Genomic DNA, 114114 nt, shown 5'->3' with positions numbered 1-114114 from the left:
AGCACCTGGGCGCCTGCGGCCGTTGCGCCGACGAGGCCCGCCGGCTGCGCGAAGCGGTCGGTCTGCTGCACCAGCCGGAGAGCCTCGACCTCGACCCGGCACTGCGCACCCGCGTCCTGCAGAACTGCCTGGACCACCGGCCGCCCCACATCCCGGTGCCCGACTGGGCGGCGCCGTACGACGCCGAGACCGCCCGGCTGGACGCCCTGCTGCAGGACTTCGGGGACGCCGAGTGGCATGCGCCGGTGCGGCTGCGGTGGTTCGAGGCGGACACCGCGACGAGCCGCCGCACGACCGTGGCCGGAGTGATCGCGCACCTACTGTCGGTCGATGGACTGATCGCGGCGGCGCTCGGCCTGAAGGACCCCCTGAGTAAAGTCGCCGGGGCGGCAAAGAACGTGGCGGGCCCGGCCGGGCGTACCGAGGCGTTCTGGCGGGCCTCCCGCTTCCCCTCTACTCTTCCCCGCCCTTCGGACGGGGGAGCACCCGTCCCGCTCCGCTCGGTGCGGGCGCCCTGGCGCGAACAGAGCCACAGCCTGGTACGGACGGTGTCCTTCACCGGCAGCCACTCGGGCGGGCTCGCCGTGTCCTACGGTGACTTCGAACTTCCGCTGCACGACGCGATGCTGGACCGCGCCTTCGAGTGCTGGGTGCACGGCGAGGACATCGCGGAGGCGGTGGACTACCCGTACCGACCACCGGCGCCGCGCCACCTGAACCTGATGATCGACCTCGCGGCCCGCATGCTGCCGGGCGCGCTCGCCGAGCGGCGCCGGGCCGGGCTGTCCGCACCGGGCCGTCGGGCACCGCACCTGGTGCCGGCGGGCGCGCCAGGGCGCAGCCTGCGCCTGGAGATCGAGGGCGCGGCGGGCGGCGAGTGGCTGATCCCGCTGGACTCCCCTGCGGCGGTGGGCTCCGCAGAGTTCGAGGTGGCACACGTCGCCCTGGACGGCGTGGAGTTCTGCCGGTTGGCCGCTGGTCATGTGCTGCCGGAGGACGCGGCGGCCGGGCAGGCCGGGGATCGCGCGGCGATCAGGGATGTGCTGTTCGCCGCGGCCGGGTTGAGCCGTATGTGAGGTGCCGGGCGCCGGATTCCACCCGCAACCGCCGCTACGCGAACACCACCGTCCGGCGCCCGTTGAGGAGAATCCTCCGCTCGGCGTGCCACTTCACCGCACGCGCCAGCGCCTGGCACTCCACGTCCCGACCGATCGCCACCAGCTGGTCCGGCGTCACGTCATGCCGCACCCGCTCGACCTCCTGCTCGATGATCGGCCCTTCGTCGAGGTCGGCCGTCACATAGTGGGCCGTGGCGCCGATCAGCTTGACGCCTCGCGCGTGCGCCTGGTGGTACGGCTTCGCGCCCTTGAAGCTCGGCAGGAAGGAGTGGTGGATGTTGATGATCCGGCCGCTGAGCCGCTTACACAGGTCGTCCGAGAGGACCTGCATGTAGCGGGCGAGGACGACCAGTTCGACCTCCGCATCGCGCACGATCTGCAGCAGCTTCGCCTCGGCCTCCGGCTTGGTCTCCCTGGTCACCGGAATGTGGTGGAAGGGGATGTTGTACGAGCCCACCAGCTCTTCGAACTCAGTGTGATTGGACACCACGCCCACGATCTCCACCGGGAGCGCACCGGTGCGAGCGCGGAAGAGCAGGTCGTTCAGGCAGTGCCCGAACTTGCTGACCATGAGCAGGATGCGCGTCTTCTCGTCGGCCCGGTTGATCTGCCAGTCCATGTGGAAGGAGTCGCCGACGGCGGCGAAGCTGGCCCGCAGTTTGTCCACCGTCACCGGTGCCTCGGCCGAGAAGTGGACGCGCATGAAGAACAGACCCGTGTCGTGGTCGCCGAACTGCTGGCTGTCCTCGATGTTGCAGCCGGTCATGAACAGATAACTGGACACGGCGTGCACGATGCCCTGCTTGTCCGGGCAGGAGAGAGTGAGGACGTACTGGTCGGCCGGGGCGGCGGCGGGCGCGGACTGCTCGTTCATGCACCACAGGTTCCCACACCGGCCACCCGCCGCGGGCAGTCGTCCCGCAGGACGGACGGCCTGCGCGCACCGAGCCGTGCGGGTCGCGGGCCCGCAGGCATCCCCCGCGGGCCGGGACTACCCGGCGCCAGTCATGATCCGCAGTGCTTCCAGGCTCCGCGGGGGCGTGTCCGGGTCGTCACCGTCACCCGCCGCGAGGCGCAGGTGCGCGTCCCGCGCCGCGCGCACAGCCTCCGGCCAGCCGTGGTGGTCGACGTACACGGCGACCGGCGCGTCCGGGCCGACCTGGTGCATGATCCGCAACACCCGCAGCACGGCGGTGTCAACGAGAGCCGCCTCCTGCGAGTCCCGGAATATCGTGCCGACGTACTTCGCCGCGGACCAGTTGTCCAGCCAGGTGTCCTCCACCAGCCGGTACACGGCGTCGGTGACGTCGCCGTACCCGTCCACACCGGCCAGCCAGACGTCCCGTTGGAAGACCGGGTCGGAGAGCATGTGCAACGCCGAGCGCACATTGCTGCGCCAGCGCCACCACGGCATGTCGTTCAGGGCCATGCCGCCCATGGTGGAGGAGCGACGGCCATGACGGGAAGAGTTCACCGGAGCTTGCACGGTCATCGATCGTACGTTCCTCACCGCGCCCTTCACACCGGCCCCTGCAATTCACCCCGGTGTCACCTTTCGTTGACCGAGGGTCACTCCCGGGTTAGCGGTGTGAGGGAATCGTGCCTATCCATGACCGGCAGGCGACGCATCCGCAGTACCTCCCTCCCCGCACTCACCCCGCCCGCCAGAGGCACCGTACTGGCCGCGGGTGCCCTGGCCCTGTGCTCGTCGCTCGCCACCGGATGCGGGGTCATCCCCGGTGCCACGGGGGGCTCCGGGGACGACCCGGTCAAGGTCATGACCTGGGCGCCACAGGGCACCGACGCCACCAACAAGCCGGGCATGCCCGCCATGGCCCGCGCCTACGCCAAATGGATCAACGCGCGCGGCGGCATCAACGGCCGCAAGCTCCAGGTCCTGACCTGCAACGACCACAATGACAGCGTGGGCGCGGCCAAGTGCGCCCGGCGTGCGGCGGCCGAGGACGTGGTCGCGGTCGTCGGCTCCTACAGCCAGTTCGGGGACTCCTTCCTCGCCCCGCTGGAGGGCGCCGACATCCCCTACATCGGCGGCTACGGAGTCACCAACGACGAATTCACCGGCCCCATGTCCTACCCGGTCAACGGTGGCCAGCCCGCCCTTCTCGCAGGTCTCGGCAAGGCCCTCGCAGCCACCTGCGGCAAGATCGCCCTGGTCCGCCCCGACAGCATCGCCGGCGACGAACTTCCCGTCGTGCTCGACTCCGGACTCAAGGCCGGTAGACACGCGGAAGCCGGCGACCAGCTCGCCGCCGAGGACGCCACGGAGTACGACGGCCAGGCCGAGCAGGCGCTGCGGTACGCGACTGAGGACACCGGGAAGAAGGGCTGCGTGGTGCCCGCACTCGGAGACCACACGAACACCTTTATGGACTCCTTCCGGCGGGCCCGCAAGAACTTTCCCGAAGTGAACACGGCGACCGTGCTCGGCAGCGTCGATCAGACGGTGATCAACGCGACGGGCGGGGCGTCCGGGCCGTACGAGGGGGCGTACGTCACCGGCTGGTACCCGGCCGCCTCGGACCACCGCTGGGACCAGATGAAGAAGGTGATCAACGAGGAGGCCTTCGGCGACAACCGCATCAACCCCGCGGACGCCGGAGTGCAGACCACCTGGATCGCCTACACCGTGCTCAAGGCCGTCCTGGAGAAGATCGGCGACGGGGAGGTGAGCGCCGACACCGTGCGGCACACCCTCAACGGCGGCCTGCACGTGTCCACCGGCGGCCTCACCCCCACCCTGCACTGGCCCTACGAGGGCAAGCTGGCCGCGGTCGGCTTCCCACGCCTGGTCAACGCGGATGTCACCCTGCAGGTCGTCCACAACGGCAAGCTCGTCGCGGCCCGCAAGGGCGTCGGCGGCATCAACGGCACCGCCGACATGACGCAGACCCTGGAGAACGTCGACGTGCAGTGAACCCGCACGGGCGGCTCGCCGCACCGGCGGCCGGTCACAGCTGGGTGGTCTGGCGCTGGGTCAGACCGTACTTCTTGGCGATCGTGTTCCACAGCGCGGCCGCCTTCGTCTTCTGCGCGCTGGCGGTTCCGCTCTCCCGGTTGCCGGCCTGGGTCTGGCCGGTGATGCGTGCGTTGCCCTTGTGGCAGCCCTTGTGCCCGGTCCTGACCTGGTCCGCCCAGGCGGCATAGTGGTTGTCGGCCGCGGCGGACGCCTGCCAGGCCTTGGTCAGGGCAGTGGTGAGGTCACCGTGGCCGGGCAGCTTGTCCACGGACAGCTTGCCGAGCCGGGTGACCAGTTGCCCGCGCTGCTTGGCCGCCTCCCGCAGGGTGGACGCCGCTTGGTCGAGCTTGTCGCAGCGCTTGACGCCGGCCACCGCCTGGATCACGGCAGCGCGGCTGCTGCCGCTGTCAGCGAGCAGCTTGTCCAGCGCGACGGCCTGCTGCCGGGCGGGATCCGCGGCGGGCGACGCGGAGCCCTGGGCTGCCGGAGACACGGCGGCGACCGCCTTGCCGTCGTTGCCCCCGTCCTTGCCGCCGCCACTGAGCAGGGCGCCGGCACCCACACCGAGGACGACGATGGCGACCCCCGCGGTGGCGATCAGCGGCACCCGGGACCGGCCCCGGCGCGGCTCCTCCGCGCCCTCCCCCGGGCCGTACGAGGACTGCGGCGCGCCGTACGAGGACTGCGGCGCGCCGTACGACGGCTGTGCCGAGCCGTACGACGGCTGTGCCGCCGGGCCGGGGTAGGCCTCCGGCTGTTCGATCCTCGGGAGCTGCTGGGTGGAGCCGGCTTGGCTCCCGCCGTCTGTCGGGCCATTGCGGAAGAGGTTGTCGAACTCGGCCGGCGGCTGTCGGTCCGCGTCCTCTCCCTGGCCCCCTCCCTGGCCCCGTCCCAGGTCTTGTCCCTGGCTCAAGGCCTGGCCCGGTGCCTGGACTTGGGCCCGGGCGGCGTAGGGCGGGATGTACTGCGTGGCCTCCGCGTCGGAATGTGCAGGCGCCACCGGAGGGATGTACTGGGTGGCACCGTCAGTCGGGGCCGCCTGCACGGGTGGCAGGTACTGGGTCGCACCCTCGGCCGGGGCCGCCTGCACGGGTGGCAGGTACTGGGTCGCACCCTCGGCCGGGGCCGCAGAGACCGGCGGGATGTACTGGGTCGACCCTTCGGCTGTCGGCAGCAGCGGCGCGGGCTGAGCCGGGTACTGCTGCGGGTACTGCTCATGCCCCTGGTACGGGTCGGGCGCACCGTACGCGGGCTGCCGACCGCCGCCGTAGGCATCACCGTGACCGCCGTCACCGTACGGCGCGCCCTGGCCGCCGTGGCCGTGGGAAAAGTCCTGGCCCGCAGGGGGAGGCAGCTGCCCGCCGTAGGACGGCGCCGGGGCGCCCTCGGGAGGCAGCGGGCCGGGATTCACCGCGGACGGGGGCCGCTGGTCCGGAGCGCCGTGGGTCTCCCACTGCTGAGCTGCCGCCGGAGGCCAGCCCTGACCCGGCTGGGTCGACTGCTGCTCGGAACCCCAGGAACCACCCCACGACTGCGCGCCGGTCGGCGCGCCGGGTGCGGGCGCCGCGGTCGCGCCCGGCAGCAGCGGCTCACTTCCGTCGGAGGGCAGCACGACGCCTTCGCGCGCGGACCGCGCCGAGGGTTCTTCGCCCTGTCCACTCTGCGTCACCGGGACTCCTACCCATGGGGGACCTTGTGCTCGATCGTCGGTTCACGCTACCGGGTCCCCCAAGCCGGGTGCCATGCAGCTCAGGGCGCGATCTTCATCCCTGTGACAGCAGTAACAAAACCGTCCCGCGATGCGCTGTTTCGTGGCATCCACCGCGTGCCCGGGTGTCGTTCGCCTGGTGTTCACGCGATCGCGGGGACGGTGTTCAGGCAGCCTGCTGAAGTTCGAGTCGCGCCCCGAACTCCCGTACCACCGCCTCGTCCCGGAAGGGCGCCAGCCGCTGCTGGAGATCGTCCAGGTACTCCGTGCCCCGGCTGGAGCGCAGTGTCTGAAGCAGTTCCACCGCCTTCAGACCGGTGCTGCAGGCCTGTTCGATCTCGCGCTGCTGCACCTGGGCCGTGGCGAGCAACACATAGCCGATGGCTCGGCGGCGGGCCCGGGACTCCGGGTGCCCGGCCAGTGACTGCTCGGCGTACCGGGCCGCCGGCTCGGGCTGGCCCAGGTCACGGTGGCAGTGGGCCAACTCGTCGGCCAGATAGGCCGTGTCGAAGTGCGCGATCCACACCGGGTCATCGCCGGATGAGGCGTCCACGCGCTCCATCGCCGTGACCGCCCGCCCGGTCGCCGCCTGTGCCGCGCGCACAGCGCCGAGCAGGGCGTGGCCGCGCGCCTCGGCCGCATGGAACATCGCCTCGGCGCGCGGGGGCACATGGCCGCGCGCCCCCTCCTGCGCCGCCCGCGCCAACTGGGCGATCTCACGCGGGTTGCCGAGCTGCGCGGCGAGGTGGCTCATGGACGCGGCGAGGACGTAGCCGCCGTAACCGCGGTCCCCGGCGGCCTGCGCCAGCCTTAGCGACTGGATGTAGTACCGCTGGGCCAGGCCCGGTTGCCCGGTGTCGACGGCCATGTACCCGGCCAGCTCGGTCAGTCGGGCCACGGCGGCGAACAGGTCACGACCGATCGCCTCCCGGTACGACCCGGCGAGCAGCCCGGAGACGACACTGTTGAGGTAGTGCACGACGACCGGGCGCACATGCCCACTGCCGAACTGGTGATCGAGGTCCACCAGCGCCTGGGTCATGGACCGCACGGCTGCCACGTCGGCCCGGCCCACACGCGGGCCCGCCTGCCGGGCCACCTGGGTGTCCGGCGCCGAGATCAGCCAGTCGCGGCTGGGCTCGACCAGCGCGGAGGCGGCGACGGCGGAACCGGACAGGAAGTCCCGCCGCCCCACGTCGCTGCGCCACAGTTCGCAGACCTGTTCGATGGCCCCCAGCACCGTCGGCGAGAACTGGAGACCGACCCCCGAGGCGAGGTTCTTGCCGTTGGCCATGCCGATCTCGTCGATCGTGACCGTACGGCCCAGCTTGCGCCCGAGCGCCTCGGCGATGATCGCCGGGGCCCGGCCCCGCGGCTGCTGGCCGCGCAGCCAGCGGGCCACGGACGTCTTGTCGTAGCGCAGGTCGAGCCCGTGCTCCGCGCCGCACATGTTGACCCGCCGGGCCAGCCCGGCGTTCGAGCACCCCGCTTCCTGGATGAGTGTCTGCAGCCGTTCGTTCGGCTGCCTCGCCACGAGAGGCCTTGCGGCCATGCATTACCCCCTGCGAACCCCTGGAGCGTAAAGATCCGGCCGGGAAGATCCGGTCGGGATGTTCCGGTCGGACGATCACTGCCCAGCTGACATACCGTCAATGCGTGACATGTGCGGTTTGCCGGGGTAAAGGCTGATGCCAACCCCACTCCTGGCTACCCAGTCCACGCCCCGCTTCCTCCTACGCGCCCCCACGCGTGCACCCATGCGCCCCGGCTACGGAAGCGATGCTCCTCCCCCGCGCACGCTACGGCCGTAACTCCAGGTGAGTGCGGGAGTTGAGTTCAGCGTGGAAGAGACGATCGCGGGCGCCGAAGACACTCAGATTGCCGGTCACATTCCGCAGCAGCGCGGGGAATCGCTGCTGGAGACCGCCGTACGCTACGCCGAGGAGCGGCACTGGGACGTGTGCCCGGGCACCTGGCTGGAAGCCGCCGAAGGAGTGCCGTACTGCTCGTGCGGCGACGCCTCTTGCCCTGCGCCGGGTGCACACCCCGCGCGCCCCGATTGGGCGGCCCAGGCCACCGGCAGTGCGACCGTCGCGCGCCGGATGTGGCAGAAGCAGCCGACGGCGTCGATCCTGCTGCCGACGGGGCGGACCTTCGACGCGCTGTCCGTCCCGGAGAGCGCCGGATTCCTGGCTCTCGCCCGGATGGAGCGGATGGAGTCGACGCTCGGGCCGGTCACCCTGACTCCCGATCGTCGGATGCAGTTCTTCGTGCTGCCGGGGGCTTCCGCGAAAGTACCGGACCTGGTGCGGAAACTCGGATGGTCCCTGGCCTCGCTGGACCTGGTCACGCTGGGGGAAGGAAGCTACGTGGCTGCTCCCCCGACCCGGTTCGGCTCTCGCGGCGCCGTGCAGTGGGCGTGCCGGCCCACGCCCGCGAACCGGTGGCTACCGGATGCCGAGGAGTTGATCTCACCGCTCTCCTACGCCTGCGGCCGGGATCGCTGACCGAGCCCCCACGCCCCAGCCGCACGCCGGGCGCGCTCCCCACCCTGGACGGAACCATCCCCGCCGTACTGTTTCAGCATGACCGAAGCAGCGGTACGCATACGGGGGCTCTGGAAGCGGTTCGGGCAGCAAGTCGCTGTCGGGGGGATCGATCTGGAGTTGCCTGCTGGAAAGTTCATCGGGCTGGTCGGGCCCAACGGGGCCGGGAAGACCACGACGCTGTCCATGGTGACGGGGCTGCTGCGACCCGACGAGGGGACCGTGGAGATCGCCGGGCACGACGTGTGGCGGGATCCGGTGTCCATCAAGGCACGCATCGGAGTGCTGCCCGAGGGGCTTCGGCTGTTCGAGCGGCTTTCCGGACGGGAACTGCTCGGGTACTCCGGCCGGCTGCGCGGGCTGCCGGGGGACGAGGTCGACAAGCGGGCAACCCAGTTGCTGGACGTGCTCGACCTAGCGGGGGCCCAGCACAAGCTCGTGGTCGACTACTCAACCGGCATGCGCAAGAAGATCGGGCTCGCCGCCGCCCTCCTACACAACCCTGAAGTGCTCTTCCTCGACGAGCCGTTCGAAGGCGTGGATCCGGTGTCCGCACAGACGATCCGGGGCGTGCTGGAGCGGTACACCGCCTCCGGCGCCACCGTGGTCTTCTCCTCCCACGTCATGGAACTGGTCGAATCCCTGTGTGACTGGATCGCGGTCATGGCGGCCGGCCGCATCCGCGCCGCCGGGACACTGGACGAGGTCCGCGGAGTGCATCCCACCCTGCAGGGGGCGTTTCTGGAACTGGTGGGGGCCAACGGCCGGGACACCGGCTCCCATCTGGACTGGCTGGGCGGCGGGGCGGCCCGATGACGAGCGTGACCTCCACCGTCGTGCGGCTGAAAGTGTCGCTGATCAGGAACGGATTGCGGCAATCCGCCGGAAGGCGGGCCGCGTTCGCCGTCTCGGCGGTCATCGCGGTCCTGTTCGCGCTGGCACAGCTGCTGGGGCTGCTCCTGCTGCGTGGACACGCGCACGCCGGTGTGGTGGCCGTGGTCGTCACCGCCGTGCTGGCGCTGGGCTGGGCCGTACTGCCGTTGTTCTTCCCAACCGGCGACGAGACGCTGGACCCGACCCGGCTGGTCCTGCTGCCACTACGCCCACGGCCGCTGGTACGGGCCCTGCTCGTGGCCTCCCTGGTGGGCATCGGCCCCGTGTGCACGCTGCTGATCCTCGTGGGCTGCGCGCTGGCGCCGGCGCACCGCACGGCCACCTACGTCTTTTCCGTCGTCGCCGTCGCTCTCGCCCTGCTGACCTGCGTGGCGCTCGCGCGGGCCGTCGCCGCCGCCAATGTGCGGCTGCTGACCAGCAGAAAGGGCCGCGATCTCGCCGTACTGAGCGGGCTGGTGATCGCGATCGGGACGCAGCTGATCAACTTCGGCGCCCAGCAGCTGGGTTCGGCGGGCGGGCTCGGGCAGTTGCAGCCGGTCGCGGACGTCCTGTCCTGGGTGCCGCCGGCGTCGGCGATGGGCGCGGTGCAGTCGGCGAACGACGGCTCTTACGGCATCGCGCTCGCCCAGCTCACGGTCTCCGCAGCCGGACTGGGGCTGCTGGTGGCGGTCTGGGCCCGCAGCCTGACCCGGCTGATGACCGCCCCCGACGGTTCCACGCTCCAGGCCACCGGCGCGGGCGCTCCGAAGCGGAGTTCGACCGGGCTCGCGCGGCTGCTGCCGGACGGGCGCACGGGTACCGTGATGGAACGCAGCCTGCGCTACATCCTGCGGGACCCGAAGACCAAGGCCGCGTGGGTGTCCTCGTTGGCAATCGGGCTGCTCGTACCGGTGTTCAACGCGGTGCGAGGCACAGGATCGGTCTACTTGGCGTGCTTCGCGACCGGGATGCTCGGCATGCAGATGTACAACCAGTTCGGTCAGGACACCTCCGCATTCTGGATGGTGGCCATGACCATCTCCTCCGCCCGGGATGCCTCCACCGAGTTGCGTGGCCGGGCCCTGGCCCTGCTGCTGATCGCCCTCCCCTACACGACGCTCGTGACGGTGTTGACGGCCGGACTGCTGGGCAGCTGGGACCAGTTGCCCGAGGCATTGGGGCTGTCCTTCGCGGTACTCGGGGCGCTGCTGGCAACCGGCGCGTGGGCCTCGGCCCGCTTCCCCTACTCCATTCCCCGGGACGGCCACAAGAACGTCACGCCGGGGCAGGCGGGCCTCGCCTGGATCGCGATCTTCGGCGGTATGGCCTCGGCGGCCCTGCTGTGCCTCCCCGTCATCGCTCTCATCGTCTGGCTCAACGCGAGCACGGGCGGCGCCGCCTGGACCTGGCTGCTGCTCCCGGTGGGCGCGGGTTACGGCACCGGCCTCACCCTGCTGGGCCTGCGGCTGGCGGCACCGCGCGCGGCGACCCACCTGCCGGAGATCCTGACGGCGGTGAGCAAGGGGTAGGGCGCGTTTGCAGCGCCGGGGCATCAGGCCGCCCGGGGGGAGCGCGGGGAAGCGCGCCTTCAGCGGCACCCAGGGACCGCGCAGGACACCGCGCACGGGCCGCAGTGGACTGCGCAAGCCGATCACGCAGCGGACACGGCGCTCAGCTCCCGAGCACCGCATCGAGAAACGGTGAGACGGCCGCCCGCCAGGCCTCCGGATGGTCGTAGTGGGCGAGATGGCCGGCGTCCGGCACCTCGGCGTATGCGCCGTGGGGCAGGACCCGGACCATCTCCTGGGCCTCGGCGCGGCCGAGTTCGCCGTCCACTCCGCGCACCACCAGGGCGGGACAGCCGACCTGGGCCAACTCCTCCCAGTGCGCGTCGTACACCCAGGTCTCACGGGACCTGAGCATCTGCTCCGACTCGAAGACGGGCCGCCAGCCGTCGCCGCTCTCGTGCATCACCTCGGCGTAGAAGGCCCCGCGGGCCGGGTTGGGGCGCTCCGCCCGGGGGTCGTCCTCGCCGAACCACTTGCGTACGTCGGCGAGGGTGGCGAAGGGGACGGGCCAGGACCGGAACCAGTCGGCCCACTCCTGCTGCGAGGCGGTGCCGAGGGCGGAGGCCCGCATGTCGCAGATGATCAGCCCGCGCACCAGGTCGGGGCGCTTGGCGGCGAGCTGCCAGGCGGTCAGCGCACCCATGGCATGACCGACGAGCAAGACGGGGGCCAGGCCGAGTTGTTCGACGGCGGCCTCGGCGTCCTGGACGTAGGCCTCGCGGGTGTAGGCGGCCTGCGGGGGCTTACCGCTCTGGCCGTGGCCGCGCTGGTCGAGCGCGACGGCGCGGTGGCGCTCGGAGAGCCAGCGGGCGGTGGGGGCCCAGTGGGAGGCGCGCCCCATCAGCCCGTGGAGTAACAGCACACCCGGCGAGCCGGGTTCCGGCTCGGTCTTGGGAGGGTCAGCGAACTCCCAGGCGGCCAGCCGCACGCCACCCGCTCCCGTCACGTCGATACGCCGCGCCATGGGACTGGCACCCCCAGCTCCGCCTGTCTCGTACGGTGCTGCGTCGCGGTGCTGCGCCGCAGCCCTGTCTCGCACCTGAGTTCTGCCGCCGTACTCGTGTCGTGGTGCTGTCGTACTGCGGCCGTGCCGTTGCCGCACTACCGCCGCGTTGCCATTGCAGGCTATCGAATACACATTCGAAAATTCCGTCCCTGTGGGCAACACCCCTCATTCGAGTGACACCCTTCAGCGAATGATCGCCGCCACCGGGGGGACTCTTCTGGCGGGAGGCGGACCGCTCAGGGAGAACCGGTCCGAGGGGGTTGACCCTGAGAGCTCGGGGCTCCGGGTCAGCACGGGGGAGGAGGGGCTCCGGCGCCGACGGCGCCGGAGCCCCTCCTGCTCAGCGCTTGGCGACGAACACGTGCGAGGCGACGTCCGCCTCCAGCTCGGCCGCCTCACCACCGCTGCCCACCAGCACCCCACCGGCCGACTCCGTCACGCTCACCACGGAACCGGGCTGCACACCCGCCCGCCGCAGCGTGTACATCAGCTGCGCGTCCGTCTGGATCGGCTCGCCGATGCGGCGCACGACGACCGTCTTGCCGTCGGTGCCCGCATCCAGGTCGGCCAGGGAGACCATGCTCTCGTCCAGGAACGGGTCGGCCCCGTCCTTCTCGCCCAGCTCCTCCAGTCCCGGGATCGGGTTGCCGTAGGGCGACTCGGTGGGGTGGCGCAGCAGTTGCAGGACTCTGCGCTCCACGGCCTCACTCATCACGTGCTCCCAGCGGCAGGCCTCCGCGTGCACCTGCTCCCACTCCAGGCCGATCACGTCGACGAGGAGGCACTCGGCCAGCCGGTGCTTGCGCATGACGCGCGTCGCCAGTCTCCTGCCCTCGTCGGTCAGCTCCAGATGCCGGTCGCTCGCCACGGACACCAGACCGTCGCGCTCCATCCGCGCCACCGTCTGGCTCACCGTCGGCCCGCTCTGATCGAGTCGCTCCGCGATGCGGGCGCGCATGGGGACGACGCCTTCCTCTTCAAGTTCGAGGATGGTGCGGAGATACATCTCCGTGGTGTCGATCAGTCCGGACATACGTGCCCCTCGATTACCTCTGCCGGCAGGCCCGACCGTGCTCTGGCCCTGACACCAATTCTGCCGGATCCCACTGACAAGCGGGGGGCCCCGGGAAAACGCCCGCCCGCCCTCCGGGCGGCCAGGACCGGAGTCCGGCCCCGGTCGTATTGACAGCACACTGGTCCAGACCGCACGGTGATCCGCGACACAGACTCTGCGAAGGGGCACCGCATGAGCGACGGCACGCCTGCCGACCTGTTCTTCGACGCCGCCATCAACCTGCTGCGACGGGTCCGGGAGGAGGAAGCGGAGGCGATCACGGCGGCCGGCACGCTACTCGCCGACACCGTTGCCGCCGGGGGCCGGCTGTTCGCCTTCGGCGCCGGGCACTCCTCCCTGGCCGCCCAGGACGTCGTCTACCGGGCCGGCGGCCTCGCCCTGATGAACCTCCTCGCCGTACCCGGGGTCGTCGGCGTCGACGTCACCCCGGCCACCCTCGGCTCCGCGCTCGAACGCGTCGACGGCCTCGCCGCCGCCGTGCTCGACACCTCGCCGGTCCGGGCCGGCGACGCACTCGTGATCATCTCCCTGTCCGGCCGCAACGCCCTGCCCGTCGAGATGGCTCTCAACGCCCGCGCCCTGGGTGTCAAGGTGATCGGCGTGACCTCGGCCGTATACGCCTCGCAGACCAAGTCCCGGCACGCCTCCGGCACCTTCCTGAAGGACCACTGCGACATCGTGCTCGACTCGAAGATCGCGGTCGGCGACGCGGAACTCACCCTCGACACCATCCCAGCGCCCTTCGCCCCCGCATCCACCGTGGTCACCACGGCCCTCATGCAGGCGGTCGTGGCGACCGCCGCATCCTCCCTGGCCGACCGCGGCATCGAACCCCCGCTGCTGCGCTCCGGCAACGTGGACGGCGGTCACGAATGGAACGGCAGGGTGATGTCGGAGTACGGCGACCGCATCTTCTACCGACGCTGAACCAGCGTCCCGAACGAAACGAACGGCGGCGAACTTCGTCAGTCCCCGTGGACTTCCCGGGAGGATCGGGGTCTTCCCGGAACCGCCGCAGGCCCCGGGAGCGCTCCAAAGTCCGCTGCAACGCCCGGGGGCCGTTTCACTCCCGCGCCTTCCCGCCCAGCGCCTCCGACAGATCCAGCGCCACCGCGATGCGCCCCGCCACGTCCTCCGCGTATGCCACGTCGGACCGCTCGAAGCGGCTACGGCCGGCCCCGCGCAGGAACGTCACCGCCCCCAGCGTCCGCCCCCGACTGCGCAGCGCCACGCACAGTGCGTGCACCGCGTCATCGGGCCACTGCCGCGCCAGCGCCCACTCCCGGGCGTGCCGCGGCGGACCCGCCTCGGCATCCGCGCGCACCGTGCCGGCCCGCTCCACACAGTTCAGCGCCGGATGCCCCTCCTCGTAGCACACCGGTAGCCCGGCAGCACCCGTGAGCAGGCTCGGTCCCGGCGCTCCGCCGGGTGTGGCGGCGAGCCGCACCAGCCGCACCCGATCCGGCGTCTGCGTGGTCCCCGCGCGTGGACCGGCCGCCACCCGGTCGATCAGCGCATGATCGGCGAAACCGGCGAGGGCGAAGTCCAACTGGACGGTGGCGGCCTCCACCGGGTCCTCGCACTCGGCGGCGGCTCGGGCCGCACGGTGCAACTGGTTCGTACGGAATCGCAGCAGCGCCCCTTCCTGTTGGCCCTGCTTGGCCTCAGTCACGTCCTGGAACAACCAGCCGACCCCGAGTGGTACCGGTTCCTCCGCGAGGGGCGAGGCCAGCCGCACGAAGCCGCTCCGCCAGCAGCGCCGGTTCTCCCCCTCCGGGGTGCGCACGGTCACCCACATATCGGCGGGTGCAGGCGGCGCTCCCTCCGCCAGCACGTGCGTGAGCGCGGCCTCCAGCTCCTCAACGCCCCGCACGAGCAGTTCCCCGAGCGGGCGCCCGAGCGCGGAGGCGCGCCCGGTACCGAGGGCCCGCGCCGCATGCGTGTTCACCACAGCGGGCCGCAGGTCCGCGTCGACGAGCACGACGCCCCACGCCGCGTCCTCCAGCAACGCCTCGCTCAACGCGATCGACCGCTCCAGGTCGATCTGGGCGTGCACCTCGCTGAACGCGCAATAGACACCCGCGGGCTCCCCCTCGTGCCCCCGTACGGCGGCGGACTGCGTCCGCACCAACACCCGACCGCCGTCCTTGGTGACGAGCGCGAACTCGTGCACCTGCCGTCCCGGCGCGTGCATCGCGGACATCAGCCGGGCCTGAACCTCCTCGGCGTCGGCGGTACGCACCGCCCAGCCGGCGAACCCCTGCCGCCCCACCGCCTCCGCCGCGGTCCAGCCCAGGATGCGCTCCGCCTCCCGGTTCCAGTGCGTGACGACCCCGTCGGCGTCGAAGGCACACAGCGCCGCGTCCATGCCGTCGAGCAGAGCGGCGAGCAGATCGGACCCACCAGGCTCGTCCGGCCCCAGCTCATTCGTGGTCCCACTCCGCCGCGAAGTACTCACCTGGTCCCCCTGGAAGCCACGTCCACGCATCTGAGGCGCTCGGTTCGCCCACTGGCTTTCATTCAACTCGAACGTGATGCAGCCCACATCTGGTTCCCGCAAGATTGCCGGAATCAGTGCCAGGTGCCGTCAGCCGTCCCCGGCCGCCCCGACCGTCTCCAGCCGCAGGTCCACCCACTCGTCCCGCTCCCCGTCCAGCGCGTACCGGTCGATCTCCAGGAATCCGCGTCGCTCGGCGAACCGCAACCCGTCCGCGTTCACCGCCAGCACACACGTCTCGATCGCCCCGGCGCCGAGCAGACGCGCGTGGGCCAGCGCGTTCTCGTACAGCGCGGTCCCGAACCCGCGCCCCCGGAACTCGGGCAGCACCCGCGCGATGACGGTGGCCACCGCCTCCTCCCCCACGGGCGGCCGCATAGTGGAGCACCCGACGAGCGCGTCCCCGAGATAGGCGTTTTCCAGTCGGTACCGCCCCTGCCGCACCCGGGCGTCCTCCAGCGACATCGCCGCGGGCGGCACGATCATGTTGTGGACGTGCCGCCACTGCTCGATCATGAGGTCACCGTCGACGGTGGCGAGTCGGATCAAGGTCATGTGTGGACGCTACCCACACGGGCGCACGGGAGGGTAGCGAAAAACAGTTGAGTCCCTCCGCCCGGCTTCTTAGGGTGTCGGGTACACGAGAAGGGAGGTGGTTCGGCAGATGTATGAAAACCGGACGCGTGAGGTGGCTGCGGGCTAAGCGGTCCGCCACCCCATCCAGTGCGGTGCCGGACCAGCACGTGCCACAAGCGTGCAGCCGGCCCAATCCCAAGCAGTCACCCGACCCGCGAGCTCGCCGGCACGTCCGGCCGGCTTCTGCCGCCGCAAGGTGGCGGAACCCGAGCTCGCGGGTCGTCTGCGTTCGAGCGGGCCCGTGCGTTTCCCGGGGCCGGGGGCCGCTGACCGCCCGAACGCGACCTGCGGCTTCAGGGGCTGAGCCGTTCCACCCGCCAGCTACCGTCCGGCCGGGCGACGTAGCGCAGGCGGTCGTGCAGGCGGTTCACGCGCCCCTGCCAGAACTCGACCGTCTCGGGAGCGATGCGGAAGCCGCCCCAGTGCGGGGGGACCGGGACCTTTTCGTCCTCGGGATAGCGGGCCTCCAGATCGGCGTAAGCCGCGTCCAATTCGGCACGGGAGGCGATCACCGAGGACTGGGCGCTGGCCCAGGCACCGAGCTGGGAGCCGTGCGGGCGGCTGCGGAAGTAGGCAGCCGTCTCGTCACGGCCGGTGCGGCGGGCGGTACCGGTGACGATCACCTGGCGGGCCAGCGGGTGCCAGGGGAAGAGCAGGCAGATGTGCGGGTTCTCCGCGAGGTCCCGGGCCTTGCGGGAGTCGTAGTTGGTGAAGAACACGAAGCCGTCGGTGTCGAACTGCTTCATCAGGACCGTGCGTGAGCTGGGGCGGCCGGCGGCGTCCGCTGTGGTGACGACCATCGCGTTGGGTTCGTAGAGCGTGCCGCGAAGGGTCGCACGGGCGGCGTCCTCGAACCAGCGGGCGAACTGGTCCATGGGGTGCGTGGCGAGGTCCCGTTCGGTGAGGCCCTCGGCCCGGTACTGCTTGCGCATGGCGGCGGGTTCGAGGACGGGGTCCAGGATGGGTTCGCTGTCGGTCACGCGGTCATCTTGCCGTATCGAATGGGTGTGGCACTCGGTGTCGCGCACTCTCCCCAAGCGTGGTACCGGGGATTATCGTGCTGGTTCCCTTGCGGATTGGGTGACCGCGGGTGACCAGCGCCCGATCGGGGCATCACCGGGGTGACCACCACCGACGATCACGAGGAGCCGCCTGATGTCCGATTTCGTACCCGGGCTCGAAGGAGTCATCGCGTTCGAGACGGAGATCGCCGAACCGGACAAGAAGGGCGGCGCCCTGCGCTACCGGGGCGTCGACATCGAGGACCTGGTCGGGAACGTCTCGTTCGGAAACGTGTGGGGGCTGCTGGTCGACGGCGCCTTCCATCCGGGGCTGCCGCCCGCCGAACCGTTCCCGATCCCGGTGCACTCCGGTGACATCCGCGTGGACGTGCAGTCCGCGCTGGCCATGCTCGCGCCGGTGTGGGGCCTACGGCCCCTGCTCGACATCGACGAACGACAGGCGCGGGAGGATCTCGCACGAGCCGCCGTGATGGCGCTGTCGTACGTCGCCCAGTCCGCGCGCGGGCAGGGGCTGCCGATGGTGCCGCAGCGGGAGATCGACAAGGCGCAGTCGGTCGTGGAGCGGTTCATGATCCGGTGGCGCGGCGAGCCGGACCCCAAGCACGTCGCGGCCGTGGACGCGTACTGGACCTCCGCCGCGGAGCACGGCATGAACGCGTCCACCTTTACCGCCCGGGTCATCGCCTCCACCGGCGCGGACGTCGCCGCCGCGTTGTCGGGTGCGGTCGGTGCGATGTCCGGCCCCCTGCACGGGGGTGCACCGTCGCGGGTGCTCGGGATGATCGAGGAGATCGAACGCACCGGGGACGCGGCGGGCTACGTCAAGACGGCCCTGGACCGGGGTGAGCGGCTGATGGGATTCGGGCACCGCGTGTACCGGGCTGAGGACCCGCGGGCGCGGGTGCTGCGGCGTACGGCGAAACAGCTCGGGGCACCGAGGTTCGAGATCGCCGAGGCCCTGGAGAAGGCCGCGCTGGAGGAGTTGCACAACCGGCGGCCGGACCGGGTGCTCGCCACCAACGTGGAGTTCTGGGCTGCCATCATGCTCGATTTCGCCAAAGTGCCGGCGCACATGTTCACGTCGATGTTCACCTGCGCACGGACCGCCGGGTGGTCGGCGCACATCCTTGAGCAGAAGCGGACGGGACGGCTGGTGCGGCCGACGGCGAGGTACGTGGGGCCGGGGCCGCGCAGCCCGCGGGACATCGAGGGGTACTCCGACATCGCCGACACCACCCGCTGAGCAGCGTCTCCGTACCCCCGCGCCGCGCCCCCGAGCAGCTCGATCCGCTCCGCGCCTCCTCCGGGAGGTGTCCCCGCCGCGAAGGAGGCGATCAGGCGTACGGGTTGGTCAGGCCGGTGTCAGAAGGCTCGCGTGGTGCCGTTCCGCCACCAGCGGGTGGGCCCGCAGCTTGCCCTTCAGCTCGTTGTAGCCGTACTGCGCGTACAACGGGTTCGACGGGTCGGTCGTGGCTCCAGGAGCCTCGGACGCGTGGGGGAAGGGCAGGGGCTCGATCCGCGCGTCCAGGCGGGGGTTGTGGAAGAAGGGGACGGAGAAGCGTTCCGTCGCCCCGGGCGGACTCACCACCCGATGGTTGGTCGCAAGGAGGTAACCGTTCGTCGCCACCTCCAGCAGTTCGCCGAGGTTGACCACGAAGGCGCCCTCGATGGGCGGTACGTCGTGGAAGCGGCCGTCCTCGCGCTGCACCTGGAGGCCGCCGACCGCGTCCTGCAACAGGAGGGTGAGGAAGCCGTAGTCCTTGTGCGCGCCCACGCCCTGGTCGGCGCCGTCGTCGGCGCTGCCGGGGTAGCGGACGAGCTTGAGGTGCGGGTGGGCACGGGCGCCGAAGACCGGGTCGTAGAAGCCGGCGGGGGCGCCGATGGCGGTCAGGAGCTCGCGTAGCAGACGCTCTGCGACCCCGCTCAGCCTGTCGATCCAGGCCAGGGCGGCGGTGCGCAAGCCGGGGAGGGCGGCCGGCCACTGGTTGGGGCCCTGCAGCCACCAGTACGGGGGCTCGCCGGGGCCGGGGACGCGGGCCGGGCGTTCGGCACCGATGTCGAGCTGGTCCCGCCAATCGCGGGCGCCACCGGTGCGTTCGTCGCCGGTGCGGGTGTAGCCGCGGAAGTGCGGGGAGTTCACGTTGTCGAGGGCGAGCCGGTCGGCCTCCGGGAGGGCGAAGAAGGCACGCATGGCAGTGAGCAGTGCGTCGGTCTCGCCCCGGGTGACACCGTGGCCGACGAGTTGGAAGAAGCCGACGTCGTGGGCGGCGCTGTGCAATTGGGCATGCAGCAGGGCGCGGGCCCGGGGACCGCGGTCGGCGGCCGACAGGTCGATGATCGGGAGCTGGTCGTACGACGGGGTCGTCGCGGTGTGCGTGGTCATGATGCGTCCGCAGGGTCTACGGGGCACGGGTGGCCGCCAGGGGTGCGGCGGACCCCGGGTGCCGGAAAGGGAGAGGAAACCGGAAGGCGGTGAAGGGGGCCGGGTCAGGCGGAGAAGCGCCGACAGCCCATGCTCGTGACGCGCACGTAGTCCACGTGGCGGCGGCGGACGAGCATCAGAAGCATGCGGTAAGGGTACTGCGCGCCGCGGGATACGCGTGTGGCCTCGATCACAGGGGGAGCACAGGGGAAGGGGCGGGGAGGCCGGAACCAGTCGAGGCCGCCGCCGTACGGCGGCGGCCCGCGGCTCGGCGTTGCGATGACCGCGCCGCGCGGGCGCCGGGCCCGCAGTGCGCGTCGCCCGGTGCCGGGCCCGGCAGCGCCGCTCAGCCCAGCGCCTGCTCCAGTAGTCCCGCCCACTGGGCGACGACCCGTTCGCGGCGGGCGGTGTCGTCGGTGAGGAGGTTGGCGAGGCCGAGGCCGCGGGCCATGTCCAGGAGTCCCTGGACGGTTTCACGGACACCGGGAAGGCTCTCGTCGGCGCCGAGGAGGTCGATGGCGATGCGGTGGGTCTCGCGCCCGACACGGGCCTCCAGCTCGGTCACGCGCGGGCGCAGCTGTTCCTCGTCACAAGCAGCGACCCACAGGTGCAGGGCGGCACGGAAGAGGGGGCCGGTGTAGAGGTCGACGAGGGCCGCGACAATGGCTCGGCGGTCTTCCACGGCGCCCTGCGGGAACAGGGCCCTGAGCGCCGTGGAGCGTTCTTCGGCGACGTACTCGACGGCCGCGGTGAACAGGTCCTCGCGGGTTGGGAAGTGGTGCTGGGCAGCCCCTCGGGAGACACCGGCGCGTTCGGCGACGACGGCGACGGTGGAGCCCGCCCAGCCGTGCTCGGCGAGGCAGGACACGGCGGCCTCCAGCAGCCGCTGCCGAGTGGCCCGGCTGCGGTCCTGCTTGGGCACCCGTTCACGTTCCGCCGTCGTGCTCACGCGCTCACACCACCCATGCCGCGTCCCGTCTCTCCAGAAAGGCCGTCATCCCCTCCCGGGCCTGGGCCGAGGAGAACAGCCGGGCCGAGAGCGCAGTCAGGTCGGCCGCGTCCCGGTCGAATGTTTCCAGCACCTTAGCCGTGAGCAGCCGCTTCGTCTCGGCCAGGGCCTGGGGGGAGGAACGGCGCAGCCCGTCGAGGATGGGGGAGAGGGCCTCGTCCACGTCCTCGGCCGTGGTCGTGAGCAGGCCCAGGCGTACGGCCTCGGCCGGGTCGAGACGTTCACCGGTGAGGTAGTAGCGGGCCAGGGCGCGGGGGTCGGTGCGGGGGACGACACAGAGGGAGATCACCGCCGGTGCGACACCGATGCGGACCTCGGTGAAGGCGAAGGTGGCCTCGCGGGAGGCGGCGGCCAGATCGCAGGCGGCCAGGAGACCGAGGCCGCCCGCGCGAACGTGTCCGGTCACCCGGGCGATGACCGGTTTGGGTAGCTCGATGATCTGTCGGAGCAAGTCCACCAACGCTTCGGGGGCGGGTGGGTCGCGCAGGTCGGCGCCGGCGCAGAAGGTGGTGCCGGTGTGGGTGAGGACGACCGCCCGTACCTCCGGGTCCTTGCCGCAGTCGGTCAGCGCGTCGGCGAGGCCGGAGACGAGGGCCGAGGAGAGGGCGTTGCGGGTGGCGGTGGCGTCCAGGCTGAGGGTTTCCACGGCCCGCGCGCGGGTGCGTGCGATCGGTGTCACGGCTGCTCCCGCGGTGCGCGCGGTGCGCGGTCACTCGGTTCGCTTCCGCGGTCATGCGGTCCAGGTTCACGGTCCCGCAGTTCACGGCGGAGGATCTTGCCGGAAACGGCCCGCGGAACGGTGTCGGTGAAGGTCACCTTGCGGATGCGTTTGTAGGGGGCGACGCGTTCGGCGACGTGCATGAGGATCTCGTTCTCGGTCAGGTCCTCGGCGTCCGGCCGGCGGACGACGAACGCGTGCGGGACCTCGTTGCCGTCCTCGTTACGGGAGCCGATGACGGCGGCGTCGGCGATTTTGGGGTGAGTGAGCAGCAGTGCCTCCAGTTCGGCGGGCGCCACCTGGAACCCCTTGTACTTGATGAGTTCCTTGACCCGGTCGACGACGAAGAGCCAGCCATCGGCGTCGACCTGGCCCACGTCCCCGGTGTGCACCCAGCCGTCGGCGTCGATCATGTCGGCGGTGGCATCGGGGCGACCGAGGTAGCCCTTCATCACCTGGGGTCCGCGGATCAGGATCTCGCCCGCCTCACCGGCGCCGAGGTCCTTGCCGGGGTCGTCCAGGGAGACGATCCGCATCTCGGTTCCGGCGATGAGCCTGCCGACCGTCCCGGCCGGTGCCTGGTGCAGGCGGTCGAGGGGGACCACGTGGGTGCCGGGGGACAGTTCCGTCATGCCGTAGGCCTGGCCGATCGGGGGCAGGCCGAGGCGTGCGGAGCAGGCGAGGGCGAGCGCCGCGTCCAGCGGGGCGGCGGCGCTGATGACGTACTTCAGGGAGGACAGGTCGTAGCGGCTGACCGCCGGGTGCTTGGCGAGGGCCAGGACGATCGGTGGGGCGACGTACAGGCCGGTGATGCGGTGGGTCTCGATCGCGGCGAGGAAGTCCTCCAGGACGAAGCGGGGCAGGACGACGACCGTGGCGCCGTTGCGCAACGGCGCGTTCATCAGTGCGGTCAACCCGTATATGTGGAAGAACGGCAGCACTGCGAGGATGCGGTCGCCAGGACCGGCCGAGACGGCCGGTTCCAGCTGGGCGAGGTTGGTGGCGATCTGCCGGTGGGTGAGCATCACGCCCTTGGGGACGCCGGTGGTGCCGGATGAGTACGGCAGCGCGGCGATGTCCTCGGCCGGGTCGAAGCCGATCTGCGGTTCGGGGGCGCTGGAGGCCAGCATGTCGATGAGCGAACGGTGGCCGGGGGCGCCGTCGCACACGAAGATCTCCCTTGTTCCGCCCGCGAGTTCAGCGGCCCGGCGGGCGGTCTCCAGCAACGGGGAGACGGTGACGATCCAGCGGGCGCCACTGTCGATGAGCTGCTTGGCGAACTCCTCGGACGTGGCGAGCGGGTGCACCATGGTGACGGCGGCACCCGCGCGCGTGGCCGCGTAGAAGGCGGTCGGGAAGGCGATCGTGTTCGGGCTGTGCAGGGCGAGGACGTCGCCCTTGCGCACGCCCGCGTCGGCGAACGCGGCGGCGATGCGCCGGTGGAACCGGTCCACCTGCTCGTACGTCAGGGTGGTGCCGTCCGTGCCGTCGATCAGCGCGGGCTGCTCCCCGAACTCGGCGGCCCGGCCCAGAACGGCTTCGTGAATGGGGAGTTCCACGGGCGGGACAGCTGCGTACTCACTGCGGAACACGGTTCCTCCAAGAGGATCGACGGTCGCCTAGTACGACTTGGGCAGGCCCAGAGTCTGGTGGGAGACGTAGTTGAGAATCATCTCCCGGCTCACCGGGGCGATGCGAGCCACGCGCGCGGCCGTTATCAGGGAGGCGAGCCCGAACTCCCGGGTGAGGCCGTTGCCGCCGAGCGTGTGCACGGCCTGGTCGACGGCTTTCACGCAGGCCTCCCCCGCCGCGTACTTGGCCATGTTGGCTGCCTCACCCGCACCGGCGTCGTCGCCCCGGTCGTAGAGGTGGGCCGCCTTCTGCATCATCAGCCGGGCCAGTTCCAGATCGATGTGCGCCTGCGCAAGGGGGTGGGCGATGGCCTGGTGGGCGCCGATGGGGGCCTTCCACACCGTGCGGTCACGGGCGTACTCGATCGCCTTCGACAGGGCGTAGCGGCCCATGCCGACGGCGAACGCGGCCGTCATGATCCGCTCCGGGTTGAGCCCGGCGAACAATTGCAACAGACCGGCGTCCTCGTCGCCGACGAGCGCGGCGGCGGGCAGCCGCACATCGTCCAGGACCAGCTCGAACTGTTTCTCGGCGGCGTTGAGTTCCATGTCGATGGGGTTGCGCGAGAAGCCGTCCGCGTCCCGCGGCACGATGAACAGGCAGGGCTTGAGGCTGCCGGTGCGGGCGTCCTCGGTACGGCCGACGATGAGGGTGGCGTCGGCCTGGTCCACACCGGAGACGAACACCTTGCGGCCGGTCAGGAGCCAGTCGGCGCCGTCCCTGCGTGCCGTCGTGGTGATGCGGTGGCTGTTGGAACCGGCGTCGGGCTCGGTGATGCCGAAGGCCATGGTGCGGGAGCCGTCGGCGAGGCCGGGGAGCCAGCGGCGTTTCTGCTCCTCGGTACCGAAGCGTGAGATGACGGTTCCGCAGATGGCGGGCGAGACCACCAGCATCAGCAGGGGGGATCCGGCCGCACCCAATTCCTCCAGCACGATGGACAGTTCCGCAATCCCGCCCCCTCCGCCGCCGTACTCCTCCGGCAGGTTGACGCCGAGGTAGCCCAGTTTGCCGGCCTCGGACCAGAGTTCGGTGGGGTGGCGACCTTCGGTGATGGTACGGGTGAGGTAGTCGCGGCCGTAGCGTCTGCCCAGGGCGGACACCGCGGATCGGAGGGCCTTGTGTTCTTCGGACTCGATGACGGAGGTCATGGGTCTCCTAGGAAGGGGATTCCTGCACTACGGCGAGCAACGTGCCCGGCTCCACCTGCTGGCCGGGGGCGGCCTGCAGGGCGGTGAGTGTTCCGGCGACCGGTGCCGTGATCTCGTGCTGCATCTTCATCGCCTCCAGCCAGATCAGCGGCTGTCCCGCGCGAACCGCGGCCCCTTCGGTCAGGCCCTCGGCGACACGGACGACCGTGCCCGGCATCGGGGCCAGCAGCGAACCCGGCGTGAGTGGGGCGTCCGGGGCCGGGAATCGGGGCAGGGCGGTGAGGCGGACGGTGTTGACATACACCTGGTCGCCGTAGCGCGCGACGGTGAATTTCCTTTGGACGCCGCCCACTTCGAGGCTGACCAGGTGCGCGTCGGCATGTACGACCCGGACGCCCTCGGCGGCGAGGCCGGCGCGGGTGTGCCGGTAGTGGACCTCGTGCTCCTCGCCCGCCATCTCGTACCGCTTTGCCTGGGGCTGGGACGGTACGTTGCGCCAGCCGCCGAAACGGGAGCGTCCGTGGGCGTCGGCGAGGGCGGCGGCCAGGGGCGCATGCGGATCGGCGGCTGTTGCCGTCAGCTCGGCCAGGTGGCGGTCGTAGAAAGCGGTGTCCATGCGGGCGGCCGTGAACTCCTCGTGCCGCAGGGAACGGATCAGCAGGTCCCGGTTGGTGTCCGGGCCGTGGATCGCGGCGGCTTCGAGGGCGCAGGCGAGTCTGCGGACGGCCTCCGCACGGGTGGGCGCGTGGGCGACGACCTTGGCGAGCATCGGGTCGTAGTGGACGCCGATGGTGTCCCCGTCGGTGTAGCCGGTGTCCAGGCGGACGCCGGCCGGTACGGCGAGGTGGTGCAGGACTCCGGTCTGCGGGGCCCAGTCGCGGGCGGGGTCCTCGGCGTACAGGCGGGCTTCGACCGCGTGGCCGCGCGGGAGTGGCGGACTCCCTCCCAGGGGTTGTCCCTCGGCCACCCGTATCTGTTCCGCCACCAGGTCGATGCCGAACACCGCCTCGGTGACGGGGTGTTCGACCTGGAGACGAGTGTTCATCTCCAGGAAGTGTGTGCGGCCGTCGGCGACCAGGAACTCAACCGTGCCCGCGCCGGCGTACGAGACGGACCGCGCGGCGCGTACGGCCAGGGCGTACAGCTCCTCAGTGAGCGCGTCCGGCAGGCCCGGCGCCGGGGCTTCCTCGACGACCTTCTGGTGGCGACGCTGCAGGGAGCAGTCGCGGGTGCCCAGCGGCCACACCGTGCCGTGGGTGTCAGCCAGGATCTGCACCTCGATGTGGCGGCCGTGCTCGATGTACGGCTCCACGAAGACCTCGCCGTCGCCGAAGGCGCTCGCGGCCTCGGCGCGCGCGCTCTCCAGCGCGGCCTCCAGCTCCTCCAGACGGCGCACGATCCGCATCCCGCGTCCCCCGCCGCCCGCCGCCGCCTTCACCAGCACCGGTAGGTCGGTCTGGGTGACCTCGGCCTCGCCGAGCGGTGCGAGGCCCATCAGCTGCTTGGCGCGAGTCTTGGACGCCATGGCTTCGATGGCCTGCGGCGGCGGGCCGATCCAGACCAGGCCGGCGTCGCGGACGGCCCGCGCGAAGTCGGCGTTCTCGGACAGGAAGCCGTAGCCGGGGTGCACCGCGTCGGCGCCGGCCGCCAGGGCCGCTTTCACGATCAGGTCGCCGCGCAGGTACGTCTCCGCGGGCGCGGCCCCCGGCAGTCTCACCGCCGTGTCGGCCAGGCGCGCGTGGCGGGCGTTCTCATCGGCGTCGGAGTACACGGCGACGGTCCGGATTCCCAGCGCACCGCAGGTGCGGAAGATCCGGCAGGCGATCTCGCCCCGGTTGGCGACAAGCACAGAAGTGATCACTGGGTCCCTCACATCCGGAAGACGCCGAAGCCGCCGCGCGCACCCTCGTAGGGGGCGGTGTGGATGGCGGACAGGCACAGGCCGAGCACGGTGCGGGTGTCGCGCGGGTCGATGACGCCGTCGTCGTACAGGCGTCCGGACAGGAACATGGGCAGCGACTCGGACTCGATCTGCTGCTCCACCATCGCGCGCAGGGCGGCGTCCGCGTCCTCGTCGTACGGCCGCCCCTTCGCCGCCGCCGACTGCCGGGCGACGATCGACAGCACGCCCGCGAGCTGTTGCGGCCCCATGACCGCGGACTTGGCACCGGGCCAGGCGAACAGGAAGCGCGGGTCGTAGGCCCGTCCGCACATGCCGTAGTGCCCGGCGCCGTACGACGCCCCCATGAGCACGGACAAGTGAGGGACGCGGGAATTGGACACCGCGTTGATCATCATCGCACCGTGCTTGATGATCCCTCCCTGCTCATACTCCTTGCCGACCATGTAGCCGGTGGTGTTGTGCAGGAAGAGCAGCGGGATGTCGCGCTGGTTGGCGAGCTGGATGAACTGGGCGGCCTTCTGGGACTCCTCGCTGAACAGCACTCCCTGGGCGTTGGCCAGGATGCCGAGCGGGTAGCCGTGCAGGCTGGCCCAGCCGGTCGCGAGGCTCGTCCCGTACAGCGGCTTGAACTCGTCGAAGTCGGAGGCGTCCACGATCCGGGCGATGACCTCGCGCGGGTCGAAGGGGGTCTTCAGGTCCCCGGGGACGATGCCGAGCAGCTCGTCCTCGTCATAGGTGGGCGGCTCGGCCGGACCGGGGTCGGAGTGGGCCTTGCGGTGGTGGAGACGGGCCACGACCCGCCGCGCCTGCCGCAGCGCGTCCGGCTCGTCGACCGCGAAGTAGTCGGCCAGACCCGAAACCCGAGCGTGCATCTCGGCGCCGCCCAGGGACTCGTCGTCGCTCTCCTCACCCGTCGCCATCTTCACCAGCGGCGGCCCGCCGAGAAAGACCTTCGCCCGCTCCTTGACCATGATCACGTGGTCGGACATGCCGGGGACGTAGGCGCCGCCGGCCGTGGAGTTGCCGAAGACGACCGCGATCGTCGGGATGCCGGCGGCGGAGAGCCGGGTGAGATCGCGGAAGATGGCCCCGCCGGGAATGAAGATCTCCTTCTGGGAGGGCAGATCCGCACCGCCCGACTCCACCAGGCTGATGCAGGGCAGCCGGTTGGCGAGCGCGATGTCGTTGGCGCGCAGCGCCTTCTTCAGGCTCCAGGGGTTGCTGGCGCCCCCGCGCACGGTCGGGTCGTTCGCGGTGATCAGGCACTCCGCTCCCTCGACCACGCCGATGCCGGTCACCAGGGAGGCGCCGACGGTGTAGTCACTGCCCCAGGCGGCCAGCGGGGACAGCTCCAGGAACGGGGTGTCGGGGTCCAGCAGCAGCTCGATGCGCTCGCGGGCGAGCAGTTTGCCGCGTTCGCGATGCCGGGCGATGTACTTCTCGCCGCCGCCCGCGAGCGCTTTGGTGTGCTCGGCCTCCAGTTCGGCGAGCTTGCCGAGCATGGCCCCGCGGTTCGCCCGGTAAGCGGGGCCGGCGGTGTCGAGGGCGGTATGCAGAACCGTCACAGCAAAGCCTCCGGGATGTCCAGGTGGCGCGAGCGCAGCCACTCACCGAGCGCCTTGGCCTGCGGGTCGAAACGGTGCCTGGCGGCGACGCCCGCACCGAGGACGCCGGTGACGACGAAGTTCAGGGCGCGCAGGTTCGGAAGCACGTGCCGGGCGACGGGCAGGTCCCGGCTCTCGGGGATCAGCTGCCGGAAACGGTCGGCAGTCAGTTCGTGGGCGAGCCACCGCCAGGCCTCCTCCGACCGCGCCCACACCCCGACGTTGGCGTTTCCTCCCTTGTCCCCGCTGCGGGCCCCGGCAACCAGACCGAGCGGCGCGTGCCGGGTCGGGCCGGACGGCAGCGGGGCGGGCAGCGGCGGGGGCGGTACGGCATCCAGGGGGCCGCTGCCCTGGGCATGGCTGCGCTGGGGCGGTGGCACAGGAACACGGCGGCCGTCGTGGAGGACAGCCATATGGTCGACGGCCCCTTGGGGGACGTACACATCCTCGAAGACCCCGTAGGGTGCACCCTTTTCCGGTGGGGACAACACATGGAAGCCCGGGTAGCTGCCCAGCGCCAGTTCCACGGCGGCCCCGCTCAACGCCCGCCCCACGACCTGCTCGTCCGGGTCCCGCACGACGAGCCGCAGCAGGGCGCTGGCCGTCTCCTCGGTGTCGGCGTCGACACGGTCGGTGCGTACCAGCTCCCACCGCACCTCTGCGGGCGGCGACTTGGCGAGCGCGTCGGACAGCTGCTCTCGCACGAGGGCTGCCTTGGCCTCGATGTCGAGTCCGGTGAGGACGAAGACGACCTCGTTGCGGAAACCACCGAGCCTGTTCAGCCCGGCCTTGAGAGTCGGCGGCGGCGCTTCCCCGCGCACCCCGTCGATCCGCACCCGGTCCGGCCCGTCCTGGCTCAGCCGAACGGTGTCCAGCCGGGCGGTGACGTCGGGCCCGGCATACCGTGCCCCGCCGGTCTCGTAGAGCAACTGGGCGGTGACCGTGCCCACGTCGACGAAGCCGCCGGTTCCAGGATGTTTGGTGATCACGCTACTGCCGTCGGCGTGGATCTCGGCGAGCGGGAAGCCGGGACGGCGCACGTCCCCCTCCTGGAAGAACGCGTAGTTGCCACCGGTGGCCTGCGTCCCGCACTCCAGTACGTGCCCGGCCACGACGGCGCCCGCGAGACGGTCGTACACCCCCGGCTCCCCGGGCCGCCAGCCGAAGTGGGCGGCGGCCGGACCGGTGACGAGCGCCGCGTCGGTGACCCGCCCGGTGACGACCACGTCCGCGCCCGCCCGCAGGCACTCGGCGATGCCGAAACCGCCGAGGTAGGCGTGGGCAGCGAGGGTCCCGGTGGGGATTCCCCCTGCCCCGGCGGTGCCGAGGACCTGGGGGAGGCGGGAGAGGAGGTCATCCCCCGCGACGTGGGCCACGTTCACCGGGATGCCCAGACGACCGGCCACATCCCGCACCGCGTCCGCGAGTCCGGCCGGATTGAGGCCACCCGCGTTGGTGACGATCCGCACCCCGCGTTCATGGGCGAGACCGAGACAGTCCTCCAGCTGGCGCAGGAATGTTCGGGCGTATCCGGCGCGGGGGTCCTTCAACCGGTCCCGGCCGAGGATCAGCATGGTCAGTTCGGCCAGGTAGTCACCGGTGAGGACGTCGATCCCGCCACCGGTGAGCATCTCGCGCAGGGCGGTGAAGCGGTCACCGTAGAAGCCTGAGAAGTTTCCGATGCGCAGAACCGTCACGCCGGACCCTCCTTCGCCGGACGGCCGCCGCCCGACGGGCCGGCGAAGGCCTGGGCGATGTCCAACCAACGGTCCGCGTCCTGCCCCACCGCGTCCAGGGCGAGGTCGGCCCGGTGGGCACGCTGGGTGACGAGGAGACAGAAGTCGAGGGCGGGGCCGGTCACGCGTTGCGGGGCGTCGACCGGGCCGAAGGACCACAACGTGCCGGTCGGTGAGGTGAGTTCCACGCGGAACTCACCGGAGGGCGGAGTGAGGCCGTGGACGCCGTAGGCGAAGTCGCGCGTCCGTGCACCGAGCCGGGCGATGTGCCGGAGGCGGTCGGTGGGAGGGCGGTTGACGCCCAGGGCCTCCGCCACGTCCTGTCCGTGGGCCCAGGTCTCCATGAGACGGGCGGTGGCCATGGAGGCCACGGACATGGGCGGGCCGTACCAGGGGAATCGTGCTCCGGGTGAGGCGGCGCGCAGGGCCCGGTCGAGGGCTGTGCGCCCGCCGCGCCACGCCGTCAGCAGCTCTGCGGGCGGCAGCTGGGCACCCTCCTCCGCGCCCTCGTCCACAAATGAGTCGGGCTTGCTCAGTGCCTTCTCGACCAGCGCGCGGAAGCCGTCCTCGTCGGTGACGGAGAGCAGCGCCGACTGGTCGGTCCAGGCCAGGTGGGCGATCTGGTGAGCGACGGTCCAACCGGGGGCGGGCGTCGCGAGTGCCCACTGCGTGGGTGTCAACTCAGCGACGAGCACGTCCAGTTCGTCACTCTCGGCACAGAGATCGTCGATCACGGGCGTCGGGTCGGCCATGGGGGGAGCATGGCAGCGCAGGAAGAAACAATCAAGCACGCTTGCATGAATTTGGCCGTGCAGTTCCAATCCCGGTACGCACACAGGACCCCGGGCGCTCTCACTGAGAAGACCGCGCCAGGCGACTGCGACCCGCCCCAGGACAGCGGCAGCGGCAGAGGACAGGGGGGCCTGATCGCTGACCGAAGGCGCTGTCGCGGTTCGCGCACTCACAGCGGGCGGGATCGGGCGTGGTCGCATTGACGCATGAGCCCTCACCGACGACCGATCCGGGCCGACGAGTAGCCACTACTGCGGAACTCGGGCCCTCGCCGACCCGCCCCGAGTTTGCACCCACCAGAGATGCCGCCACCCCGCTACTCGGTGGTACCGTATAGTGGTACTCGTTAGCACGTAGTACCGACAGGGCTGAGGAGCACCCGCGATGGACGACCTGACGGAGATGTTGAAGGGCACGCTCGAAGGGTGCGTACTCGAAATCATCGGCAGCGAGGAAACCTACGGGTACGCCATCACCCGTCAGCTGAACGAGCTCGGCTTCACCGACGTCATCGAGGGGACGGTGTACACGATCTTGCTGCGACTGGAGAGGAACGGACTCGTCCAGGTGACCAAACGACCATCCGGGGTCGGTCCACCGCGCAAGTTCTATGCGCTCAACGACGCCGGACGCGAGGAACTGGCGAAGTTCTGGGCGAAATGGCAGTACGTCTCCTCACGTATCGACAGGCTCAAGGAGGGCGGGAGATGAACTTCTGGGAAACCGTCACGGGCAGTGATCTCACCCGGGATTGGAAGGCCTTCGAAGCCAGGGCCGAGGCCCTGCCAGACGACTACCGGGCGGCATGGGGACAGATCAAGGGCCACTTCTCCCCCCATGCGGACTTCACCGGCCGCAACTTGACACCGCTCCTCGACGCCGCCCTGGGGCTGCTCGAAGAAGCAGCGACGGACGGGCAGAGCGTCCACGAGGTGCTCGGCGACGACATCCGGGGCTTTTGCACGGCGTTGGTCGGTGGAGAAGGGGCTCGAACCCATCGCGACCGGTGGCGCCAGCAGTTGAACAGGAACGTCGCAAGGAAATTGAGCCGGCTGGGAGGCTGACGTGAGCATCCAAGACATCATCGAGGGCAAGAAACAGTGGCGGGCACACGTGGCTCGGGTCAGGGCTCTCCCGCCGGACTACCAAATCGTCTACAAGGAGATGCAGAAGTACCTGTTCAAGGTCGGCCCGATCAGCCTGCCTGACGGGCCCCTGCTCCCCGGGATCGTCGACTTCTTCGAAGAGGGCGTGGCCGCGGACAAGGGAGTCTTGGAACTCATCGGCACCGACGTCGCCGCGTTCTGCGACGGCCTGGTCAAGGACTCTCCCACCTATGCGGACGCCTACCAGGAATCCATCAGCGGGGAACCCGGCGCTGCCGCGAAGTAACACCCGCCGCCCCATGCCGAAGGGCGTGGCCCACCCGAGCGGGTTCGTTCGCCTCGGTGCAGCGCGCACCGGCACCGGTCGATTGGCCACCAGATCCTGTCCACCAAGGAGGTCGAGCAGGTCGCGACCTGACTCAGCTGGGTCAACGCCGGCAACGTCCCCAAAGCGGCAGTCCAGGCGGAGGGGGCCCGCGCCTCCGCCGCCCAGCTGCGGGCCGAGATCGAGGGCACTGCGTGACCGTCGAGCAGCACCTTCGCGCTCACTCCTCGCCCTCGTGACCCTCGGCCTGGAACTGGACGACGGCGTCGCGTGCCTCCGGTTCCCGCACCTGGACCGCCGGCCGGCTCCTACCGCTCGTCCGGAAGGGGCCGCGGCTTCCCCCGCCCCACCTGAGTCCGCACGGCGCCGATACTCGCCGCGATGACGAGCCCGATCGCGGCGGCTTCCGCGGCGGACAGGGACTGACCGAGGACCAGGAAGCCGGCCGTCGCCGCGATGGCCGGTTCCAAGCTCATGAGGACGGCGAAGGTGGAGGCGGGCAGGCGGCGCAGGGCGAGGAGTTCGAGGGTGTAGGGCAGCACCGAGGAGAGCAGGGCCACCGCCGCCCCAAGGGCGACGGTGGTGGGATTCAGCAGGCGGGCACCAGCCTCGGCGATGCCCAGCGGGAGGAACAACAGTGCCGCCACGGCCATGGCCAGCGCCAAGCCGTCCGCCTGCGGGAAGCGACGCCCGGTGCGCGCACTGAAGATGATGTATGCCGCCCACATGGAGCCGGCACCCAGGGCAAAGGCGACGCCTATGGGGTCAAGGCCGCTGAAGCCTCCCCCGCCCAGCAGGAAGACACCCGCGAGAGCCAGACCCGCCCAGAGCGCGTTGACCGCACGACGGGAGGCCAGGACGGACAGGGTCAGCGGACCGAGCACTTCAAGGGTGACGGCGGGCCCCAGGGGGATTCGGGCCACCGCCTCGTAGAAGAGGCCGTTCATGGCCCCCATGGCGACGCCGAACACGATCACCGTGCTCCAGTCGGCGCGCGAGTGGCCGCGTAGCCGCGGACGGCAGACGAGGACGAGCACGACGGCCGCCGCGAGCAGACGCAGCGTCACGACTCCGAGCGCACCGGCCCGCGGCATCAGGGTCACCGCGAGGGCGCCACCGAACTGCACGGAAATACCGCCGGCCAGCACCAGTCCAACGGGCCCCAGCGAGCCGAGGCGACTGGGGGCACCCGGCGGTCTCGGGGCTACGGACTTAGGGGTGGTGGCGCTGGCGTCGGACGTGCTGCTGGCGGTGCTCACGGGCGGTCCTGGAGGTCCTGGGGCTGACTCGGCAAGGATCTTGTTCATCATGATGTACTGCCAAGTCCACAGTAATAGACTTCAACAGGAGTGTCACTGCTTTACGGCACTGTCCTGGATGGTGAGACGCATCTCGCTCAGCCGCCACCCCGGGGATCTTCGTCGCGGAACAGCGGCCGGCCGTCGGGCAGGGTCGTCGGGACGCGGTGGTGGGCCTCGGATGCGAGCTCGGGACGGGGCTGGAAAGCGGGACGGGGCCGGGGCCAAGTGGCAGCCTCGGGCCAGGAGGCGGCGTCGGGCCAAGGGGCGGCCTCAGGCGGGGAAGCGGTCTCGGACCGGCAGACGGGCCGGGGTCCCGGAGCGGACCAGGTGGGTTGGGCAGGCTGGGCGGGCTGACCGTCTGGGTGTCGGCTTCCCGGCGTGTGCTCGCGCGCCCGCACCTCCTCCCACAGCGGCATGCGCAACTCGCCCGTGTCCATCACCGCATTGTTCTGTGAGCGGTGCAACCGCGCATACGCCCCGCCCCGGGCGAGGAGCTCCTCGTGACGACCGGTCTCCACGATGCGGCCCCGGTCGACGACGATGATGCGGTCGGCGTCGGGGGCGAGGTTGAGGTCATGAGTGATCATGATCGTCGCGCGGCCGGCCATCAGCCGCCGCAGTGGCCTGACTACCCGGCGGGCAGCCATCGCGTCCAGGCCGGTCGTGGGCTCGTCCAGGACCAGGACGGGGGCGTCCCTCAGAATGGCGCGGGCGATGGCGAGCCGCTGGAGTTGACCGCCGGACAGACGGGCCGAGCCGGGGGCGATCGCAGTGTCGTAGCCGTGGGGGAGCCGGAGGATGAAGTCGTGCGCGTCGGCGGCCTTCGCGGCTTCCTCGACGGCCTGGTCGCTTGCCCCGGGCCGACCGCAGGCGATGTTGGCGCGGATCGTGTCGTGCAGCACCAGGGTCTCCTGTGGCAGCAGGGTGACGTACTCGCGCAGCCGGGCCAGCGGGAAGTCCCTCAGCGGTACACCGTCCAGGAGGATGTCACCCGCATCCGGGTCGTAGAAGCGGAGCAGCAGCTTGGAGACCGTGGACTTGCCCGCGCCGCTCGGGCCGGTGATGATCACCAGTTCGCCGGGCCTGGCGGTGAAGGACAGCCCTTCGAGAGCAGCCCCGGCGGCACCCGGGTAGCGGAAGGAGACGTCCCGCACCTGCACCGTGCCGTCCGGGCGTCCGGTCTCCGTGGCCCGGCGGGGGTCGGTGACCGAGGGCCTGACGTCCAGGATCTCGATGAGCCGCTCTGCGCCGGCGGTGGCCGCGGTGACCGTGAGACCCAGCTGGGCGAGACCACGCACGGGCGGGTAGAGGTAGCCGAGGAAGGCGGCGAAGGCGAGGAGCTGGCCGAGCGTCATCCGGCCGGTGGAGATCTCCCAGGCGCCGATGCCGATCACGGCGAGCACACAGACCGTCTCGATGACCTGGACGAGCTGCTCGTAGGCCTCGTTCAGACGGGCGGAGCGAACGGATGCGCGCAACCAAGCGTTCGCTTCCTCCTGCAGCCGGCGTCGCTCCGCGCCCCGGCGGTCGTAGGCCTGGGTGAGAACGATGTTGCCGAGCGACTCCTCCACCACGGAGGTGATCGCTCCGTCAGCGACCCGCCCCTCGCGGGAGACGTCCTTGACGGAGCTGGAGAAGCGGCGGGCGGCCAGCCAGAACAGGGGGGCGAGGACGAAGGTGGCGGCGGCCAGGTCCCAGCGGATCCAGAACGCGGCGACCGCGTAGAAGAGGGCGGAAAAGGCCGCCGAGGCGGCACCGAGCAGCCCGGACACCACCATCGTCTCGATCGCCTCGACGTCGCTGGTCAGTCGGGAGAGCAGATCGCCCTGGCGGTGGCGCTGAAAGAAGTGCGGGGGCATCTGCTGGACGTGGTCGAACACGTGCGCGCGCAGCCTCATCACGAATCGTTCGGTCGCCCAGGCGGCAAGGGAGTTGCCCACGTAGGCGACGAGCGCACCGGCCACGGCGATACCCAGCCACTTCGCGGCCGGGCTCCAGAACGCGGTGGGCGAGCCCTGCAAGGCATGGTCGGTGAGGTCACCGAACAGCAGGACCGCCTCCGTCTCGGCGAGCGCGGCGAGCACCGTGCACGACCAGGCCAGAAGAAGCCATTTTCTGAGCCCGCCGGTGAGCGGCCAGAAACGGCGGAATGCGGTGCGAGCAGGAATGCTGGGGGTGTCGTACCCGTATTCCTCTCCCTCTTCACCCATCACGAATTCCCTTCTGCATCACCTTCTTGGACGACAGGGGAAAGGGGTCGACGGTGCGCCATCGACCCCTTTCCGTTCAGCGCCGGATCACTAGTGGCAGTGGTGCCGACCGTGCAGCGGCTTGTGTGCGTGCTTCTTCGGCCTCGGCTTCGGCGGCGGCGGGAGGTGCTTCGCCCGGGGCTTGGGGGGCAGCGGGGCAAGCTTCTTGAAGCTCATTCCGACTCCTAATGTCGCACTTTTCTCGTGGCGTCTAATTCCGCGTCCGGAACCCGACACCGAAGAATCTACACGCATTCCGAGTTCCCGAACGGCAAAAATGGCAAAGGAGCGCTGTGAATCCCCTTGGAAAGGCTAGGTGTTGGTTTGAGAAGCTGAGAATGCGCCCTCAGCGGCGGGCCATGTAGACGTCCAGTGCCTTGTGCAGCAGCCGGTTCAGCGGGAAGTCCCACTCCCCCACGTACTCGACGGCCTCCCCGCCCGCGCCCACCTTGAAGCGGAGCAGACCGAGCAGGTGATCGGACTCCTCCAGGGTGTCCGTGATGCCCCGGAAGTCGTAGACGTGGGCTCCGAGTTCGTGGGCATCGGCCATCATCCGCCACTGCATCGCGTTGTTGGGCTGCACCTCGCGCTTGCGGCTCGTGGAGGCACCGTAGGAGTACCAGAGGTGACCGCCGACGATCAGCATGGTGGCCGCGGCCAGGACGTCCCCGTCGTGGTGGGCGAGGTACAGCCGCATGCGGTCGGGGTGTTCGGTGTTCAGCGCGGTCCACATGCGCTGGAAGTACGGCAGCGGGCGCGGGATGAACTGGTCCCGTTCGGCGGTCTCGGTGTACAGCCCGTAGAAGACCGACAGGTCTTCGTATCCCCCGCGGACCACCTTCACGCCCGCCTTCTCGGCCTTCTTGATGTTGCGTCGCCACTGCTGGTTGAGCCCGCGGTGGATGTCGTCCAACGACCGCCCTGCGAAAGGGATCTGGCACACATACCTGGGCTGGCCGGCGGCGAAGCCGTCCTCTCCGCCCGGCTCGGTCTGCTGCCAGCCCATGCGGCGCAGCCGGTCGGCGAGGTCGAAGGCCTCCGGCTCGTAGGACGTCGCCGGCACGTCCCGCAGCCGGTGCGTTTCGGGGTTGGCGATCGCGGCCTTGACCGCCTCGGGGCTCCATCTGCGTGCCACCACGGGCGGCCCCATCTTCACCGAGAAGGCGCCCCGGCTCTTGAGGTGGGCCAGCATCGGTTCCAGCCAGCGCTCCAGGTCGGGCGTACCCCAGTCGATGACCGGCCCCTCGGGCAGATAGGCCAGATAGCGCTTCACCCTGGGCAGGGGCCGCATCAGCACCAGGCCCACCCCGGCGAGCCGCCCGTCCGCTTCGAACCAGCCGAGGCTCTCCGCCCGCCAATCGGGTTTCACATCTCCCCAGGACGGCACCTGCATATGGCTGGCGGAAGGGCGGGAGGCCACGAAGGCCAGGTGTTCCGCACGGCTGATCGGCCGAAGGGTAAGGGTCATGCGGACTCCTTAGGGGTGGCTGGTCGCTGCCAGCCTATGAGCCAGGTCCCACGGCCTCCTGCTGGGCGAGGCACCGGTGTGCCCCCGTCGCCGCCGCACGTCCCCATCCGGGTGTCAGCGGTCGCTGGACGATCTCCCTGCGAGTTCCCCGAGCCCCCTGCCGTCAGCCAGGAGGCCCACGCCGCCAGGACCTCCGTGCGGGTCGCACGGGCGGGTAGGAAGCGGCCGGCCCACTGGACGATGTCCGGGCATGTGCACCTTCAGTGCGTCCTGGACCGCACAGGGGACGGGCAGCCGGGCGTATTCCCGTTCATCCGGCGCCCCCGGTCCGCATGTCCAGTGCCTCTGCCAGCACTTCCGCCAGGTGCCGTCCCCGGACCCCGGCCAGTTGCTCCAGCTGGGTACGGCAGGAGAAGCCGTCCGCGAGGATCGCCGTGCCTTCCGGGGCCTCTCGCACTACCGGCAGCAGCTGTTCCTCCGCGCAGGCGCGTGACACTTCGAAGTGGCCTTCCTCGAAACCGAAGTTGCCGGCGAGGCCACAGCAGCCTCCGCGCAACTCACCGGTGAGGCCGGCGGCCTCGCGCAGCCGGCGGTCGGGGGTGTCGCCGAGCACCGCGTGCTGGTGGCAGTGGGTCTGGCCGGCGACCGGGCGATCGACGGCGGGCGGGTTCCAGTCGGGGGCGTACCGTCCCAGTGCCTCGGCGAAGGTGAGTACCGCTGAGGACAGCCGGGCCGCGCGGGGGTCGTCGTACAGGAGTTCCGGGAGGTCGGTGCGAAGGGCCGCGGCGCAGCTCGGCTCCAGGACCACCACCGGCGCCCCGGCCCGCAGCACCGGCTCCATCAGGTCCAGTGTGCGGCGCAGCACTGCACGGGCCCGGTCCAGCTGGCCTGTGGAGACATAGGTCAGGCCGCAGCAGACCCGGCCCCGACGGGCCGTGAGCAGTGAGATCGCCGACTTCGACGTGCCGTCACCGATCGCTCCGCCGTGCGACAGGAGCGTGGGGGGCAGGGCCACCCGCAGGCCTGCGGCCTCCAGGACGCGGACGGCGGCCCGGCCGACGGACGGGGAGAAGTGTTCGGTGAAGGTGTCCGGCCAGAGGACGACCAGCCCGCCGGTGGCCTGTGCGGGTCTCCTGCCCCGCCACCACCGGCTGAACGTCTGTGGCGCCAGCCGCGGGATGTCTCGCTCCGGCGCGATGCCGCCCAGCCGTTTGCCGACACGGGCCAACGGCCCCACCGCCGCGAGGGCATTGAGCAGCGGAGCGGTGCGCGTGCGGGCGACCCAGCGCAGCCATTCGGGCAGTCGGCCCATGCTGTGGTGAGCAGCGGGACGGCGACGGCCGGCGTAGTGGTGGTGCAGGAACTCCGCCTTGTAGGTGGCCATGTCGACGCCCACCGGACAGTCCGAGCGACAGCCCTTGCAGGACAGGCACAGGTCGAGGGCGTCGCGGACCTCCGTGGACCGCCAGCTGTCGGTGACCGGATCGCCGGCGAGCATCTCGTACAACAGGTGGGCGCGGCCGCGGGTGGAGTGCTCCTCTTCACCGGTGGCCCGGTACGACGGGCACATCACAGCGGGTCCGGTCGCCGCGGCCGTACGGCACTTGGCGACGCCGACGCAGCGGCGGACGGCCGCGCGGAAGTCACCGCCGTCCGCCGGGTAGCCGAAGGCCACGTCGACCGGGCGGTGGGGCAGGACGGAGAAGCGGAGGTTCGTGTCGAGGGGGGCCGGCCGGACCAGCATGCCGGGGTTGAGCAGGTCGTCCGGGTCCCAGACCGACTTGGCACGCTCAAAGAGGGCGACCATCTCCGCGCCGTACATACGGGGCAGCAGTTCGGCCCGGGCCTGCCCGTCCCCGTGCTCCCCGGACAGTGAACCGCCGTGCTCCACCACCAGGTCGGCGAGTTCCCCGGAGAAGTGGCGGAAGCGGCCGACCCCGGCCTCGGTGAGCAGGTCGAAGTCGATGCGGACGTGGATGCAGCCGTCGCCGAAATGGCCGTACGGCGTGCCACGCAGGTCGTGGGCAGCGAGCAGGGCCCGGAAGTCGCGCAGGTAGGCGCCGAGCCGGGCGGGCGGCACCGCGCAGTCCTCCCAACCGGGCCACGCCTCTCCCGCGGGCCCTCGACGTCGCCCGGAAGGGGAGGTCCCCCCGTCGTCGGGCATGCGGGTGGCCGTGCCGCTGGCGTCTTCGCGGATGCGCCACAGGGCCCGTCGGTCGGCCGGGTCGGTCACCACCAGCGCGTCCACGACGTCGGCCGCGCGGACGATGTCCTGCGCGCGTGCACGTGCCTCGGCCGCCGAGTCCCCGCCGGTCTCCACGAACAGCCAGGCGCCGCCCTCCGGCAGTCCGGCGGGCGAGCGCACCAGGTCGGCGGCCATGCCCTCCACCGTGAGCGGCCGGTAGGGCAGCAGGCCCGCCGCGGCCTCGGCGGCGGCGCTCTCATCGCCGTAGGCCAGCACCGCCAGGGCACGTGCACGGGGCTCCTCGACCAGGCGGACGGCCGCCTCGGTGAGGATGCCCAGGGTGCCCTCCGAGCCGCAGAAGGAACGGGCGACGTCCGCACCCTTCTCCGGCAGCAGGGCGTCCAGCGCATACCCGGAGATGCGGCGGGGCAGGTCCGGGAAGCCGGTACGCAGGCGGGCCAGTTCCCCCTCCACCAGTTCCCGAAGTCCCTCGGGCGCCCCCGCCCAGTCCCGCCCGAGCCGCAGCCGCCGACCGCGCGCGGTGACCACGGACAGCTCGCGCACGCTGTCCGCGGTCGTCCCCCAGGCGACCGAGTGGGACCCGCAGGAGTTGTTGCCGATCATCCCGCCGAATGTGCACCGGCTGTGCGTGGCCGGGTCCGGACCGAACCGCAGTCCGTGCGGGGCGGCGGCCTCCTGAAGCCGGTCGAGCACCAGCCCGGGCTGCACGACGGCCGTGCGGGTGCCCGGATCCAACTCCAGCAGGTCGTTCATGTGCCTGGTGAAGTCCAGCACCACGCCGGTGCCCGTCGCCTGCCCGGCGATCGACGTGCCCCCGCCGCGCGCCACCACCGGCACTCCGCGCGCCCGACACGCCTCCAACACCGCGGCCACGTCGTCGGCGTCCCGTGGGGCCACGACACCGAGGGGGACCCGCCGGTAGTTGGAGGCGTCCATGGTGACCAGCGCCCGGGCGGTGACGCCGAAGCCGACCTCGCCGCGGACGGCCCTGCGCAGTTCCGCCTCAAGACCCGAGTGATCCGTCATGCCTCCAGGATGCATCCGATCACGCAGAGTTACCCCGACTTTTCCACAGCCTCGCGCATATGGTCGTACGACCCCCGCACGGCTCGTGCGCGATCTCCCCACGAACACCCCCGACCACCACCTTCGTCGTACAACCTCACAAGTCCACGGCTCGGCAGACTCGTCTCATCGGACGGACACGGTTCCGTACCGTTTCGTCCAGCCGATACCCTCCGAGTCGTGGCCGACATCCAGATCCCCGCTGACATCAAGCCCGCCGACGGACGTTTCGGCGCGGGCCCCTCCAAGGTGCGTACCGAGGCGCTGGAGGCGCTCGCCGCCACCGGAAGCTCCCTGCTCGGCACCTCCCACCGCCAGGCGCCCGTCAAGAACCTGGTCGGCAAGGTCCGCGAAGGCATCTCCGAGCTGTTCTCCCTCCCCGAGGGCTACGAGGTGATCCTCGGCAACGGCGGCTCCACCGCCTTCTGGGACATCGCCACCCACGGCCTGATCGAGGGCAAGTCCCAGCACCTCAGCTTCGGCGAGTTCTCCTCCAAGTTCGCCAAGGCCGCCAAGCTCGCCCCCTGGCTGGCCGAACCCACCGTCATCGCCACCGACCCCGGCACCCACCCGGAGGCACAGGCCGAGGCGGGCGTTGACGTCTACGCCTTCACCCACAACGAGACCTCCACCGGTGTCGCCATGCCGATCAAGCGCGTGGCCGGCGCCGACGAGGGCGCGCTCGTGCTCGTGGACGCCACCTCCGGCGCCGGCGGCCTCCCGGTCGACGTCGCCGAGACCGACGTCTACTACTTCGCCCCGCAGAAGTCTTTCGCCTCCGACGGCGGCCTGTGGATCGGTGTCTTCTCGCCCGCCGCGATCGAGCGCGCTGAGCGCATCCACGCCTCCGGCCGCCACGTCCCGGAGTTCTTCAGCCTCCCCACGGCGATCGACAACTCCCGCAAGAACCAGACGTACAACACCCCGGCCCTCGCCACCCTCTTCCTGCTGAACCAGCAGCTGGAGTGGCTCAACGGACAGGGCGGCCTCGCCTGGTCCACGGCCCGCACCAAGGACTCCTCGACCCGTCTGTACAGCTGGGCGGAGGAGTCGAAGTACGCCACGCCGTTCGTTTCGGACCCGGCCAAGCGCTCGCAGGTCATCGGCACGATCGACTTCGCCGACGAGGTCGACGCAGCCGCCGTCGCCAAGGTGCTGCGCGCCAACGGTATCGTGGACACCGAGCCGTACCGCAAGCTCGGCCGCAACCAGCTCCGCATCGCCATGTTCCCGGCGATCGACCCGGCGGACGTCGAGGCGCTGACGCAGTGCGTCGACTACGTGATCGACAGGCTCTGACCGCCGTGCCGCCAGGGCGCCCGGTGTCCCCCGGGCGCCCTTCGCATACGCCCCTCAGCTCCCGCGCCGCAGCCGCCGCAACCCGAAGAGTGCGGCCAGCCCGACGGCAACGACGACGACACCGACCTTGAGGCTCCCGCCGCCGCTCTTGTTCTGGGAGGCCGCGGAAGTCCCGCTCGTGACCGGTGACTTGACGGACGGTCGGCCGCCGGGGGCGTCCTCCGCCTGTACGGCACTGTCCGCGCCCTCGCTGCCGTACATCAGCTTGGTCCCGTCGGCCGAGTAACTGATCGACTCCCCCTGCCCCTGCAAGGGCACGTCGAGTCGTCCCTCCCGCTTGATCCGGCCGCCGTTCCAGTCGTAGTAGATCCCGCCGAAGTAGCCGCGCACGGCGAGCTGGCGACCGTCCGGGGAGAAGGCCGCGTCGGTGGCCCACAGGTCGACGGCGGCGATGGGCTTGAAGACGTTCGTACCGGAGGTGGAGAGGGCGGCCGGGCCCTCGTACAGGTGCCCGCCGTCCTCCTTCTTGTCGATGATGTAGACGCGCCCGGTCTTCGGGTGGACGATCAGTGACTCGGCGTCACGCGGCCCGTTCGCGTACTTCACGACGTACTGCGTGGCCGTGACCGTCTCATCCTTGAGCACCTTCGGCTCGGGCAGCCGGTAGATCCACACATACGGCCAAGTGCCGCCGCGGTTGTCGCCGATGTCGCCCAGGTAGATCTCGTTGTGCGGTCCGATGGAGATGGCCTCGACGTCACGGGGAGCGCCGATGCCACGCAGGGTGAGCCGGGCGACCGTTGACCCGGTCCGGCTGTCCACCGCGAAGACGTAGGGCCCGTCACCGCTGTCGTTGTGCGTCCAGTAGACGCCGGGGTGGAGGTGGGAGGCGGCAAGCCCGCTGGACTCGGCGATCCGCGGGTCCTTGATGGTGAACCCCTGGTCGCCGCTGCCGTTGCCGCTTCCGCCGTCGGCGGCGGTGGCTGTGGCGGCGGGCAGCGCGCAGGCCCCGGTGAGCAGCACCCCGGCGAGGACGGCGAAGGATCGACGCATGTCCCCAAGCCTGCCATTTCCCCGGAGGGTTCGCGGGACGTGGTGGGCCTCACACCCCACGGGCGCAGCCGATCGTCCATCATGAGCGGATGCTCAGGTTCATGCCCGTAGGTGACTCCATGACGATCGGGAGCGCGGGCGAACACACATGGCGTCACCGGCTGTGGCGGCACCTGTGCACGACGTACAACGGCCCGTTCACCTTCGTCGGCCCGCGCGAGACGCTGTACGACAAGTCCACCGACGCGCCGACGTCCCTCGCCTACGCCGACCCCCGCTTCCCCCGCGCCCACCTCGCGGGCTGGGGCGAGGGCTGGCTGCACATGGCCCCGCTGATCGGCGACGCGGTACGGGCCCACCGTCCCGACATCCTCCTGGTCTCCCTGGGCCTGATCGACCTCGGCTTCTACACGAACGCCGAGCAGACGGCGCAGAACGTCCGTTCCTTCATCGTCCAAGCCCGTACGGCCGCCCCGCACCTCCGCATGGCAGTGCTGCCGGTGATCCCGAACATCCGCGCCTGTGCGGACGCGTCCTTCGCCGCGCAGGTCGCCGACTTCAACACGCTACTGGCGAAGGCGGTCGCCGACCTGGACGAGCCGCGCTCGCCGGTCCTGCTCGTCTCGCCGCCGGAGCCGTACGACATCCACACCGACACCTACGACGGTACGCATCCCAACGCGCGCGGGGAGCACCGGATCGCAGAGGCGTTCGCGCGGGCGATGTGGGAGGGGTGGGAGGTCGGCGGACCGTACCCAGCCGGAAACGGCTTGGCCTGATCCCGGAGCATCCAGGTGACCGTACGTATCGTTGAACCGCGTGGCTGCACTGTCGACGGAGCGGTCGGGGAGGAGCGCCACGATGACCGTCCTCGAAGACAGGATCGCGATGGCCGAGAGCGACGACGAAAGCACGCTCGACGAGATGTTCGAGCGTCTTGAGAAGATGCCCGTCCCCGAGGGATACAAGGTCGAGATCGTCGAGGGGACCGTCTACAAGGCGCCGCAGCGGGACACCCACTGGGAGATCATCGCGGACATCTACGAGCAGTTGCGGACCAAGTCCCCCAGGAAACGGGTGAAGTCCGACGTCCGCATCGACTAACCCGGCCATCTGAACGGTTTCGCGACCGATGTGACGGTGATCGCCGAAGGTGCCGCCAAGACAGCGAGCGACCAATGGCGTCACCAGGACGTCGAGTTCGTCGCCGAGGTCATCTCCCAAGGGACCGCACCAACGACTACGGCCCCAAGAAGAGTGCCTGCGCCAAGGCCGAGGTGCCCGTCTACCTCGTCGCCGACCCCTGCCAACGCCGCTGCCACGTCTACACCCACCCCAAGGGCGACGACGCGACCGAGACGTAAGCCGACTTCGGAGACGACGTCGACCTCACCGCCACGGTGGTCGGTCTGGTCCTGAAGACCGGCGAGTTCCCCGTCGACTAGCCGTACTGACCCGTGCGGTCGGTGCGGTGATCAGCAGGTGTGCGCTGCGCCCCGACAAGTCGGTACGACCGGCCCAGCGCTCCCACCCGCAGCACACCACCCGCCCCTCCCACCCGTCCACCCCGGGCGGCGTCGCCGGGTGCCGTCACCGAGCGCGACCGGCAACAGGGGGAGAAGGGGAGAAGGGGACAGAGCGAGTCGGGACAACTCCCCAGCACGGTCCGGCGGATGCTTGCTTGGAGCGCGCTCCAAGCCGTTGGCTGGAGAACCATGAAGTACACACAGCTTGGACGCACGGGACTCAAGGTCAGCCGACTCGTCCTCGGGACGATGAACTTCGGGCCGCAGACCGACGAAGCCGAAAGCCACGCGATCATGGACGCGGCACTGGACGCGGGCATCAACTTCTTCGACACCGCCAACGTGTACGGGTGGGGCGAGAACAAGGGGCGGACCGAGTCCATCATCGGGAACTGGTTCGCCAAGGGCGGAGTGCGGCGCGACAAGGTCGTCCTCGCCACCAAGGTCTACGGCAACATGGGCACCGACGGCGAGGCCTGGCCCAACCAAGACCGGCTCTCGGCACTCAACATCCGCCGGGCCGTGGAAGCCAGTCTGACGCGGCTGCGGACCGACCACATCGACCTCTACCAGTTCCACCACATCGACCGGACCACCCCCTTCGAGGAGATCTGGCAGGCGATCGACACCCTCGTCCACCAGGGGAAGATCCTCTACGTCGGATCCAGCAACTTCCCCGGATACAAGATCGCCCAGGCCAACGACATCGCCGCCCGCCGCAGCGGCACGCTCGGCCTGGTCAGTGAGCAGTGCCTGTACAACCTCGTCGAGCGCCGTGCCGAGATGGAGGTCATCCCGGCCGCGCGGGACTACGGCCTCGGCGTCATCCCGTGGTCGCCGTTGAGCGGCGGACTGCTCGGCGGAGTGATCAAGAAGCAGGTCCAGGGCGGTCGCCGTGCCTCCGGGCGGGCCGCGGACCTGCTCACCGACCCCGCCACCCGGGCCCGGATCCAGTCCTACGAGGACCTGCTCGACAAGCATGGCCTGGCACCCGGCGAGGTGGCGCTGGCGTGGCTGCTGAAGCAGCCCGGCGTGACCGGCCCCATCGTCGGCCCGCGCACCCCGGGGCAGCTGGAGTCCGCCCTCAGGGCGCTGGAACTGGAACTGAGCGGGGACCTCCTGGCCGGGCTGGACGAGATCTTCCCCGGTCCTGGCCCTGCTCCGGAGGCCTTCGCCTGGTAGTACCGACAAAGGACGGTGTCCCCGCGGAGACGCGGGGAGACCGTGCTACCAGTCACGCACGGGCCGTAGCCGAGGAGCCGAGCGCGGTTCCCCAGCTCCTCCCACGGAGCCCTTACTTGACCGCCGCGGTCAGGGCCACCACGACGAACATCAGCACAAGCGCACCGGCCATGATCCGGTTCCGGGTTTTCGGGTCCACACCATCGAGCCTAACCGGACCCGCCGAGAACCCAACGGGCGACCGTCTCGTACCGCGGCTGTTCGCCCGGCACCCCGGACCTCGGCAGCTCACTGCGGACCAGCGCCAGGTCGGCCACGGTCCAGGCACGTGTGGTGAAGTCCGCGAGGGCGGCCACGCAGGGTCGCGTATCCGCTCCGTCCCGGCCCCGCGCCAGCGTCAGGTGGGCCAGGTACCGGCGGTGCTCCGTCATCGGCACGCCCGCCCTGCGGGCTGCCGCCTCCGCCCGGCCGGCCAGCAGCCGCAGCGCCTTCACGTCTCCCTGGGCACCCGTCCAGAGGATCTTGCCGCGCCCGAACTGGCCGCCGCCGGAGAGGGCCAGCCGGAGCGGGGCGGAGCGGCGGGCCGCGCGCTCCAGGCGTTCCGACAGGCCGGGTACGAGTTCATCGGCGACCTCACCGTAGAAGGCGAGGGTGAAGTGCCAGCCGGGGCGGCTGGTCCAGCGCAGCCTCTCGGCACCGGGCAGCCGCTTCAACCGGGCCACTTCCTTGGCGAGTTCACGCGCGACGTCGTCCGGGGGCAGGACGGCGGCGAAGAGTCTCATGGAGCCAGTGTGCCTCCGTGCCCCACCACGCACGGACGCACCGCCCTCACCCTGCGCATGGGCGTCTCGCCCGGCCGCACCCGCCGCCACCACGTCGCTGCGGCGGCTGAGCGGCAGCCCGGGGGGCGACCCCTCCCTCAGGACCGGCGGCCTCCCCCACGGCCGGTTACGACGCGGTCGCCAGGTGCCGCCGGGGCTTGCGGGGCACGAACCGCACCCGTGGGTGGCCGTGGTGCCAGCCCACCGCCAGGCGCAGCCCCCCGACGCGGGCCAGGACGAGACCGATGGCGGCGGCCGCGACGGCCGAGACCGCTCCGCCGAACGCGAAGCCGATCCGGGCTCCGTAGGTGTCGGTGATCCAGCCGACGACCGGTGCGCCCAGCGGGGTACCGCCGACGAACACCATCATGAACAGGGCCATCACCCGACCGCGCATGGCCGGGTCGGTGGCCATCTGCACAGCGGTGTTCGCGGTGACGTTCACGGTCAGGCCGCAGACGCCGATCGGAATCATGAGCAGCGTGAACAACCAGTACTGTGGGACCGCCGAAGCCAGGACCTCCAGCGTGCCGAAGGCCAGGGCGGCGGCGATCAGGACGCGCAGCCGGGCCGTGCCGCGCCGGGCGGCCAGCAGGGCACCGCCCAGCGAGCCGACGGCCATCAGGGTGTTGAAGAGGCTGTACGCGCCGGCACCGGAGTGGAAGACGTCGTCCGCGTAGGCCGAGAGCCACACCGGGAAGTTGAAACCGAACGTGCCGATGAAGCCCACGAGGATGATCGGCCAGATCAGCTCGGGGCGGCCGGCGACGTAGTGCAGGCCCTCCCGGAGCTGGCCCTTCCCCCGGGGCGCGCGCTCGACCACGTGGAGCTCGCGTGCATGCATCAGGAGCAGGCCCGCGATGGGCGCGGCGAAGGACAGCCCGTTGGCGAGGAACGCCCAGCCGGTCCCCACGCCGGTGATCATGAGGCCGGCGACGGCGGGCCCGACCAGGCGGGCGGACTGGAAGTTCGCGGAGTTGAGGCTGACCGCGTTCTGCAGCTGCTCGGGGCCGACCATCTCAGAGACGAAGGACTGGCGGGCCGGGTTGTCGACCACCGTGGCGAGGCCGACGGCGAAGGCGGCGAGGTAGACGTGCCAGACCTGGACGTGACCGGAGAGGGTCAGGAACGCGAGGGTGAGGCCGGTCACGGCCATGGCGGACTGGGTGACCAGGAGGGTGGGGCGCTTGGGCAGGCGGTCCACGAGGACGCCGCCGTAGAGGCCGAAGAGGAGCATCGGCAGGAACTGCAGGGCCGTCGTGATGCCGACGGCCGCGGAGGAGCCGGTGAGGCTGAGGACGAGCCAGTCCTGGGCGATGCGCTGCATCCAGGTGCCCGTGTTGGAGACCACCTGGCCGATGAAGAACAGGCGGTAGTTCCGGATCTTCAGGGAGCTGAACATCGAGGACGTGCGCGAGGCACGTGCGGTGGCGGGGTTGGTGGTAGCGGTGGCCGGTGCGGGGGCGGAAGGTGTTCCGGATCCCGTACTCAAAGGGGTTCGCCTCCTCGGACGTCTTGCTTACAGATGTGCGAGCTTCTCCAGCACGGGGGCGGCGGCGCGCAGTCTGGCCCATTCCTCGTCGTCGAGGTCCTCCACGAGCCCTGCCAGGAACGCGTTGCGCTTGCGGCGGCTCTCGTCGAGCATGGCTTCGGCCTGCTCGGTCTGGGTGACGACCTTCTGGCGCCGGTCCTCGGGGTGCGGCTCCAACCGGACCAGCCCCTTGGCTTCGAGCATCGCGACGATCCGGGTCATCGACGGGGGCTGGACGTGTTCCTTGCGGGCCAGTTCGCCCGGGGTGGCGGTGCCACATCGGGCGAGGGTGCCGAGCACCGACATCTCGGTGGGGCTCAGTGACTCATCCACCCGCTGGTGCTTGAGCCGACGGGACAGCCGCATCACGGCTGAGCGGAGGGAGTTCACGGCGGCAGCGTCGTCACCATGGCTAAGGTCCGGCATGTTCATTAGGGTAACTCATTACCCTCCCTAAAGACCACCGGGGATGTGGGTACCTGCCCGTGATGCCCGCCACGGAAACCCTCCGATCACCCATATGAGTGAGCCGGTTCCGAAAAGTGGTGCATCGGGTGGCTGGACGTGGCATCCCTCGTACGCATGGGGACCAGTGTGCTCAGCCTGCGGATAGACGGGGAGCTGCTCGAAAGGCTCCGGCATCGTGCGGCGAAGAGAGGAATGAGCGTGCAGGACTATGTGGTCCGCACGCTCACCCGGGACGACTTCGACGAACGGTTCCAGACCGCTGTCGAGGAGACGGAGAAGTTCTACGGGGTCACCTGAGCCCGCAGGCCGGTCACGTGAACCGCGGGCTCAGGTCAGCCCCAGCGCCGGCATCAGGTAGTAGAAGGCGAAGACCGCCGAGACGACGTACATCGCGACCGGGATCTCCCTGGCCCGCCCGACGGCCAGGCGCAGGATCGTGAAGGTGATGAAGCCCATGCCGATGCCGTTGGTGATCGAGTAGGTGAACGGCATCATCAGCATGGTCACGAAGGCCGGGACCGCGATGGTGTGGTCGGCCCAGTCGATCTCCTTGACCGAGCTGGACAGGATCAGGAAGCCGACCGCGACCAGGGCCGGGGTCGCCGCCTGGGACGGGACCATCGTGGCCACCGGGGTGAGGAAGAGGGCTGCCGCGAAGAGGCCGCCCGTGACGACGTTCGCGAGGCCCGTGCGGGCACCCTCGCCGACACCCGCCGTGGACTCCACGAAGGCGGTAGTGGCCGAGGAGGAGCTGGCACCGCCCGCCGCGACGGCGAGGCCGTCGATGAAGAGCACCTTGTTGATGCCCGGCACGTGGCCCTCCGCGTCGGTCAGCTTGGCCTCGTCGCTCACGCCCATGATCGTGCCCATCGCGTCGAAGAAGCACGACAGCAGGACCGTGAAGACGAAGAGGACGCCGGTCAGCACGCCGACCTTGGAGAAGCCACCGAAGAGGCTGACGTGGCCGACCAGGCCGAAGTCGGGCGAGGCGACCGGATTGCCCGGCCACTTGGGCACCGTCAGGCCCCAGCCGGGGATGTGGGCGACCGAGTTCGCGATCACCGCGAGCAGGGTCATGCCGACGATCGAGATGAGGATCGCGCCCGGCACTTTTCGGACGATCAGCACGAAGGTGAGCAGCGCGCCCAGGATGAAGATCAGCACCGGCCAGCCGGTGAGGTGACCGCCGGCGCCGAGCTGCAGCGGGACGGTGGTCTCGGCCTTGTCCGGGATACGACTGACGAAACCGGAGTCGACGAGGCCGATCAGCATGATGAACAGGCCGATACCGATCGAGATCGCCTTGCGCAGGCCGTACGGCACGGCGTTCATCACGCGCTCGCGCAGCCCCGTGGCGACCAGCAGCATCACCACGAAACCGGCCAGCACCACCATGCCCATGGCGTCCGGCCAGGACATGCGGGGCGCCAACTGGAGCGCGACGACCGAGTTGACGCCCAGGCCGGCGGCGAGCGCGATCGGCACGTTGCCGATGACGCCCATCAGCAGCGTGGTGAACGCGGCCGTCAGCGCGGTCGCCGTCACCAGCTGCCCGTTGTCCAGGTGGTGCCCGTACATGTCCTTCGCGTTCCCGAGGATGATCGGGTTCAGCACGATGATGTAGGCCATCGCGAAGAAGGTGGCGAAACCGCCCCGGACTTCCCGGGCGACGGAGCTGTCGCGTTCGGAGATCCTGAAGTGGCGGTCGAGCAGGCCGTAGGCGGGCCCACGGCTCGGCTTCTCGGGGGTGGGGGCCTTGGCGGGAGCCGAGGTGGACATGCGGGACCTCATCACCAACGGGGTTCCCCCGAGCCTCGCTGGAGCTTCCTACGATCAGAGCCGGTCGAAGACAAACGGCTTCAGTATGAACATATGAGTTCCAGATCGCTATCTCCGCGCGTAGACAACGGTGGCCCTTAAGCTGTGCCCATGGCTAAGTGGACCCCCAAGCACGAGGCGCCGGAGCCCCTGGAGGGCCCCGTGGTCGCCACCATCACCGGCGGCACCATCGTGTGGTTCATCCTCTTCCTGGTGCAGCTCCCGTTCTACGGCTGGTACCGCGATCACGGGCACCTGCAGTGGCTGTGGACCTGCCTGGCCGGGGGCGGACTGGGACTCATCGGCATCTGGTACGTGCGCAAGCGCGACGCCGCGCTGAAGCGGGCGGCCACACTGGACCCGGCGCCGGTCGAATAGCCATCCGACGGACCGGCCCGTTCCCGGCCGCGGGACGGCCGGAATGCCCGGGACGGTCCGCCGAACACGAGGCGGGGTGGGCAAAGGCCACGTACCGTCGAATACATGTCGCACATCGACGCGGGCGCCGACCTCGGCTCTGTGCACCCGGGAACCCCACCCGGAACCCCACCGGCCGGACTGACCCGGGCCGAAGTCGCGGAACGTGTCGCGCGCGGCCAGGTCAATGACGTTCCGGTGCGCAGCAGCCGGTCCCTGAGCGAGATCGTCCGCGCCAACGTCTTCACCCGGTTCAACGCGATCATCGGCGTGCTCTGGCTGATCATGCTGGCCGTGGCACCGATCCAGGACAGCCTTTTCGGCTTCGTGATCATCGCCAACACCGGCATCGGCATCGTCCAGGAGTGGCGCGCCAAGCAGACTCTCGACTCGCTCGCGGTGATCGGGGAGGCCCGGCCCACCGTGCGGCGCGACGGTGTCGCAACCGAGGTGGCCACCCATGAGATCGTTCTCGACGACCTCATAGAGATCGGCCCGGGTGACAAGATCGTGGTCGACGGGGTCTGCGCGGAGGCAGACGGCCTCGAGGTCGACGAATCGCTGCTCACCGGCGAGGCCGACCCCGTCGTCAAACACCCCGGCGACCAGGTCATGTCCGGCAGCTTCGTGGTCGCCGGCGGTGGTGCGTTCACCGCCGCCCGGGTGGGCCGCGAGGCCTACGCTGCCCAGCTCGCCGAGGAAGCCTCACGCTTCACCCTCGTCCACTCCGAACTGCGCACCGGCATCTCCACGATCCTGAAGTACGTCACCTGGATGATGGTCCCGGCCGCGATCGGACTGATCATCACCCAGCTCGTGGTGAAGAACAACGAGTTCAAGGGTTCCGTGGCCCGCACGGTTGGCGGCATCGTCCCGATGGTCCCGGAAGGGCTGGTGCTCCTCACCTCCGTCGCCTTCGCGATCGGCGTGATCCGACTGGGCCGCAAACAGTGCCTGGTGCAGGAACTGCCGGCGATCGAGGGGCTGGCCCGCGTCGACACCGTCTGCCTGGACAAGACCGGCACGCTCACCGAGGGCGGCATGGACGTCACCGGCCTGCGGCTGCTGGACGGGGCCGACGAGTCGTACGTGCGCAAGGTGCTCGGCGCCCTCGGCGAGTCCGACCCACGCCCCAACGCCTCCCTCCAGGCGATCATCGACGCCTACCCCGACAACGACGACTGGCGCTGCGTCGAGTCGCTCCCCTTCTCCTCCGCCCGCAAGTACAGCGGAGCCGTCTTCAGCGAGGGCGACGGAGAAGACAGCACCTGGCTGCTGGGCGCCCCCGATGTCCTCCTCGACTCCGGCACCCCGGCCCTGGTCGAGACCGAGCGCCTCAACGAGCAGGGGCTGCGGGTCCTGCTGCTGGCCCGCGCAAGCCGTGACCTGGATGACCCGGAACCAGCCGAGGCCGCCCGTCCCACCGCCCTCGTCGTCCTCGAACAGCGGCTGCGGCCGGACGCTGCCGACACCCTGCGCTACTTCGCGGACCAGCACGTGCGCGCGAAGGTCATCTCCGGCGACAACGCGGTGTCGGTCGGGGCGGTGGCCGCCAAGCTGGGTCTTCAGGGCAAGGCGGTGGACGCGCGGCGGCTGCCCGCCGACCGTGCCCGGATGGCCGAGGCGCTGGACGAGGGAACCGTGTTCGGGCGGGTCACCCCGCGGCAGAAGCGGGACATGGTCGGTGCGCTGCAGTCACGCGGGCACACGGTCGCGATGACGGGCGACGGCGTGAACGACGTGCTCGCGCTCAAGGACGCCGACATCGGCGTGGCCATGGGATCCGGTTCGGAGGCGACCCGTGCGGTGGCGCAGATCGTTCTGCTGAACAACAGCTTCGCAGTCCTGCCGTCGGTGGTCGGAGAGGGCCGCCGGGTGATCGGCAACATCACCCGCGTGGCGACCCTCTTCCTGGTCAAGACCGTCTACTCGGTGCTGCTGGCGCTCCTGGTCGTGTTCTGGCAGGTCGAATACCCGTTCCTGCCGCGGCACCTGACCCTGCTCTCCACACTCACCATCGGCGTACCGGCCTTCTTCCTGGCCCTGGCACCCAACAAGGAGCGGGCCAGACCCCACTTCGTGCGTCAGGTGATGCGGTACGCCATCCCGGGCGGTGTGGTGGCCGGATCGGCGACCTTCGCGGTGTACCTGGTCGCCCGCCACTACTACACGGGCTCGGTCCAGCTGGAGGCGGAGACCAGCGCGGCCACGCTGACGCTGTTCCTGATCTCCATGTGGGTCCTGGCGATCATCGCCCGCCCCTACACCTGGTGGCGGGTGACCTTGGTGGCCACGATGGGCGCGGCGTTCCTCGTCGTCCTGGTCGTGCCCGCCCTGCAGAGCTTCTTCGCGCTCAAACTGGTCGGCGTCGCGATGCCCTGGACGGCGGTGGCCGTGGCGGTGGTGGCGGCGGCAACCCTGGAGTACCTGTGGAAGTGGGTCGGCCACCGTTTCCCGGAGTGATCACGGACCCGGCACGGGTGCCGTGCGCCCCAACCGGCCGTCAGAGCCGGCCACGGGCCCTGTCTGCGGGGTGCTGCCGGATCCGCAAGACTCCGCCACGGGCCGGCCGGCCTAGGACCAGGCCTGGTCCTAGGCCTGGGCTCACTTGGTGACGTCGACGATCACCCAGTCCGCTGACGCCTCGTGCAGCGCGTCTCCGCCGTAGGAGACGCTGTAGAGGGTGCTGCCCTTGGCGGGGGGCACGTCGTCCACCGTGAAGGAGCCGTCGGAGCCGACGGTGACGGCGGGCAGGTCGATGACGCCCTTCTTCGTCGCCCTGAGCACGTTGAGGGTGGTACCGGCCGGCAGCGCGGCCCCCGGCGTGGTCAGGGTGCCGTGGATCTCCACACCCGACGTGGTCGCCTTGGTGGGCGTGTCGAGCGCCAGGTCGGTGGGCGCCTTGGCCACATCCACGGCGAGCGTGGCGTCCTGGGCGGGGTCGTGCGCGGAGTCGCCCGCGAAGGAGACGGTGTAGGTGGCCTGCCCGGTGACGGCCGGGGTGTCCTCCAGGGTGAACGTGCCGTCCGAGCCGACGGTGGCCGACGGCACCACGTGGTCGCCGGCCGAGTCGTGCCGCACCGCGGTCACTTGTACGGGCGTGCTGGGCGCGGGGCCGTTCAGCTGCAGCCGCCCGGAGATCTGCACGGCCTGGCCGGCGTAGGGGGTGCCGGGCTGCACGGTCAGCGGGGTGTCGAAGGAGGAGTGGTAGCGCCCGTCGGGGTTGCTGATGACGTGGAGCCAGTACGCGTCCCCGGCGGCGTTGGTGGTCATGGCGAACAGCCGGGAGCCGTCGGCGCTGAAGGCCAGTCCGCGGTCGGCCACGCGGTCGCCGCCGCTCGTCCCGTCAGTGAAGGCGTACTCCCGGGGCGCGTCGCCCTGGGCGGGATCGGCACTCTGGACCAGGAGGTCGGCCGCGGTGCCGTCGACCGCGCCGCCGCGCGCAAGGAGCGTGCCGTCCGGGCTGAAGGCGACCGCCGTCGAGCTGGTGCCGTCGGGCAGCGGCCCGTATCCGGGCGTCACTTCGCTCAGGTCGTTGGTGGAGAGCGTCTTGGTACCCGACGCCCCGGCCGCGACCAGGGCGAGGGCACCGTCGGGGCTCACCGCCACGTCCCGCGGCACCGTCGTCGGGTCGTCCGGGCCGGCGAACCCGTGCACGGCCGACCGGCTGAGGGTCGACGTGGTCGCGTTCCACACGCCGACGGCCAGCTTGGACCCGGAGCTGGGGAAGGCGTACGCCTCGACGACCTTGTCGCCGGCGGGCGAGACGGCGACCTTCGGGTCGACTTCGCCCGAGATGCTCTCCGAGTAGCTGCCGCCTGTCAGAGCCCCGCTGTAGAGCGCCTGAGGCTCGGTAGTGCAGTCCGTCGGGGCCGACTGACTGGTCATCCGGGTGAACCTGAGCGTGCTACCGGTCGCCACGATGTCGCCGGCGCACCTGCCCTTGAAGAAGTCGCTGCGCAACCATCCGCCACCGATGTAGGCGAAGTCGTCGGGATTGAAGATCAGGATCCCGTTGGCCACGCCGACGTAAAGGATCTTGCCGTCCGCGGAGAGCATCATCGCGCCCGGGTCGACGAGGGCGTCGGTCTTGACGGTGTGCAGCAAGGTGCCGTCGAAGTCGTACACCAGCAGTTCGTGCACGGTCGCGTTGAGCGCGCCCGTGGTCACGTAGACACGCTGGCGGGCCTGGTCGACCAGCATGCGCGAGTACGTGCTGGACGGCAGTTTGACGGCGACGTCGGACGGTTCGCCCAGCTCGACCGCGTGCGCGGCCGGTGCGCCGGTGGCGAGCGTGGCGGTGCAGACCGCCAGTGCGGCGAGCAGACTGCGGGCCCGCCGGAAGCGGGCATGCTGGTGCTCAGACAAGAGACCCCCCAAGAATCCTGTTCGATCCGTGATCGCCGCCGGGGCGGCGCTGGGACCTTAACAGAACGTCAGTTCTCTTGGGGCGCAACCGCTTCCCCGACTCCCGCACCCGACTCGGGCGGGACGCGCCGATGGGTGGTGCTGCACACGGTCGGAAGGGGCCGGGAGCGTGAGCCGGATGGATAGCTTCGCCGAGGAGAGTCGCGGCGGGTGGGCCGCGACTCTCGCGCCGGGCGTCCGGCCGCTACTTCACGTCGACTACTTCACGTCGACTACTTCACGTCGACGTAGTCGCCCTTGGCCTTGACGGCCGGCGTCGTCGTGGTGCCGGCGAAGTAGAAGCGCCAGTAGCCGTCGTACTTGGCGGTCGTGGTGGTCTTCAGGTTGCCGTACGAGTTGGTGTAGACCGTCTTGACGGTGGTGTAGGTGCTGGAACCCTTCTTGCGGAACTGGAGCTTGACCGGCTGCTTGGTGTAGCCGTGGTACTTGCGGTCCTCCCAGTTGGCGCGGGACAGCTTGCCCTTCACCGTCAGGGTCTTGCCCTTGACGACCGGCTCCGGGCCCGCGTTGGCGGTCAGCTTGGAGTAGCGCTGCACCCGGGTGCTGGCGAGGCCGCTCTGGTCCTTGAAGCCGACCTTGCTCAGGTCGGGGTCGGTCTGGTCCTGACCGTTGAAGGCTATGACCTCGGCGGCCACGTGCCAGGTGCCGGCCCAGGCGTTCTTCAGGTCGCCGTCGGCCGGGTAGATGTCGACCGTGCCGGCGCAGGTGGCGGTGGTCGTCGAGGTGGCGGTACAGGTCGCCGGGCTGTCGCCGTCCAACTCGGCGGTCGGGTCGTCGAAGGAACCCCGGTACAGGTAGGCATCCGCGAAGAAGTCCTTCGCGGTGATGTCGACTTCGGCGTCGTGGGTCAGCGTGAACGTGTACTTCCTGCTGACTTCGTACGTGGTGCCGACCTTGATCGCCTTGGCGATCTTGACGGAAGAGAAGCTCGCGTTCAGCGTGTGCGGGACACCGCTGGACGGGGCCGCCTGCGCCGTCGGTACGGCAAAGGCGGAGAGGGCCAGGGCGCCGGAGACGGCGGCCACAGTGGCACGAGTACGCATGTGCGTTCCCCTGGAGGGAGAAGTGAGGTGGAGTCGGTCGACTCACGCCATCAGATCCACAACCCGGCAGGGTGGTTGTAGGGCAAACCTGCTTTAGATCAGATTTTATGATCATGTAACCTTCGCGGGGCGCAACGCCTCACCCGGGACCGGTCGCTGCTGCGGATGGCCGAGAAGGAATTCGCGGACGTGCTGGACACGAACGTGATGGGGGCCTCCGGGTGGTCAAGCAGGCCGCCGGCGAGACGGTCGAGGCCGGACGCGCGGGTAGGGCCGCCGCTCACCGGTGTTCGGAGACGAGCACCGCGCGGGTGGCGGGCTCCAGCGCCTGGAAGACGGGCGGGACGTCGGCCGGATAGCAGATGTAGTCGCCCGGGTGGAGTTCCACCGGCTCGTCGGCAATACCCACCAGGGCCCGACCCGCGCTGATCACGACGTGCTCCACCACGCCGGGCAGGTGCGGAGCGGAAAGGCGCTGCGGGCCGGGCTCGGCGGCGATGCTGTAGACGTCCCGCCGGGCCCCAGAGGGGGCGGCGGCGAGGAGGGTGGCTTGCCACCGGCCACCCGTCGTGCCGATTCGATCACGACGAGCTGAACTGCCCCAGCGCGTCGGAGGTACCCGAGGGACGACCGCCGGCACTGCCCCCCCCAACGGATTCCCGTTGGGGGGAACGCACCCGGCCCCGCCCACGTCACGCCCGGGAAGGCCGGCGGCCGGGACGCCAGGCGGCCGGCCCCTCGGCCAGGTCGCCCCGGTCCCCCTCAGTCGAACCAGCGGTCCCGCGCCAGCTCCTGTGTCCGGGACGGGTCCTCCAGCAGGGCGGCCACCTCGAACCGGCGCGGCCACTGGCCCGCCGCCCACGCCAGGCCGGCGGCGACGCCCTCCAGGGTGGAGGCGTGCAGCACGCCGTCGTCGGTGAGCCGCCAGTCGATCTCGACGCCGTCCACGACCAATTCGCCGTGCTCGACGTACGACTCGGGCGTACGCACCCCGAGCAGGACCCGCACCGGTTCCGGCACGTCGTGCTCGGTCCCCTCGGAGTCCACCTTGCCGGTGACGGACTCGCTCAGCCGCCGCACCTGGAACAGCTCGGCCAGTTCGGCGGCCCGGGACGGCCGGACGGGCAGCAGCGGAATCCCGGAGGTGAACGGCAGGAGATCGGGCGAGTCGACGACCACCGCGTCCGCCGCGTCCACGACCGTCGCCCGCCCGTCGACCACGGCCCGCAGATCGTCCGGAAGGGTCACCTGGTCGGGGTCCAGGTCCGCCAACGCGCTGTAGAGTCCGTGCAGTTGGGCTGGGGTGACGGTCCGGTCCGGGTCGGCCAGCCGGTCCAGCAGTTCGGCGGCGCCGCCGGGCTCGTCCAGCAGGGCGGCAACGGAGGTCCGCACCCCGAGCGCCCGCAGCACCTGCTCGTCCTCGAACCCGGTGGCGTCCGCCTCTTCGTACAGGCCGCGCAGCAAGGGGTCGCCGCCCGCCGCGAGCAGACCGGCCGGCCGACGCCCGTCGAGGACCGGATGCCCCCGCAGCCACCAGGCCGTGTACGGGCGTACGACCTCGTGCGTGCCGTCGTGCAACAGGATGCGCACCGGCTGGGTCAGTGCGTCCCGCAGCGGCGGCCGGGCCAGCAGCGCGAGCGCCTCGGGCCAGTGGTCGTCGTCCACCAGGTCCAGATCGCGCACGGCGACGAGTTCGGTGGCGACGGGCGGCACCGGGCTGTCCGGGAAGCGGTCGAGGATGTCCTCGCACCAGACGTCCACGGCGTCCAGCAGGCCCGCGTCGTCGGGCTCGGCGAAGTCGCCTTCCCGGGGTTCGAGTTCGTCCGGGTCGAGGACGACGTCGGTGGCGCGCACCAACGCGAAGTCCGCCAGCACCCCGCAGGCGGTCAGCGGCTGCACCCCCCACTTCTCGGCCAGGTCCGCGTCCACGGCGCCCAGTTCGCCGTCCCTGATGACCCGCGCGAAGGCGCTTCCGGGCAGGACGAGTTCACCGGCCGGGGCGAGTTCACCGTCTTCGTCGGGCAGTGCGAGAGCCCCCAGCCAGGGCTCGTCGCCCGGTTCCAAGCCCGCGTCCCGGACCAACCCGAGGACGGTGTCCGCCAGTTCCTCGGCGTCCGGCGCGTCCTCCTCCCAGCCGATCCCGCCCTCCTCGTCCAAGGAAGCGGCCACGGCGGCCCGCACCTGCGGGGTGGTCAGCACCGCGCGCGCGGTCGCGGGCAGCGCGCCCAGCTTCTCCAGCAACGGGTGTACGGCGTCCGGGTGGGCGACCTTCAGCCCGAGCCGCCCGAGGACGTCGGCGTCGATGCGGGCGCCGTCCGGGGTGGGCAGCAGCACCTGCCGGGGTCCGATGGTGGTCCGGTCGTCCGCGAGCGGCACCGGCAGCCCGGAGAGCCGGTCGGGGTCGACCCCGGCGAGACTGTCGTAGAGCCGCCACCACCAGTCGGGGTCCTTCTCCAGTCCGGCCAGCCGGTCGATGGCGTCGGCGAGCGGTAGCCGGGCGATCCCGAGGGCGCGCAGCTCGGTGCGCCGCTCCAGCCCGGCGGGCAGGAGGGTGGGCAGCACCTCGGCGAGCACCCGGACCGTGTCCGCGCCGGCCCCCTCCACGATCTCCGCGTCCCTGGGCCGCAGCGCCTCCGGGAGACCGTCCTCCTCGCCTTCCCCGCCCTCGCCCGATACGGCGGGGGGCAGGAAGGCGGTACGCGGCAGCCGCTCCAGGATCGCCTGCCGCAGTGCACCGTCCAGCTCGCCCGTGCCGAGTGGCCCCGGCACGAGGTCGATGATCCCGTCCGTCACCGGACGCCAGTCGGCCAGCAGTCCGGCGTACGCATCGGCCGCACGCTGCACCAGGAAGTCGGTGAGCGGTCCGGGCGCCGCGTGCCGCCGGGTGGTGTCCAGCGGGAGGGAGGCGATGAGCAGGGCGGGAACCCCGAGGGGCTCGTCGCTGGGGGTGGGCGCGTGCACGACGGAGTGCGTACGGGGCCGCACCGGGCGGCCCGCCTCGTCCTCCGGCACGGCCCAGGTCACCGACCAGTGCGGGCGCAGCCGCTCCTCCACCGGCCGGCCGACCAGCAGCTCAGGGGTGAGCGGACCGTGCGCGACGGCGGTGCGCCACCTGGTGGCGCCGTTCCGCGAGTCCTCCACGACCGTGACGGTGCCCTCGGTGCGGCGCCACAAGGTGCGGGGCGCCTCGGCGTTCACCTCGATCACGACCTCCGCCAGCCCCGGGAGGGCCAGGAGCAGCGCGTCGTCCACGGCGGTGAGCAGCCGCTCGGCGAGGTCGGCGGCAGCCGCGTCCCGCAGCGGCAGGATGACGGCGGTGTCGTACGGCTCCGGGGCGGATCCCTCGGCGGCGAAGGGCAGCCGGAGCAGCGGCACGTGCCCGTCCCGCCGCCGCATCTCGTCGCCCAGGCCCGGGCTGTGCCGGGCGGTGTCGGCGGCCAGCCCGCGCGCCTCGGCCAGCGACCAGCGGACCCCGCCGTGCCGGCCGACGATCGCCGGCTCGTCGGTGACGGAGAGGACGGCGGCGAACCCGACGCCGAACCGGCCCACGGCGCCGTGCGTGGCGTCGGCCTCCCGCTTGGCGGAGGCCCGCAGCGTGGACAGCGACTCGACACCGGTCGCGTCCAGCGGGGCGCCGGTGTTCGCCGCCACCAGCACGCCGTCGCGCAGGGTGAGCCGCAGCCGCCCCGGCGTCCTGGCGCGAGCAGCGGCATCGGCGGCGTTCTGGGCCAGCTCGACCACGAGCCGGTCCCGGTAGCCGCCCAGGACCAGGTCCTCCTCGGCGTTGGCGTCCTCACGGAACCGGGCGGGGCTGGTGGCCCAGGCGTCGAGGACACCACGGCGCAGACGGGCGGTGCCGAAGGGGTCGGCGCCCTCGGCCGCCGGCCGCACGAACTTGCTGCTCACGTTCTCTCTCCTCATCGACGTGAGGAGAAGGTACCGCCAGTGTCCGACAGCCGGCGCGGTCGGTGGCGTGCAATGACGTCCCTGCGCTGGTCCTCCGGCCTACGGGCCGGCCCCAGGGCCCCGCGTTGCCGCCCGCCTCTCTGGACACCCGTGCCACCCAGAGGTTTCCGGGGTCACAGGAGGCAGGGCAGACAGCGGCGCTGGTGGCCCTTCTCCGGTAGCCTGGCTGTGCGCACGAAATCGCGGTCCGGTTGGTAGCCCGGACGCTGTCGTAGTACGGCAGTCTGTATCCGCCCTCTCCAGGGATGTCCCGTGTGCCGGAATCCGGCCTCGTCAGGCCGGCGGCTGGCATGTACTGGAGAGTTCTGTGACTACCTCAGTGACCCTGACGGTCTGCTTCGATGCCCCGTTCTGGGTCGGAGTCCTTGAAATCGCCGAGGCAGGCGAGGTCCGCGCCACTCGGCATGTGTTCGGTAGTGAGCCCACGGACGCCGAGCTGTATCAGTTCCTGCTACGTCATGGCACAGCGCTGCTAGAACGTGCGCAGGCCAACCCCGCGGTTCCCGTGGAGACCCGGCACCCGGTGCGGCACAACCCGAAGCGGGCTGTGAGGCTGGCCGCCCGGGAGGCCGCCCGAGTGGCACAGGGGCGACGCAGTACCGCGTCTCAGGAAGCGCTACGGCTGGAACTTGAACAGCGCAAGTCGTCGGCCGCAGCTGAGTCCAAGAGGCGAAAGCAGGACGAGGCTGAGCGCAAATACGCCTTGGCGCAGGCCAAGCGCAAGCGCCGGAAGCGCGGGCATTGAGAGGACGGACAACCGTGAGACGGGTGACCGGTTCTCCAGAGGCGTGGATCTGGCCATGTCCCTTACGGGTTGATCCCGGTGCGCATGATGGGGACGGGCTGTTCGACGTCGAGCCGGTCGAGCCGAAACGGCTGGAAGCACGTCCGCCGACGGCGGGCAAGCGGTTCAGGGCGTTCGATCCGCACCAGGCCCTGCCGCCCCCGCCGTCGCAGGACGATCTGCGCAGCGACCGGGACTCCTAGGACGTCTCCTGTGCGGTGAGGCGGACGCCGGCCCTCCGTCAGGCCGCGCCGCTGAGGATGCAACGGGAAGCGCGTCGAACGCCGGAACACACATGACCCGCCGTCAGTGCCCGGCTACGGCGTACCTCACGAAGTCCGTCCAGGTCGCGGGGGCCACGGTGAGGACGGGGCCGCCACCGGCCTGCTTGGAGTCGCGGATGTGGACGGTGGTGGGGGTGGGAACGGTCGGGTGCAGGGCCACCTCGATGCAGGAGTCACCTTCGGAGCCGTCGCTGTAACTGCTCTTGAATCAGTCGAGGGCCACTTCTACGCAGGAGTCGATCTCACTGCTGCTGTAACTGCTCTTGAACCAACGGATCATGTTGCCCCCAGCAGCAATTGCTCGATGAAGGACGTCGACTCCCCTGGTGGCAGAGCCTGGGCCCGGATGATGCCATACCTCAGTCCGAGGATACGGAGCTGCCGTGGTTCGGAGACCGGACGGCCGTTGACCACTCCCGGAGAGCGCCCCACCGCCGCCCCGTCCTCAAACTCCCGCACTTCGATCCCTCCCTCTGTTCCAGCGTGCTCCTCGCGGTGCATCGGCATCACCTGAATTTCGACGTTCCTCCGTTGTTCGACCTCCAGGATGTGTTCAAGCTGCTGTCGGAGTAGTGGCTTGCCGCCCAGAGGGCGCCGCAGCACCCACTCCTCCAGTACAAATCCAGTACAAAGCTGAGTTCGGGTGCCGGATCGCGGTCAAAGACAGACTTTCGGGCAACTCGCGCCGCCACCCCTCGGTCGATGTCGCTTCGGATGAAAGCAGGCCGTCGCATCGTGAACAACGCTCTCGCATACTTCGGTGTCTGCAACAACCCATGGATGTTCAGCGGATCGTAGAGCTGAAGCTCAACCGCCCTTGCCTCCATCTTGGCCAGATCCCGCACCTTCTTCGGGTACCGGACCTTTTCCACGTCCTCCTTCATCGCGGCGAGCAGCCCGCCCGCCTCCAGCACGCTGTCCGCCTTGTCCAGGTACTCGGCCGTGGGATCCGCTTCCCGGACTCCACCTTGTAAACCAGGTCCTCGCCGTACCCGATGGTCCTGGCGAAGTCGGCGGCCCGCATCCCCACCGCCTCGCGGCGCAGCTTCAACTGGCCTCCCACCGTGGCGATGAGGGCCACGCCCCAGTCGTCGTCCGGGTCGGCCTCCCAGCCCGGCTCCTCTTCCTCGCGCACACCGCGGCTCTTTCCCGACAGTCCGGACGCCTCCGGACAAGCCACGGACAGTGACTCCATGTATCCGTCATGTCTCTTCTCACGGTATGCACACCCCACCACGCTGAGTGATGTGAACGAGCAAATCTCCACCCGCATCCCGAACTTCACCGTGCGGCTGTCCCCCACCCCGCGCGGAGCCCGCCTCGCCCGCCTGCCCGCCTGCCCGCCGCACGGCAACTGCGCACCTGGGGCTTCCCGTCGGACCCGGCGGAGCTGATCGTGGCCGAACTCGCCGCCAACGCGGCCACGCACGGCAGGGTGGCGGGACAGGACTTCCGGCTGACGCTCTACGTCGTCGCCGACACCCTCCGTATCGAGGTGACCGACACGCGCGGTGACCGGCTCCCCCGCCCGGCGGCGCGCCCCGCTCCCGATGCGGGCATCGGCCGGGGGCTCCTCCTCGTGGACGCGCTCGCCGACCGGTGGGGTACCGCGCCTTGGCCGTCGCCGCGCAAGACGGTGTGGGCGGAGGTGTGCTGCCGACCGGCGCCCGAGAATCCGTGCTCCGGCACCGAGAGCGGTCTTTCCCAAAGAACGACGAGGTGAAAGAACCCCACCCAACCCACCCCCTCCCCTCCGCAGGGGCAAACTCACTCGCGAGGGTGAATATCGCCAACTCGGCTGGCGTGGCGTTGGGTTGCGCGCTCTACGCTCGGCGCGAGCAGCAGGTCACAAGGCCGCGAAAATACATCGGCCCCCGGCCGGGAGTAGCGATCCCGATCGAGGGCCTGACCACCGAGGAAAAACCCCATTCCTGATGGATACCCAGAACCCTAGCGCGTCCAAGCACCTCCAGTCCCGCGTTGCCGCCAACAAACACCCGAACCGGGGGCGCGGTTCCGCCGGGCTGGTCCACGACAACACCCGCCACACCCGCAACTTCACGGTGATCGGCAACCACTTGGCCCAACACCCGGAGCTGTCGGGACTCGCCATCGGCATCGGCGTGTACATCCAGTCGCTCCCGGCGGGGGCCCGCGTAGACATCAAGACGCTCGCCGGGCGCTTCCCCGAGGGAGCGATTCGGGTGGCCAGGGCGCTGCGGGAGCTGGAGGCGCACGGCTACCTGCGCCGTGAGCGCCGACGTCTGACGGACGGCCGTATCGTCACCCGCACGGTCTCCTGCAACCGACCGGGGCACCAGGAAGCGTCCTACGAGCCCGGGCCGCCACCGCCCGGCCACAGGAGCCCGGAGGACCCGAAGACCCCGAAAGACCCGAAGACCCTGGAGAACCCGGAAACCCTGGAGACCCCCGAGAACCCGAAGAAGGCCAAGAGGCCAAGCAAGCCAAACAAGCCAAACAAGCCGGAGAAGCCGGAGAAGCCGGAGAAGGTGCCCCGCAAGCCGCTCCCCCCGGTACCGCGCCCGGCCTGTTCCTCCCCCGAGCTCATCCGACTCGCCACGGACCTGCTGGCGGACCTGCGCCGCCACGACCCCCGTCTGCTGCTGAGCGAGACCGACACGGCCCACCTGGCCCCTGGAGTCGCCGCCTGGCTGGAACGGGACATGCCACCGGCAGCCGTACGCCGCGCCCTGACCACGGGTCTGCCGGCCGAGCCGCTGTGCCGCCCGGCGGCCCTGCTGGCCCACCGGCTGGCGACCCGCCTGCCTCCCGTGCCGCCGTTCCGGGCACCGGAACCCCCGCCACCGGTCCGGCACCCACTCCAGAACTGCGACGGCTGCGACCACGCGTTCCGCTCCCCGACCCCAGGGCTCTGCCCCGGCTGCCGCTCCGATCTCCCGGAGGCCGCCTAGCATGAAAGCAACGATCCTTGCCCCTGGACACAGACGACGAGGAGCGAGCCCCATGACCATGGCGCCGGACGACGCGCGACGGGAGGCCTCGCACCTGTACCGGGCCATGCGGGACTTCGTCCAGTCGATGGACGACACCCTCCCCGGCAAGTTCGAGATCACCAAGGAAGGGATCGTCCACGACATGATGTCGCCCGTCAGACCGCACGAACTCACCGTGCTACGTCTGAGGAAACGCCTGGAGAACATCATGCCGGAGGAGATCGTGGCCCACACCGGTGAACCGGATGTGGAGGACGAGCCGGAGGGCATCCTGCGACGTCCGGACATCATGGTGATCGCCGAAGCGAACAGGGAAGGCGACGGGGCCTTCGACCCCCGCACCCTCCTCGCCGCGGTCGAGGTCGTCTCCCGCTCCAACCCCGACAACGACTGGGTCGGCAAGATCCGGGACTATCCGCTCCTCGGCGTTCCCGTCTACGCGGTCTTCGACCCCCGTACCGGGACCGGTGCCGTCTTCACCGACGTCCACCCCACCCCCGCCGGGCCGCGCTACGCGCCCCGCAAGGACTTCGTGTACGGCGAGGACGTCACCATCGGCGACTGGACCGTCCCGACGCAGAACCTGCCGCTGCACGGCGACTGAGCCACCGCTAGGAGTGGCCCAGTTCCGCCGTCGCCTCGTCGGTCGCCGCCGGGACCGAGCCCGCGTCGCGCGCGGGGTGCAGCGGAAACGGTTCGACCTTCGTCTCGTCGACGACCGGCGGGGCCGGCTGGGGCGGCTTCGGCATGACCGCCGCCTCCGAGTGGCCGCCGCAGCCGTAGGAGAGCGAGACCACACGGCCGTCCGCCGGGGAGAACTCGTTGGCGCAGACGCCGAAGGCCTGGCCCAGGGAGCCACCGATCGGGGTGAGGAAACCACAGGTCACACAGGTGGCCGGGGCCGCCTGGGCCATGGGGGTCTTGGCGCCGAAGGACTCTTCCCAGCGGTCGGCCGCGACATGCAGGCCGTAACGGGACAGGACCCGGGCGCGGCGCATGCCGAGCTCCTCCGCCACCGCGGCGATCGAGCCACGGACGGGGGTCGTCGGCTGGACCGCAGGGGCGCCGGGGGTGACGTCGGCGTCCTCCGCCTCCGCCAGTTCCGCCATCTCGTGCGACATCACCGAGCGGGGCGCCGGCTCGTCCTCGGCCGTGTAGCCGGGTTCCAGCCGTAGGTCCTCCTGATCGGTGGGGAGCAGGTCTCCGGGACCGAGGTCGCCCGGACGCAGCCGCTCGCTCCACGGGACCCACTCGGGGGCGAGGAGGGCGTCGGGACCGGGGAGGAGGACCACCTCGTCGAGGGTGACGACCTTGGCGCGGGAGGCACGGGCCACCGTCGCCGCCCAGCGCCAGCCGCGGTAGCCCAGTTCCTTGCACTCGAAGAAGTGGGTGACGACGCGGTCACCCTCCGACAGCAGGCCCGTGTGCTCGCCGACCACGCCGGGCGCGGCGGCCTCCTCGGCGGCGGTGCGGGCGAGGTCGACGGCCTCGGCGCACAGACGGTCGGGGGTGCGGCTTCGCGTTGTCGCTGCGCTCACAGGTATCGCTTCTCTCCTACGCCGTCTCGTCGAGTGCGGCTGCCTCCGGCGGTGAAGCGGACGGAGCGGACCTTCGGGCCGCATCGACGTCTGCATCCGATCGCGCTTGGGCGCACCTCTGCCATCCATTCTGCTTGATGGCTGAGATACGCACGCTACCCCGTCCGTGGTGGTGGGGGACAGTCCGCTGCCGCGCGGCGAGGTTTCCCGCGCCCACGCGCGCCGTAACCTCACCATCCGCCGCCGTCTCGGGGCACTATGAACGTCGTGGCAGTCGGGGACAAGGCAAGTGGTCGGGGCGGCGGTGCGGGCCAGATGGGTGGTGCCGTCCGCGCGGTGGGCCGTGCCCTGCGGTTTCCGGTCACCGGGACCGTGCGGGGCATCCGCAAGGCCACGCACGCGCATGGCGCGGGCGAGTCGGGGCTGAGCAAGCTGATCGAACTGCACGCGGTGAACGGCGCCGGGGACGTCATGATCACCGTGGCGCTCGCGTCCACCGTGTTCTTCTCCGTGCCGACCGACGAGGCGCGGGGGCGGGTCGCGCTGTATCTCGCCATCACCATGGCGCCGTTCACCGTCCTCGCCCCGGTCATCGGGCCGCTCCTGGACCGGCTGCCGCACGGCCGGCGCGCCGCGATGGCCGGCGCCATGCTCGCCCGGGCGCTGCTGGCGCTGGTCATCTCCGGCGCGGTGGCCCAGGGAAGTCTGGAGTTGTACCCGGCCGCCCTCGGAGTGTTGGTGGCCTCCAAGGCGTACGGGGTGGTCAGAAGCGCCGTCGTACCGCGGTTGCTGCCGCCCCGGTTCGCCCTCGTGAAGGCCAATTCACGGGTCACCCTCGCCGGGCTGTTGGCGACCGGCGTCGCCGCGCCGGTGGCGGCGGGGCTGCACGTCCTCGGGGACCCCTGGCCGCTCTACGGCGCCTTCGTGATCTTCATTGCGGGCACGTTCCTGTCGTTCTCCCTGCCACCCAAGGTGGACTCGGCCAAGGGCGAGGGCGTGGCGCTGCTCGCGGCCGACGCACAGCATCTGCACGGACCGCAGCGCAGGCAGGCCAAACGGCCGGGGCTGCGGACCGTGGGCCCCGCCGTCACGCACGCCCTCGGCGCCAATGCGGCCCTGCGCTGCCTGTCCGGCTTCCTGATCTTCTTCCTCGCCTTCCTGATGCGCGAACACCCGCTGACCGGACAGAGCGCGGCGGTCTCGCTGGGCATAGTCGGGGTCGCGGCCGGTACGGGCAACGCCCTGGGAACGGCCGTCGGAGCATGGCTGAAATCACGCGCTCCGGAGATCATCATCGTGAGCGTCGTCGCACTGGTGTTGGGTACGGCGATCATCGCGGCCCTGTTCTTCGGTGCGCTTCTGGTGGCCTGTCTCGCCGCGGTCGCCGGGTTCGCACAGGCACTGGCCAAGCTGTCACTGGACGCGCTGATCCAGCGGGACGTGCCGGAACAGGTGCGCACCTCGGCCTTCGCCCGCTCGGAGACGCTGCTGCAGATGGCGTGGGTGTTCGGGGGTGCGGTCGGCATCGTGATGCCCCTCAACGGCACGGCCGGCCTGGCGGTCGCCGCCACGATCGTGGCGGCGGGCTGGCTGACCACCCTGCGCGGGCTGCTCGCCTCGGCCCGGCACGGCGGCCGGGCGCACGCGCGGGTGGCGTAGCCGCGGTCCTGGACGGCGCAGCCATCGGCACGGACGACATCACTGCAGGCCCACACCGCACAGCCGGGCACGCGGGTGGCGTAGCGCGGGCCCGGGCGACACAGCGGGGGGGGCGTAACTCGTCCGCAGCATGACGAACCGGACATCAGCCTCGCCGCACCAAGCGCACCTGGCGTAACGAACCGGGCACGCCGCACCCCGCATGGGCGGACGGCTCCGGGCGCCCTATAGCCTTCGGCCATGACCACGCTGCAATCCGTTGTGCGACGCCGCCGCGTCGTCGCCGCCGCCGGCGCCGTTTCCGCCGGACTGCTCGTTCTGTCGGCCTGCGACAAGCCGACACCCGTCGCGACGATCACCGTCGGCCGGGACTCCGTCCACTCCGAGGCTCTCTGCTACAACGACGGCAACAAGCTGAACGCCAAGTCGCTGGCAGAGTGTGTCAAGAACTCCGGCAACGTCGAGTCGATCAAGGTGGACCAGGACGAGTCGGTCCGCTTCGGCGTCGACCCGAAGATCGCGGACAGCGGTTGGACGATCCTGGTGAACGGCCGCCAGTTCACCGACTCCAGCAAGAAGACCTACCGGACGATTCCCGGTAGTGCGTTCTTCAACGCCCAGTACGGCACCCAGGGCGACACCAACACCGTGACCATCCAGATGGACGAGACGAAGGGTCTGTGGTCCTTCAAGCTGAAGAAGGCCTGATCGCGACGTCCGCACGGATTCTCGTAGCCACCGCCGTCCCCGCCGAACGGGACGCGGTGGCACGTGCGTTCCCGGGCTCGGCCGCCGAGGCGGAGCAGGTCCGGCTGCCGGGCGTGTGCCTGACCCGTGCGGCCAGGGGCTGGGATCTGCTCGACGCCGGTGTCGGCCCGGCCCTCGCCGCCGCTTCCGCCTCCGCCGCCCTCACCGCGGCCCGCGTCACCGGCACCCCCTACGACCTGGTCGTCTCGACCGGTATCGGCGGCGGTTTCCAACCCGAGGCACCCATCGGCTCACTCGTCGTCGCCGACGGGATCACCGCGGCCGATCTGGGCGCCGAGACCGCCGACGGCTTCCTCCCGGTGACCGAACTGGGTTTCGGCACGGTCACCCACATCCCGCCGGGATCGCTCGTGCGGGCCGCGGCCCGGGCGATCGGCGCCCCGGCCGGCACGGTCCTAACCGTGTCCACCGCCACCGGCACCGCCGCGCGCGCCGCCGAACTGCGCGCCCGGCACCCCCGCGCGCTCGCCGAGGCCATGGAGGGTTTCGGGGTGGCGGAAGCGGCGACCGCGCACGGAACGCCCGTGCTGGAGATCCGTGCGGTCTCCAATCCGGTCGGTCCGCGCGACCGCGGCGCCTGGCGCATCGGCGACGCCCTCACCGCCCTCACCGAGGCGTTCGGGAAGCTCGCACCCGTACTGGAGAGTTGGACACAGCATGACGACCGGTGAACAGCAGCCCCTGCAGATCGCGTACTCGCCCTGTCCGAACGACACCTTCGTCTTCGACGCCCTCGCCCACGGCCGCGTCCCCGACGCGCCCGCGCTGGACGTGACCTTCGCCGACATCGACATCACCAACGGCATGGCCGAGCGCGGCGAGTTCGACGTACTGAAGGTGTCGTACGCCGTCCTGCCGTACGTCCTCGGTGAGTACGCCCTGGTGCCGTGCGGGGGCGCCCTGGGGCGGGGCTGCGGGCCACTCCTGCTCACGCGGGAGCCGGGCACGGATCTGGCGGGACGTACGGTCGCCGTGCCGAGCGAGAAGTCGACCGCCTACCTGCTGTTCCGGTTGTGGGCGGCGGACACCCTGACCGGTGGCGGGGTCGGCGAGATCGTCGTCATGCCCTTCCACGAGATCATGCCGGCCGTGCGGGACGGCAAGGTGGACGCCGGTCTGGTCATCCACGAGGCCCGGTTCACCTACCAGAACTACGGGCTACACAAGCTCGCCGACATGGGCGAACACTGGGAGCGGACCACCGCGCTGCCGATCCCGCTGGGCGCGATCATCGCCAAACGGTCGCTGGGCGCCGACACCCTGAGCAGGCTCGCCGAGTCCATCCGCGCCTCTGTGCGGGCCGCCTGGGACGACCCGGAAGCCTCGCGGCCCTACGTCATGGCACACGCCCAGGAGATGGACCCGGTCGTCGCCGACCAGCACATCGGGCTGTACGTCAACGAGTTCACCGCCGGCCTCGGTGAGAAGGGCTACGCGGCGGTCCGCGGCCTACTCACCCGCGCGGCGGCCGAGGGACTCGTACCGCCCCTCGGCCCGGACGCGCTCGCGTTCCCGTAGGCGCGTCAGACGTCCAGTTGGTCGGCGACCGCCCGCAGCATTCCGGCGATCTTCCGGCCGTGCATCTTTTCGGGGTAGCGGCCCCGCTCCAGCGACTGGGCGACGTTTTCGAGAAGGGTCGTCAGATCCTGCACGATCGAAGCGAGTTCGTCCGGCTTCTTGCGCTGGGCGGCGGCGACCGAGGGCGCTGGGTCGAGCACGGTCACTGACAGCGCCTGGTCGCCGCGCTGACCGGCGACGACACCGAACTCCACCCGCTGTCCGGGCTTAAGCGCATCGACTCCGTCGGGGAGAACCGAGGAATGGACGAAGACGTCGCCGCCGTCGTCGCGGGAGAGAAAGCCGAAGCCCTTCTCGCTGTTGAACCACTTGACTTTGCCGGTAGGCACGTCTGTCCTCGTCCTCGTCCTCGTCGGGAAACTTCGGAAACGGCTCTTGATAGCACTAGAGCGGGTCGACCGTGACCCGCCGCTACCCAGGCTAATGGTCTGCGAGCGGGTGACAAGACGTCCCTGGCTTGTTCTCTCGCGCAGGGAACTACCCTGGTCCGGTGCGTGACAAAACCCAAACGAATTCCGCCGCACCCGGTGACCGACTGATCCGCGCCGGTGCCGTCGTGTTCTTCATCGGCGCCGTGGCCACCCTGGTCACGGTGGCGCCGCTGTTCCTCGGAACGAAGCCCTTTCCGACGTACATGTTCGGATTGAGCATGCTCATGGCCGTCGGTTTCCTCATCGCCGGTGCGGGTGTCCTGCGATCGATCGCGGCCGGTCGGCGTCAGGCGCGGGGCGCCACCCCGAGCGCTTCGCGGTAACCGGCCAGCCACCGAGGAAACGCGGCGAGGTCCGCGAGGACCACGTCCGCCCCGGCCGCGCGCAGTTCGCCGGCGGGGCAGGGGCCGGTCGCCACGGCCACCGACAGCGCCCCTGCGGTACGGGCCCCGCGTACGTCCCCGGTGTGGTCCCCGACGTACACGGCCGCGCCGTGCTCGCGCAGGGCCTCCGCCTTGCGCTCGGCCCACAGGTCGCCGACGACCACGTCTGGCTCGATGCCCAGGTGCGCCAGGTGGAGCCGGGCGTTCGGCTCGTGCTTCGCGGTCACCACCAGCGTCCGCCCGCCGGCCGCCCGCACCGCGGCCAGCGCCTCCCCGGCGCCCGCCATGGCCGGGGTCGCGGCGATGGCGATCGACGGGTACATCTCCCGGTACAGGTCGGCCATCGCGGGCACCTGCTCAGCCGAGAACCAGTTGATCAGTTCCTCGGCGAGCGGCGGGCCGAGCCGGGTCACCGCCAGATCCGCGTCGATGTACGTCCCCGTCCGCTCCGACAGCGCCACGTAGCAGGCACGGATGCCCGGCCGGGAGTCGATCAGGGTCATGTCGAGGTCGAACCCGACGGTGAGGGCAGGCGGCGTCATGACGGACATTGTGCCGGGTGGGTACGGCACCGGGTCCGCCCGAGGGCCTCGGCAACGATCAGCCCCTGCGTTGTGAACGCCACACGAGGTACAGCGCCGAGGCCACGGCCGCGCCGCGGACCACCCACGGCCAGGTCTGGGCGACGGCGTCGTTCATGTGCCCCTGGAGGATCGGCTCGCCCCAGCGGCCGTCGTTCCTCCCCCACAACCACACCAGTCCGGCCGCGACCGCGGTGCCGGGCAGGACCAGTACCGCCCACTTGCTCTCCGCCGGCGTCAGCCGCCGGGAACCGTAGGCGGTCAACCAACCCAGGATCAGCGCGAACCAGTTGCCGAGCACGGCACCGGCGACCAGTGCGGCGGCAGCTAGCAGCAGGAGGGGGTTGGACCAGCCGGCGGCGGGTCCGGGCAGCAGACGACGGGGGCGGCGGGCGGGGGCGGTGGGAGGCTCCGGGGCCGGGACGGGGGCAGGGGCGGACGCTCTGCGTCCGAACAGCCCGCGACGCGGGGCGGGAACGGAGGGGGCCGCTTCCGGCTCGGTGTCCCGAGCGGACCCTGGCGCCTCCTGAACCGTCCCTTCCGCGGGTCGTTTGAGCAGTTCGGGGATCTCCACCCCGCCGACGAACCCCGGCACCGGGTCGGCGTCCCCGAACGGGCTGTCCGCGGGGGAGCCGAAGGGGCTGTCCGCGGGGGAGCCGAAGGGGCTGTCCGCGGGGGAGCCGAAGGGGCTGTTGCCCACCCGCCACCAGTCGGGCTGTACGGCGCCGTCACCCAGTTCGTGCGGGGCGGCGAGGTGCGGCGGGGAGGGGGCCTCGCGCGGGGCGGGCACCCCGGGCCCAGCGGACGTTCCGGCCCCGGCAGACGCCCCGGCCTCGGCGGAGGGCCCCGTCTCGGCGGAACGCGGGCGGGGCACGATCCGGCGCAGCCCCTTGGGCCGTTCCGCATCCGCCGGTTCCGGCCCGCGCTCCCCGGACGTGGGCTGCACGGGTACGGCGGCGGACGGCGGCGGAATCCGGCCGGTACCCGCACCTGCGGTGCCCCCCGCGGCCTCGACGATCTCATCGGGGGCACCGAGGTGGTCCAGGATGCGGCGGACGACGGCGGGAGAGTCCACCGTCGCCTTGGCCCGGCGCCGGTCAATTTCGTTGCGCAACTCCGAGACGAGCCGCATCCGCGTGGCCGACGGCAGCTGCCGCTGCTGAGCAACGTCTCCGACGCGGCTCAGATACTCGTAGACGACCTGGTCGCTTTCGATCCCCACGGAACCCCTCCGGGGTGACGCCGACTGAAACCCCGTGAGACGTTACCGCTTCTTCCTGGTTCTTCCCGGTCACCCGGTTCGGTGCGACTGCTCCCCAGGGACCGCCGGCTCCGATTCGGAGGGCTCCGGGTGAACCACTCGGTGCCACTCCGCTCTCACCCGCCGGCCGGGCCGTTCCGCGCCGCTCCCGGCCCTTGGACTCCGGGCGGGACGGGATGTCGGATACCGTTGGCCGGATGAGCCCCGAGGCCCCATCCGCCCCCCGCTCCCTCGCGGAAGCGCTCCGTGCCAGGGATGACGCCTCCCTGGCCGCGCTGCTGCGCAGCCGCCCGGATCTCATCACCCCCGTACCGACCGATCTCACCCAACTGGCCACCCGGGCCGGCACCCGCGCCTCGGTGCTGCGCGCGCTGGAGCGGCTGGACCGGTTCGCGCTGCAGACCGCGGAGGCCCTGGCCGTGGCCCCGGACCCGGCCTCCTACCGGACGTTGCTCGGTCTGATGGCCGGGGACGCCGGTGACGAGACCATCGCCGAAGCACTGCCGCTCGCCGTGGGTGTCCTGCGCGAGCAGGCACTGGTGTGGGGCGACGACGATCGGCTGCGGCTCGTCCGCACGGCCCGCGAACTGCTCGCGCCGTCACCGCAGCATCCCTCCCCGACCGGTCTCGGGCCCAGCGTGCAGGAGGCCACCTCGGGTATGTCTCCGGGCCGTATCCAGGAGATCGTGGCAACCGCCGGGCTGCCCTCGACTCACGACTCGGTGTCTGCCGTGGCCGCACTGACCGCGCTGTTCACCGACCGGAAGAAGATGGCCGGGCTACTCTCCGGGGCCCCGGAGGGCTCCCGCGAAGTGCTGTCCCGACTGATGTGGGGGCCGCCGTACGGACAGGTCACCCCGGACCCGGCCACGCATCTGCGCTGGCTGCTCGACCGGGGCCTCCTCCTGCCGACCACGCCCGGCACGGTCGTCCTGCCCCGGGAGGTCGCCCTGCACCTGCGCGAGGGCCGCGCCCACCGCGCGCCCGAGCCGCTGCCGCCCGCGGTGGAACCGGCGGCCACCCGTGATCCACAGGTGGTGGACGCGACCGCGGCCGGACAGGCGTACACCGCCCTGGCCACCATCGAGGAACTGCTGAAGGAATGGGACGAGGGCGGCCCGACCGTACTGCGGGCTGGCGGGCTCAGCGTCCGCGATCTGAAACGGACCGCCGTCGCCCTGGACGTACCCGAAACGGTCGCCGCCTTCTGGACCGAGCTGGCCCATGCAGCCGGTCTGCTCGCCTCCGACGGCGAGGCCGACGAGCGGTACGCGGCCACTCCCGCCTACGACGACTGGCTGGAACGGCCCGCCGCCGAGCGCTGGGCCCGGCTCGCGGAGGCCTGGCTGGCGGCCACCCGCACACCAGGATTGGTCGGTGGGCGGGACGCGAAGGACCGCGCGCTCTCCGCTCTCGGCCCGGGCCTCGACCGCTCCTCCGCGCCCGAGGTGCGGCACCGGGTGCTGACCCTGCTGGCCGGGCTGGAAGGTGGTGCCGCCCCGGACACCGAGTCCGTACTGGCCCGACTGCGCTGGGAACGACCGCTGCGCGGGGCGACGGGTACCGCCTCGCGCGAGCGGGGCCGGGCACCGGAGGGCGACGATGACGCCGACCTGCGCACCAGACTCGCCCGCTGGACGCTGTCGGAGGCGGAGCTGCTGGGGATCACCGGCCGGGGCGCGCTGTCCGCGCACGGCCGAGCCCTACTGGGCCCACCGGTCCCCCACACCGACTCCCCCGGGCCCGTCCCGTCAGCCACCTTTTCGGCCGGCTCCCCCGGGCCCGGCGCACCCGCCGGCTCCCCGGTCCCGTCCGCGGCGCGCCCCCGCCTCGCCCCGGCCGGCTCCCCGCAGCCCTCCGGCCCCGGTGACAAACTCCCGGTACGTCATCGCCGGACGCCCGTGTCCCACGCTTCCCTCTCCTCCGCCGAGCGGTCCCGGGCCGCGGCCGACGCGGTGCGGCTGCTCGCGCCGCTCCTTCCCGAGCCCGTGGACCACGTGCTGCTCCAGGCCGACCTGACCGCGGTGGCCCCGGGCCCGCTGCAGCGCCCGCTCGCCGACGCACTGGGGGTGCTCGCGGACGTAGAGTCCAAAGGGGGCGCGACCGTGTACCGCTTCACCCCGGCCTCGGTCCGTCGGGCCCTGGACGCCGGCCAGACCGCCGCCGACCTGCACGCCTTCCTCACCGAGCACTCCCGCACCCCGGTCCCCCAGCCGCTCGCCTACCTGATCGACGACGTGGCCCGCAAACACGGTCACTTGCGGGTGGGCGCAGCCTCGGCATACGTGCGCTGCGACGACGACACCCTGCTGAACGAGATCCTCGCCGATCGGCGCGCCGCCGCGCTGCGCCTGCGCCGGCTGGCCCCGACCGTGCTGGCCGCCCCGTGCGACCCGGCCACGCTGCTGGAGGGCCTGCGCGCGATGGGCTACGCACCGGCCGCCGAGTCCGCCGAGGGCGATGTCCTCGTCACCCGGGCACACGCCCACCGCACTCCACCACGCACCGCGCCCGAGCCGGTGCCGGACGGGCCGCCACCGCCCGACGCCACGCTCCTGACGGCCGCGATCCGTGCCATCCGGGCCGGTGACCTGGCCGCCACCGCCCCGCGCAAGAGCACCGGGACGGCGCCGACGGGCGGCGAGCTGCCCCGCACTTCCTCCGCCGAGACCCTGGCGACCATGCAGGCCGCGGTCCTCACCCATGAGTCCCTGTGGATCGGCTACGTCAACGCCGAGGGTGCCGCCAGCCAACGCGTCATCGCCCCCGTCCGGGTGGAGGGCGGCTTCGTGACGGCGTACGACCACACGGCAGACGAGGTACGGACCTATCCGCTGCACCGGATCACGGGAGTGGCGGAACTCGCGGACGAATGACGGACAGGGCCGACCGGATGCGGCACCGCGCGTCGATCTGCGATCGTTTCCGGTCAATCTGATCGCGTCCCGGGAGGGGAGCGCCACCTCTCCAGATACTCTTGGAGTACTACCGCCGACCGGCCCGGGGCGCAAGATCCGCCCGTGGACATTCGGGCCCGACGGCCTTCCGCTCACCGTCCTACGTTGGCTGCATGAGCGCCCCCATCGTGTCCCTCGCCCTCCTCCTGCCGGTAGTGATCGCCGTCCTCGTGGCCTGCCTCAGCCCCAACCCCCGGCAGCGCGCGGACGCCTACCGCGTCTTCGCCCGCCTGTGCAGTGCCGTGGAACGCATCGTGCGCCGCTGAGCCCGTGCTGTGTCCGTGCCCTCCGGCCGCCGAGGCCCTCATGATCACCGGCCGGTAAGGCACACTGGACGTTTGGCTGGCCTCAGGCCACGCGGAAGGGGTTACCTAGGTGAATGGTCCGCTGATCGTCCAGTCTGACAAGACCCTGCTCCTGGAAGTCGACCACGAGCGGGCCGACGACTGCCGTCGGGCCATCGCGCCCTTCGCCGAGCTGGAGCGGGCACCCGAACACATCCACACCTACCGGGTCACGCCACTCGGCCTGTGGAACGCTCGGGCCGCCGGGCACGACGCCGAGCAGGTGGTGGACGCCCTCGTGCAGTACAGCCGCTACCCCGTGCCGCACGCGCTGCTCGTGGACATCGCCGAGACGATGGACCGCTACGGCCGGCTCACCCTCAGCAAGCATCCCGCGCACGGGCTGGTCCTCACCACCACCGACCGGCCGGTACTGGAGGAGGTCCTGAAGTCCAAGCGGATCACCCCGCTGGTCGGTGCCCGGATCGACCCGGACACCGTCGCCGTGCACCCCTCCGAGCGCGGGCAGATCAAGCAGGTGCTGCTCAAGCTGGGCTGGCCCGCCGAGGACCTCGCCGGGTACGTGGACGGCGAGGCGCACCCGATCGAGCTGCGGGAGGACGGCTGGGCCCTGCGGCCGTACCAGAAGCAGGCCGTGGAGAACTTCTGGCACGGCGGCAGCGGAGTCGTCGTGCTGCCGTGCGGCGCCGGCAAGACCCTGGTCGGCGCCGGGTCCATGGCCCAGGCGAAATCCACCACCCTCATCCTGGTCACCAACACCGTCTCCGCCCGGCAGTGGAAGCACGAGCTGGTGAAGCGGACCTCGCTGACCGAGGACGAGATCGGCGAGTACAGCGGGACGAGGAAGGAGATCCGGCCCGTCACCATCGCCACCTACCAGGTCCTCACCACCAGGCGGAAGGGCGTCTACCCGCACCTGGAGTTGTTCGACTCCCGGGACTGGGGCCTGATCGTCTACGACGAGGTGCACCTGCTGCCCGCACCGGTCTTCAAGTTCACCGCCGACCTACAGGCGCGCCGCCGCCTCGGACTGACCGCGACCCTGGTGAGGGAGGACGGCCGCGAGTCCGACGTGTTCTCCCTGATCGGGCCCAAGCGCTTCGACGCGCCCTGGAAGGAGATCGAGGCCCAGGGCCACATCGCGCCCGCCGACTGCGTCGAGGTCCGCGTCAACCTCACCGACTCCGAGCGGCTCGCCTACGCCACGGCCGAGACCGAGGAGAAATACCGCTTCTGTGCGACGACCGCCACCAAGCGGAAGGTCACGGAGGCCATCGTCCGCCGGTTCGCCGGGCAGCAGATCCTCGTCATCGGCCAGTACATCGACCAGCTGGACGAGCTGGGCGAGCACCTGAACGCGCCGGTGATCAAGGGGGAGACCTCCAACGCCCAGCGCGAGAAGCTCTTCGACGCCTTCCGCGAGGGCGAGATCAGTGTGCTCGTCGTCTCCAAGGTCGCCAACTTCTCCATCGACCTGCCCGAGGCCACGGTCGCCATCCAGGTGTCCGGCACCTTCGGCTCCCGTCAGGAGGAAGCCCAGCGCCTCGGCCGCGTCCTACGTCCCAAGGCGGACGGTCACCAGGCGCACTTCTACTCGGTCGTCGCCCGCGACACCATCGACCAGGACTTCGCCGCCCACCGCCAACGCTTCCTGGCCGAACAGGGCTACGCCTACCGCATCATGGACGCGGACGAGATCCTGGCGGAGGGCTGAGCGGAACGCCTCCCCCGGCAGACGAGAACCTGGCGAAGGGCTGACCAGAACGGCTCCCCGATGGGTGGCGGGGCCGCAACGGGCAAGCTGGTCGGCGGGGAGGGGCGGGGCAGGAAGAGAGGCGTCACCATCCGCTTCCGCACGGCGGTGGCGCGATGTCGTCACTTTCGGCGAACGCCCGCTTCCTCGCCGTACTCGCCGAGGATCGCCACGCCGAACGCGGCCTCCAGGAACACCTTGACGGCGCGCAGGGCATTGCCGAGCGGGTGGTGATGAGGGCCGTCCACGGCCGTGGCGCCGGACGGCGGACGGACGGGTGATGGGGTGATGGTTGCTGCGCTCATACCTCCATGGTGGAACTTTGGACCGGTATCCGGAATCGGTCTCTGGGGCCAATCCCGGTGGCTCTCGGGTAAGCCTCCGGACGGACCCACCCCCTACGCCGAACGTACGGCGCCCCCTAGGGGTACGGGGCCGGCCGCCCGTACCCGCCTTTCGGATGAGCTTGCGCGGATGATCGCATGATCCGATGTGTCAGGGCCCGATGCACGGTCGGCGGACAGCGAACATGCCCGGCATGAGCAACCTCTCCAAACGACTGGGCGTGCTGCGCGCCCGCGCGGTCACCGCAGCGGCCTCCTGGGCCGTCGTCGCGACGAGCGTGCCCGTCCTCGCCCTCGGCATCGGAGCCGTACCGGCCGCGGCGGCACCGCTGCCCGGCGGCCTCGGCCCCTGTGTTCCGGGCAGCTGCCCCGACCCGTTCCCGGGCATCGGCAACGGACCGATCGCCGGCCGTGACGCGGCCGTCAACATCTTCGTCGGCAACGACTTCCTGGTCCGCGGCCGGGCCGCAGAGGCCGAGGGCCGGGTGGTGGTGCTGGACGACTTCGACCAAAACAAGGACTCCGCCGCCGGCGGGCTGTACAACCTCGGCATCGTCGGCGTGGGCTCGCGGGTGCCTCCGCCGAACGGCTCGGACTTCCTGACCACCGGCGGCGATGTGACGATCGCGAGCGGCCAGCGGCTGGACACCACCGGCGGGCTCCTCGGCGAGCAGGGCGTCGTGCGCCACGCGGGGACCGAGAGCGGCACGGTCACCGGGCAGCTCGTCCACGACGCCACCGCCGCACAGCCCTACCGGGCCCTGCGCGGTGAACTGACCGTGGCCAGCCGCTGTTACGCCCGCGTGGCAGGACAACCCCGGCAGGCCACCGGCACCGCGGTCAACCAGGGCTCACAGACGCTGTTCACGGGCGACGGGACCTCCGCGCTCCAGGTCTTCAACGTGGACTTCGACCTCACCGGGCCGACCGGCGGCCAGCAGGGCATCGTCTTCCGCAACATCCCGGCGGGCGCCACCATCCTGGTCAACGTCCTGGGCCCCGACCGCACCATCAACACCTACAGCGGCGGTATCGACGACAGCACCGACCCGCTCAACGCCTACCGCGAGCGTCTGCTGTGGAACGTCCCCGACGCCCTCAGTCTCCACCTCACCGGCACCGGACAGATGCAGGGCAGCTTCCTCGTGGGCGAGCAGTCGTCGATGACCACGGTCACGCTGCCCGGTGTCAACGGGCGGTTCTTCACCGCCGGCTCGCTGACGCACACCAGCACCGCGACCGGTGGCGGCGGCCAGGAGTTCCACGCCTACCCGTTCACCGGCGACCTGCCCGACTGCACCCCCACCCCTCCGGTCACCGGTGAGGTGCGGATCCGCAAGACGGATGCCGACACCGGCGCCGCGCTGGCGGGTGCCCGGTTCGAGCTGTGGCACGAGACCAACGACATGCCCGGCCTGCAGACCGCCGGCACCACCCCGGACACCCGGATCTCGGTGTGCACCACCGGCACCGACGGCAACTGTGCGCACACCGTGCAGCCGGGCACCTACTACTGGCGCGAGACACAGGCCCCCGAGGGCTACGACCTACCCACCCCGGATGTCTTCGGTCCCCTCACGCTGACCCCGCAGAACGCCGGGACCGGAATCGGCGAGGTGGTCGGGGACACCGAGACGAACCGGCCGGCCCCGACCGGTTCGATCAGGCTGACCAAGCGGGACGCCAAGAACGGCGCCGCGCTGGCCGGAGCGGTGTTCGAAGCCTGGCGCGAGACCAACGGCGTCGGCGGACTGCAAACCACGGGGGCCCGCCCGGACACCCGGGTGGGCGCCGGATGCGCCACGGACGCGGCGGGGCACTGCTCCTTCGGTGACCTCCCGCTCGGCGACTACTACCTGCGTGAGACGGCCGTGCCGGAGGGCTACGTCATGCCCGCCGACCCGGTTTCCGGCCCCTACGCGGTGACCGCGGCCAACAGCACGACCGGGGTGGCCGTCGCGGTCACCAACGAACGCGGCGAGCCCTGCAAGGGCAAGGACTGCTAGCACGACGGACGGCATCTCCCCGCCGAACGCACCCGCACACCAAACGGTGGCCACACCCCAGACGGCACCCCGCGCACCCAGCGGCCCCGACCAAGAGGTGACGCGCCGTGAAGCAGTAGACCGTCCCGCGACCGGGGTCGCGTCGCCCCGCAAGGCGACACGCCGCGGCGCGCCGTATCCCGGATGCGGGTGTCACCGGTTCGGCCGTCCAACCGTGGGCGGCCGAACCGGTGCGCTGTTTCACTGACAGCACCACGCCCGCCCCACCTGGAGGTTGAGCCATGCGCCGAACCCGCGTAACCGGTCTCGTCGGCGCGGCGGCCGTGGCCTGGGCGGTCGTCCTGCCCACCCCGCACGCAGCCGCCGCACCGGCCGCCTGCACCGCCGGGACCGGGCCCTACCAGCGGCCGCTGGAGGAGTACCTGCACCGCCCCGTGGACGGGGTGCAGTCCCCCGCGGACTGCGTGGCCGTCCGTGACTTCCAACGGGCCCACGAGGTGCCGCGCACCGACGGGTACGCCGACCTCGCCACCTACCGCATCATGCTGGCGGTGCAGGCGGCCCCGAACCCCAACGCGGCCGGCCGCTGCCCGGTGCGCAGCTTCCGGGTCACCTGTGTCGACATGGACCGGCAGTTGCTGTGGGTGCAGACCGGCAAGCGCGTGGTCTTCGCCCCGGTCCCGATCCGCACCGGCCGCGACTCCCAGGAGACGCGGCCCGGCTGGCACGCGATCTACTGGCGGGACAAGGACCACGTCTCCACCCTGTACGACGACGCCCCGATGCCGTACTCGCAGTTCTTCGACGGCGGCCAGGCCCTGCACGGGCACCCCGGCAACCTCTACGACGGCGGCGGCTCGGCGGGCTGCGTGAATCTGACCGTGCCGGACGCGGCGGCCCTGTGGGATCTGCTCGACATCGACGACGCGGTCTACGTGTGGGGGACCAAGCCCGGCACCGCCGGCTGAGTCGGGGCGCGCACAGCCGCTTCCCGACCGCGGGAGACCCGCCGGGACACGGGGCGGAAACCACACGGGCAGGGCCGCAGGGCCGGGACCGCACGGAAATCCATTGGCGCCGGCCCGGTGCCCGTCACTAGAATCTCCGCTCTTGCCCGCCTCCCCGTGGAGTGCCGCCGCCCGGCCGGAAACCGGGCGGCATCGTCGAAGCCCAGCAGCAGGCCCACCGGAGGCACTCCCTTGTCCACGCCCGCCCCCTCCTCCCTCGGCGACCCGCTCGCCCGCGAGCGCTCCCACCTGACCGCCTCCCGTGCGGCCCTGCGCGCCATGCGCGAGGACGTGGAGGCGCTGGACATCCGGGACGTCACCGCGAACTGGGTCAACGCCCAGGTGCTCTCCCGGCAGATCGACGAGCGCATCAAGGCGCTGGCCGACCTCAGCGACACTCCACTGTTCTTCGGTCGGCTGGACTACCTGCACGCTCCGGGGGCGGAGCGCGCCGAAGGCGGTGCGGGCGAGCAGTTCTACATCGGGCGGCGGCACGTGCACGACGGCGATGGCGACCCGATGGTCATCGACTGGCGCGCGCCGGTCTCACAGCCGTTCTACCGGGCGTCCAAGAAGAACCCCATGGACGTCGGCCTGCGCCGCCGTTTCGGCTACACCGGTGGTGACCTGACCGCCTACGAGGACGAGCACCTGTCCGACCCGGCCGAGGCGCCCACCACCAGCAGACTGCTCCAACGCGAGATCGAACGGCCGCGCGTCGGCCCGATGCGGGACATCGTCGCCACCATCCAGCCCGAACAGGACGAGATCGTCCGGTCCGGCCTGTCCGGCACGGTCTGCGTCCAGGGAGGTCCGGGCACCGGGAAGACCGCCGTCGGTCTGCACCGGGTCGCGTACCTGCTCTACGCCCACCGGGAACGGCTCGCCCGTACCGGCACCCTGGTCATCGGGCCGAACCGCTCCTTCCTGCACTACATCGAGCAGGTCCTGCCCGCGCTGGGCGAGTTGACCGTGCAGCAGGCGACGGTGGACGACCTCGTCGCCCATGTCGAGGTGCGCGGCACGGACGACGCCGCCGCCGCGGTCGTCAAGGGCGACGCCCGTATGGCGCAGGTGGTCCGTCGGGCCCTGTACTCGCATGTGACGACGCCGACGGAGCCGGTCGTGGTCGTGCGCGGCTCCCGGCGCTGGCGGGTACCGGCGTACGAGCTGGAGGACATCGTCCGGCAGTTGCTGGAGCGCGACATCCGCTACGGTGCCGCGCGCGAGGCCCTGCCGCAGCGCATCGCGCACGCGGTGCTGGTGCAGATGGAGCGGGCCGGGGAGGCCCCGGACGACCGGGTGCAGGACGCCGTCGCCCGCAACAGTGCGGTGAAGGCGGCGGTCAAGCAGATGTGGCCGGCCGTCGACCCGGCCAAGCTGGTGCTGCGGCTGCTGACCGACGCCGACTTCCTGACCGAACACGCCGACGGAATCCTCACCGAGGACGAACGGAAGAGGGTCCTGTGGGCGAAGCCGGTCCGCAGCGTGAAGTCGGCCAAGTGGTCGGCGGCGGATGCGGTGCTGATCGACGAGGCGGCCGACCGGATCCAGCGGACGCACTCGCTCGGTCACGTCGTCCTGGACGAGGCTCAGGACCTGTCCCCCATGCAGTACCGGGCCGTCGGCCGCCGCTGCACCACGGGCAGCGCCACGGTACTGGGCGACCTGGCGCAGGGCACGACTCCGTGGGCGACCCGGAGCTGGGTCGAGGCGCTGGCCCACCTCGGCAAACCGGACGGGGCCGTCGAGGAGCTGACCGTGGGTTTCCGCGTGCCGACGGACGTCATCGCATACGCCTCCCGCCTCCTGCCCCATATCGCGCCCGGTCTCACCCCGGTTGCCTCCGTCCGCGAGAACCCCGGCTTCTTCCAGGTCCGTGCGGTCACCGAGCCCACCGATGTCATCGCCGCCTGCCAGGAGTTGTTGCGCAACGAGGGCTCCACCGGCCTGATCACCGCGGACGCCCGCGTCCCGGAGCTGACCGCGGCGCTGTCCGCCGCTGGCATCGCGTGTCTCGCACCCGGCGAGGAGACCACCCGCGAGTCCCGCCTCACCCTCGTGCCGGCCTCCCTCGCCAAGGGACTGGAGTACGACTACGTCGTCCTGGACGAGCCCCGGGCGGTGGTGGACGGCGAGCCGGACGAGCGAACAGGGCTGCGGCGGCTGTACGTGGCGCTGACCCGAGCGGTGTCCGGGCTGATCGTGACGCACACCGCGCCGCTGCCCGCACAACTCGCCGGGTAAGGTGCCCTGCCGTTCCGGCACGTCCCGCGGGGGGAACCCCGTTGGGCTCGCCGCGACCGCCCCGTCCGGCTCGCCGCGCCGTCGGGACGGCGGCACACCGCTCGGTCGGCGCGCCCCGTGAAGCGTCAGGCGCTGCCGTCGGGTCTCCCGGTCTCGTCGCCGTCCAATTCCTTCCGCCAGCGCGCGACCGCCTCCGTCGAGACCGGCCCCCGCCAGCCGTCGGGGCGAGCCGCCCCACCGATGTGGAACGCCTCGATCCCGCCGGCCCGGAGCTGCGGCACGTGGTCGAGGCGCAGCCCCCCGCCCACGAGGATCTGCTGTTCGTACCCCGGCTCGCCGCCCTGCGCGGCCTCGGCGACCAACGTGGGCAGCCCCTGGTCCACGCCGTCGGCCGAACCGGCCGTCAGGTAGGTGTCCAGGCCGGGCAGGCCGGCGAGCTGCTTGCGCAGGGCGCCCCGGTCGACGGCCCGGTCGATCGCCCGGTGGAAGGTCCACCGGCAGCCGTCCAGCGCGCCGACGACCCGCTCCACGGAGGCCAGGTCGACCGCGCCGCCCGGGCCGAGGAAGCCGAGCACGAACTGGTCCACGCCGACCTCGCGCATCTCGCACGCCGCCCGGACCAGGCTCTCCACGTCCCCGGCCGCGAACCCGTCCGCCAGCCGGAGCATCACGCGCAGGTCGACGTCGACGGCGGCGCGGATACCGGCGACGGTGGCGGGAGCAGGGGTGAGCCCGTCGGCCGCCATGTCGGTGACCAGCTCCAGGCGATCCGCGCCCCCGGCCTGGGCGGCGACCGCGTCCTCGGCATCGAGGGCGATCACCTCCAGGACTGCACGCTTGCTCATGGCACCCCATTCATCGGCGTTCGTCGGCATTCATTGAGCGGCTACAGGTCTAGTCCAATTCAAGGGTACGCCCGCCCGCCGGCGCCGCACGCATCCCCTCGACGCACAAGCCCTTTTCGCGCGGAACAATGACCTCATGGCCGACCTCGATGCCCTGCGCCTCCGTTTCGCCCACGCCCTGGAGGCAGCCCGCTCCCCCGGCGGCGGCCCCGATACCGCGCCGTACGCCGACCATCTGCTCGCCCGCTGGCGGGAGCCGCAGCGCCGTTACCACACAGTGGCCCACCTCACCGCGGTGCTCGACCACATCGACGTACTGGAGGAGTACGCGAACAACCCGGACGTCGTCCGCCTGGCCGCCTGGTTCCACGACGCCGTCTACCTCCCCGAGCGGTCGGAGAACGAGGAGCGGTCCGCACGGCTCGCCGAGCGCGCGCTGCCGGAGACCGGCCTACCGGACCCGAAGACCGCCGAGGTGGCCCGACTGGTCCGGCTCACCCTCACACACGATCCGGCTGCTGACGACCGCAACGGCCAGGTCCTGTGCGACGCGGACCTGGCGGTCCTGGCGGCGCCCCCGTCCGCGTACGCCGTCTACACCGCCGAGGTTCGCGAGGAGTACCACTTCGTACCGAACGACGTCTTCCGGGAGGGTCGTTCGGCGGTCCTGCGCCAGCTGCTCTCCCTCCCGGACCTGTTCCGCACCCCGTACGGACAAGAGCACTGGGAGGCCACCGCCCGCTACAACCTCGCCTCCGAGCTGGAATTCCTGTCGCCCTGAGCACACGGGACCTCTAGGGTGCCGCCCATGCGACCGATAAACGGGGATGACGTGACCAAGGCCGTGACGAGCTGCGTGGCGACGCTACGGCCGATGGCGGACCGGGACTGGGGGTCCGTCAAAGCTGCCCGTCTCGCATGGAGTTGCCGCAAGACGGCCGAGCACATCGCGAGCGATCTGATCGCCTACGCGGGCCAGCTGGCCGGACGCGCCCAGGACGGGTACGTCCCCTTCGACATCACCCTGGACGACGGCACCGACAACAGCGGTCTGCTGCACGTCATCCAGACGACCGGCGTGTTGCTCGCCGCGACCGTGCGCACCACCCCGCCCGGCGTGCGCGCCTTCCACCCCTACCCCTTCCGCAGCGCCGACCGCGAGGGCTTCGCAGCGATGGGCATCGCAGAAGTGCTGCTGCACACGCACGACATCGCCGAGGGCCTGGGCATCGACTACGAGCCGGATGAGGAGCTGGCGGAGTCCGTCCTGACCTGGCTCTTCCCGCACGTCCAGCCCGGCCCCGCGCCCTGGCCGACCCTGCTGTGGGCCACCGGCCGGGGCGAACTGCCCGGGCGCAGCCCGGTCACCGAGTGGCGCTGGTCCAACAACCTGGCCATTGCCTCCGAGCGCCTCACCCTGACCGGCGTCCGTCCGGCCGCCGCCCGTGACCTCCGTCTCGGCGGCGACGGCGGCTTCCGGTGGATCGAGGGCGGCCCGTACGAGGGCACGCGGGACGCGGCCGGACTCCTTGTCAAGGCGTACGAGACGGGTGTGCACCGGCCGGAGTTCGGGATCTTCGTGCTGGTCCGGAAGGACGGCCTGGCGGTCGGCGCGATGGGCTTCCACAGCGCCCCGGACGAAGAGGGTCGCGTGGAGATCGGCTACGACCTCGCCGAGGCGGCTCGCGGCCAGGGCTACGCCACCGAGGCACTGCGCTCGCTGACGAAGTGGGCACTGGCCCGGGATGATGTGCACGCGCTGACGGCGAAGATCGACCTGGACAACGCCGCTTCCCGGGCGGTGGTCACCCGCACCGGGTTCCGGCAGGTGGGGTCGGACGACAAGGTGGCCGTCTACGAACTCCGGCGGGAAACGGGCCAACCGGCGCCGGCGGCGGAGGACTGACCGGGCCCGGAAGCATCCCACGGCCCGGGGTCGCGCTGCGCAACCAGGCCGACAGCCGGACCGCGCCGCGGAGGGGACACCGCCGTACGACGCGGTCGGGGTCAGCAGACGTGCCGCAGGTCGAGCGGGAGGTCGGTGTTCACATCCAGCTCGCCCCAGGTCTTCGGGCCGACGATGCCGTCCTTGTCGAGGCCGGTGCATCCCTGGAACTTGACGACCGCGTTGTAGGTCAGTCCGCCGAAGATGCCGTCCACCTTGAGGGCGGGGCCGGCCATGACGAAGTTGAGCTGGCACTGGAGGGCCTTCACCGCGGCCCCGGTGGAGCCGTAGCCGAGCTGCGGCTCGGCGGCGCTGTAGGTGATGCCGCAGTACTGGTAGTTGCGGGCTGCGGAGGCGGTACCGGCGCCGGCCAGAGTCGCGCCGAGGGCCAGGGCTGCCGCGGCGGCGAAAGCGACGAGACTTCTGGACATGGTGGCTCCCTTGGTCAAAAGGACTTCGAGTGAGTGTGTGACTTCGTGTGACTTCGGGCCGGCCCGGCCTCGGCGTTGCTTGCATGGGGAGGACCAGCAGGCCCGAGGCGCTGTACACGCTCCGGTTGCCGAGCTCGGACCAGGACTTGGGACCCACGATGCCGTCGGCCGCGGTGCCGCTGCAGGAGCGGACCCGGAATCCGGGTACGGCTTCGAGGATCCGGGCACCGGACCTGTCCGGGCACTGCCGGAGCGGGGCCAGTGCCGCGCGTGTCGGAATTCAGCCAGCCCGACAGGGACTTGACCGCGTGGCCGCGTGACCGCCGTCCGCTGTGGTCAGGACTGTTCCACAACCGAGATCCGGCGGGCAACACCAGACCGTCCCACGGCGGAGGGTCCGCGTCCCACGATTCCGACCTGCGGCTTCCCGAGAGCCGATGGCGATTCCGGGACGCCCGGCGGGTCGGCGACAGGAGCCGTCGCGCCCTTGTCCGCGGCCTCCGGTGACCAGGGAGGCCCACCCACGGACCCGTGAGCGCCCTCCTCCCGCACCCGGCACCACGACGACCAAGGCCCCGCCCAGGTCCCGCCGGGAACCCCGCGGCGTCAAGAGCCCCGCACCGTCCCGCAGCCCCGCTCAGTCGCAGGTCAGGGGCGAGGGACGTCCCAAGGTGTCCCATCCCGGCGTTCGCGCTGGTGGGACGGCGGTGCCGTGATCAAGGATGGGTGTCGCCGATCGGCGCACCTCCCCCCACCACTCCATCCGTCCCTCCCGGGCATGCCCGGGAAAGCAGGGAGAGAATCCACGTGTCCACAACGACCCTTCGCACGCCCAGACGTGTGGACGGCACCCGCGTCATCTCGATGGCGCTCACCCTCGCCGCGATACTGGTCGGCCTGCTCGGCGCGGCGGTGCCGCAGGCCCACGCGGCTGACGTACAACTGCTCCAACGCGACCTCGCCGGCCTCAGCTACGCCCCGCTCAGCGGTGTCGACGGCATCTACGGCTCCCAGACCACCGACTCGGTGCGCCACTTCCAGCGCGACAACGGCCTGGCAGTGGACGGTGACGCCGGTCCCGCCACCATGGCCGCGCTCACCGCGAAGGTGAAGCAGGTGCAGAGCAAGGCAGGGACTTCCGCCGACGGCGACTACGGCCCCGCCACCCTCAGCGCGGTGAGGGCCTACCAGAGCGCACACCGCCTGGAGGTCGACGGCATCGCCGGCCCGCAGACCATGGGCGCGATGAACATCGACCGCATCACCTCCAGCGGCACCGGTGCCAGCAGCGACACCAAGCTGCTGCAGCGCAACCTGGTGGGTCTCGGCTACCTGGCCTCCGGTGGCGTGGACGGCATCTACGGTCCGGCCACCAAGGACGCGGTGCTGTCCTTCCAGAGCGACAACGGTCTGGAGGTCGACGGCATCGCCGGCCCGCAGACCAACGCCGCGCTCACCGCGAAGGTGAAGCAGGTGCAGAGCAAGGCAGGGACTTCCGCCGACGGCGACTACGGCCCCGCCACCCTCAGCGCGGTGAGGGCCTACCAGAGCGCACACCGCCTGGAGGTCGACGGCATCGCCGGCCCGCAGACCATGGCCTCCATGGGGATCGCCCGTGAACTCGGCGGCGGCAGCTCGGGGGGCGAGAGCGGCGGCTCGCCCAGCACTCCCCCGCTGTCCGGCAGCATCCGGGACAAGATCGTCCAGGCCGCCCGCTCGCAGCTCGGCGTCCACGAGTGGAACAACAACTGCAACCCCTACGGCCCCTGCGAGCCCTGGTGCGCCCTGTTCGCCAGCTGGACCTGGCGGCAGGCCGGCATCAACTTCCACACCGCCTTCAGCGGGGACTTCTACTACTACGGGCGCAACCACGGCACGCTGCACAGCGGCCTGAGCAACCCTCAGCCCGGTGACGCCATCGTCTTCGGCAGCGGTCCGCAGAGCCCCAGCACCAGCACGCACGTCGGCATCATCGAGAAGGCCTACGCAGACGGCACCGTCGACACCATCGAGGGCAACGCCAGCGACCAGGTGATGCGCCGCCACTTCAACCCGGCCACGCGCGGCGCCTACGCCATCGTCTCCCCCTCCGGGGCCTGACTCCCCACTCCGCGCCTCCCGGTCCGAGCCGGTCTCGTACCGGGAACCAGCCCGCTCGCGGGGCCATCGGCGGGCCGACGGCCCCGTGCCGGCGGCCCCGCGAACCGGGGCGCCGCCGCTCCCCACACCGACCCGCCGAAGGGAAACACCCATGCGCAAGAAGCTCGCCGCCGCCACCACCGGACTCCTGCTGATCACCGGCCTCGGCGTCGGCGTCGGCAGTGCGACCAGTGCCTCCGCCGTCACCCGGGGCAACTACTGCGGCATCTACACCCTCGCCGAGCCCGAGGTGAGCTACGGCGACAGGGGCGACGCCGTCAAGGCGGTCCAGTGCGCGCTGAACCGCAGCGTGCGGGGCGTGAACCTGGCCGAGGACGGCATCTTCGGCGGATTGACCTACAACGCGGTCGTCAAGTTCCAGGGATGCGCCGGCCTCGCCAAGGACGGCATCGTCGGCCCGAAGACGTGGCGACAGCTGGACAACTGGAGCGACTGGGACACCAAGGCGTTCTGGATCTGCTGACCCCTCCCCCGCTCACCCGCCCCTTCGGGCCCAGCCCACGACTCCTGGAAGAAGAGACCCCGCCATGACCGGAATCCGTCCCCTCAAGTGCCTGTCCGCCCTCTCGCTCGCGCTGACCGCGGCCGGCTCACTGCTGCTCTCGGCGCCCGCGGCCCACGCCGGCGACTACCTCGACTCCTGCCTGAACGCCGTCGGCACGCGCACCTCCCCGAACGGCTACTGGACCATTCCCGCCCGCAACTTCTCCCAGGGCTCGTCGGGAGTGTGCGTGAAGGAGATCCAGTTCGACGTCGCCTCCACCGTCGGGCTCGACCCGGCCGACGAAAACGGATTCGTCGACGGCCTGTTCGGCCCCAAGACCGACTCGTACGTGCGCCGGTTCCAGAAGGCCAACGGTCTGCAGGTCGACGGCATCGTCGGCCCGCAGACCTGGCAGAGGCTCGTCCAGCAGACGACGGACTGATCTCCATGACCAGAACGAACGGGCAGGCCACCCGCAGGCGCGCTGGCACCGCCGCCTCGGTGCTCGTCGCGGCGGCGGTGCTGGCGGGCGGGACCGCGGCACCCGCCCAGGCCAGCTGGTCCGGCGAGCTGCAGACGTGCAAGGACCGGTACGGTTCCGAGTACTACCTGGGCTGGGACATCCCCACTGTGGTGCTCGCCCGGGGCTCGACCGGGGTGTGTGTACGGGAGCTGCAGGAGGAGCTGGTCGAGGCGGGTGCAGTGGCCACCGCCGATGAACCGGGTTTCGTCGACGGTGTCTTCGGGCCCAAGACGTACAGCGCGGTCGTGACCTATCAGCTCCGGCACACGGTGACCGGCGGCGCCGACGGCGTCGTGGGGCGGTACACCTGGCACAACCTGATCTCCCACGTCTACTTCGAGTAGGGGCGCCGCCCGGCCCCGGGTCGGGCGCGGCTCTCACCGTCGCCGTGGCGCGCCGTCACCGCGGCGCGCCACGGCGACGGTATGCTTCCGTCCGACTTTCAGGACCGGAACACCGGGGTTGAGACGGGGGCAGTTCCATTGGCGAGCCGGCTGTGTGCCGGTCCGTCGCCGTGTCTTCGGCTTGGGCTGGTGGACCATCAGCGAACGGGCAGACAGTGAGCGGCATAGATCTCTCCGCATCCCCACCTTCGCCGGACCCCGCTGTCAGGCTGCGCTCGGAGCTGCTTTCGCAGAAGCAGCGGTCCGGGCTCAGCTACGCCCGGATCAGCGCGCTCACCCATTACTCGAAATCGTCCTGGGAACGCTGGATCAACGGAAAGCAGTTCCCGCCCCGCAGCGCGGTGGAGAGCTTCGCCCGAGCCGCGCGGACGGACGCCGGGCCGCTGCTGGAGCTGTGGGACCAGGCCGAGCTGATACGTGCCGCCGGTCCGGAGCCAGCCGAACCCTCCGTCCCCGCGTCCGGGCGGGCTCCGGCGGCAAGCAGGAACGGGGGCCCGGTGGCCGGCCCGGCGGAGGAGCCGGCGCCGGCCGAGGCCGAGGCGGCCGTACCGGAGCCCGCCGAGGCCGACACGGCAGCCGTACCCGACGCACCCGGGCCCGAGGCAGACACGACCGAGGCAGACACGACAGGTCCGGCAGCCGGACCGGGGATCGCGCGGCGCCTGGGACTTCGCCGGCCCTCGTACCTGGTCGCGGCAGCGGCCGCGGTGTGCGCCGTCGTCGCAGCGTCCGGTTTCGCGATCGTCCACTACTCCTCGGACCGTTCCGAGGGCAGCACGGACGACACCGGCCGTCAGGCGGGCGCGACCCCCTCGGCCGTGCACACCGCCCCGGTCAACTGCACCCAGGCCGGCTGCACGGGCAAGGACCCGATGACCATGGGATGCTCCCGGGACGGACAGACGCTTGCCCTGACCCGCAACGAGAACATGGTGATCGAACTCCGTTACAGCAAGGCATGCGGGGCCTCATGGGGGCGGATCACCTACGCGGAGCCGAAAGCGGTCGTCGACGTGAACAACTCCATCGGCGCCACCGAGGCCACCCCGGTGCACTGGGGCAACGACGTCTACTCCCCGATGGCCGAGCTGAGCGGGAACCAGACCGCATGGGCGTGCGGAACCCAGCCGGACGGACAGAGCCGGACCTGTACCGTGCACAGCCCCGTGCCGTCCGCGAGCTGAACCGCCCGGCGACGCGCCGCGGGTCAGAAGGGGTTCCGCCCCTTCGGGCGGCGCAGCCCCGACGCCCGCAGCAGCCGCACCACCTCGCGGCTGCCGACCTCCACCGCCCCCGCGGCCACCGCGTCCGCGTACCGGTGCGACGGAAGGTCGTAGTGGTCACGCTCGAAGGCACGCCGGGGCAGGCCCAACCCGTCGGCGAACAGGCGCAGCTCGTCGTACGACACATCGCTGACCAGGTGCGACCACAGACGGCCGTGCCCTGGCCAGGTGGGCGGGTCGATGTACACCGTCACGGGCGCCTCCCTAGGAGGTCATCCCGCCCGAGGCCGAACCCAATGAGCCGACCGCCGCGACCTTCACCCCCGCCTGGTGGCACACCCAATGCGGATCAGGGCCCAGTTCGGGCTCCACGTCCAGCGCGTGCGGATCGCCCGCGCCGCACACCGGGCACAGCGGCCAGCGGCCGTACCGGTCCAATAGCGCGTCCTGTACGTCCTGGGCGACCAGCCCGGCCACGTAAGCGGCGCCCTCCGGCCACTGCTCGACCCACCAGCGCCGCTGGGCGACGGAGTCCTCGACCAGTGAGACGACGTCCGCCTCCGCGACCTCGCGCGCGATCAGATCGGCGAGCACCAGGGCGCGCGCCGCGTGCAGGGCCTGCTCCAGAGGGCTTACGGGGTCGTCCATGCTCCCCATTGTGCGCACGCTTGACCGCGACACCGAACCGAAAATATCTTTCACATGTGACCCAGGACATGAAGGAAACTTTCGGCGGTCCGGGTGGCTCCCTCGCCGCCAAGGTGCGCACGCTCTCCCCTTCCCTGACCAGGTCCATGCAACGTGTCGCCGAGGCCGTCGCCAGCGACCCGGCCGGCTGTGCCGCCCTCACGGTCACCGGCCTCGCCGAACTGACCGGCACCAGCGAGGCCACGGTCGTCCGTACCGCCCGCCTCCTCGGTTACCCGGGCTACCGCCACCTGCGACTCGCCCTCGCCGGCCTCGCCGCCCAGCAACAGGCCGGGCGCGCTCCCGCGATCACCACCGACATCGCGGTGGACGACCCGATCGCCGACGTCGTCGCCAAGCTGGCCTACGAGGAGCAGCAGACCCTCGCCGACACGGCCGCCGGGCTCGACACCGTTCAGCTGGGCGCGGCCGTCACCGCGCTGGCCGCCGCCCGCCGGACCGATGTGTACGGCATAGGGGCGTCCGGACTCGTCGCCCAGGACCTCACCCAGAAGCTGCTGCGCATAGGCCTCATGGCGCACGCGCCCGGCGACCCACACCTCGCCGTCACCAACGCGGTGCAGCTCCGCCCGGGCGACGTGGCGATCGCGATCACGCACTCCGGCTCGACGGGGGACGTCATCGAGCCGCTGCGGACCGCCTTCGGACACGGGGCCACCACGGTGGCCGTCACCGGCCGGCCGGACTCTCCGGTCACCCAGTACGCCGACCACGTGCTGGCCACGTCCACCTCACGGGAGACCGAGCTGCGGCCGGCCGCGATGTCCTCGCGGACGAGTCAACTACTCGTGGTGGACTGCCTGTTCGTGGGAGTGGCCCAGCGGACGTACGAGACGGCGGCGCCGGCGCTGGCCGCCTCGTACGAGGCGCTGGCCCATCGGCATCGCAGCACACCCAGGTGAGCGAGCACGCGAACCAGCACCCGAATCGGAGAGAACCGCCTCCCATGACCTCGCACGACACCGCCCAGGGCCGACTGCCCGAGTTGGCCTCGCTGACCACCGAAGCCTTCCGCCCCGAACTCGCTGGCATCGACCGCCTGCCCACCCACGACATCGCCCGCCTGATGAACGGCGAGGACGCCGGTGTACCCGCCGCGGTCGCGAGTCAGCTCCCGCGGATCGCCCGCGCCATCGACGCCACGGCGGAGCGGATGGCACGCGGCGGGCGCCTGATCTACGCCGGTGCGGGCACCGCGGGCCGCCTCGGTGTACTGGACGCCTCCGAGTGCCCGCCCACCTTCAACACCCGACCCGACCAGGTCGTCGGCCTGATCGCAGGCGGGCCGACGGCCATGGTCGCCTCGGTGGAGGGCGCGGAGGACTCCGGGGAACTGGCCCACCGAGACCTGGACGCCCTCAAGCTCACCCCGGACGACACGGTGGTCGGCATCTCGGCCTCCGGCCGCACCCCCTACGCCATCGGTGCCGTCGAGCACGCCCGCGCCCTCGGCGCCCTGACCATCGGCCTGGCCTGCAACGAGCGCAGTGCGCTCGCCGCCGCCGCCGAACACGGCATCGAGATCGTCGTCGGCCCGGAGCTGATCACCGGCTCAACCCGACTGAAGGCGGGCACGGCCCAGAAACTCGTCCTGAACATGCTGTCGACCATCACGATGATCAGGCTCGGCAAGACCTACGGAAACCTGATGGTCGACGTGCGCGCCTCCAACGACAAACTCCGCGCCCGCGCCCGCCGCATCGTATCCCTGGCCACGGGCGCGGACGACGTGGAGATCGAGAAGGTCCTCACCGAGACCGGCGGCGAGGTGAAGAACGCGATCCTGGCGATCCTCGCCGACGTCGACGGCCCGACAGCAGCCCGCCTTCTGGAGGAGTCCGGCGGCCATCTGCGCGCCGCACTGGCGCACCCGGCCGGCTGACCCGCACCCTCGGGGCGTGCGCAACGACCCCGCCCCCACCACGACCACCGTCCTCGAACTGGTCGGCGGCCCGGCCAACGTCACCTCCGTGGACCACTGCATGACCCGGCTCCGGCTGGGCCTCGCCGACCCCTCGGCAGTGGACGAGCCGGCGTTGCGGGCCCTGCCCGGGGTGCTGGGGGTGGTGGCGACGGCGGATGCCGGGGCCGTCTGGCAGATCGTGCTCGGTCCGGGGGTGGTCGAGGAAGTCACGGCAGCGGTGCGGGCACGGGTTGCCGAGCGGCCGGCCGGTACGCACACCGAACCGGACCTGGCCGCCGAAGGCGCCCGCCTGAAGGCGGAACTGCGGCAGCGCAACGCCACCCCCGCCAAGACCGCACTGCGCCGGATCGCCGCCGTCTTCGTCCCGCTCATCCCCGCGCTGATCGGCTGCGGCGTCCTCGCCGGACTCAACGGCCTGCTGCTGAATGCCGGATTGCTGCCCTTCCTGACCCCCGCCGTGTCCGCCGTCGCGTCCGCCTTCATGGCGCTGATCGCGGTGTTCGTCGGCCACAACACGGCGAAGGAGTTCGGCGGCACACCCGTGCTGGGCGCGGCGGTGGCGGCCGTCGTCGTATACCCGGGCGTGGCGCAGGTGACGGTGTTCGGGGCGCACCTGGCCCCCGGGCAGGGCGGAGTGCTCGGCGCGCTCGCGGCAGCGCTGCTGGCCACCCGGGTGGAGAAGGGGTGCCGGGGCCGGGTCCCGGGCGCGCTGGACGTCCTCCTCACCCCCACGGTCACGGTCCTCGTGTCCGGCCTGGTGACGCTGTACGGCCTGATGTACGCGGCCGGGGCGGTGGCCGCCGCGATCGGCTCGGCGGCGAACTGGCTCCTGGAGACGGCGGGAGCCGCCGCCGGACTCGTACTCGGTGGCCTGTTCCTCCCCCTGGTCATGCTGGGCCTGCACCAGGCCCTCATCCCCATCCACGCCACCCTCATCGAGCAGCAGGGCTACACGGCCCTGCTCCCCCTGCTGGCCATGGCGGGTGCGGGCCAGGTCGGCGCGGCCCTCGCGGTGTACGTCCGCCTGCGCCACGACGTCTGCCTGCGTACGACGATCAGGTCAGCCCTGCCCGCGGGACTGCTGGGCGTCGGCGAACCCCTGATCTACGGCGTCTCCCTGCCGCTCGGCCGACCGTTCCTGACCGCCTGCGCGGGCGGCGCGGCGGGCGGGGCGTTCGTCGGCTTCTTCGCGATGCTGGGCACCGAGGTAGGCGCCACGGCGATCGGCCCGTCGGGCTGGGCGCTGTTCCCCCTGCTGACGGGGAGCAGGGGGCCGGGATGGGCGGCGGCCGTCTACGCGGGCGGTCTCCTCACCGGTTATGCGGTGGGTTTCGCGGCGACGTACCTCTTCGGGCTCCCGCGCCGCGCCCGGGTGGCCGCACCCGCGTGACGCACCACCAGGACCGGTCGTTTCCCCGAGCATGATGAAATCCGTCCTGGCCGCTGCCGCCCTCGCCGCCTCCGCCACCGCGCTGGCCGCCCCCGCCGCCCACGCCGACGACCACTGGACCGCCACCGGCACCGCCAGGTGCGCCGGCGACCTCGCCGTCGTCCCCGTCCTCAAGGCGGTGTCGCCGCTGCCGCTGGACGAGGCCCCTCCCGCCTGCGGCGAGGGCAGCCTCATCCGGCAGGACGGCTGACACCCGACCTGGTGCGGGAACTTCAGTCGGGGATCTCGTAGTACGTCCCGGTCCCGGACCATCTGAACACCACGCCGTCCGCGCGGCGGATGCCGGCCACGGTGGCTGACCCGGGCTCGTGCGAGCAGTGGGTGACCGGGGGATCGGGCGCCTGGCAGACGACCGGTTCCCCGACCCGCTTCCGGTACCGGAGGGCGGACCGTATCCCAGTCCAACGTCTGTGAGCCGTTGGATAGTTGTGTCGGTTCACCCGTGTGCGGACCCTCCGGGTTCGAGACCTTCCCACGGTCGTAGGCAACCAGTTTGCTGCCGAAGTCGTCGTGCCGGAAGGCGACACCGCCGTCACCATCCGGGAGGTGGTCGGCCGCGTACCGGTCGCCTGCGGAAGGGATGCGGTCCAGCACGTCACCGGCGCGATCGGGGTCGGCACCGTAGTAGCCGGTGACGGTCATCACGCAGTGGATCTTGTACGTGTCGTCGTTCGCCGGCCACAGTCCGCCTCCGCCCCTCTTGCAGGAGTCGTCCACGGTGACCAGGGCGAGGGTGAGCGGTGTCTTCTGGTCGTACGTCCGGACAACGCCCGTGAGACGTTCCTCGCTCCTCCTTCTGGCGTGCACGGCTTCGGTGCTTCCTGCCGGCCTGCGCAGCTCAGCACGGCTGATGGCGTGGTCGCTGGCGAAAGCGGAACACGAGGCGACGCCGAACACGGCAGCTACGACGCCTACGGCGGCGGTGGACCTCCGGGCTGTACGAGGGGTCCGAAACAGCAGCATGCCGATCCTTTCCGTCCGGCACGGCCATTGCGTTGTGCCCGCCGGCAACGAGCGGGGCCTGAGTACGTGTACTCAGGCCCGTCGCCGCAAGAAGACGTGTCCCTACGTCGGTGCGCGTTCCAGCACGCTGACGTACCGGCCGGCGCCCGCGGCCTCCGGGCGGAACGAGGTCATGCCGACCGCGAGCGCACGGTTGGTGTCCGCCTGGAACAGCGCGGTCTGCACGATCCCGTTGGCATCCTCCCGTTCGCCGCCGGTCCCTCAGCCATCCGTCAGGCGCTACCGTCGAACTGCCGCACCCGGTCGGCATCACCCTGGACACGGAGAGTCTGGAGGAACGCAAGGGTGCAAGGGGTGCAAGGAATGCTAGGAATGCTAGGAATGCAAGGAATACGTGGAGTGACATGAACCACGGCCAGACCGCCGCCCTCGGACGGGCCCTCCGGCTCCTCGGGGAGCACGGGGATGCGCTGACCGCCGACACCCCGGACGCCCGGCTGCACGAGATCAAGACCGACCTGCGGCGAGCCCTCGGCCTGCTCGACGAGACCGTCGGCGCGAACGCACCCGCCACCCGCTGCGCCGAGCACCCGAACGGGCCGGTGGACGAGAGCGCCCCGGACCGGTGCCTGCTGTGCGAGACCCGGCGGCGGGCCGCCCGGCGCTCGGAGTTCCAGGGCAGGCCCGCCGCGGTGGAGGCCCCGGACCCCGCCCCTTCCCGCTACGGCGTCCGCGCCGACCGGCCACAGGCACAGCAGCGCTGGCTGCCGGAGCTGTGGAACGGGCAGGAGTGGCAGCTGTGCGGCACACCCCGGCGGGACCGGCGCGAGGCGGAGGCGTATCTCGCCGCCCAACGGCGCGGCCCCCGGCCCGCCATGGCCTACCGGCTGGTGCACGAGTTCACCGACTACGAGGTACTGCGGGTGTGGGGTACTCCGGTACGCATCGACATCGAACCCATGGGCAACCTGTAGCCGCGGTCGGACCCACGGGGACGAGGGCAGTGGCAAGGGGCGGCAGAGGTCGCGCTCGTCCTTCCCCCTCCGATCCGTCAGGCTTCCCTCCCCCCGGTACGTCAGGAAAGCTCACGAAGCGCATCGGAGCGTGCGTGGAACGAGTCGTTCAGGGCATTTTCATGGAGGGAGTTCTGGACCGTGGCGGTGAGTTTCAGGGCCCGGCTCCACGCGTCCACCATGTCGGCGCTCTGTTGCTCAAGAACATCAGGGCTGTTCTTGAGCCCACCCGCGCGCAGGGTGCTCCCCCACATATCGACAAGGTGCCCGACCGGGTCCTTTTCGTAGGAAGGCGGTGTGGACGCCTGCTTCGTCGCCTTCGTAAAGACGACTCGCTGCCATTGCTCCGCCTGGGAATCGCCGAGGTCATGGCGGACGCCGGTGGCAACGGCGTCCAGAGAGCCGAACACACGCGAGTTCTGCGCAGGTGGAACGGTGAGGTCGTAGCCGGTGACGCCACGCGGCACGGCGGCGAGTTGCTCGGCGGCGTACCGAGTCGAGGCAGCACGCACCGTGGCGTAGGCCGCAGGGTCCTCCGAGATGCCCCGCAGGACGCGGAGCAGCGTGCTGCGTGTCACCGCCATGTGAACGCCGTCGGCGTCCTCCCAGGCCGGCTTGGCCGGAAGGCCGCGCACGGCGTAATCGGCGTCCCCGATGCCCAGGACCGACGCGGTGTCCGGCGCGTAGTCCGCGAGGGATTCCGCGAGGGGCGTTCGAAGTGCGGCGTCGACGCGCCGGCCGTTCTTGGACAGGCTCTCGTCGACAGCTACCAGAACCAGCTTCATCGTCTGCGCCTGCTGGAGTGAGTGCCGGTGTGGCTTGGCTCCCACGACAGCCTTTTCGACAGCCGATCCGAGTTCGGAACAACTCATCCCGGGCCGGTATCCGCTGCCCAGCGCCGTGTGCAGGTGCTTGTCACCGAGCAGGTCGTCGCATGTCCCGGCGTGCCCGTCCGAGCCAAGGAGCAGCCAGGCCGCGACACCGCCGACCGCCGACGCACAAGCGACGGCGGCAGTGATGGCGACGAGACGACGCCGCTGCGAGCGGCGGGAGGATGCTTCAGGCATGGGTTTTCCTTGACGGAGTACGGGGCTAGGAGGCGGTTCGGTCAGAGGTACTTCTCGGCCGTGTTCGCTCCTCTGTCGTGACCGTTGAGCATCGCGTTCTTGAACGCGTCGATCCGGTCCCTGCCGGCTGTGGAGTCGGGGTCGATGTCCGAGCGGCCGTGTGCCCACCCGTCGACCATCAGAGCCGCCTGGTTGTTGGCGTCAAGGTAGTTGTCCGCGACCTCGGCATCGGCACGGGCGTCCACCCCTGCCTTCATGTCGTTGTCCCACTGCCACGCCCATGTGTCCACGCCTCGCTGGAGCACGTCACCGACCACGATGGAGCCACCTGCTGTTGTGGGAATCGTCATGGGGGTAAGAATGCCGCCGATGACGTGGTAGGCGATCTTCGACTTCCAGTCGGCTGCACTGTAGCCGTCCATGCGCCCGTCGTTGATCACGTCCTCTCGGATGGCGGTATACGCGCCCAGCGCAGCGCCCGCTTTGCCCAGGGGTCCGGTCTTCTCGAAGTCGGTCTCGCCCGCCGGAATCTTGTTCAGTTCCTCGTTCATGTACCGGGCCTCGGCCTTGTGCAGCGTCGCGTAGGCGTCGGGGTCCTCGGACATCCCTCGCATGACCTGTACCAGGTCCTTCTCAGACACAGCCATGTGCGCCGTGCCCCCGCTGTCGAAGTACCCGTCCCCCGTTGCATGGCTCACGTAGTCGGCGCTCATGCCGCCCAGGATCTCGTGCGTGTCGTTCGTGTACTGGGCCAGGGCGTTCGCCAGCGGCTTGCGCAGGTTCCCGGGTACGGGCGCGTCATTACCCGAACTCGGCTTGAGTTCTTCGATGACGTCGTGCATGACGCGTGCCTGGGCATCGCTGTGCGGCATATCGGGCCAGGGATCCTGGCCGTCTTCGAGGGGGAGGTGTCCCGTTGCCGCGGCCTCCAGCGCCGCACCCAAGCCCGTGCGGTTCAGGGGGCCGTCGATCTCCGAATAACCCATGCCGTCGAGCACGTGCTTCGGCCAGTGCCGGGTGTTGAGCAGGTAGTGCAAATGATCGTTGCCGACGTGATCGGCGCCGCTGCCGTTGCCGGCCGGATCGAGGAAATGGGTCGCGGCATCTGGGTTCTGGCTCATCATGGCGAGAAGCCCGTCGAGCGCGTCGGCACGGATGCCGTCGTGGCCTGGTCCCCATTCGGTGAACAGGCCCGAGTGTGTCTTCTCGGCGGCGATCAGGTCGTCGCCCATCTGGTACAGGAACTGGTCGTCGTACTTGGTGTCGCTGTGCTGCATCATGCTGACGAACGACTGGTAGCCGCAGAGCGGATTCGACTTGGAGCCGTAGTTCTGGGTGCCGTACTCCTCAAGCCCCTGCGTCCACTGCCGATAGAACGCTCCGTCGGCGCTGTCAAGCCACGCCTTGAACTTCGGTGAGCCCGGCGGCATGTCAGCAACCGAGCCCGGCACTTGCGTGGCGTTGGCGACCGTGTCGGCCAGCGAGCTCTGCAGGTCCATGTACACGTTCTCGTGGCTCTTGTCAGAGGAGTAGGCCAGATGATTCAGCTCGTTGGTGAACTTGATCGTGGTGTCCGGCCCCAACCCGTTCAGGAACGTCTGGCTGAATGCCTTGTCCCCCTTGTTGTCCCGAAAAGCGCGGCGCAGTTCAGCGAGGTCGGTGGCGGAGACCTTTTCACCCTTGGCGACGCGCCGGGCGATGTCGTCAGCCTCCTGGGCCTCGTACTTCTCGATGTCACCCTGAGCCTCGCTGTTGAAGCCGGGGACCATGCTGTCGCCCATGCCGGAACCCTTCACGACGGCGGTGAAGGCGACCTCAACGCCCTTGTCAGCGTCGTCCACGTCCTTCACGCACCGGTCGATGCGGGCCTGCCAGGAAGCGACATCCTTGTGGATGCTGTCCTGGTAGGAGGGGTCGTGCACATAGGCCATACGTTCGCCGTGGCTCATCTTCTCGGTGTCGTACGAGACCACGCCCTGATCCGACACCTTCATGCCTGTGGCAATCGCGTCCTCGCAGGCCGACTGCAGCTTCTTACGCAGGTCCACGAACTGGGTGTGCGCGTCACGCAGGAGTGAGGCGATCGCCTTGGCTTCGGTCTGGGCGCTCTGGAACTCTGCTAGCCGCACCCCAAAGCGCGCGTTGGCGGCTTGCTGGCTCTCCCCCACGAACGTCGGACGCAGAGTGATGCCGTGCACGTCCCGCCGGTACGCGGTCTCCTGCTTGTTGAGTTCCTTCGCCATGCCGTCCCAGCGCTCGGCGGCCGTGGTGAGTGTGGACAGGTCAGTCGTCAGGATCTCGTGGTACGTCGGCATGGGTCCCCGTTGGATCTGGTGGCGCGCGAGAGAGGTCGACTGTCAGTCACTGCGTGGGGGCAGCGAGTACGTATCGAACACAGACACCTTGCGTGAGGCACCACCCACTCCGGCGTCCGCCCCGGTCAACACGGTGTTGTTGGTCCGGAGGGCTGATTCGTCCCCCGACAGCCGGTCCAGGAAGTCCTGGACCTGTTCGCCCCAGATCTTGTGGGCCTTGCGCACGGCACCGGAAGTGAGCCAACCGTGCCCGTCCCTCGCGTCGAACGCCTTCACCACGGCGCCCGTCTCATCGTCCGCCCAGGCTCCCGCCGTCTTGGTATCCGGTTCGATGTCGCGATGGAGTGTGTTCGCTGCGGCCTGCTTTTCGTGCGAGGAGTGCGCGAGGTCCGGGCCACCACCACCAGGGCCATCCGGCAGCTGATTGAGTCGCATCCCCACCGCGTGTACGGCATGCCCACGCGCTATATGCCGTTCTCCCGCCGACTCTGACACCAAATCTCGCCCCCGTAGACGTGCTTAGCGTGCGTCTGCCAGGCTAACAATCGCGCAGGTGCTCTTGTACATCCAGGCTCCCAGCCCCGAGCACTCGCTTCTCCGGGGCTGCTGCGCCGGACGGGCTGCGGCGTGCAGACGCCGGACGGGCCCGCCATGGCCTACCGGCTGGTGCACGAGTTCACCGACTACGAGGTACTGCGGGTGTGGGGTACTCCGGTACGCATCGACATCGAACCCATGGGCAACCTGTAGCCGCGGTCGGACCCACGGGGACGAGGGCAGTGGCAAGGGGCGGCAGAGGTCGTACCCCTCCCACATGCGCCTGCGCCTGCGCCTGCGCCTGCTGTGATCCTGCGGATCTGACACCGCCCTCCCGGGTCCACGTGTCTCCACCCGCTACCGCACGGCACGCCCGCGCTCCGCCTGAGCAGCCACACCAGCGACGACATCCGGCGTTTCCGTCGACGGCCCGGAACAGCGAAACCTTCCAAGCCGGCGAGGCACCGGCCCTCCGCCTGAGCAGCGGACACACCACTGCCGCTCCCGGAAGGGCAACGGCTTCGGCAGGGGCGAGGAATGGCCTGTTCGCGACTGTGCCTCTCCACCGCCCAGCCGCAAAGCTGACGCCTGGTGGCTCCACCTTCGTAAATTTGTCATGTTCGATTCAGTCCGGCCTTGGCCGGGCCGGTGTCATGCGGGCCGCCGCGATCGTGACGTCCCCCAGGGCGAAGCGTGGTCACCCGCGTGGCACAGACCGCCACCTGACGCACTGCGCAGCCCGAACCCAGACGGCAAGGAGACTGCACAGTGATCAGAAAGACATCGTCCGTCATAGCCCTGGCAGCGACCGCCGGGGCGCTGCTCCTCGGCACCGGCACCTCATCAGCCGCCGGCGGAGAAGACATGGTCTGCCACGTCTCCCCGTCAAACAGCTCCAACTACACACAGAACTGCTTCACTACCAAGTCGTCCACCACCTACACGGTCGCCTACCGCGTGCAGAACGGGACTGGCAGCTACACCTACGCATGGACGCCGCCGACCAACCACGGTGTCCACGTGGCCTACGGCTGCACCTCCACGTCTGACTACTGCACCATCACCGTGCCGAGACAGGGCGAGCAGTACCTGGTCGCGAACGTCACCCTGACCCAGGGTTCCTACCACGCGACGCTGAGCACCGAGGCGGAGATTCCCGCCATGTGCGGCACTCAGATCTGCTGACCGCACGGACCCGGTGCACAGTGGCGGCGCCCGGGGCTGTACGGCCTCCGACCCTTGCGCCGCCGCTGCGGCGGCCGGCGGCGTTCCACAGGCCACGCCCAGGGCAGGGCCTCGGGCGTGGCCTGTGGCAGGCCGCAATGCACTGGGGCCAGTCCCACGGCGCCGCCTAACCGCTCCTCCAGACCGAGGTCGGCAGCCCTTCCAACCACCTGTGCCAGGGCGAAGGACTGACCTTGCTCGGCTTCAACAGCACCACACGGACCGGACATCAAGAAGGCGACCAGGGACGATCGCATCTGCCCGGCCACCCCGGTCGCATCAGCTGAGCGTCTGCAACGCCGCCGCGTCATACGGCATCAGCTCGTCAAAGCGGTCCGCCAGGACCTTCGCCGCCCACTCCGGGTCCTGGAGCAGAGCACGACCCACGGCAACCATGTCGAACTCCTCCGACTCCAGACGGTCCAAGAGGTTGTCGATCGCCTTGACCGGAGAGCCCTGACCCTGGAAGGCGCCGATGAAGTCACCATCGAGACCGACGGATCCCACGGTGATGACCGGCTTTCCGGTGAGCTTCTTGGTCCAGCCCGCGAGGTTCAAGTCGGAGCCCTCGAACTCGGGGAGCCAGTAGCGGCGGGTGGAGGCGTGGAAGGCGTCTACGCCGGCGGCGGCCAACGGGGTGAGGATCGCCTCCAGCTCCTCCGGGGTCTCGGCCAGGCGCGCATCGTAGGCCTCCTGCTTCCACTGCGAGTAGCGGAACAGGACCGGGAAGGAGGGGGAGACCGACTCGCGGACCGCGGCGACGATCTCCGCGGAGAACGTCGCACGGGCCACCGGGTCGCCGCCGTAGGCGTCGGTGCGGCGGTTGGTGCCCGACCACAGGAACTGGTCGAGGAGGTAGCCGTGGGCGCCGTGGATTTCCACACCGTCGAAGCCGATGCGCTCGGCAGCGGCCGCCGCCTCGGCGAACGCGCCGATGACGGCGTCGATGTCGGCCTGGGTCATGGCCTTGGCGTCCGCGGTGCCGTCGATCCGCAGCCCGGAGGGGCCGACCGCGGGGGCGTCCGGGACGGGCGCCTGCCCCTGCTTGCGGACGGTGCCTATGTGCCACAGCTGCGGGACGATCGTGCCACCCGCCGCGTGCACGTCCTCGGCGACCTTCGCCCACCCGGCGAGCTGCTCCTCACCGTGGAAGCGCGGGACGCGGTCGCTCTGGCCGGCCGACTCGTGGCCGACGTAGGTGCCTTCGGTGACGATCAGACCGACGCCGGCAGCGGCACGGCGCGCGTAGTAGGAGCGGACGTCGTCGCCAGGGATGCCGCCCGGGGAGAACATGCGGGTCATCGGCGCCATCACGATCCGGTTGGGGACGGTCAGACCGTTGAGCGCAATGGGGCGGGAGAGAATCCGGGCCGCGCGGGAGGCGGATGTGGTGGCAGTCACGTGGGGAGCTCCTCGTGCATGGTTCTGTTAACCGGTCGGTATGTGCGCACGCATCGTTGCACCTTCTCAAGCAACTGAGTGCCGGCCGCCGGCATTCCGCGCCCGGGGCACGCCTCCTGTGATCCCGCCCACGCGAAGGCTCCAGCCCGGACACGCCCGAGGGCGGCACCCCCTGCCATGGCAGGGGGTGCCGCCCTCGGTAAGGACGTTGATCAACCCTCGGGGCGATCAGAAGTCCATGTCACCGCCCGGCATGCCGCCGCCAGCCGGCGCAGCGGCTGCCTTCTCCGGCTTGTCGGCGATGACGGCCTCGGTGGTGAGGAACAGGGCGGCGATGGAGGCGGCGTTCTGCAGCGCGGAACGGGTCACCTTCGCCGGGTCGATGATGCCCTCGGCGACCAGGTCGACGTACTCACCGGTCGCGGCGTTCAGGCCGTGACCCGGGGTGAGGTTGCGGACCTTCTCCACCACGACGCCACCCTCAAGGCCGGCGTTGACGGCGATCTGCTTCAGCGGAGCCTCAAGGGCGAGCTTCACGGCCTGGGCGCCGGTCGCCTCGTCACCCTCCAGCTCCAGCTTCTCGAAGACGCTGGTGGTCTGCAGCAGGGCCACGCCACCGCCGGCGACGATGCCCTCCTCGACGGCCGCCTTGGCGTTGCGGACGGCGTCCTCGATGCGGTGCTTGCGCTCCTTGAGCTCCACCTCGGTGGCGGCACCGGCCTTGATGACCGCGACACCGCCGGCCAGCTTGGCCAGGCGCTCCTGCAGCTTCTCGCGGTCGTAGTCGGAGTCGCTGTTCTCGATCTCGGCGCGGATCTGGTTGACCCGGCCGTTGACCTGCTCGGAGGAGCCGGCACCGTCGACGATGGTGGTCTCGTCCTTGGTGATGACGACCTTGCGGGCGCGGCCCAGGAGGTCCAGGGTCGCGTTCTCCAGCTTGAGGCCGACCTCCTCGGAGATGACCTCGCCGCCCGTGAGGATGGCGATGTCGCCGAGCATGGCCTTGCGGCGGTCACCGAAGCCCGGGGCCTTGACGGCGACGGACTTGAAGGTGCCCCGGATCTTGTTGACGACCAGGGTGGACAGGGCCTCGCCCTCGACGTCCTCGGCGATGATCAGCAGCGGCTTGCCCGACTGCATGACCTTCTCCAGGAGCGGGAGCAGGTCCTTGACCGAGGAGATCTTGGAGTTGGCGATGAGGATGTACGGGTCGTCGAGCGACGCCTCCATACGCTCCATGTCGGTGGCGAAGTAGGCCGAGATGTAGCCCTTGTCGAAGCGCATACCCTCGGTGAGCTCCAGCTCCAGACCGAAGGTCTGGGACTCCTCGACGGTGATGACACCTTCCTTGCCGACCTTGTCCATGGCCTCGGCGATCAGCTCGCCGATCTGGGTGTCGGCGGCGGAGATGGACGCGGTGGAGGCGATCTGCTCCTTGGTCTCGACGTCCTTCGCCTGCTCCAGCAGGGCGGCGGAGACGGCCTCGACAGCCCTCTCGATACCGCGCTTCAGGGCCATCGGGTTGGCACCGGCGGCGACGTTGCGCAGGCCCTCCTTGACCAGGGCCTGGGCGAGCACGGTCGCGGTGGTCGTACCGTCACCGGCGACGTCGTCCGTCTTCTTGGCGACTTCCTTGACCAGCTCGGCGCCGATCTTCTCGTACGGGTCCTCGAGCTCGATCTCCTTGGCGATGGAGACGCCGTCGTTGGTGATCGTGGGGGCGCCCCACTTCTTCTCGAGGACGACGTTGCGGCCCTTGGGGCCGAGGGTCACCTTGACGGCGTCCGCGAGCTGGTTCATGCCGCGCTCGAGGCCGCGCCGCGCCTCCTCGTCGAACGCGATGATCTTGGCCATGTGAAGTGGTCCCTCCAGGACTGGGGGTGATTCCTTCGGACCGCGCCCGCGCCCGCGACGGACGGCTCGCCGGCCGCGTGGTTCCTTGCCCCACCTGGCCCGCGGGCCTCACCGACCCGGTCCTTCGCTGTCACTCTCACCTTCAGAGTGCTAACGCAATGATTAGCACTCGGCATGGTCGAGTGCAAGCGCCTCCCGACATGCGACCGGCCCCGTCAGCCACGCGCGAACGGCAGAACCAGGGCACGACGAAGGGCCCGCACCGTGTTCCGGTGCGGGCCCTTCGTGCAAGAAACGTTCAGGCGGTGACGCGAACCATGTCGGCCTGCGGGCCCTTCTGGCCCTGCGAGATCTCGAACTCGACCCGCTGGCCCTCTTCCAGGGTGCGGTAGCCGTCCATCTGAATCGCGCTGTAGTGGACGAAGACGTCCGCACCACCGTCGACCGCGATGAAGCCATACCCCTTCTCCGCGTTGAACCACTTGACGGTGCCCTGAGCCATGCCTAACTCCCCTATTACTGGCCCTTGCACAGATCCACACCTCGCGGACCCGGGTCAGACCTCACCCCCTATTCAGACGGGGGCGTGCGCCGGAACGCGTCGACCGCGGCTGAATGTATCTGTCCAACTGCCGTCTGCAACAGGTCAATCGGACGAGAATTCTGGACGCGAACGGTCCGGAATGTAGTGAGAATTCACCTGACTTCAGGGCAAGTCGGGCCCCACAAAAGCCAAGAAAAGCCGCATAAAACCCCCACAGTTTGGCTACTTCTTGTCGGGCATGCGGCATGAATCCGGGGCTCGCGACCCGAAGGTCGCGACCGCGTTCCCCAACTCTATCGCGCTCAACCACACAGAATTGCCCCCTCCGTTTCTCTCACGGAGGGGGCAATCGGATGAACAGTGGGTAACCGAGGTTACCCAAGGTAATTGAGAGGCGTGGTCAGCCTCCGGCGACCGCCGGGATGATGGAGACACCGGCGCCGTCCGGAGTCACCGTCTCAAGGCCCTGCTCGAAGCGGACGTCGTCGTCGTTGACGTAGACGTTGACGAACCGGCGCAGCTTGCCCTGGTCGTCGAGCACCCGGGCGGCGATCCCGGTGTGGTTCTTCTCCAGGTCCTCGATGACCTCGGCGAGGGTCGCGCCGTCGGCCGGCACCTCGGCCCGACCGCCCGTGTAGGTGCGCAGAATGGTGGGGATGCGAACGGTCACGCTCATGCGAGGCCAGCCTCTCGGAAGGAGTCCAGGGTCGGGCGGATGGTGGCGGTGAGGCCGGTGCCGGCCACCGCGTCCAGGGTCTTCAGGCCGTCGCCGGTGTTGAGCACGACCGTGGTCTTGCCCGGGTCCAGCACGCCGTCCTTGAGCAGCTTGCGCGTGACGCCGACGGTCACACCACCGGCCGTCTCGGCGAAGATGCCCTCTGTACGGGCCAGCAGCTTGATGGCGTCGACGATCTCCGCGTCCGTCACGTCCTCCACCGCACCGCCCGTCCGGCGCGCGATGTCGAGGACGTACGGCCCGTCGGCCGGATTACCGATGGCGAGGGACTTGGCGATGGTGTCCGGCTTCTGCGGACGGACCACGTCGTGACCGGCCTTGAAGGCGGTGGACACCGGCGAGCAGCCCTCGGCCTGCGCACCGAAGATCTTGTACGGCCGGTCCTCGACCAGACCGAGCTTGATCAGCTCCTGCAGCCCCTTGTCGATCTTCGTGAGCTGAGAGCCGGAGGCGATCGGGACGACGATCTGGTCCGGGAGCCGCCAGCCGAGCTGCTCGCAGATCTCGTACGCCAGCGTCTTGGAGCCCTCGGCGTAGTACGGCCGCAGGTTGACGTTGACGAAGCCCCAGCCCTCACCGGCCGGATCACCGATCAGCTCGGAGCAGAACCGGTTCACGTCGTCGTAGTTGCCCTCGATGCCAACGAGTTCGCCGCCGTAGACCGCGGCCATGACGACCTTGCCCTGCTCCAGGTCGTGCGGGATGAACACGCAGGAGCGCAAGCCGGCCCGGGCGGCGGCGGCACCGACGGCACCGGCCAGGTTGCCGGTGGAGGAACAGGAGAGCGTGGTGAAGCCGAAGGCGCGGGCAGCCTCCAGTGCCTGGGCGACGACCCGGTCCTTGAAGGAGTGCGTCGGGTTGCCGGAGTCGTCCTTCACGTACAGACCACCGGTGACGCCCAGTTCGCGCGCCAGGTTGTCGGCCTTGACCAGCTGGGTCCATCCCGGGTTGAGGTGGGGCCTGTCGGCCACGTTGGCGGGGACGGGCAGCAGCGGCGCGTAACGCCAGACGTTCGCGGGGCCGGCCTCGATGCGGTGGCGCAGTTCCTCGGTGTCGTAGGCGGAGAAGTCGTAAGCGATCTCCAGTGGGCCGAAACACTCCTCGCAGGCGAAGACCGGGCCGAGCGGCACGCGGTGACTGCACTCGCGGCAGCTCAAAGCCGCTGCGGAACCGAGGTCGACGGTGGGATGACCGGAGCTTGCAACTGTCTGCACAGCCATGGAGGCGAGGCCCTTTCTCCTCATCTTCCTCACGACGCACCTCGCCGTGAGACGGATTTGGCACCTTCCCTAGCCGGGAGCCTCGCTACGAAGACGAGTACCGACTGGAGGGTTGCCGGGGCTTCATCGGGCCGTGTCCCTCTGCCCCTCTGGATGAGCTGTATGCGGTTGTCGGCGCGGGCGACCTCGGACATGCGATGGTCACCGGCGTTGTTCAAGACTGTAACCGAAGGCCAGGACAGTTGAGATAGTCGTCCGAACCGCGAGACAACCGTGAGGAGCCGCAGACCGTGCTGGAAGAAGTCGAGCGCTGGCTGAGCACCCGCTCCTGGTCCGTGACCGATCGGCCGCTGCACAAGGTGCTGGCCGCGAAACAGCGCACCGGCCAGACGATCAGCGTGGTGCTGCCCGCGCTCAACGAGGAGGAGACGGTCGGCGACATCGTCGCGGTCATACGTCATGACCTGGTGGATCAGATCCCGCTCGTCGACGAGATCGTCGTCGTCGACTCCGGCTCCACCGACCGCACCTCCGAGGTCGCCGCCGGCGCAGGCGCTCGGGTCGTCCACCGCGACGACATCCTGCCCCGACTGCCGGCCGTCCCCGGCAAGGGCGAGGTCCTGTGGCGCTCGCTCCTGGTGACCAGCGGGGACATCCTCTGTTTCATCGACGCGGACCTGAAGGAGTTCTGCTCCGACTTCGTCTCCGGGATCGTCGGCCCACTGCTCACCGACCCGGACGTCGACCTGGTCAAGGGCATGTACGACCGGCCGCTCGGTGCCGCGGCGGGCCAGGGCGGCCGGGTCACCGAGCTGATGGCCCGCCCGCTGCTGAACATGCACTGGCCGCAACTGGCCGGTTTCGTGCAGCCGCTGGGCGGCGAGTACGCGGCCCGCCGAACCCTGCTGGAACAGCTGCCGTTCCCGGTGGGCTACGGAGTGGAGCTGGGCATGTTGGTGGACGCCCTGCACCTGGTGGGCCTGGACGCGCTGGCCCAGGTCGATGTCGGAGTGCGCAAGCACCGCCACCAGGACGGGCAGGCCCTGGGCCGCATGGCCGCCGCGATCTACCGCACGGCGCAGCTCCGGTTGGCCCGCGGACACCTGCTGCGGCCCGCCCTCACCCAGTTCGAGCGGGGCGAGGACGGCTTCGAGCCGCGCACCTATTCGGTGGACACCGAGGAACGACCGCCGATGGCGGAGATCGCCGAGTACGCGGCGCGGCGGGTGGCATGAGGTCGGTGCGCGAGGCTGGGGAACGGCTGTATACGGCCCGGCCCGGGGTGCGGCCCCCGCCCACTGCCCGGTGCCCGGAGGCTCAGCCGGCCCGGCCGTCGGACCAGCGCCAGACGCCGGCGGAGTCCCGCTCGCAGGTCAGGTACTCGCCGCCCTTGCCGTAGGTGCTCAGTCCGTGGTGCCGCGTGGCACAGAACTGCCCGTCGGCGTAGCAGTTGCCCGCGGGGCTGGTGATCGCGCAGGTCGTGGTGGTGCCGCCCGTCCCGCTGCCACCGCCGCCGGTGCTGTTCCTGGAGGGCGTCGTAACCGGTGTCGGTGTCGGTGTGTGCAGCAGCCTGCCCGCGCAGTCGCGCCCGTCCCGGGCGATGACGAAGGCCACGTCGAAGGTGCTGTTGACATCGGTGGGGTCGTCGATCTGACGGCAGACCTTCTCGCCGGTGCCCCAGGAGGTGGCGCGTCTCCCGCCGCCGTGGAGCGACGCACCGGTGCCCTGGAGGTACACGGCGTAGTGCAGCCCCCTGCCCCTGGCGGCGGTGACGGCCCGCCCGACGGTTCCGCCCGCCTGGTCGCGCAGGGTGGCGACGGTGGGGGTGGGGGACGTCGTGGGCGCGGGGGTGGACGTGGGTGTGGGCGTCGGGCTGCCGGCCGCCGAGGCGGTGGCGACCGGGGTCGGCTTCTGTTCGGGCTTCGTGCCCTCATCCCCGCCCTGGCAGCCGGCGAGGGCCAGCGCGGCGGCGGCCACCAGCGCGACCGGACCGACGGCTCTCCGGTCGCGCATCCGAATGTCGATCATGAAAGTTCCCCCCTCGTCGCTATGCGTTCACGCATCCTCCCTCTCTGCATATGATCTTCACAATCGGTGGGACGGGATGGACCGGGAATCGGCCGGAGCCGTGAGGAAACACGCCGAATTCCCGTGCGGCCCCTGCGCACGTTTGGGCGTTTCGCTGCCGGGCTAGGGTGAGGACCATGGCTTCCACGCACAGTGCTGAGGTGCTGGTCGCGTCCAATCGCGGCCCGGTTTCGTATCAGGTGCGCGAGGACGGCTCGTTGCACGCCAGGCGGGGCGGCGGCGGGCTGGTCTCGGGGCTGTCGGCCATCGGGCCGGGCAGCAACGCCCTGTGGGTGTGCGCGGCCCTGGACGACGCCGACCGGGAGGCGGTACGGCGTTCGCACGGCGGGCGCCGGCTGCCGATCGAGGCGACGGGCGGGCAGCTGGTGCGGATGCTCGACGTCGAGGCGGCCCTGCACACCGACGCCTACAACGGCATCGCCAACTCGGTGCTCTGGTTCGTCCACCACATGCTGTACCAGACACCGCTGGAACCGGTCTTCGACGCGGAGTTCCGGCGACGGTGGGCGTCGTACGAGGCCTACAACCAGGCGTTCGCCGAGGCCCTGGCGCAGGAGGCGGCCGAGGGTGCGGCGGTGCTGGTCCAGGACTACCACCTGGCCCTCACCCCCCGGATGCTCCGCCGGCTCCGTCCCGACCTGCGCATCGGCCACTTCTCGCACACCCCGTGGGCGCCGCCGGACTACTTCCGCCTGCTGCCCGACGACATCGCGGCCGAGCTACTGACCGGCATCCTGGGCGCGGACCGCGCGGCGTTCCTCACCCATCGGTGGGCGGACGCCTTCACCGACTGCTGTCACGCGGTGCTGGGGCCCGGCATCCCGTCCGGGACCCGGATCGGTGTGCACGGGCTCGGCGCGGACGCCGACTTCCTGCGCAAGCGGGCGCACGAGCCCGACGTGGAGCAGCGGATGGCGGTGCTGCGGAAGGAGATCGGCTCGGCTCCCGACGGCACGGCGCGCCGGACGATCGTCCGGGTGGACCGCACCGAGCTGTCCAAGAACATCGTGCGCGGTCTGCTGGCGTACCGGCAGCTACTGGAGGACCGCCCCGAGTTGCGGGAGACGGTCGTCCACCTGGCCTTCGCCTACCCCTCCCGGCAGGACCTGGAGGTCTACCGGACCTACACGGCCGAGGTGCAGCGGGTGGCCCAGGAGATCAACTCGCGCTACGGCACGGTGGGTTGGACGCCGGTCGTACTCCACGTCAAGGACGACTTCGCCCGGTCCCTGGCCGCCTACCGGCTCGCCGACGTGGCACTCGTCAACCCGATCCGGGACGGGATGAACCTGGTCGCCAAGGAGATCCCGGTCGTCTCCGACGAGGGCTGTGCCCTGGTGCTGTCGCGGGAGGCGGGCGCGTACGAGGAACTGGGCGAGGACGCGATCGTGGTGAACCCGTACGACATCACCGGCACGGCGGCGGCGTTGCACGAGGCACTGATGCTGCCGGAGGCCGAGCGGGCGGAGCGTTCGAAGAGGCTGGCCGCGGCGGCCACCGCGCTGCCGCCCGCTCAGTGGTTCCTGGACCAGTTGCACGCCCTGGTCGATCAACCGAGCTGAGCGGCGAGCGCGCGCAGCAGCCGTACCACCCCCGCCGGGCCGTCCACCACCAGGTCCGCCCGGTCGGACAGTTGGGTGACTTCGGTGCTGCCGCTGCAGACCAGGAGGCCGGGGACGCCGTCGGAACGGAGTTTGTCGACGGCGGCGAAGGCGGGGAGGTCGCCGAGGTCGTCGCCGGCGTAGAGGACCGACTCGGCGCCGATCTCGCGGACGTATTCGCCAAGCGCCATGCCCTTGTCCATGCCCGGTGGCCGCAGTTCGAGGACCATCCGGCCGGGTTCGACGATCAGGCCGTGGCGGGTGGCGAGGTCGGTGAGGGGGACGCGCAAGGCCTCGAACGCGGCCTGGGGGTCGGTGGCCCGGCGGGTGTGGACGGCGACCGCCCGGCCCTTCTCCTCGATCCAGGTGCCGGGCCAGGCACCCGCACGGTCCAGCAGGCCCGGCAGCTCCGCGCGGGCCGCCGCCACACCGGGGTGCGGGGCGGGTGCGCTGACCGTGCCGGTGACCGCGTCCCAGCGTTCGGCACCGTAGTGGCCGAGAACGGTCAGGTGTTCCAGGCCGGGGACGCCGGCGAAACCCCCGTACCGCACCGCCACCCCGGCGGGCCGGCCGGTGATCACGGCGACCGAGGCCACCCCGGGAGCGAGCGCGGCGAGCGCGGGGACCGCTTCGGGGTGGGCACGGGCCTGATCGGGGTCGGCGACGATCGGGGCGAGGGTGCCGTCGAAGTCCAGGCCGATCACCGCGGTGCGGGGGCTGGCGAGCAGGGCGGCGAGTCCGTCCCGGCCGGCCTGGGTCGCGGGAACCGGCAGCGGGTCCATCGGGTTGGTCGGGTCCGTCGAGTCCGTCGTATGGGTACCCATACGGCGACACTATCCGCGCGGGACCGGGTCCACTCCTCAGCGTTCGGAACGCCGGGCCTCACGGACCCGGCGCAGACGGTTCACGGTCACCGGGTCGTGGGCCAGTGCCCGCTCGTCGTCCAGCAGGGCGTTGAGGAGCTGGTAGTAGCGGACCGGTGACAGATCCAGCTCCTCGCGTATCGCCCGTTCCTTCGCACCGGGGCCGAAGAAGCCCCGGCGCTCCAGCGCGAGGACGGCTTGTTCGCGCCGGCCCAGTTCCGTTGGGGGTTCCATGGAGGCCACCGTAGCGCCGGGCGGTGGCGGCCCGCTCAGCTCGCGTCGTTGCTGTCGGCCGTCGTCGCCGTCGCCTGGAGGCGGGTGAGGATCGTGGAGGGGCTGCCGCCGGGGGCGACCGCCTGACCGATGCCCTTCTTGACGGCCGCGCTGACCGCCGCCCAGGAGGTCTTGCCGACGGGGTACAGCTCGGAGGTGGGCAGCTGGTCGAGGAAGGGGTGCAGGGCCTTGTCGGGGGCCGCGTCCGACGCGCTCATGACGTTGGAGGCGGAGCTGGTGACCGGGAGCAGCCCGTACTCCCGGGAGAAGGCCAGGACGTTCTTCTCGGCGTAGACGAAGTTGAGGAAGTCGCCGATCTGCTCGGCGTGCCCGTTCTGCTTGAAGGCCATCATCCAGTCGGAGACGCCCATCGAGGCCCGGGACGTACCGGTGCGTCCCGGAGTGGGCACCATGCCGAACTTCACGCCCTTCTTCGTGGCCTGCTGGATCAGTGCGGGGTGGCCGTTGAGCATGCCGACCTGGCCGTCGGCGAAGGCGGTGAAGGCATCCGCACGGTTGAACTTGCCGGGGGCGTCCGGACCGGTCAGACCCTTGCCGACCAGGTCGTCCTTGAGCCAGGTGAAGGTGTTGACGTTCTGTTGGGAGTTGATGTGGTACGTGCCGACATCGTCTGTGTAGCCGCTACCGCCGGACTCGGCGTCGGTGCCGCTCAGCAGCCACTGCATGGTCTCGGCCTGGGCCTCCTCGGGCCCGAGGGGCAGAGCGTAGGGGTACTTCACGCCCTTGTCCTTGAGCGCCGCGGCGTCAGCGGCCAGTTCGTCCCAGGTGGTGGGCGGGGTGATGCCGGCCTTGGCGAACAGGGTCTTGTTGTAGAAGAGCACCCGGGTGGAGGCGGCGAAGGGGATGCCGTATTGGGTGTGCTGCCATTCGCCGGCGTCGGAGAGTTGGGAGAGGAAGTCCGCCTGGGTGCGGATGGAGAGCAGCTCGGAGGCCTGGTAGAGCTTGCCGGCGGCAGCGTAGTCGGCGTAGGCGCCTATCTGGGCCAGGTCGGGGGCGTGCCCGGCGTCGACCATGTCCTTGACCTTGCGGTCGACGTCGTTCCAGGAGTAGACGCTGACGTCGATCTTCACGCCGGGGTGCTGGGACTCGTAGTCATCGACCAGGTTGTCCCAGTACTTCTTTGAACTGTTGGCGGCGGAGTCACCGTAGTCGGCCGCCACTAGTCTGAGGGTCACGTCGGAGGAGCCGGTGCTCCCGCAGCCGCCCAGTACCGCCGCCATGCCCAGTGCGGACACCACCGCGATCATTCCTGCCGTACGCCGACCCACCGTCAAAGCCCCAACCTGCTGTCTGACCGTTCAATATATGGACACATAAGGTCTACACCACGTGAGTGGACTAGACCTCTCCCGGGTGTGAGGGTCACACTAGGGCCCGTGGTGAGACATGTCATCGCCCTCGACGTGGGCGGTACCGGGATGAAGGCCGCTCTCGTCGGCGACGACGGTGCGCTGCTGCACCGCGACCGTCGCGCCACCGGCCGCGAACGCGGACCGGACGCGGTGATCGCGGCGATCCTCGACTTCGCCGCCGAACTGCGCGCATACGGCGTTGAGCACTACGGCGAGCCGGCCGCCGCGGCCGGAATCGCCGTCCCCGGCATCGTCGACGAACGGCACGGCATAGCCGCGTACGCGGCCAACCTCGGCTGGCGGGACGTCCCGCTGCGCGCCCTGCTCGCCGAACGCCTCGGGGTGCCCGTCGCCCTCGGCCACGACGTACGCACCGGCGGACTGGCCGAGGGGCGGATCGGCGCGGGGCAGGGCGCCGACCGGTTCCTGTTCGTGCCGCTCGGCACCGGCATCGCCGGCGCCATCGGCCTGGACGGACGGGTGGAGGCGGGCGCCCACGGCTTCGCCGGCGAGATCGGCCACATTGTCGTACGGCCGCAGGGCGTTCCCTGCCCGTGCGGCCAGCACGGCTGTCTGGAACGCTACGCCTCCGCATCCGCCGTCAGCGAAGCCTGGGCCGCGGTCTGCGGGGATCCGGACGCGGACGCCGCCGACTGCGCCAAGGCCGTCGCGTCCGGTGACCCGAACGCCGTTCGGGTGTGGCAGGAGGCGGTGGACGCCCTCGCCGACGGGCTGGTCACCGCGCTCACCCTGCTGGACCCGCGCACGCTGATCATCGGTGGTGGCCTGGCCGAGGCGGGGGACGTGCTGTTCCAGCCGTTG

General features: G+C 70.7%; 102 protein-coding genes, 4 pseudogenes and 1 riboswitch (2 of these 107 only partly in view). Of the genes and pseudogenes, 50 read left to right on the top strand and 56 right to left on the bottom strand.

The annotated features are described in order from the left end of the window. Positions 1 to 1076: the 3' portion of a maleylpyruvate isomerase N-terminal domain-containing protein gene (locus LK06_RS18765; protein WP_174673895.1), read on the top strand. 355 nt of this gene lie to the left of the window's left edge; the window shows 1076 of its 1431 coding nt (coding positions 356-1431); its start codon lies beyond the left edge, outside the window; its stop codon occupies positions 1074 to 1076. 34 nt (positions 1077 to 1110) lie between these two features. On the opposite strand, the gene purU is transcribed toward LK06_RS18765, so the two are convergent. Together purU and LK06_RS18755 are read right to left on the bottom strand one after the other, a co-directional pair. Beyond that, positions 1111 to 1992 carry a formyltetrahydrofolate deformylase gene (gene purU, locus LK06_RS18760; RefSeq protein WP_039650793.1) on the bottom strand — a complete coding sequence of 294 codons (882 nt, stop codon included), beginning with the start codon at positions 1990 to 1992 and terminating at the stop codon, positions 1111 to 1113. A 117-nt stretch (positions 1993 to 2109) separates the two neighbouring features. Further along, positions 2110 to 2610, bottom strand: a complete 501-nt coding sequence (locus tag LK06_RS18755) for an SCO4402 family protein (RefSeq protein ID WP_043406430.1) — start codon at positions 2608 to 2610, stop codon at positions 2110 to 2112. A gap of 117 nt (positions 2611 to 2727) precedes the next feature. On the opposite strand from LK06_RS18755, the gene LK06_RS18750 reads away from it, so the two are divergent. Continuing rightward, positions 2728 to 4053: an ABC transporter substrate-binding protein gene (locus LK06_RS18750; RefSeq protein WP_167747948.1), complete on the top strand. Its 1326-nt coding sequence runs from the start codon at positions 2728 to 2730 to the stop codon at positions 4051 to 4053. 34 nt (positions 4054 to 4087) lie between these two features. On the opposite strand, the gene LK06_RS18745 is transcribed toward LK06_RS18750, so the two are convergent. Together LK06_RS18745 and LK06_RS18740 are read right to left on the bottom strand one after the other, a co-directional pair. Continuing rightward, positions 4088 to 5764, bottom strand: coding sequence for a hypothetical protein (locus LK06_RS18745; RefSeq protein WP_043433079.1), 1677 nt, complete (start codon positions 5762 to 5764; stop codon positions 4088 to 4090). Between the two features lie 205 nt (positions 5765 to 5969). Then, positions 5970 to 7355, bottom strand: coding sequence for an NsdA family TPR-like regulatory protein (locus tag LK06_RS18740; RefSeq protein ID WP_039650788.1), 1386 nt, complete (start codon positions 7353 to 7355; stop codon positions 5970 to 5972). A 289-nt stretch (positions 7356 to 7644) separates the two neighbouring features. Here LK06_RS18740 and LK06_RS18735 point away from each other — a divergent pair, with 289 nt between their 5' ends. The 3 genes from LK06_RS18735 to LK06_RS18725 all read left to right on the top strand — a co-directional run bounded on the left by LK06_RS18735 (position 7645) and on the right by LK06_RS18725 (position 10751). Then, positions 7645 to 8310, top strand: a complete 666-nt coding sequence (locus tag LK06_RS18735) for a bifunctional DNA primase/polymerase (protein ID WP_039650786.1) — start codon at positions 7645 to 7647, stop codon at positions 8308 to 8310. Positions 8311 to 8388: 78 nt separating this feature from the next. Then, entirely contained in the window at positions 8389 to 9165 is a 777-nt protein-coding gene (locus tag LK06_RS18730) for an ABC transporter ATP-binding protein (protein WP_039650784.1), read from the top strand. Then, positions 9162 to 10751, top strand: coding sequence for a hypothetical protein (locus LK06_RS18725; RefSeq protein WP_052318886.1), 1590 nt, complete (start codon positions 9162 to 9164; stop codon positions 10749 to 10751). Before LK06_RS18730 ends, LK06_RS18725 begins: the two co-directional genes overlap by 4 nt. Before the next feature lie 142 nt (positions 10752 to 10893). On the opposite strand, the gene LK06_RS18720 is transcribed toward LK06_RS18725, so the two are convergent. Both LK06_RS18720 and LK06_RS18715 read right to left on the bottom strand, forming a co-directional pair. Further along, positions 10894 to 11754, bottom strand: a complete 861-nt coding sequence (locus LK06_RS18720) for an alpha/beta fold hydrolase (RefSeq protein ID WP_039650780.1) — start codon at positions 11752 to 11754, stop codon at positions 10894 to 10896. 382 nt (positions 11755 to 12136) lie between these two features. Further along, positions 12137 to 12829, bottom strand: a complete 693-nt coding sequence (locus LK06_RS18715; RefSeq protein WP_039650779.1) for an iron-dependent transcriptional repressor DtxR — start codon at positions 12827 to 12829, stop codon at positions 12137 to 12139. 213 nt (positions 12830 to 13042) lie between these two features. Here LK06_RS18715 and LK06_RS18710 point away from each other — a divergent pair, with 213 nt between their 5' ends. Continuing rightward, positions 13043 to 13798 carry an SIS domain-containing protein gene (locus tag LK06_RS18710; RefSeq protein ID WP_043433082.1) on the top strand — a complete coding sequence of 252 codons (756 nt, stop codon included), beginning with the start codon at positions 13043 to 13045 and terminating at the stop codon, positions 13796 to 13798. 136 nt (positions 13799 to 13934) lie between these two features. Here the strand turns inward: LK06_RS18710 and LK06_RS18705 are convergent, their stop codons facing one another. From LK06_RS18705 to pdxH, 3 genes are all read right to left on the bottom strand, one after another. Further along, positions 13935 to 15329 (bottom strand): PAS domain-containing protein, encoded by a 1395-nt coding sequence (locus tag LK06_RS18705; protein ID WP_043433106.1) that lies wholly within the window; start codon positions 15327 to 15329, stop codon positions 13935 to 13937. A gap of 129 nt (positions 15330 to 15458) precedes the next feature. Then, entirely contained in the window at positions 15459 to 15923 is a 465-nt protein-coding gene (locus tag LK06_RS18700; RefSeq protein ID WP_043433083.1) for a GNAT family N-acetyltransferase, read from the bottom strand. Between the two features lie 374 nt (positions 15924 to 16297). Next, positions 16298 to 16984 carry a pyridoxamine 5'-phosphate oxidase gene (gene pdxH, locus LK06_RS18695; protein WP_043433108.1) on the bottom strand — a complete coding sequence of 229 codons (687 nt, stop codon included), beginning with the start codon at positions 16982 to 16984 and terminating at the stop codon, positions 16298 to 16300. A 175-nt stretch (positions 16985 to 17159) separates the two neighbouring features. Here pdxH and LK06_RS18690 point away from each other — a divergent pair, with 175 nt between their 5' ends. After that, a complete protein-coding gene (locus LK06_RS18690) occupies positions 17160 to 18269 on the top strand; it encodes a citrate synthase 2 (RefSeq protein WP_043433085.1) in 1110 nt (369 codons plus the stop codon). A 108-nt stretch (positions 18270 to 18377) separates the two neighbouring features. Here LK06_RS18690 and LK06_RS18685 read toward each other — a convergent pair whose 3' ends face one another. The 9 genes from LK06_RS18685 to LK06_RS18645 all read right to left on the bottom strand — a co-directional run bounded on the left by LK06_RS18685 (position 18378) and on the right by LK06_RS18645 (position 29950). Further along, positions 18378 to 19409, bottom strand: coding sequence for an isopenicillin N synthase family dioxygenase (locus LK06_RS18685; protein WP_039650770.1), 1032 nt, complete (start codon positions 19407 to 19409; stop codon positions 18378 to 18380). A 385-nt stretch (positions 19410 to 19794) separates the two neighbouring features. Next, positions 19795 to 20397, bottom strand: coding sequence for a TetR/AcrR family transcriptional regulator (locus tag LK06_RS18680; protein WP_039650769.1), 603 nt, complete (start codon positions 20395 to 20397; stop codon positions 19795 to 19797). A gap of 4 nt (positions 20398 to 20401) precedes the next feature. Continuing rightward, positions 20402 to 21136, bottom strand: a complete 735-nt coding sequence (locus tag LK06_RS18675; RefSeq protein WP_039650767.1) for an enoyl-CoA hydratase family protein — start codon at positions 21134 to 21136, stop codon at positions 20402 to 20404. Further along, on the bottom strand, positions 21133 to 22767 hold the full coding sequence (locus tag LK06_RS18670; RefSeq protein WP_078858779.1) for a 4-coumarate--CoA ligase family protein: 1635 nt from the start codon (positions 22765 to 22767) through the stop codon (positions 21133 to 21135). The genes LK06_RS18675 and LK06_RS18670 overlap by 4 nt, the downstream gene beginning before the upstream one ends. 27 nt (positions 22768 to 22794) lie before the next feature. Then, positions 22795 to 23955, bottom strand: a complete 1161-nt coding sequence (locus tag LK06_RS18665; RefSeq protein WP_039650765.1) for an acyl-CoA dehydrogenase family protein — start codon at positions 23953 to 23955, stop codon at positions 22795 to 22797. Positions 23956 to 23962: 7 nt separating this feature from the next. Then, positions 23963 to 25816, bottom strand: coding sequence for an acetyl/propionyl/methylcrotonyl-CoA carboxylase subunit alpha (locus LK06_RS18660; RefSeq protein WP_043433088.1), 1854 nt, complete (start codon positions 25814 to 25816; stop codon positions 23963 to 23965). An 8-nt stretch (positions 25817 to 25824) separates the two neighbouring features. Continuing rightward, positions 25825 to 27423 (bottom strand): acyl-CoA carboxylase subunit beta, encoded by a 1599-nt coding sequence (locus LK06_RS18655; protein ID WP_043406414.1) that lies wholly within the window; start codon positions 27421 to 27423, stop codon positions 25825 to 25827. Continuing rightward, positions 27420 to 29159 carry an acyclic terpene utilization AtuA family protein gene (locus LK06_RS18650; protein WP_039650759.1) on the bottom strand — a complete coding sequence of 580 codons (1740 nt, stop codon included), beginning with the start codon at positions 29157 to 29159 and terminating at the stop codon, positions 27420 to 27422. Before LK06_RS18650 ends, LK06_RS18655 begins: the two co-directional genes overlap by 4 nt. Next, entirely contained in the window at positions 29156 to 29950 is a 795-nt protein-coding gene (locus tag LK06_RS18645; RefSeq protein ID WP_039650757.1) for a TIGR03084 family metal-binding protein, read from the bottom strand. Before LK06_RS18645 ends, LK06_RS18650 begins: the two co-directional genes overlap by 4 nt. 424 nt (positions 29951 to 30374) lie before the next feature. Between LK06_RS18645 and LK06_RS18640 the strand changes: the two genes are divergently transcribed. From LK06_RS18640 to LK06_RS18630, 3 genes are read left to right on the top strand one after another with little or no spacing between them, the layout of a single operon-like run. Beyond that, positions 30375 to 30701 carry a PadR family transcriptional regulator gene (locus tag LK06_RS18640; protein ID WP_039650755.1) on the top strand — a complete coding sequence of 109 codons (327 nt, stop codon included), beginning with the start codon at positions 30375 to 30377 and terminating at the stop codon, positions 30699 to 30701. Continuing rightward, positions 30698 to 31054 (top strand): DUF1048 domain-containing protein, encoded by a 357-nt coding sequence (locus tag LK06_RS18635; protein ID WP_039650753.1) that lies wholly within the window; start codon positions 30698 to 30700, stop codon positions 31052 to 31054. The genes LK06_RS18640 and LK06_RS18635 overlap by 4 nt, the downstream gene beginning before the upstream one ends. Position 31055: 1 nt before the next feature. Continuing rightward, the gene (locus LK06_RS18630) at positions 31056 to 31382 is read left to right on the top strand and encodes a DUF1048 domain-containing protein (protein ID WP_039650751.1); all 327 of its coding nucleotides are present in this window, start codon (positions 31056 to 31058) and stop codon (positions 31380 to 31382) included. Positions 31383 to 31729: 347 nt separating this feature from the next. On the opposite strand, the gene LK06_RS18625 is transcribed toward LK06_RS18630, so the two are convergent. From LK06_RS18625 to LK06_RS18610, 5 genes are all read right to left on the bottom strand, one after another. Further along, entirely contained in the window at positions 31730 to 32680 is a 951-nt protein-coding gene (locus LK06_RS18625) for an EamA family transporter (protein ID WP_039650749.1), read from the bottom strand. Positions 32681 to 32817: 137 nt separating this feature from the next. Continuing rightward, positions 32818 to 34932 carry an ABC transporter ATP-binding protein gene (locus LK06_RS18620; RefSeq protein ID WP_039650746.1) on the bottom strand — a complete coding sequence of 705 codons (2115 nt, stop codon included), beginning with the start codon at positions 34930 to 34932 and terminating at the stop codon, positions 32818 to 32820. A 90-nt stretch (positions 34933 to 35022) separates the two neighbouring features. Further along, positions 35023 to 35148, bottom strand: coding sequence for a hypothetical protein (locus LK06_RS34910; protein WP_267886078.1), 126 nt, complete (start codon positions 35146 to 35148; stop codon positions 35023 to 35025). Positions 35149 to 35317: 169 nt separating this feature from the next. Continuing rightward, positions 35318 to 36439, bottom strand: a complete 1122-nt coding sequence (locus LK06_RS18615) for a lipid II:glycine glycyltransferase FemX (RefSeq protein WP_043433089.1) — start codon at positions 36437 to 36439, stop codon at positions 35318 to 35320. Between the two features lie 310 nt (positions 36440 to 36749). Beyond that, positions 36750 to 39671 (bottom strand): FAD-binding and (Fe-S)-binding domain-containing protein, encoded by a 2922-nt coding sequence (locus LK06_RS18610; RefSeq protein ID WP_043433092.1) that lies wholly within the window; start codon positions 39669 to 39671, stop codon positions 36750 to 36752. A 219-nt stretch (positions 39672 to 39890) separates the two neighbouring features. Between LK06_RS18610 and serC the strand changes: the two genes are divergently transcribed. Further along, a complete protein-coding gene (serC, locus tag LK06_RS18605) occupies positions 39891 to 41009 on the top strand; it encodes a phosphoserine transaminase (RefSeq protein ID WP_039650740.1) in 1119 nt (372 codons plus the stop codon). Between the two features lie 54 nt (positions 41010 to 41063). Here the strand turns inward: serC and LK06_RS18600 are convergent, their stop codons facing one another. Further along, entirely contained in the window at positions 41064 to 42062 is a 999-nt protein-coding gene (locus tag LK06_RS18600) for a hypothetical protein (protein ID WP_043433094.1), read from the bottom strand. A gap of 89 nt (positions 42063 to 42151) precedes the next feature. On the opposite strand from LK06_RS18600, the gene LK06_RS18595 reads away from it, so the two are divergent. The 3 genes and pseudogenes from LK06_RS18595 to LK06_RS18585 all read left to right on the top strand — a co-directional run bounded on the left by LK06_RS18595 (position 42152) and on the right by LK06_RS18585 (position 44770). After that, positions 42152 to 42841, top strand: coding sequence for an SGNH/GDSL hydrolase family protein (locus tag LK06_RS18595; RefSeq protein ID WP_039650736.1), 690 nt, complete (start codon positions 42152 to 42154; stop codon positions 42839 to 42841). Between the two features lie 82 nt (positions 42842 to 42923). Next, positions 42924 to 43507: pseudogene (locus tag LK06_RS33975) on the top strand (Uma2 family endonuclease). Positions 43508 to 43777: 270 nt separating this feature from the next. Beyond that, positions 43778 to 44770 carry an aldo/keto reductase gene (locus tag LK06_RS18585; protein ID WP_039650733.1) on the top strand — a complete coding sequence of 331 codons (993 nt, stop codon included), beginning with the start codon at positions 43778 to 43780 and terminating at the stop codon, positions 44768 to 44770. A 209-nt stretch (positions 44771 to 44979) separates the two neighbouring features. Here the strand turns inward: LK06_RS18585 and thpR are convergent, their stop codons facing one another. The 3 genes from thpR to LK06_RS18565 all read right to left on the bottom strand — a co-directional run bounded on the left by thpR (position 44980) and on the right by LK06_RS18565 (position 47548). Further along, complete coding sequence (thpR, locus tag LK06_RS18575) at positions 44980 to 45552, bottom strand: RNA 2',3'-cyclic phosphodiesterase (protein WP_039650731.1); 573 nt, start codon at positions 45550 to 45552, stop codon at positions 44980 to 44982. Between the two features lie 166 nt (positions 45553 to 45718). Then, on the bottom strand, positions 45719 to 47083 hold the full coding sequence (locus LK06_RS18570; protein WP_374208100.1) for an MFS transporter: 1365 nt from the start codon (positions 47081 to 47083) through the stop codon (positions 45719 to 45721). Between the two features lie 27 nt (positions 47084 to 47110). Further along, positions 47111 to 47548, bottom strand: coding sequence for a MarR family winged helix-turn-helix transcriptional regulator (locus LK06_RS18565; protein ID WP_039650923.1), 438 nt, complete (start codon positions 47546 to 47548; stop codon positions 47111 to 47113). Positions 47549 to 47704: 156 nt separating this feature from the next. Here LK06_RS18565 and LK06_RS18560 point away from each other — a divergent pair, with 156 nt between their 5' ends. Then, positions 47705 to 47887 carry a ribbon-helix-helix protein, CopG family gene (locus LK06_RS18560; protein ID WP_039650729.1) on the top strand — a complete coding sequence of 61 codons (183 nt, stop codon included), beginning with the start codon at positions 47705 to 47707 and terminating at the stop codon, positions 47885 to 47887. A gap of 30 nt (positions 47888 to 47917) precedes the next feature. Here the strand turns inward: LK06_RS18560 and LK06_RS18555 are convergent, their stop codons facing one another. Then, positions 47918 to 49369 (bottom strand): NCS2 family permease, encoded by a 1452-nt coding sequence (locus tag LK06_RS18555; RefSeq protein ID WP_039650727.1) that lies wholly within the window; start codon positions 49367 to 49369, stop codon positions 47918 to 47920. Between the two features lie 150 nt (positions 49370 to 49519). Here LK06_RS18555 and LK06_RS18550 point away from each other — a divergent pair, with 150 nt between their 5' ends. Continuing rightward, complete coding sequence (locus LK06_RS18550) at positions 49520 to 49786, top strand: DUF2530 domain-containing protein (RefSeq protein ID WP_071659278.1); 267 nt, start codon at positions 49520 to 49522, stop codon at positions 49784 to 49786. A 105-nt stretch (positions 49787 to 49891) separates the two neighbouring features. Continuing rightward, positions 49892 to 52288: an HAD-IC family P-type ATPase gene (locus LK06_RS18545; RefSeq protein WP_039650721.1), complete on the top strand. Its 2397-nt coding sequence runs from the start codon at positions 49892 to 49894 to the stop codon at positions 52286 to 52288. A 141-nt stretch (positions 52289 to 52429) separates the two neighbouring features. On the opposite strand, the gene LK06_RS18540 is transcribed toward LK06_RS18545, so the two are convergent. From LK06_RS18540 to LK06_RS18525, 4 genes are all read right to left on the bottom strand, one after another. Next, positions 52430 to 54193: a WD40 repeat domain-containing protein gene (locus tag LK06_RS18540; RefSeq protein WP_039650719.1), complete on the bottom strand. Its 1764-nt coding sequence runs from the start codon at positions 54191 to 54193 to the stop codon at positions 52430 to 52432. Between the two features lie 272 nt (positions 54194 to 54465). Then, positions 54466 to 55296: a hypothetical protein gene (locus LK06_RS18535; protein ID WP_039650717.1), complete on the bottom strand. Its 831-nt coding sequence runs from the start codon at positions 55294 to 55296 to the stop codon at positions 54466 to 54468. Positions 55297 to 55576: 280 nt separating this feature from the next. After that, complete coding sequence (locus LK06_RS34070) at positions 55577 to 55729, bottom strand: cupin domain-containing protein (protein ID WP_199806283.1); 153 nt, start codon at positions 55727 to 55729, stop codon at positions 55577 to 55579. Between the two features lie 329 nt (positions 55730 to 56058). Beyond that, on the bottom strand, positions 56059 to 59217 hold the full coding sequence (locus tag LK06_RS18525) for a sacsin N-terminal ATP-binding-like domain-containing protein (RefSeq protein WP_039650715.1): 3159 nt from the start codon (positions 59215 to 59217) through the stop codon (positions 56059 to 56061). A gap of 352 nt (positions 59218 to 59569) precedes the next feature. Between LK06_RS18525 and LK06_RS18520 the strand changes: the two genes are divergently transcribed. Further along, positions 59570 to 60007, top strand: coding sequence for a YjdF family protein (locus tag LK06_RS18520; RefSeq protein WP_078858780.1), 438 nt, complete (start codon positions 59570 to 59572; stop codon positions 60005 to 60007). Positions 60008 to 60030: 23 nt separating this feature from the next. Then, positions 60031 to 60249: a hypothetical protein gene (locus LK06_RS33260; protein WP_159025311.1), complete on the top strand. Its 219-nt coding sequence runs from the start codon at positions 60031 to 60033 to the stop codon at positions 60247 to 60249. 103 nt (positions 60250 to 60352) lie between these two features. Here LK06_RS33260 and LK06_RS34445 read toward each other — a convergent pair. Both LK06_RS34445 and LK06_RS18505 read right to left on the bottom strand, forming a co-directional pair. Beyond that, positions 60353 to 60610 (bottom strand): annotated as a pseudogene (locus LK06_RS34445) (DUF397 domain-containing protein). Further along, positions 60607 to 61525: pseudogene (locus tag LK06_RS18505) on the bottom strand (helix-turn-helix domain-containing protein). The pseudogenes LK06_RS34445 and LK06_RS18505 overlap by 4 nt, the downstream one beginning before the upstream one ends. Between LK06_RS18505 and LK06_RS18500 the strand changes: the two are divergent. The 3 genes and pseudogenes from LK06_RS18500 (at position 61524) to LK06_RS18490 (ending at position 63909) form a co-directional block, all read left to right on the top strand. Further along, positions 61524 to 62053: pseudogene (locus tag LK06_RS18500) on the top strand (ATP-binding protein). The pseudogenes LK06_RS18505 and LK06_RS18500 overlap by 2 nt on opposite strands. Positions 62054 to 62264: 211 nt before the next feature. Continuing rightward, the gene (locus tag LK06_RS18495; protein ID WP_039650712.1) at positions 62265 to 63263 is read left to right on the top strand and encodes a DNA-binding protein; all 999 of its coding nucleotides are present in this window, start codon (positions 62265 to 62267) and stop codon (positions 63261 to 63263) included. Positions 63264 to 63315: 52 nt separating this feature from the next. Then, positions 63316 to 63909: a Uma2 family endonuclease gene (locus LK06_RS18490; protein WP_043404956.1), complete on the top strand. Its 594-nt coding sequence runs from the start codon at positions 63316 to 63318 to the stop codon at positions 63907 to 63909. 7 nt (positions 63910 to 63916) lie between these two features. Here the strand turns inward: LK06_RS18490 and LK06_RS18485 are convergent, their stop codons facing one another. Then, on the bottom strand, positions 63917 to 64843 hold the full coding sequence (locus LK06_RS18485) for a DUF3027 domain-containing protein (RefSeq protein WP_043433096.1): 927 nt from the start codon (positions 64841 to 64843) through the stop codon (positions 63917 to 63919). Between the two features lie 315 nt (positions 64844 to 65158). Between LK06_RS18485 and LK06_RS18480 the strand changes: the two genes are divergently transcribed. The 4 genes from LK06_RS18480 to LK06_RS18465 all read left to right on the top strand — a co-directional run bounded on the left by LK06_RS18480 (position 65159) and on the right by LK06_RS18465 (position 68788). Continuing rightward, positions 65159 to 66502, top strand: coding sequence for an MFS transporter (locus LK06_RS18480; protein ID WP_039650706.1), 1344 nt, complete (start codon positions 65159 to 65161; stop codon positions 66500 to 66502). 240 nt (positions 66503 to 66742) lie between these two features. After that, positions 66743 to 67210 carry a hypothetical protein gene (locus LK06_RS18475; protein ID WP_039650704.1) on the top strand — a complete coding sequence of 156 codons (468 nt, stop codon included), beginning with the start codon at positions 66743 to 66745 and terminating at the stop codon, positions 67208 to 67210. After that, positions 67183 to 67941: a futalosine hydrolase gene (locus LK06_RS18470; RefSeq protein ID WP_167747947.1), complete on the top strand. Its 759-nt coding sequence runs from the start codon at positions 67183 to 67185 to the stop codon at positions 67939 to 67941. Before LK06_RS18475 ends, LK06_RS18470 begins: the two co-directional genes overlap by 28 nt. Then, complete coding sequence (locus LK06_RS18465) at positions 67928 to 68788, top strand: 1,4-dihydroxy-6-naphtoate synthase (RefSeq protein WP_043404961.1); 861 nt, start codon at positions 67928 to 67930, stop codon at positions 68786 to 68788. Before LK06_RS18470 ends, LK06_RS18465 begins: the two co-directional genes overlap by 14 nt. Positions 68789 to 68793: 5 nt before the next feature. Here the strand turns inward: LK06_RS18465 and LK06_RS34905 are convergent, their stop codons facing one another. Beyond that, entirely contained in the window at positions 68794 to 69177 is a 384-nt protein-coding gene (locus LK06_RS34905) for a cold-shock protein (protein ID WP_039650700.1), read from the bottom strand. Between the two features lie 161 nt (positions 69178 to 69338). Between LK06_RS34905 and LK06_RS18455 the strand changes: the two genes are divergently transcribed. Then, entirely contained in the window at positions 69339 to 69602 is a 264-nt protein-coding gene (locus tag LK06_RS18455) for a hypothetical protein (protein WP_039650697.1), read from the top strand. On the opposite strand, the gene LK06_RS18450 is transcribed toward LK06_RS18455, so the two are convergent. Together LK06_RS18450 and LK06_RS18445 are read right to left on the bottom strand one after the other, a co-directional pair. After that, a complete protein-coding gene (locus LK06_RS18450; protein WP_039650695.1) occupies positions 69566 to 70213 on the bottom strand; it encodes an HAD family hydrolase in 648 nt (215 codons plus the stop codon). The genes LK06_RS18455 and LK06_RS18450 overlap by 37 nt on opposite strands. Before the next feature lie 49 nt (positions 70214 to 70262). Continuing rightward, positions 70263 to 71465: a hypothetical protein gene (locus tag LK06_RS18445; protein WP_086083391.1), complete on the bottom strand. Its 1203-nt coding sequence runs from the start codon at positions 71463 to 71465 to the stop codon at positions 70263 to 70265. Between the two features lie 236 nt (positions 71466 to 71701). Between LK06_RS18445 and LK06_RS18440 the strand changes: the two genes are divergently transcribed. The 3 genes from LK06_RS18440 (at position 71702) to LK06_RS18435 (ending at position 76480) form a co-directional block, all read left to right on the top strand. Then, positions 71702 to 74380 (top strand): helicase C-terminal domain-containing protein, encoded by a 2679-nt coding sequence (locus LK06_RS18440; RefSeq protein WP_039658096.1) that lies wholly within the window; start codon positions 71702 to 71704, stop codon positions 74378 to 74380. 194 nt (positions 74381 to 74574) lie between these two features. Further along, positions 74575 to 74727, top strand: coding sequence for a hypothetical protein (locus LK06_RS33255; protein WP_159025229.1), 153 nt, complete (start codon positions 74575 to 74577; stop codon positions 74725 to 74727). Between the two features lie 109 nt (positions 74728 to 74836). Continuing rightward, a complete protein-coding gene (locus LK06_RS18435) occupies positions 74837 to 76480 on the top strand; it encodes a DNA repair helicase XPB (protein ID WP_039658094.1) in 1644 nt (547 codons plus the stop codon). Between the two features lie 161 nt (positions 76481 to 76641). On the opposite strand, the gene LK06_RS18430 is transcribed toward LK06_RS18435, so the two are convergent. Beyond that, entirely contained in the window at positions 76642 to 76824 is a 183-nt protein-coding gene (locus LK06_RS18430; RefSeq protein ID WP_039658092.1) for a hypothetical protein, read from the bottom strand. Between the two features lie 233 nt (positions 76825 to 77057). On the opposite strand from LK06_RS18430, the gene LK06_RS18425 reads away from it, so the two are divergent. The 3 genes from LK06_RS18425 (at position 77058) to LK06_RS18415 (ending at position 82123) form a co-directional block, all read left to right on the top strand. Then, the gene (locus LK06_RS18425; RefSeq protein WP_078858760.1) at positions 77058 to 78869 is read left to right on the top strand and encodes a choice-of-anchor A family protein; all 1812 of its coding nucleotides are present in this window, start codon (positions 77058 to 77060) and stop codon (positions 78867 to 78869) included. Between the two features lie 281 nt (positions 78870 to 79150). Beyond that, positions 79151 to 79837: a L,D-transpeptidase family protein gene (locus LK06_RS18420; RefSeq protein ID WP_039658090.1), complete on the top strand. Its 687-nt coding sequence runs from the start codon at positions 79151 to 79153 to the stop codon at positions 79835 to 79837. Between the two features lie 231 nt (positions 79838 to 80068). Further along, positions 80069 to 82123, top strand: coding sequence for a HelD family protein (locus LK06_RS18415; RefSeq protein ID WP_039658088.1), 2055 nt, complete (start codon positions 80069 to 80071; stop codon positions 82121 to 82123). Positions 82124 to 82248: 125 nt separating this feature from the next. Here LK06_RS18415 and LK06_RS18410 read toward each other — a convergent pair whose 3' ends face one another. Then, positions 82249 to 82968 (bottom strand): copper homeostasis protein CutC, encoded by a 720-nt coding sequence (locus tag LK06_RS18410; RefSeq protein ID WP_039658087.1) that lies wholly within the window; start codon positions 82966 to 82968, stop codon positions 82249 to 82251. 136 nt (positions 82969 to 83104) lie between these two features. Between LK06_RS18410 and LK06_RS18405 the strand changes: the two genes are divergently transcribed. Then, a complete protein-coding gene (locus LK06_RS18405) occupies positions 83105 to 83749 on the top strand; it encodes an HD domain-containing protein (RefSeq protein WP_043432788.1) in 645 nt (214 codons plus the stop codon). Between the two features lie 51 nt (positions 83750 to 83800). Continuing rightward, the gene (locus tag LK06_RS18400; RefSeq protein WP_052270349.1) at positions 83801 to 84874 is read left to right on the top strand and encodes a GNAT family N-acetyltransferase; all 1074 of its coding nucleotides are present in this window, start codon (positions 83801 to 83803) and stop codon (positions 84872 to 84874) included. Positions 84875 to 84975: 101 nt separating this feature from the next. Here the strand turns inward: LK06_RS18400 and LK06_RS18395 are convergent, their stop codons facing one another. After that, positions 84976 to 85344 carry a peptidoglycan-binding domain-containing protein gene (locus LK06_RS18395; protein ID WP_052270348.1) on the bottom strand — a complete coding sequence of 123 codons (369 nt, stop codon included), beginning with the start codon at positions 85342 to 85344 and terminating at the stop codon, positions 84976 to 84978. A gap of 807 nt (positions 85345 to 86151) precedes the next feature. On the opposite strand from LK06_RS18395, the gene LK06_RS18390 reads away from it, so the two are divergent. The 5 genes from LK06_RS18390 to LK06_RS18370 all read left to right on the top strand — a co-directional run bounded on the left by LK06_RS18390 (position 86152) and on the right by LK06_RS18370 (position 90099). After that, positions 86152 to 87444 carry a peptidoglycan-binding protein gene (locus LK06_RS18390; protein WP_159025228.1) on the top strand — a complete coding sequence of 431 codons (1293 nt, stop codon included), beginning with the start codon at positions 86152 to 86154 and terminating at the stop codon, positions 87442 to 87444. 151 nt (positions 87445 to 87595) lie between these two features. Further along, positions 87596 to 87967 carry a peptidoglycan-binding domain-containing protein gene (locus tag LK06_RS18385; protein WP_052318872.1) on the top strand — a complete coding sequence of 124 codons (372 nt, stop codon included), beginning with the start codon at positions 87596 to 87598 and terminating at the stop codon, positions 87965 to 87967. A gap of 64 nt (positions 87968 to 88031) precedes the next feature. Continuing rightward, positions 88032 to 88430 carry a peptidoglycan-binding domain-containing protein gene (locus LK06_RS18380; RefSeq protein WP_039658097.1) on the top strand — a complete coding sequence of 133 codons (399 nt, stop codon included), beginning with the start codon at positions 88032 to 88034 and terminating at the stop codon, positions 88428 to 88430. 5 nt (positions 88431 to 88435) lie between these two features. Beyond that, on the top strand, positions 88436 to 88855 hold the full coding sequence (locus tag LK06_RS18375) for a peptidoglycan-binding domain-containing protein (protein ID WP_052318873.1): 420 nt from the start codon (positions 88436 to 88438) through the stop codon (positions 88853 to 88855). A gap of 215 nt (positions 88856 to 89070) precedes the next feature. Next, positions 89071 to 90099, top strand: coding sequence for a helix-turn-helix domain-containing protein (locus LK06_RS18370; protein ID WP_159025169.1), 1029 nt, complete (start codon positions 89071 to 89073; stop codon positions 90097 to 90099). A gap of 23 nt (positions 90100 to 90122) precedes the next feature. Here LK06_RS18370 and LK06_RS18365 read toward each other — a convergent pair whose 3' ends face one another. Then, a complete protein-coding gene (locus LK06_RS18365; RefSeq protein ID WP_039654800.1) occupies positions 90123 to 90392 on the bottom strand; it encodes a DUF4031 domain-containing protein in 270 nt (89 codons plus the stop codon). Between the two features lie 10 nt (positions 90393 to 90402). Further along, positions 90403 to 90786 (bottom strand): hypothetical protein, encoded by a 384-nt coding sequence (locus tag LK06_RS18360; RefSeq protein ID WP_039654799.1) that lies wholly within the window; start codon positions 90784 to 90786, stop codon positions 90403 to 90405. Positions 90787 to 90842: 56 nt separating this feature from the next. Between LK06_RS18360 and LK06_RS18355 the strand changes: the two genes are divergently transcribed. The 4 genes from LK06_RS18355 to LK06_RS33250 are packed head-to-tail and all read left to right on the top strand — an operon-like array spanning position 90843 to position 94410. Next, positions 90843 to 91748 carry a MurR/RpiR family transcriptional regulator gene (locus LK06_RS18355; protein WP_039654798.1) on the top strand — a complete coding sequence of 302 codons (906 nt, stop codon included), beginning with the start codon at positions 90843 to 90845 and terminating at the stop codon, positions 91746 to 91748. Positions 91749 to 91792: 44 nt separating this feature from the next. Next, positions 91793 to 92728, top strand: coding sequence for an N-acetylmuramic acid 6-phosphate etherase (gene murQ, locus LK06_RS18350; RefSeq protein WP_052270097.1), 936 nt, complete (start codon positions 91793 to 91795; stop codon positions 92726 to 92728). Positions 92729 to 92744: 16 nt separating this feature from the next. Further along, positions 92745 to 94160, top strand: a complete 1416-nt coding sequence (locus tag LK06_RS18345; RefSeq protein WP_043404974.1) for a PTS transporter subunit EIIC — start codon at positions 92745 to 92747, stop codon at positions 94158 to 94160. Between the two features lie 31 nt (positions 94161 to 94191). Then, a complete protein-coding gene (locus tag LK06_RS33250; protein WP_039654796.1) occupies positions 94192 to 94410 on the top strand; it encodes a hypothetical protein in 219 nt (72 codons plus the stop codon). Positions 94411 to 95285: 875 nt separating this feature from the next. On the opposite strand, the gene LK06_RS34900 is transcribed toward LK06_RS33250, so the two are convergent. Further along, on the bottom strand, positions 95286 to 95408 hold the full coding sequence (locus LK06_RS34900) for a hypothetical protein (RefSeq protein ID WP_267886140.1): 123 nt from the start codon (positions 95406 to 95408) through the stop codon (positions 95286 to 95288). A gap of 179 nt (positions 95409 to 95587) precedes the next feature. Here LK06_RS34900 and LK06_RS18335 point away from each other — a divergent pair, with 179 nt between their 5' ends. Further along, on the top strand, positions 95588 to 96157 hold the full coding sequence (locus tag LK06_RS18335) for a hypothetical protein (protein ID WP_039654795.1): 570 nt from the start codon (positions 95588 to 95590) through the stop codon (positions 96155 to 96157). 101 nt (positions 96158 to 96258) lie between these two features. On the opposite strand, the gene LK06_RS18330 is transcribed toward LK06_RS18335, so the two are convergent. Genes LK06_RS18330 through LK06_RS18320 form a run of 3 tightly spaced genes read right to left on the bottom strand, consistent with a single transcriptional unit; the run spans position 96259 to position 100013 of the window. Continuing rightward, positions 96259 to 97263, bottom strand: a complete 1005-nt coding sequence (locus LK06_RS18330; protein WP_039654794.1) for a hypothetical protein — start codon at positions 97261 to 97263, stop codon at positions 96259 to 96261. A 41-nt stretch (positions 97264 to 97304) separates the two neighbouring features. Next, the gene (locus LK06_RS18325; protein ID WP_043432791.1) at positions 97305 to 99578 is read right to left on the bottom strand and encodes a DUF6571 family protein; all 2274 of its coding nucleotides are present in this window, start codon (positions 99576 to 99578) and stop codon (positions 97305 to 97307) included. 42 nt (positions 99579 to 99620) lie between these two features. After that, positions 99621 to 100013, bottom strand: coding sequence for a hypothetical protein (locus LK06_RS18320; protein WP_063837896.1), 393 nt, complete (start codon positions 100011 to 100013; stop codon positions 99621 to 99623). A gap of 192 nt (positions 100014 to 100205) precedes the next feature. Between LK06_RS18320 and LK06_RS34895 the strand changes: the two genes are divergently transcribed. Together LK06_RS34895 and LK06_RS18315 are read left to right on the top strand one after the other, a co-directional pair. Next, entirely contained in the window at positions 100206 to 100328 is a 123-nt protein-coding gene (locus LK06_RS34895; RefSeq protein ID WP_267886143.1) for a hypothetical protein, read from the top strand. A gap of 555 nt (positions 100329 to 100883) precedes the next feature. Next, entirely contained in the window at positions 100884 to 101300 is a 417-nt protein-coding gene (locus LK06_RS18315) for a hypothetical protein (RefSeq protein ID WP_039654792.1), read from the top strand. Positions 101301 to 101618: 318 nt separating this feature from the next. On the opposite strand, the gene LK06_RS18305 is transcribed toward LK06_RS18315, so the two are convergent. The 5 genes from LK06_RS18305 to thrC all read right to left on the bottom strand — a co-directional run bounded on the left by LK06_RS18305 (position 101619) and on the right by thrC (position 107094). Then, positions 101619 to 102740 (bottom strand): NADH:flavin oxidoreductase, encoded by a 1122-nt coding sequence (locus tag LK06_RS18305; RefSeq protein ID WP_039654791.1) that lies wholly within the window; start codon positions 102738 to 102740, stop codon positions 101619 to 101621. A gap of 228 nt (positions 102741 to 102968) precedes the next feature. Beyond that, positions 102969 to 104594, bottom strand: a complete 1626-nt coding sequence (gene groL / locus LK06_RS18300) for a chaperonin GroEL (protein WP_039654790.1) — start codon at positions 104592 to 104594, stop codon at positions 102969 to 102971. Positions 104595 to 104892: 298 nt separating this feature from the next. Continuing rightward, the gene (locus tag LK06_RS18295) at positions 104893 to 105096 is read right to left on the bottom strand and encodes a cold-shock protein (protein WP_004986573.1); all 204 of its coding nucleotides are present in this window, start codon (positions 105094 to 105096) and stop codon (positions 104893 to 104895) included. 442 nt (positions 105097 to 105538) lie between these two features. Then, positions 105539 to 105814: a MoaD/ThiS family protein gene (locus LK06_RS18290; RefSeq protein ID WP_039654789.1), complete on the bottom strand. Its 276-nt coding sequence runs from the start codon at positions 105812 to 105814 to the stop codon at positions 105539 to 105541. Beyond that, positions 105811 to 107094, bottom strand: coding sequence for a threonine synthase (thrC, locus tag LK06_RS18285; protein WP_039654788.1), 1284 nt, complete (start codon positions 107092 to 107094; stop codon positions 105811 to 105813). The genes LK06_RS18290 and thrC overlap by 4 nt, the downstream gene beginning before the upstream one ends. 17 nt (positions 107095 to 107111) lie before the next feature. Further along, positions 107112 to 107254, bottom strand: a riboswitch (SAM riboswitch). Positions 107255 to 107384: 130 nt separating this feature from the next. Here thrC and LK06_RS18280 point away from each other — a divergent pair. Then, positions 107385 to 108329 (top strand): glucosyl-3-phosphoglycerate synthase, encoded by a 945-nt coding sequence (locus LK06_RS18280; RefSeq protein ID WP_039654787.1) that lies wholly within the window; start codon positions 107385 to 107387, stop codon positions 108327 to 108329. A gap of 82 nt (positions 108330 to 108411) precedes the next feature. Here the strand turns inward: LK06_RS18280 and LK06_RS18275 are convergent, their stop codons facing one another. After that, positions 108412 to 109122: a hypothetical protein gene (locus LK06_RS18275; RefSeq protein ID WP_086083389.1), complete on the bottom strand. Its 711-nt coding sequence runs from the start codon at positions 109120 to 109122 to the stop codon at positions 108412 to 108414. Between the two features lie 176 nt (positions 109123 to 109298). Here LK06_RS18275 and LK06_RS18270 point away from each other — a divergent pair, with 176 nt between their 5' ends. After that, positions 109299 to 110744: an alpha,alpha-trehalose-phosphate synthase (UDP-forming) gene (locus LK06_RS18270; RefSeq protein WP_039654786.1), complete on the top strand. Its 1446-nt coding sequence runs from the start codon at positions 109299 to 109301 to the stop codon at positions 110742 to 110744. On the opposite strand, the gene otsB is transcribed toward LK06_RS18270, so the two are convergent. From otsB to LK06_RS18255, 3 genes are read right to left on the bottom strand one after another with little or no spacing between them, the layout of a single operon-like run. Next, positions 110732 to 111607, bottom strand: coding sequence for a trehalose-phosphatase (gene otsB / locus LK06_RS18265; RefSeq protein ID WP_039654785.1), 876 nt, complete (start codon positions 111605 to 111607; stop codon positions 110732 to 110734). The genes LK06_RS18270 and otsB overlap by 13 nt on opposite strands. A gap of 36 nt (positions 111608 to 111643) precedes the next feature. Continuing rightward, positions 111644 to 111880 (bottom strand): DUF3263 domain-containing protein, encoded by a 237-nt coding sequence (locus LK06_RS18260; RefSeq protein WP_043432794.1) that lies wholly within the window; start codon positions 111878 to 111880, stop codon positions 111644 to 111646. Between the two features lie 35 nt (positions 111881 to 111915). Then, positions 111916 to 113187 (bottom strand): extracellular solute-binding protein, encoded by a 1272-nt coding sequence (locus LK06_RS18255; protein WP_174673994.1) that lies wholly within the window; start codon positions 113185 to 113187, stop codon positions 111916 to 111918. Positions 113188 to 113319: 132 nt separating this feature from the next. On the opposite strand from LK06_RS18255, the gene LK06_RS18250 reads away from it, so the two are divergent. Next, a protein-coding gene (locus LK06_RS18250) for an ROK family protein (protein ID WP_267894087.1) crosses the window boundary here: on the top strand, positions 113320 to 114114 show its 5' portion. It continues 279 nt past the right edge of the window; only the first 795 of its 1074 coding nucleotides appear in the window; the start codon lies at positions 113320 to 113322; its stop codon lies beyond the right edge, outside the window.

Origin of the sequence: Streptomyces pluripotens, assembly GCF_000802245.2 — a bacterium.
GTDB lineage: Bacteria > Actinomycetota > Actinomycetes > Streptomycetales > Streptomycetaceae > Streptomyces > Streptomyces pluripotens.
The sequence above is the reverse complement of the archived record's forward strand: the minus strand, read 5'-3'. Positions and strand labels throughout refer to the sequence as shown.

What these genes read in the sequence shown, in the direction of transcription:
- LK06_RS33255 (WP_159025229.1), top strand. Translation starts at nt 74,575, where the DNA reads ATGAGCGCCCCCATCGTGTCCCTCGCCCTCCTCCTGCCGGTAGTGATC.
- LK06_RS18755 (WP_043406430.1), bottom strand. Translation starts at nt 2,610, where the DNA reads ATGACCGTGCAAGCTCCGGTGAACTCTTCCCGTCATGGCCGTCGCTCC.
- groL (WP_039654790.1), bottom strand. Translation starts at nt 104,594, where the DNA reads ATGGCCAAGATCATCGCGTTCGACGAGGAGGCGCGGCGCGGCCTCGAG.
- LK06_RS18295 (WP_004986573.1), bottom strand. Translation starts at nt 105,096, where the DNA reads ATGGCTCAGGGCACCGTCAAGTGGTTCAACGCGGAGAAGGGGTATGGC.
- LK06_RS18255 (WP_174673994.1), bottom strand. Translation starts at nt 113,187, where the DNA reads ATGATCGCGGTGGTGTCCGCACTGGGCATGGCGGCGGTACTGGGCGGC.
- LK06_RS18420 (WP_039658090.1), top strand. Translation starts at nt 79,151, where the DNA reads ATGCGCCGAACCCGCGTAACCGGTCTCGTCGGCGCGGCGGCCGTGGCC.
- thpR (WP_039650731.1), bottom strand. Translation starts at nt 45,552, where the DNA reads ATGAGACTCTTCGCCGCCGTCCTGCCCCCGGACGACGTCGCGCGTGAA.
- LK06_RS18730 (WP_039650784.1), top strand. Translation starts at nt 8,389, where the DNA reads ATGACCGAAGCAGCGGTACGCATACGGGGGCTCTGGAAGCGGTTCGGG.
- LK06_RS18410 (WP_039658087.1), bottom strand. Translation starts at nt 82,968, where the DNA reads ATGAGCAAGCGTGCAGTCCTGGAGGTGATCGCCCTCGATGCCGAGGAC.
- LK06_RS18375 (WP_052318873.1), top strand. Translation starts at nt 88,436, where the DNA reads ATGACCAGAACGAACGGGCAGGCCACCCGCAGGCGCGCTGGCACCGCC.
- LK06_RS18330 (WP_039654794.1), bottom strand. Translation starts at nt 97,263, where the DNA reads ATGCCTGAAGCATCCTCCCGCCGCTCGCAGCGGCGTCGTCTCGTCGCC.
- LK06_RS18725 (WP_052318886.1), top strand. Translation starts at nt 9,162, where the DNA reads ATGACGAGCGTGACCTCCACCGTCGTGCGGCTGAAAGTGTCGCTGATC.
- LK06_RS18525 (WP_039650715.1), bottom strand. Translation starts at nt 59,217, where the DNA reads ATGAGGAGAGAGAACGTGAGCAGCAAGTTCGTGCGGCCGGCGGCCGAG.
- otsB (WP_039654785.1), bottom strand. Translation starts at nt 111,607, where the DNA reads ATGGGTACCCATACGACGGACTCGACGGACCCGACCAACCCGATGGAC.
- LK06_RS18565 (WP_039650923.1), bottom strand. Translation starts at nt 47,548, where the DNA reads ATGCCGGACCTTAGCCATGGTGACGACGCTGCCGCCGTGAACTCCCTC.
- LK06_RS33250 (WP_039654796.1), top strand. Translation starts at nt 94,192, where the DNA reads ATGATGAAATCCGTCCTGGCCGCTGCCGCCCTCGCCGCCTCCGCCACC.
- LK06_RS18710 (WP_043433082.1), top strand. Translation starts at nt 13,043, where the DNA reads ATGAGCGACGGCACGCCTGCCGACCTGTTCTTCGACGCCGCCATCAAC.
- LK06_RS18450 (WP_039650695.1), bottom strand. Translation starts at nt 70,213, where the DNA reads ATGTCCGTCATGACGCCGCCTGCCCTCACCGTCGGGTTCGACCTCGAC.
- LK06_RS18335 (WP_039654795.1), top strand. Translation starts at nt 95,588, where the DNA reads ATGAACCACGGCCAGACCGCCGCCCTCGGACGGGCCCTCCGGCTCCTC.
- LK06_RS18270 (WP_039654786.1), top strand. Translation starts at nt 109,299, where the DNA reads ATGGCTTCCACGCACAGTGCTGAGGTGCTGGTCGCGTCCAATCGCGGC.
- LK06_RS18665 (WP_039650765.1), bottom strand. Translation starts at nt 23,955, where the DNA reads ATGACCTCCGTCATCGAGTCCGAAGAACACAAGGCCCTCCGATCCGCG.
- LK06_RS18750 (WP_167747948.1), top strand. Translation starts at nt 2,728, where the DNA reads ATGACCGGCAGGCGACGCATCCGCAGTACCTCCCTCCCCGCACTCACC.
- LK06_RS18260 (WP_043432794.1), bottom strand. Translation starts at nt 111,880, where the DNA reads ATGGAACCCCCAACGGAACTGGGCCGGCGCGAACAAGCCGTCCTCGCG.
- LK06_RS18690 (WP_043433085.1), top strand. Translation starts at nt 17,160, where the DNA reads ATGTCCGATTTCGTACCCGGGCTCGAAGGAGTCATCGCGTTCGAGACG.
- LK06_RS18275 (WP_086083389.1), bottom strand. Translation starts at nt 109,122, where the DNA reads ATGATCGACATTCGGATGCGCGACCGGAGAGCCGTCGGTCCGGTCGCG.
- LK06_RS18640 (WP_039650755.1), top strand. Translation starts at nt 30,375, where the DNA reads ATGGACGACCTGACGGAGATGTTGAAGGGCACGCTCGAAGGGTGCGTA.
- LK06_RS18600 (WP_043433094.1), bottom strand. Translation starts at nt 42,062, where the DNA reads ATGCGTCGATCCTTCGCCGTCCTCGCCGGGGTGCTGCTCACCGGGGCC.
- LK06_RS18550 (WP_071659278.1), top strand. Translation starts at nt 49,520, where the DNA reads ATGGCTAAGTGGACCCCCAAGCACGAGGCGCCGGAGCCCCTGGAGGGC.
- LK06_RS18325 (WP_043432791.1), bottom strand. Translation starts at nt 99,578, where the DNA reads ATGCCGACGTACCACGAGATCCTGACGACTGACCTGTCCACACTCACC.
- LK06_RS34910 (WP_267886078.1), bottom strand. Translation starts at nt 35,148, where the DNA reads ATGAGCTTCAAGAAGCTTGCCCCGCTGCCCCCCAAGCCCCGGGCGAAG.
- LK06_RS18290 (WP_039654789.1), bottom strand. Translation starts at nt 105,814, where the DNA reads ATGAGCGTGACCGTTCGCATCCCCACCATTCTGCGCACCTACACGGGC.
- LK06_RS18480 (WP_039650706.1), top strand. Translation starts at nt 65,159, where the DNA reads ATGGGTGGTGCCGTCCGCGCGGTGGGCCGTGCCCTGCGGTTTCCGGTC.
- LK06_RS18475 (WP_039650704.1), top strand. Translation starts at nt 66,743, where the DNA reads ATGACCACGCTGCAATCCGTTGTGCGACGCCGCCGCGTCGTCGCCGCC.
- purU (WP_039650793.1), bottom strand. Translation starts at nt 1,992, where the DNA reads ATGAACGAGCAGTCCGCGCCCGCCGCCGCCCCGGCCGACCAGTACGTC.
- LK06_RS18615 (WP_043433089.1), bottom strand. Translation starts at nt 36,439, where the DNA reads ATGACCCTTACCCTTCGGCCGATCAGCCGTGCGGAACACCTGGCCTTC.
- LK06_RS18740 (WP_039650788.1), bottom strand. Translation starts at nt 7,355, where the DNA reads ATGGCCGCAAGGCCTCTCGTGGCGAGGCAGCCGAACGAACGGCTGCAG.
- LK06_RS18715 (WP_039650779.1), bottom strand. Translation starts at nt 12,829, where the DNA reads ATGTCCGGACTGATCGACACCACGGAGATGTATCTCCGCACCATCCTC.
- murQ (WP_052270097.1), top strand. Translation starts at nt 91,793, where the DNA reads ATGACCTCGCACGACACCGCCCAGGGCCGACTGCCCGAGTTGGCCTCG.
- LK06_RS18395 (WP_052270348.1), bottom strand. Translation starts at nt 85,344, where the DNA reads ATGTCCAGAAGTCTCGTCGCTTTCGCCGCCGCGGCAGCCCTGGCCCTC.
- LK06_RS18645 (WP_039650757.1), bottom strand. Translation starts at nt 29,950, where the DNA reads ATGGCCGACCCGACGCCCGTGATCGACGATCTCTGTGCCGAGAGTGAC.
- LK06_RS18320 (WP_063837896.1), bottom strand. Translation starts at nt 100,013, where the DNA reads ATGCGACTCAATCAGCTGCCGGATGGCCCTGGTGGTGGTGGCCCGGAC.
- LK06_RS18405 (WP_043432788.1), top strand. Translation starts at nt 83,105, where the DNA reads ATGGCCGACCTCGATGCCCTGCGCCTCCGTTTCGCCCACGCCCTGGAG.
- LK06_RS18585 (WP_039650733.1), top strand. Translation starts at nt 43,778, where the DNA reads ATGAAGTACACACAGCTTGGACGCACGGGACTCAAGGTCAGCCGACTC.
- LK06_RS18385 (WP_052318872.1), top strand. Translation starts at nt 87,596, where the DNA reads ATGCGCAAGAAGCTCGCCGCCGCCACCACCGGACTCCTGCTGATCACC.
- LK06_RS18380 (WP_039658097.1), top strand. Translation starts at nt 88,032, where the DNA reads ATGACCGGAATCCGTCCCCTCAAGTGCCTGTCCGCCCTCTCGCTCGCG.
- LK06_RS18490 (WP_043404956.1), top strand. Translation starts at nt 63,316, where the DNA reads ATGACCATGGCGCCGGACGACGCGCGACGGGAGGCCTCGCACCTGTAC.
- LK06_RS18425 (WP_078858760.1), top strand. Translation starts at nt 77,058, where the DNA reads ATGAGCAACCTCTCCAAACGACTGGGCGTGCTGCGCGCCCGCGCGGTC.
- thrC (WP_039654788.1), bottom strand. Translation starts at nt 107,094, where the DNA reads ATGGCTGTGCAGACAGTTGCAAGCTCCGGTCATCCCACCGTCGACCTC.
- LK06_RS18535 (WP_039650717.1), bottom strand. Translation starts at nt 55,296, where the DNA reads ATGCGTACTCGTGCCACTGTGGCCGCCGTCTCCGGCGCCCTGGCCCTC.
- LK06_RS18545 (WP_039650721.1), top strand. Translation starts at nt 49,892, where the DNA reads ATGTCGCACATCGACGCGGGCGCCGACCTCGGCTCTGTGCACCCGGGA.
- LK06_RS18595 (WP_039650736.1), top strand. Translation starts at nt 42,152, where the DNA reads ATGCTCAGGTTCATGCCCGTAGGTGACTCCATGACGATCGGGAGCGCG.
- LK06_RS18700 (WP_043433083.1), bottom strand. Translation starts at nt 15,923, where the DNA reads ATGACCTTGATCCGACTCGCCACCGTCGACGGTGACCTCATGATCGAG.
- LK06_RS18560 (WP_039650729.1), top strand. Translation starts at nt 47,705, where the DNA reads ATGGGGACCAGTGTGCTCAGCCTGCGGATAGACGGGGAGCTGCTCGAA.
- LK06_RS18635 (WP_039650753.1), top strand. Translation starts at nt 30,698, where the DNA reads ATGAACTTCTGGGAAACCGTCACGGGCAGTGATCTCACCCGGGATTGG.
- LK06_RS18610 (WP_043433092.1), bottom strand. Translation starts at nt 39,671, where the DNA reads ATGACGGATCACTCGGGTCTTGAGGCGGAACTGCGCAGGGCCGTCCGC.
- LK06_RS18465 (WP_043404961.1), top strand. Translation starts at nt 67,928, where the DNA reads ATGACGACCGGTGAACAGCAGCCCCTGCAGATCGCGTACTCGCCCTGT.
- LK06_RS18620 (WP_039650746.1), bottom strand. Translation starts at nt 34,932, where the DNA reads ATGGGTGAAGAGGGAGAGGAATACGGGTACGACACCCCCAGCATTCCT.
- LK06_RS18555 (WP_039650727.1), bottom strand. Translation starts at nt 49,369, where the DNA reads ATGTCCACCTCGGCTCCCGCCAAGGCCCCCACCCCCGAGAAGCCGAGC.
- LK06_RS18495 (WP_039650712.1), top strand. Translation starts at nt 62,265, where the DNA reads ATGGATACCCAGAACCCTAGCGCGTCCAAGCACCTCCAGTCCCGCGTT.
- LK06_RS18360 (WP_039654799.1), bottom strand. Translation starts at nt 90,786, where the DNA reads ATGGACGACCCCGTAAGCCCTCTGGAGCAGGCCCTGCACGCGGCGCGC.
- LK06_RS18720 (WP_039650780.1), bottom strand. Translation starts at nt 11,754, where the DNA reads ATGGCGCGGCGTATCGACGTGACGGGAGCGGGTGGCGTGCGGCTGGCC.
- LK06_RS18440 (WP_039658096.1), top strand. Translation starts at nt 71,702, where the DNA reads ATGAGCCCCGAGGCCCCATCCGCCCCCCGCTCCCTCGCGGAAGCGCTC.
- LK06_RS18430 (WP_039658092.1), bottom strand. Translation starts at nt 76,824, where the DNA reads ATGAGCGCAGCAACCATCACCCCATCACCCGTCCGTCCGCCGTCCGGC.
- LK06_RS18685 (WP_039650770.1), bottom strand. Translation starts at nt 19,409, where the DNA reads ATGACCACGCACACCGCGACGACCCCGTCGTACGACCAGCTCCCGATC.